Below are 113,296 nucleotides of genomic sequence, written 5' to 3'. Positions count from 1 at the left end.
GGCTCGGTTGGCAGGGGCGACGTTGGTCGAGTGAAGAACGAGGAGTCCGGGTTCCCGACTGTGCAGTTCGGCGCACGTTAACTTTGTTGCTTTTCGTCTGAGGGATTGTTCATTGCGTGCTGCCGGCGTCAAGCCGTCGTCACAGTTTCAGCAAAAACTTCTTCCCCCCGCTGCGCTCCTCCATAACTTTTGGCCTGCAACCGTTCCTTGGGGCTTGACCCCGACAGCACTCCATGAGGGCGGAGAAACCGCCGAAAGGCAAAAAAATTTGGAGGAGAGAAAATGCTTGAACAGATCCAGACCCCCGCGCACACGGTCACTTCCGCTGACGTTGAGTGGAAGATATTCCACTTCACCAGCTCGATCCGCAGGCGCGAACGCACCCTGAACTGGGACGGATACGCCACACCCCACACTCCCGAGCACCCCGCAGTCGTTGCCGCTCGCACCGCCGACCAGCTCGCCCGGATCGCCGAACTCCGGACCCGGCTTGCCCACTGGGAAGCCATCCAGGCCGACCAGGCCACCACCGCACTGAGCAACTAGGGAGATACGAACATGACGGATTACATCAACACCAAGGACACCGCCAAGTTGGTTCGGGTGGCGTTGAAGAACGCGTTTCCCCGCGTGAAGTTCAGCGTCCGGATGAGCACCGGCACCGCGTCCGCATGGATGAACGTGTCATGGAGCGACGGACCCACCGACCGTGAGGTGAGCGCGGTAACCAGCCAGTATGAGGGCCGCAAGTTCAACGGCATGACCGACGGGTATGACGACCAAGGATCCGCACTCGTCGCGTTCGACGGAGAGGACATGCCCCGGGTCGTGCGGTACTCCTGCGACGGGATCAACACCCACCGCGACTATACCGCCGCCGGATACCGGGTCGCGCAGCACCTCATCAGCACCGCCAGCGACCACAAAAACCTCGTCGTATTCACCCCCGAGGGCGAACCCATCAACAATGCCGCCGTGCCCCACGGGATCTACGTCGCCGGGCACTTCCACGATTACATCTACAGCCCCGTACACATCGCCCAGGTCATCCTGCACCGCGTCAACCTCTGCACCGTCACCGAGCCCACCCGATAGACCAGGACAACCAGCAATGAACACAACCAGCATCGACACCGCCGCAGCCGCGCGATTCATCGACGTGTTCGCGGCCGCAGACTTCGCGGGCGACGTGGGCCCGCGGATGAGCTGCACCGAAGTCGACGCCCTCGCCGGCATGCTCCGCGCCGTCGGAGCCGACACCGCCGCCGACACCTGGGTATCCGCACACGCCGAAGAAGACCAAGAAGGAGACAGCCACCACCAAGCCTGATCCTTCAAACGCCCCCTTGACGACGATCAAGGGGGCGTTTGGACACCCCAGCGACCCACCAACCGGCGCAATCGCCGACGTCGGTTACGGCCGACTGTGACCAGGACGACCTCGGTTGGAGCGGCGCCGTCCCGGAACCTTGCAACGATGAGGCAAAGGGCGAACTCTCCGCGCACAACAGTTGGGCGGACCGCTCAGCATTCTCCGGCGAGACTCCGGCGGGACCGACAGAACCTAGCCATTCCAGCGGAGAGAACCAAACCAGATACGGTCAACGGCCTCATCGAAAGCTCAATGGCTTCAGAGGGCAGGAGTCTGTTTAACGTCGCGCAGCGCCAGACCGACGCGGCCGGACACTTCTGCCTTGGTGCTCCGAGCTCGAGCATGGAGGAGACGGTCGCAGTCGGTGCCGTGCTGTTCTTCCCCTGCGGATTGAAGATGGCGCCGATCTCCGTCTGAGCTGGCGCTTCGATTTCGCGCGAGTGAGTGGCAACGCAGTCGTCGCTCCTCCGCACGGTACCGTGCTGCCGGCCCTCGCCTCATATGAGTGTCACGGGCGAGGCCTGCAGCACAAGTATTTTCTTGCCCGCCGTGAGCGAAGGGTGAATTCGGGAACCAGAATTATGAGCAGGCTGCCGGACCCAAGATCCTGTGTGTGAGCATGTTGCCCGGGTGCGATTGTCAGCCCAAATCAACACGATTCGCCTCTTGAGAAGACCCGGCTAGGCGTGTAACAATTGTCAAATGTTTAGTTAGACGTCTATGTATAAACATGATAGATCCTCAAGTTTGCTTGGTGGCGTGATCGTTGCCGAGGTTTCTCAGACCGTCTGGCGGTTCCAGGGTCGCGGGGGAATGGTCAGTTCGGCCCCGGTCTTGTTGGGTTTCATTCAGCGATTCGGGAACGTTTTTGAGGCGATGGATACGACGCGGCCGCTCGAGAGAATCTATGTGTCGTCGATGGGCAGCGCGGTGGCGAGTATCACGGGTGGGACGGTCACTCAGTGAGCTCACTGGACCGAGACTCTATGGCCGACGAATCGGAGATGCCTGACTCCGACCCGGCTCAACCTTCGTGGACCGCAGCCCCACCGGTTTTCGTGCCTCGACCTACAACGGCACGATTTGGTCGGGGGTCGACGGACACGTTCGGGTTCTACCTGAGAAAGATCGGCAGGGTGGCCCTTCTCTCCGCGGAGGAGGAGGTTGACTTGGGTCGGCGGATGGAAGTTGGTCTGTTCGCGGCCGTGCGTCTTGCCGGGGGAATCGCTGATCCGGTTCTTACCCGGGACCTCATCTGGCTCGCCCGGGACGGGGACCGGTCGAAAACTCGGTTCGTTGAGGCAAACTTGCGCCTAGTGGTCAGCGTCGCCAAACAGTACTCCGGTCGCCGGATTCCGATCATGGACCTCATCCAGGACGGCAACCTCGGCCTGCTGCGAGCCGTGGAGAAATTCGACTACACGACCGGGTACAAGTTCTCGACCTATGGAGTCTGGTGGATCCGGCAGGCAATCCACCGGGGCATGGTCGGCGCTGCACGAACCATTCGGATCCCGTTGCACGCCGTGGAGAAGCTCAACAAGGTCAAGCGCATCCGCAGCGACCTCACCGGAATTCTGTACCGCGAACCCACCCTGGCGGAGCTGGCCAAGGCCTGCGGGGCTCCAATGGCTGACGTGCGGACCTTGCTCGACTGGGACGTCGAACCCATCTCCTTGGACATGCCGATCGGTGACGGTGCAGGTGACATCTCCGAGCTGATCATGGACGACGACCTGCCCCAGCCGGAGGAATACGCGGCGCTTGCCCTGCGCCGCTCTGACATCACCTTTCATCTCGACGCGCTGCCCACACGGGAGCGAATGATTCTGGAGGCCCGCTTCGGATTGAACGGCGAACAACCTCGCACCCTCGACCAGATCGCCATCCGTGAGGGTGTGACCCGGGAACGAATCCGCCAGATAGAGAAGCGAGCCCTGGCGATGATGCGCACGCCGGCCCTCGAACTCTACCTCCGAGAATGACCCGACAGGCGCCGGTCGATCTGTTCGACCCGACTACCGTAGTGAAGCGAGTAAAGGGGGCTGGGAGCCTCCGCAGCACCTCACGAAAGGTCCAGGACAGGGCGTAATCGTGAAGACGACAGATTCGACCGTCGCTTTTGGCATCAGAGGTTAGGGGACTTCTTGATGTCTCGAAGTGCGAGACCGAGGCGGCCAGCGACCTCCGCCTTGGGGGTTCCGAGTTCAAGCATGGATTCGATGACGGCCGCCGCTGCCGTGCGGGCGGCCGCGCTCTGCTGCGCTGCGTGCTCCTGGATGGTAACGATTTCCGCATGTGCGGTCGCGTCGATTTCCTCGAGTGAGTCAGTGGCGACGAAGTAGTCGGTGGTGAGCTGCTCGAGCTGTGCACTGCCTGCTCCGTCGATTCGAGCGCCCCTATCTGTTTTCACCCGTCGATCTCAGTCTCAACTTCCGACCATCACAATCTTCGATCGTGACCACCCTGCATCCTCATTCTTCGTACAAGTATTTGTCACACCTCTGGCATTAGTAATAGACGAGGTAAAGTGAGCGGGTGATGACTATGCATATCCTCTCTGCGGGAGACGGGTATGTGTACTACACCAACGAGGTCGCGACCGGTGATGCGAAGCGTGAGAGCGGCCGTGAGCTGGGCGATTACTACACCGAGGACGGCAACCCTCAAGGTGTCTGGGTCGGCGGGGGACTGGCCGCACTCGGCGTCTCCGGCGTCGTCACCGAGGAGCAGATGAAGGCCCTCTACGGTGAGGGGTTGCACCCCGATGCCGAACGAATCATTGCTGACGCGCAGGCCCAGGGCAAGACCGTGGGCGAGGCCACGAAGGCCGCCAAGCTCGGCCGCTCCTACTACGGATACAGCACCGACGGCACCGACCTGTCCGCGAAGATCGCTACCGGCTACACGGACTTCACCAAGGTGAACGGGCGCGAGCCGAACGTCGCCGACCGCCGGGCAATCCGCACACGTGAGGGTGACCTGGCATTCCGCGACACGAAGGGCCGGCCGCCCGCTGACAAGGAAGAGCTGGGCCGGTTCATCACCGCGGCGACGCGTCCGACGCAGCAGGCTGTCGCCGGTTTCGACCTGGTCTTCTCACCTGCGAAGAGCGTTTCCGTGCTCTGGGGTCTCGGCGACGAGGACACCCGAAAGACGATTGAAGATGCCCAGGCCGTCGCGATCCTGGACACCGTGTCGTACCTGGAGCGGGAAGCGATAACGACACGTGCCGGCACGAACGGCGTCGCTCAGATCGATGTCGAGGGTGGCCTGGTGGCGACGCGGTTCCGTCACTATGACTCCCGCAATGGTGACCCGCAGTTGCACGATCACCTGGTGGTGGCGAACAAGGTCAAGGGTGTCGATGGGAAGTGGCGCACGATCGATTCCAAGCTCCTCCACCGTCAAGGTGTGGCCGCGTCGGAGTTCTACAACCAACGCGTCATGGACGAAGTCACCACCCGCTTAGGGCTCACCACGGAGCTGCGTGAAGTGACCCCGGGCAAGCGCCCCGTGGTCGAGATCGCCGGTATCGATGAGCGCCTCACCGGGGCGTTCTCGACCCGGTCCGCGGACATCAAGAAGGTCGTCGGCCAACTCGAGAAGGACTACCGGGCCACCCACGGGCGCACCCCGGACGCGGTCGCCCGGATCAAGCTCGCACAGCAAGCCACCCTCGAGACCCGCCCCGCGAAAGCCCACGCCCGATCCCTCGCCGGCCTCCGCGCCGAGTGGGCGGCGAAGGCCGCTGAGCGCGTCGGCGCCGCCACCGTTGTGAACCTCTTGAAGGACGCCCGCGCCGCAGCGCCGACCATGCGCAGCGGGCCGGGGGAGCCGCGGGTAGTGGATGTGGACCGTGCTGCGCGCGAGGTCGTGGCGACGGTGTCGGAGCATCACGCGGTCTGGGGTCCGCACATGATCGAGGCCGAAGCCCGCCGCTGGGTCCAGAAAGAAAACAGCATCGGCCCCGTACCCGAAGGCACGGTCGAACAGATCACCCGGCGCGCACTGGAGACCGACTCGATCGCTGTGACACCGCCCGCCCCGCACGGTTCCTTCGAACCGTTGACCCGCCGGGACGGGTCGAGCATCTACGAGCACAAGGGCCGCATGCTCTTCACCTCCACCGGCCTCCTCGCCGCCGAAGACACCCTGTTGGCCGCTGGCCGCACCCGCACGATCGCCCCCGTCACGGTGGCCGAGTTCGACCGCACGGCCGCCCGGTACACCGGACCGTTGGATGCCGGGCAGCGGGCGCTGGCGCGTGAGTTCACAACTTCCGGCACGCTCCTCGTCGTCGCGACCGGGCCCGCTGGCGCCGGGAAGACCACCGCCCTTGCTTTGGCCGCTCGCGCTACCGAGCAGGCCGGTGGCCGCCTGATCGGGTTGGCTCCGTCGGCGACGGCAGCGGCCGTGTTCCGCGACGCCGTCGAGGTCCCGGCGGCCACGATCCACTCCTTCGTCCGCGCGTACGACACCTACGGGGACGCCACCCCGGACAGTCGCCACCCGGAGGAGTTGAAGCTGCGTGCTGGGGACATCATCGTCGTCGACGAGGCCGGTATGGCTGGCACCCTCAACCTCGCGAAGGTCACGAGCATTGCCGAGCGGCACGGGGCGCACGTGCGCCTGATCGGCGACGACCGGCAGCTCGCAGCCGTCGAGTCCGGCGGGGCACTGCGCCTACTTGAACGCGAAGTCGGCTCCGTCAAGCTTGAAGAGATCCACCGCTTCACGTCCCCGGCCGAAGCCGAAGCAACCCGGCAGCTGCGGGACCCGGCCACGGTGGGGGACCCGTTCCGCTGGTACGTGGACAACAACCGGGTCACCGGTGGCAGCATCGACCGGATGACCGACCACGTCTTCGCCGCCTGGCAGCACGACGACGAAGCCGGCAAGAACACTGTCATGCTCGCCCAACAAAACGTGACCGTCACCGACCTCAACACCCGGGCCCAGGCCTACCGGATGGGTTCCGGCCTCGTCTCCGGGAAGACGTCCTCGCAGCTGCGCGACGGACTCGCCGCGTACCAGGGCGACCGGATCGTCACCCGCCTGAACGACGCCACCCTCCGCACCGGGCGCGGCACCGACCGGGTCAAAAACGGTGACGTGTGGACGGTAGGGAAGGTGCAAGCCGACGGGGCGTTGACCGTCACCCACGCCGGGCACGGCGGCCGCATCACCCTCCCCGCCGAGTACGTGCAGAGCAACGTCGAGCTCGGCTACGCGTCCACCATTCACCGGGCCCAGGGCATGACCGCGGACACCGCCCACGTCCTCGCCGACTCCTCCACGTCCCGCGAACTCGTCTACGTCGGGTTGACGCGTGGGAAGGAAGCTAACCATCTCTATGTCGAGACCGAAGACGCCCAACCCATGAGTGACGTCCTGGCCACCATCGCCGGCCACAGCGACGGGATGCTCTCCGCCACCGAAACCATCCGCGCCGAACAAGCCCGCGTCGACGACCTGGTCACCCTCATCGACCAATACGGTGACGTCGCCGAACGCGCCAACACCGTCCGCTTCACCCAACTCGTGGGCCACATCCTCGACGAGCAAGATGCCCGGAATCTCACCAGCTCCGAGAGCTGGGGCGCCGTCACCGCAGCCCTCACCCGCGCCGAAACCCAGGGACTTGATCCGGCCAGTGTCCTGCGGGAATCGTGGAACGAACGAGAACGCGGCACCGCCGACGACGTCGGCGCCGTCCTCTCCCACCGGATGGAACGCCGCATCGAAACAGGCCCCGCCGACCAGGCGCTGGCTGCGGCAACCGAGCGTCCGGCGGTGCCGGCGTGGATCGCCGATCGACGGGTGCTCGACGCCGCCGGCACCGACCCCGCATGGCGGGACCACCTGGCGGAGCGGTACGAGTACCTCGCCGTGCGCCTCGAGGAGCGCGGCACGGCGATTGCCGCCGAGAAGCCCGAGTGGGCGCAGCAGTTTGGCGACGTCCCGGAGGAAAGCGCCCGCCGTCAGGAGTGGGTGCGTCTTGCCGCTGAGGTCGACGTGTTCCGCGCTCGGTACAAGGTCGAGCCCACCCAGACGCAGGCGATCCCTGAGGCGTACCGTGAGCGTAGCGTTGGTGCGGAGCTCGCGGCGCGCGTATCCGCACTGCAGAACACCCAGGCTCAGAGCACCCAGACGAATGGCCCCGAGGCCGGCCGGCAGAAGCCAGCCACAGCGCTCGATGCGATGCGCGTCGCTAATCGCGCCGCGGCCGACCGGCAGCGCGAAGCGCAGCGCGCCGCTGGCCTCACGGTGAAGGCCCGCCAGGCCACCCGTGGCGACCAGGCGATACCCGCTGAGCAGCGCACTCGCGACGATGGCCGCGAACGGTAAAGGAACGGGCGTCCGCGGCCGTTGCCGTTGCCGTCACCATGCTGGACGTTGCGGAGCTCAGCACATATCGACCTCTATGCGGTGAGTTTGGGTTGTGCGGGTGAAACGCCGACTCCGTCTACGAAGTAACTGACGGAAGCGCTCAGGAGCTCCGATTCCGCGAGATCGTTGCCCAAAACTGGATGCACGGCAAGCCCGAACAACATCGCAAGCAGCGAGATCGCGGCGAGTGTCGGGTCACACTCGGCGCGAACCCGGCCAAGGTTCTGCTCCGCGGCGAGATACAGGGCGATATCGTTTGGCGGCCCTTCCAGTGGCATCTGTGCCCGTTCTCCGAGGGGCGGGGCGAGGGTCGGGTCGGCGATCATCGCCTGCTCCAGCGGCAGCAGGTCCTGCTGAAGCTGGGCAAGGTTTCGGATGACCTCGAGCAGGTTGCCCAGTACCGTTCCCTGTCCGGCGAGGGAGGGCAGCGTCTCCGTTGCTGCGACGATGGGTGCGTTGCGGTCCAGCACCGCGGCGTAGAAGAGTGACCGTTTGTCGGCGAAATGCCGATAGAGGGTGCCCTCGGCGACACCAGCCGCCACCGCTATCGAGCGAGTCCTGACGTTCGCGTAGCCGACCTCTCGAACGAGGGCCGTGGTCGCGTCGATGAGGCGTTTTCGGGTGGTGTCTCCGCGGATGGTCATAGGTCTATCCAATCGGACTATTCGGTTATCGGTCTGCGAATGAAGATCACAAGCCCGATGATGAGGCCGACCGCCGCGTAGATGCAGCCGATCAGAACGGCGCCCGCAAAAGACAGGTCATCGGTTCCACCCTGCGCCAGTGCGGTGAGAGTCGTTCCGGGCAGCCACTGGCCGGCTTCACTCGACGCGGTCTTGATGATCGTTTCGATGAGGAGAACCCACCCGACCCCCACCGAGATGGCGATCGCCGAGGAGCGGCTCAGCAGGGCGAGCACGAGTCCGATGATTCCCCAGACCACGCTGGCGCTGAACGAAGTCAACCAGGCGCGGGCGATCTCGCCGACCAGGTCATCCATCCAGAGTGCAGTCGAGATTCCCGCGGCTTCCGCCGAGGGGAGCGCGGCCGCCAGGTTGACGACTTCCGCCGCCGTCGTTGCCAGGGCCGTCCAGATCAGCAGGGCGCCGATCTTTCCGAGCAGCAGCCTCCAGCGGTGTGGCTGGGCGGCGGCAAGCAGGCGGATCAGGCCTGTGCTGTAGTCCGAGGCCGTTGCAATGGCCCAGAACGAGAGCGTGATCACTCCGAACATGCTGGCCGCCGAGGAGACTCCCGCGACGATTCCCGATGAACTTTCCAGAGTCGCCATGGTCGGGAAAGCGACTCCCGGACCTCCGCCGGGAGGTGCAGACCCGTTCGCTGCGATTGTGTAGATCACCGTGTTGATCAGCACGGCGAAGACCGCCATGAGGCCCAGCCACCCGAGCCAGATTCCCCGTCGGTTGAGGCGGGTGAGTTCGCTTCGTAGCTCACGCATTGGTGGAAGCTTTCTTTCGGGCGCCCTGAGAGGCAGCTACTGGGTCGCGGGTCGGTGCCGCCGTCATCTCGAGAAACACGTCCTCGAGGGATTCGTTGATCGGGGTCAGTCGGCTGAGCGTGATGCCGGCCTCGTGTGCAGCACGATTGAGCGCCGCCGCGTCGGCGGGCGAGCCGTGCACGACGAGCGAGTCATCCTCGAGCGACCACCCCGCCGCGGCGAGAGCAACGCGCAGCCGGTCGACATCAGCGGGATGCTCCGGGGCAACCTCGATGCGCGCGCCGGCCTTGTCGAGCAGCTCGCCCATCGGTCCCGAGAACATCAGCTCGCCGAAACGGATGATGACGAGATAATCGCATGCCGCCTGGATCTCGGCGAGCAGATGGGATGAGACCACCACCGTGCGCCCTTCAGCCGCCAGAGTCTTGAGCAGCTGCCGAATCTCCACGATCCCGGCCGGGTCAAGGCCGTTGGTGGGCTCATCGAGGATCAGCAGGGCGGGGTCAGGCAGCAGCGCCGCGGCGATGCCGAGCCGCTGCTTCATTCCGAGGGAGAAGCGGCGAACGGATTCGTTTTCCCGACCCTCGAGGCCCACGATGCGAATGACCTCGGCGACACGGGTCGTGGGCAAGCCGCGCAGACGAGCCAGCGACAGGAGATTCTTGCGAGCCGAGAGCCCCGGAACGAACGACGGTGCCTCGATGAGCGCTCCGACGTCGCCCGCGTAGCGGGCCGGTTTCGTGGTCGGGTGGCCGAGTACGGTGGCCTGGCCCGATGTCGGAGGAATGAGCCCGAGCAAGATGCGGATCAGAGTTGACTTGCCGGATCCGTTGGGGCCGAGGAGGCCGACCACGCCGCCCCGGGGAAGAGTCACGGTGACCCGGTCAAGTGCAGTCAGGCTGCCGAACTGGCGCAGCAGGCCGTCAGTGGTGATGGAGGCTGCGGACGTATCCGTTTCGATAATTGATGTGAGCACTCACTCACATTAGACGGCAGAATCGCCCAGGGCAAGAGCGACTTCGCAGGACGGGCGTGAACATACGCAAAGACTGACCCGTGGGGGGCTGCCAAACGCCGGTCGAACTCGCCGCATCCCAGTGTGAATCGTAGGAGTTCACGCTGTCTTCGACTTTCGCCGAAGCCATTATCAGGGGAGCTCTATTCCGCACATTCTGCAATAGATGCGCTTTAAATCTGACATAATATACATTATCGGTCACGAATAAGGACCAATTTCAGGTACCGAGCGAACGCGTCCGATCCTGATATTTGATCGTGGCCCGTGGACGCTATCGGTTCGGCCGCGGCAGAGCCGGAAACTCGCGCCACTCCCACTCCCACGAGAACGGGATCAGGTCCTTGTCGGCTTCCACGAGCCCGAGGTCCAGCAGTTCGATAAGGTCCAAGCTCATGATGAAATGTTTGCCTTTGACTTGAGGTCCATGGTGCCGGAATGGCACGAATGGGCTTGCCGTGTGCGTCGGTGATCGCGATGCCGCCGAATATACGCTGTCTTCAGCCGACGAGCTATTTTACGGATTTGGTCTGGGGTTTCCTAGCTTTCAGCGCGATTGGAATTGGACAGGCCGGCTGTGCTCAAGTCCCGATAGCTGTCAGCCGAGACGCTTTCCGACTGGGTTCTGCGCAAGCGCTCTCTCGCGCTCTCTTTTCGCCCTCAGGTGCCGGGGGTCTGCGGCTGCGCGTTGGAGGCGGCCACTAAACGAAAAGCCCCGGCATGTATCGCCTGGGGAAGACGAGCATGAGAACCGGGGCCAATCGTTGGAGTGGGGGGACTCCGATGCATCACGCTACAGGAGCGTTACCTGCTAGTGATCAGGCGCGCCCGGCGAGCTGAGCCAGGTCCACAAACAATTGAAATGCTGCTCGCCGCGCAGACAGGGTGGACCCTATCCCAGGTCTCAATATGAGCAGCGCTGGAGGATCCGCCGGCATTATGCCGAGTCCCCGCCTGCGTCTGGGAACCTTGGATCAATGGCGGGATCCAAGGAGTTGTCCACGTCCATCGACTACGACACCTTCTCCGCGGACACCGCCGCTCTTCTCGACGTGGCTCGGTACTTCCGCGTGAAAGACGCCGTCACGTTGCCGGCAGAAGTCAAGGCTGCTGTGTCCGGGTAGGTCGTGGAAGCGCGACGACGCAACCTCCCGGAAAGCGAAATCAACTCATGGCTGGCGAGTCCTAGACAGCACCGAGCAGTAACGGGGTGCCTGCGGATGTGGCTGGAGCGGATCGAGGGCACGGAGAGTGCCGTCCAGTTCGGGACTTTCGACCCGTGACCACGCGAAGCATGGGGGTGCAGGCTGGATTAATGGATACCGAGGCGCTCCCCCTGCGTCTGTCGGCCGACGAGTTGCTGCACGCCCTCGGGCACGCGGTGATAGCGACGGACACGCTGGGGACGGTGCTGTTCTGGAACGGCGCCGCCGAGCAGCTGTACGGCTGGCCCGCCGCGGAGGCCGTGGGACGTGAAATCAGGGACGTGACGGTGCCTGAGCTCTCCCGGCAGGCGGCTGCGGAGATCATGACTGCTCTGCGAGAAGGCGGTTCATGGTCTGGCGGATTCCCGGTTCGAAACCGCAGCGGCGAGGTGCTGTACGCGCTGGTTACCGATAGCGGCGTGTATCGCGACGGAAAGCTGATCGGCATCGTCGGCGCCTCCCTCAACCTCGGCGACGCCGTCCGGCACCTGATGGAACGCTCCAGCGACGCCGCAGTCCTGGTCGACGAGCACCATGTGGTCACTTACGCCAGCCCAGCGGTCGCGAACCTCTTCGGATGGGCAGCCGACGAGGTCGTAGGCACGCCCCTTACGGACCGCATCCACCCTGAGGACCACCAATCGTTCGAGGGCCTGCTGGCCGCCGACCCGCTCCGGGCGGAGCGAGTCGGTGAGCTCCGGGTCCGCACCGACGGCGTCTGGTCGTGGGTGGAGGTGGCGGTGACCGACCTCTACGCCCAGCCGGGGCCGCGGGGACAGGTTTGCAATATCCGGCGCAGCGAGCGCCTCGCCCGCCTTGAGGAGAGCGAGCGCATCGTGGAGGCGGTCCACTCCGAGGTGCTCCAGGACCTCTTTGCGGCCGCGCTCGAGCTCGACCGCGTGCTGGAGCACGAGGCACCCTCGAGCGCAGCCCGGATCCATGCCGCTCGCGCCGCCATGGGGCGAGCCATGGAAACACTCCGCGAGTTCGTCAAGCCGTAGTTACAGGCGCTTGAGCTGTCGTGGAATGGGTGACCGGGGCAACCTCCTTCGTGAGCCGAGCCCCCACCGCAGCGCACGACCACCCGGAAGCAACGCACTCATTTGAGTTCCTAAGGGAAGTCAACCCACGTGGCTGCTCGTGAACTCGCCCTCCACCTAGACCGATCCTCGTGAGCCATCGTCACGACCGCCCCACCCGCAGACACTACGGGCACCCGGCTGGAGGGGCCAAGCGGCTCGCTAGGATTGCAATTTCACCGGGACCAAGGTGTGACCAGACTCAGGTGCTGTGCGAGATTTTCCGCGCATCTTGTCGTCGGAAGCGTCAGCATCCCGGAGGTTGCCTTCCAACCAACGCGCGCACGAGGCCGCCGGCATCGGCCGTGCGTACAGGTAGCCTTGCGCCGCGTTCGTGCCGATCCCTTCCAGGAAGCGCTGCTGATCGAGTCTTTCGACTCCCTCGGCAACGGTTTCGATCCCGAGTTCCGCGCTCATTCGGACGATCGCACTGATGACAGTGCGATCGACCGTGTTCGTGAGTGCGCCCGCGACGAAACTCATGTCCAGTTTGATGATGTCCACCGGTAGGGTGCGCAGGGTAGTCAGTGACGAGTATCCCGTTCCGAAGTCGTCGACGGCGATCTTGATGCCGTGAGCGGCGAGGGCCCGGACGCGTTCGATGGCGACCGGGGCATCCAGGATGACGGTTTCGGTCAGTTCGAGAATGAGGTTGGCGGCGGGGAATCCCGTGGCGGCGAGGCAGTCGAGGACGGTGTCGATGAAATGGTCGTGGTCGAGTTCCCTGGCGGACACGTTGACGTGCACGTCGAGAGGGATGCCAGCATGTGCGTGCTGCCAGGCGGCGGCATCCGCGCAGGCCTGGCGGAGGACGAACGCTCCGATGTCGACGATGACACCGGTGCGCTCGGCGATCTCGATGAAGTGGCCCGGGAAGAGGAGGCCGCGTTCGGGATGCTGCCACCGCACCAGGGCCTCCACGCCGGTGCAGTTAATGTTGGGCAAGGACACAATCGGCTGGTAGTGGATGACAAGTTCACCGGCTGCTGCCGCGGCGGCGAGTTGCCATTCGAATGTGAGGCGTGGAGCATCGGCCTTCAGGAGCCCTTGGTGATAGGTCTGCACCTGGCCTTTGCCATTGGCTTTGGCCGCGTACATGGCGACATCGGCCTGGTGCACAAGTTCGTCGATATCGATTCCTGGCGTTGCGGTCGCGATGCCAACGCTGGCCCCTACCCGGGCGATGCGGCCGCCGATGACCATGGGCACGGTCAAGGCGTCCACCACCCGCTGGGCCACGTCCGTTGCGGCGGCGACGGTCGAGCCGTGGAGCACGACGGCGAACTCGTCCCCACCCAGACGTGCGCACACATCCAGGGGGCGAGTGCACGCACTCAGGCGCGCCGCGACTTCGACCAGCACCGCATCGCCCGCCCGATGGCCCAGGACGTCGTTGACATCCTTGAAATCGTCCAAGTCCAGGAAGAGGACATGCAATCCATCGAGGCCGGTGTGCAGGTCGATCCCGGAGGAGAGCTTCGCCGTGAAAGAGGCCCGGTTGTCCAGGCCGGTCAGGGAATCATATTGTGCCTGCACGGTGAGTTGGTGGTGCACGTCGCTGTTGCGCAGGGCCAGTGCCACCTGGTTGATCAAGTCGCGGACACACAGCAGGGCATCCGAGGGGATCTTCCTGGGCGCACCCACGAGCATCCAGGAATCCTCCCGCATGGATCTCAGGCTGATACACATCCAGTCGAGGGTTGCCCCGGTAGCAGCGTCGAGCGCTGCCGGGTCGACAATTTGGGCATCGGCCGGGTCCGCGGTGGTTGAGATGGCCGTTCCCGGAAGTGCTTCCGGGACTCTGAGGAAGCTGCCGGCGGCACCCTCGACCCGAAGTCCCGTGCCATCTCGTACCGCTTTGAGCATGCGCAGTCCGGGCGTGGACGCGCAAATCTCGGTGCAGGCGGTCCAGGCGAGAGCCCGGATCTGCCCCGAATCGGTGAGGCCGAGTAGTTGTGATCCCGTCGTAGCTAGTGCGGTGACCCGTTTGGTGCCCTGTTCGCGGGCGAGCAATCCGGCTCCGAGCTGGCGGGCGATGAAGACGGCGAGGAACAGGAGCGGAAAGGATTCGAACAGTCCCACGGTCGATGGGCTGACTGCGTGGTGCGGGACCAGCGGCCACAATGGAACCGTGACGTACAGTGCGGCCGCCATGAGCACGCATCTCAGCAGCGACTGCCAGGCCGAGCCGTACAAGGCCCGAAACCACACAGCGGTGAACACATAGGCCACTACCGATGTCGGAGTCGGACTGGCCAGCCCGAAACCAATGATCACGACAGCATCCAAGAGGTCTAACCAGAGTGAAACCCGGCGACTCAGATAGACATGGATGCAGGAACCGGCCAGCACCACTGCGCCGATGAGCAGCACGAATTCCCGAACAGGGTTCTCCTGGGCGTCCACTAGTGCGGCGGGCAAAGACAGAAGCAACGAGACAACGGCCAGAGTGGCGAATGACCACCTCGTGCTCTCGGTGATGCCCTCCGGCCGCCGCCAGCACTCCCGTACAGCCACCCGATACTCTGATTGGCGAGATGAGGGCCCCATCTGAGGTCGATCCTGTCTATTCCGTGGGCCGGCGGACCCGAGGGGTCCCGTACCTTTGCGACCCCGGCTCACGCCGGGTGTGCCATATGCGATGGACGCAGCAGATCATCTCTGAGATTCTCGGTGCTAATCCTGACCGTAGCAGGCAGGAGAACCCCGCAAATTCATGCGGCCCGCCGTGCGCGCTCAACTTGCTCACCCGAGAGGGCCGCAACGCTGTTCTGTTGGAACGTCGCGGCCTGGGAAAGTCGAGCATGGCAGCCGATGCCATGCGCCACACGTCCTACGCCCGACGCGCGGCACAATCGTGCGCTGCGATCCGCGCTAAACAACAACCGAGCTAATGCTAAGTATAAATTGCTTTATCACTGTTAGTGTATAAAATAATGAGCTTTAGCGAGGAGATACAATGGTCGAGACGCGAACAACGCCCATCCCGGTCCGGCGTGCTCTGCGTGAACTTGGCACGGACGTTCAGACGTGGCGCAAACTTCTCGGGTTGACTGCTGCGCAGGTCGCGGACCGCGCCGGCATGAGCCGGGCCACCCTCCACAAGCTTGAATCGGGCCAAGGAGGCGTCAGCCTCGAGACCGCGCTGCGTGTCTTCCGGGCACTGGGAATCATGGACATAGTCGTTGAGAGCGCCGACCCTTATCGCAGCGACATCGGCCGGCTTCGCTCCGAGGAAGTTCTCCCGCAGCGTGTGCGCCAGAGCCAGCCGAAGAAACAGGCCGATGTCTGACGCGGAAGTCTGGGTGCAAATAGACGGAGTCGACGTCCGCGCCGGCACGGTCTACGCGCATCGTCGACGCAACTCCGAGAGCGCCACGTTCACCTACGACATCGACTATCTGGCCAGACGAGACGCGTACTCCCTCGATCCCGGGCTGCCGCTCTCATCCGGGTCCTTCAACACTGCGGACGGGCGTCGCCTTTTCGGGGCGTTCACGGACTGCGCACCCGACCGCTGGGGACGCAAACTCATCGAACGATCCGAACGTCACCGTGCTACCCAAGGCGGTGTCGCTGAACGCAGTTTCGGCGAACTGGACTACACGCTCGGTGTTCGCGACGACCTTCGTCAAGGAGCCTTCCGGTTCCGTCGTCCGGGGACCACTGATTGGCTGGGGCCGGCGGCTGCAAGCGTGCCGCACCTGGTCGGCCTATCGAGGCTTCTCAACGCCGTCGAATCTGTTGAGAGCGACCACCCCGATGACGAATCGCTGCAGCTACTCCTGCGCGCGGGAAGCTCTATCGGTGGCGCCCGGCCCAAAGCGGCCGTTATCAACGGCCGGGGTGAACTGCTCATTGCGAAGTTCCCCCGTGTTGCCTCCGACGAATGGGACGTCATGGCCTGGGAGCAACTCGCCCTGACGCTGGCCAGCCGGGCAGGCATTCGAACGCCGCGCACCGAATTGATGAGTGTCGCAGGCCGGAACGTGCTGCTGCTCAACAGGTTCGACCGAGTCGGGGATCGCCGCATCGGATACGTGAGCGCCATGACGATGCTCGAAGCCGTTGACGGCGAGCACCGCAGCTACTTGGAAATCGCCGAGGTCATTGAGCAGTCCTCTTCATCTGCGACGCGTGACCTTCGCGAGCTGTGGCGCCGGATCGCGTTCTCAATCCTGATCTCTAACACCGACGACCATCTCAGGAATCACGGGTTCCTCCGTTCGGACACCACACACAGCTGGGACTTGTCCCCCGCGTTCGACCTCAACCCCAACCCCGCAGCGGGACCCAAGGAATTGTCCACGTCCATCGACTACGACACCTTCTCCGCGGACAGCGCCACCCTCCTCGACGTGGCACGGTACTTCCGCGTGAAAGACGCCGTCGCGTTGCTCTCAGAAGTCAAGACTGCTGTGTCCGGGTGGATCGTGGAAGCCCGCCGACTCAACATCCCGGAAAGCGAAATTGAACTCATGACTGGCGCGTTCGTTGCCGGATGAGCCCGGCCGGATGGACGGGCCGAGTGTTCAAATACCCGACGCAGGCAGCGTGGGTTTCGTGACGGGAGTCAGGTGCTCACGCTGGCGCTGAAGAGCCGGGGCGAGCACGGTATCCGCGATTTCCGAGACCAGGCGACTCTGCTGCGTGAAGGCAAGCATGGCCATGCGCTCGATGTGCTCGCGCACCTCGACGCTCCCGGGCAGTTGGGGCTGAAGGCCGGCAGCGAGGATTCTTAGCTGGTCGACCACTTCCCGGTTGATGATTTCCGCCAGGGCGGCGCCGATCGCCGGCCACTGCACGAGCGCACGCGCTCCGGCGATATCGTCGATGTTCCAGGGCGCCGGCTGGCAGCGCTGCCGGGTCCACTTCATGCGCAACGTCCTCGCGGTGATCCCGAAAGGATCCCAGGACATGGTCGCCTCGATCATCCGCACCATCTTCGCCCAGCCCGACCGCGAACACATCGAAAAGCAGTTCCTCGAGGTCACCACGATGCTCGGCCGCTCGCACCCGAAGGTCGCCGCGATGCTCGTCGACGCACAACCCGACCTGCTCGCCTTCGCCGCGTTCCCCCGGCGGCACTGGCGCCAGATCTGGTCCACGAACCCGCTGGAACGGGTGAACAAGGAGATCAAACGCCGCACCGACGTCGTCGGCGTGTTCCCCAACTCCGCGGCCCTGCTGCGCCTGGCCGGGTCGGTGTTGATCGAGCAGCACGACGAGTGGGAGGCCGGGGAACGACGCTACTTCTCCGAAGCATCCATGCTCGAGCTGGCCACCATGAACAACCCCATCGAGGTCATCGACGAGGCGGTGATCCTCCCAGAACTCGCCGCCGCCTAAGCTAGAACAACTGACCCGCACGGTGTTGAGAAACTCCACCACTCAGCGGGACGTGACCCGCAGGACCATCCAAGCTGGCCCACTGTTCACCGCGAGCCCAACCTATCTCGACGTAGGCATAGACCCCCAGCAGGGCGACAACGCTCAAGGCGAGTGCGCTTGCCGCACCAATAATCCAACGTTTCACTGTCAGCCCTCCCCCGGCTTCCTCTTCCACACGGTCGCATCGATCCACTGGGTTTGCAAGCAACCAAACGTAGGCCGCTCGGACGTGGCACGCGTACACGCTCTCTAAGGTGGTAGCAGGTTTACACGCACTGGATTCGATGGGGGATGCGATCATGCAGAGTGAATTGATGTGGAAGATCTTCGGGGATAAGGAAGATCCACGACGTCGACTGGAGAAGATTTTCGGCGAAGACTCGCCATCGGCAGGTCCGCCTCCCGCGGCACGCGAGTGGGCAGCGACGGTGCTCGCCCAAGCCGGAATCGACGCGGCTACCTCAGAGCTCGCAGCAATCAAATGCCTCCGAGACGCCCAGCCCAGGCTGACGCTCAAAGCGGCGGTCTACCTGGCCAAGGACGCGACCACACTGTAGCGAACGTGGCCGGTGAGGGTCCACTTTGTAGCTGGCCCAGAGAGCCGGGGCGTATCCGGTCGTGAACGGCCGCTACGGCCCGGCGTAGTCACCGTGCCGTATGCTCGCGCTAGAACAGGATGATCTCGTTCCAGCACAACACGGCGAGAGGCCCGCATCGCTCAAGTTGCAACGCTAGAAAAGAGTCAGGCATCTTCTACCCTCCCTTCGCGGGCTATTTAGTTATATTGCTGGTGACGATCGGTTTGACGATCATCCAGAATCGTGGCGGCCTCAGCAGAAACTCGGCAATTGGAATCAGGACAAAGCACACGTTGATATCCGACGAGGCCTGGTCAGCTGCACAAGCATCCGCGAGACCGTACCTAATCGCCATAGCCTTAATCGCCGGTAGCCACGCGACAGCACTCTTGACAGTACAACTCAACAGTTTCTCGGAGGCACTCGGTCATATCCTCGCAGTGAGCGGCTTCCTGATAATCGTTGCGGTGGCTTTCCTTGCGTGGCTGGCCGCCAACCGAGCCGCAACGTCCACCACCTAGAGCACGCAAGCCCACAGTTCCTCACTCACGGGGACGTAACCAGTCGGCACCGGGACAGCGTTCAGCTGTCCCGCCCCGTGCGTCGGCGGCTCACCCGTCGGAAAGAGTGGACTCCTCCGACGATGGCCGCGAGCCCGCCGATCATTCCGCCTATGACGGCGCCCTGGGCCATTCCGCCCAGGAACCCCTCGCCTGGGGTCACCTCGAGCGATGGCGTGGGCAGCATCGGCTCCCCCGTGAGTACCGTGTAGGTCATCGCGGCGAAGGTCAGCACCATCGCGACGCCGTAGATCACGATGCCGACCATTGTCGATCGGGCGCCGGCGTTCTCGGCGAGCTTCTGGAGGTTGACGTTCCGCCGCCTCGCGTACCACAAGGCCGCGATCGACGGCACGACGGTCACGACCAGCAGGACAACCGGCAGGAGAATGAGCCCGAAAAGTGAGGCGACGAGGGCGGCCAAGAGTCCGACGTAGAGCCCGGCCATCAGTCCGAACGCACTCGACTCCATTGACACGGCGCGTTCGCGTTCGTCGCCATATGCCGGGCTATCGAGGTCCATGACCCGCTCGGTCAACCGGTCCAGCAGGTTTCGTCTGCGCGTCATGTGTCAGCTCCTGTCTCGTTCGTGAAAAGTTCTTCGACGGTCCCACCGAGGGCACGGGCGATCCGCAGCGCGAGATACACCGATGGGGCATAGTCGCCCTGTTCGACGGCGATGATGGTCTGCCGACTCACGTTCACCTGCTCGGCGAGCTCGGCTTGGGTGATCCGCCGCTCCTTGCGGCGCTCCCGCACCGGGTTCGCCGTGGCGGAAGCGGAGTCGTGGGGACACATACGCATATGTTAAGGATCATTGACATTTAATGTCAAGCATCATTGTCATCTGAGTGTGCTGCGAGAGAGCGTTTTCGACATTGGTCGTGCTAGACGCTCAAACAGATAGTCGCGCTCCAGGTTCCCTTTCGGCGACGCTGGACCTACTGGTCCTTGATGCGGAGGTTCTCGCTTGCCTTGCTCCAGCCCGCTCGCTTGGGCATGCCATCCTGAACAACCATGACTTCAAAACCTGGCGACTTCATGGTCGTCATATTCGAGCCGCATCCTCCTAGCCAGTCACTGGCCGTCCTGTATACGAGCAGGCAGACCGGGTATTCGCGGCCTCGTGCCAAGTACAGCCGCGTGTCGTCAACGGCACTGACAAACCTCAGGCTGTCGATGTCGAAATCGTCCAACGCGTAGTCAGGAAGGCCACTGGGGATGGCATCCTCAGCACTGGCCGTTCTATTCAGGTCGGAGAAGCCATCGGCAGGTGAACAGCCCATCAGGGTGAATACCGTGGCCGACACGGCGAGCAACCACACAAACGTCCACTTATCAGCCATTTTTCTCCCCCAATGGATGCAAACCTATCGGGTTCCGAAATCGGACCACAAGGGGTTCCCAAACGCCACTCCCCCGAGACTTTGGAACTTCGGCGGGTTGGCGCCGAATCTGCGTCCGTCGAGGTCCGGCTATCGGGCGCTTTCGGAAGTGGCCGAAGAGTCGAGCGATGTCAGGTACTCGGCGTTGCCGCGCATGGCGGGCTTGTACCGTTCAATCTCTTCCGAATGCACATGGTCAGCAAGCAGAGCGAGAAGGCTGCCGAGAGCGGTGTTGACGCGGCCGGCCGCATGCAGGCTCAAAGCTTCGAATGCGCCGAGGGCAACAGAGTCCGGAAACTCCCTGCGCGCTTTCTCGAACACCGTCACCGACTTATCTAGGCGGCCAAGGTTGCGGAGGGTGCTTCCATATTGGAGGTAGCACCGGCGACGCACATCCCCGTCGAGCCCCTCGGTCATCGCTCCCTCATAGAACCCCAGGGCGGTCGTCTCCTCGCCCGCGGTGTCGTACGCACCGCCTACTTCATAGAGGACTCGAGGGTCGCGCGGGTGCAGCTCATAGACATGGAGCAGGTCCCTACGTGTCAGGGTGAGTTGAGGCCAGTAGCTCAGAGCAAGTCCGCCGTTTGACGTAGGGCGAGAATCAGGAAGTCCCGCCATGTCCAGCCCATCGTTGATCGCCGTGCGCGACAATAGTCCCGTGAACAACAGCAGTCCCGGCCCCCGCGCGGGCGGCCCCACGCCCCGGCGTTCGTTCACCCCGAAGCAGAAACTTGACCACCTCGCCGCCTACGAGGACGCCATCTCCCGCAACGGGGGTGGCGCGTATTTGCGGGAGCAGGGCATCTACTCCTCGCAGATCACGGAGTGGCGAAAGCTGCGCGATGCGGGCGTGCTCCAGGGCAAGAAACCCGGGGAGAAGATCGGCCGGCTCACGCCCGAGCAAGCCGAGATCGCCCGCCTCCGCCGCCAGCTCGACCTGACGGAACAGCGGTTGGAGACGACGGGGGTGGCGTTGGAGATCATGTCAAAAATGCACGAGCTACTCGAAAATCTTTCGAAGAGCTCGCGGGACGAAACACCGCACACGAAACCGTGATGACCACCTACCGCGACCTCACCGGCCATGGCATTCCGACCCGGACGGCCGCCGCCCTGGTCGGGTTGCCGCGGGCGCCCGCGACCCGGACGCCCCGCACCCGGATTGCCCGGCCGGTATCGGTGCCGGCGAACCGGCTCGATGTCCTCGAGCGGGCCCGGATCCTGGCGGTGGTGAACTCGGCCCGGTTCGTGGAATTGCCGCCGATTCAGATCTACGCGCAGCTCCTGGACGAGGGCGTGTATTTGGCGTCGATCTCAACGATCTACCGGGTGTTGGCCGAGAACCAACAGGTCAAGGAACGCCGTCGCCTGGACCGCCACCCAGCCCGCGCCATCCCGGAACTGGTCGCCACGGCACCCGGCCAGGTTTATACGTGGGACATCACGAAATTGCCTGGCCCGATCAAGGGCAAGTACTTCGACGCCTACGTGATGATCGATATCTACTCCCGCTACATCGTCGGCGTGAAGGTCCACCCGGCCGAGTCCGCGGTCCTCGCCGCGGAGATGATGATGGAGACTTTCTCCATTCATGGCACTCCGCAGGTCGTCCACGCCGACCGGGGCACGTCGATGACGAGCAAGACCGTCGCCACTCTGCTTTCGGATCTCGAGGTCACGAAGTCGCACTCCCGGCCCCGGGTCAGCAACGACAATCCCTATTCGGAGGCGTGGTTCAAGACGCTCAAGTTCGCCCCGGTGTTCCCGGAACGCTTCGGCAGTCTCGGCGATGCCCGCCGGTTCATGGACACCTTCGTCGAGGGTTACAACCACAGCCACCGGCACACCGGCATCGGGCTCAACACCCCCGCCGACGTCCACTACGGCCTCGCCGCCGGCAAGGCCGCCGAACGGGCAGCGACCCTCGCCGCAGCACGCGCCCGGAACCCCGAGCGCTTCAGCACCAGCTGCGACCCGCAGATCCTCGCCACCCCCGACGCGGCCTGGATCAACAAACCAGCAGCTCAAGAAGAAGAGCCAAAACTAGCCGCCTAAACTCACGCTGGCCTCATTCACCTTGACAAATTCCGGGTCGGCAATCGTTGGGCCCATATTGTCTCGGTCGCGAGCCGCAACGATGCGGTCCAGCTCGATGTGCAGTTCGGTACTCATTGGTGAGTGGCTCCTAGACTCGTGCCTGCCGCGCAGACGCGCGTGCTCAGGCTAGCTGCCGGACTTGATTCATTTGTCATTCCCAGTCCGGCAATTGATTCCTGCTACTCGCTCCCGATTTGGACGAATGCGCGCAGGGGCGTCGGACCGAAGTCGTGCCCCTCGATGAAGCCCATGGACTCATAGAACAAGCGCTGGCCCGGTTCATCGTCAGTGAGGAGCACCTTCTGGCGCACGTGGACGTAGCGCTCCAGGACTCGTTCTACCAATGCCTTGCCGATCCCGGATCGTTGGTCATCGGAGCTCACAAGAGTGTCCTGGAGATAACAAATGGAAACGTCATCGGAGATGGCTCGGGCCAAGCCCACCAAAGCTCCGCTCGAGTCCCTCGCGGACACCACGTAGGACGACTGCTCCACAGCGCGCACGAGGGAATCTGGGTCGCTCGCGTACACTGACCACCCCACGCTTGCATAGAGACCAACGAGCTCAGTTCCCACGAATTGCTTCGACTCGGAAAACGCAAAGGTAGCCATGGGCACATGCTGCCATACGGCAGCACGATCTCTCAGACAGTGCTTCGTTCAGGGTTAGGGAGTGGTGACCGGGGTCAGCCTGCTGAGGTGACGCCGGGTGAGGGCGGTTCCTTCTCGAATGCCGAGGAAGGCTAGGGCGGCTGCGGCGGCGCAGGCCCAGTCGATCAGGCTGAGTGGCCCGGTGCCGAAGAATGCGGCGACGAGGGGCACGTAGAGGATTACCGTCATGATCGAGAGCGCGAGGCCGATGGATAGCCAGAAGAACCGGTTTGTGAATTGGTAGCGGGTAAAGAATCCGTGCAGGCTGCGGCGTTGGATGATGCTGACGAGTTGGCAGATCATGATGGTGGCGTATGTCACTGACATTGCTTGGGCGAGCAGGGCGGCCGGAACGGGTTCGGTGACGGGATTCAGGCCCGCGCGACCGTAGAAGACCAGGTAGTTGGCGATGGCGAATCCGCCGATGAGAGCGCCGCAGACGACGATGTCCACCAGGGAACGCCGATTCAGGATGTGCGCCTGTGCTTTGCGTGGTTGGTCCTTCATCGTTTCGCCCTCCGCGGGGTCATTCCCGAGAGCCGCGATCGGGAAGATCTCCCCGAGCAGGTCGATGGCGAGGATCTGCAGAATGTTCAGGGCGAGTGGCACGCCCAGCAGGGAGGCGAGTGCGAGACTGACGGAGTTGACGACGAATTCCGCTACGTTCGAGGTCAGGCAGCTCAGCACCCCTTTGGTGATGTTCCGGTAGATGGTGCGACCTTCACGGATGGCGCCGACGAGGGTGGCGAAGCTGTCGTCGAGGAGCACGATGTCGGCGGATTGCTTGGCGACATCGGTGCCGGATGCTCCCATCGCGACCCCGATATTGGCGTGCCGCAACGCGGGGGCGTCGTTGATCCCGTCCCCGGTGACGGCGACAACGTGACCGCTTGCCTTCACCAGGTCGACGATCCGGACTTTGTCTTCCGGGGCGACCCGGCTGAATACGGTGCCTCCGCGAAGGGCGTGCGCGAGGACTGTGGCATCGGTCATGGTTGCGAGTTCGGTTCCCGTGACGACGGTGAGCTGGCCGTCGCCTTCGAGCCCGGCCTGGTGGGCGATCGCCTCGGCGGTGATCGAGAAGTCGCCGGTGACGATGTTCACCTTCACGCCGGCGCCAAGAACCACGGCCACGGCGTCCGGGACCGCGTTACGGATCGGGTCTTCCATCGATACCAGACCCAGCACGGTCAGGTTCCGTTCGATCACGGCGATGTCGGTGCTCTCGGCGTCGCTCCCGGTCAGTTCCCGCCGGGCGAAGAGCAGGTTCCGAAGTGCCCGGCTTGCCTTTTCGGAGTGCACGGCGAGCAAGGCGGTGCGGTCGGTGTCGGTGATGGCCCGCACGATAGTGCCGTCGTCGATCATCGTCGCCCGGGCCAGGACGCTCTCGGGTGCGCCCTTCGAATACGCGGTCGTCGTGCCGTCCTCGGCCCGCCGGATAGAGGTCATCAATTTGCGGGTGGAATCGAAGGGCAGCTCACCGATCTCGGTCATGCCCGCGCGGAGCGCCGTGGTGTCCAGCCCTGCTTTGCGTGCCGCGACCAACAAGGCGCCCTCGGTCGGGTCGCCGAGGATTCGCCAGGTGGTCACCTCGTGGTCGGGAGGAACAAGCCGGGCGTTGTTCGCGAACACGCCGACCGTGAGCATGGCGACGAGCCGAGCCTCGGCATCCGCGCTTCGTGGCCCGGGCGTGATGGCGCCCACGGGCTGGTAGCCGATTCCGGACACCTGGTAGTTGGTGTCGCCGACGAGAAGTTCGGATACCGTCATTTCGTTCTTGGTGAGGGTGCCGGTCTTGTCCGTGCAGATGACGTGGGTGGCGCCGAGGGTCTCCACGGAGTTGAGCTTCTTGACGAGGGCGTTCTGCCGGGCGAGGGTTCCGGCGGCGGCGGCCAAAGCAGTGTTGACCTCGGCGGGCAGCCCCTGGGGGATGAGGGCGCAGGCGAATCCGACCGCGAACAGAAGTGCCTCCTTAAAGGGCAGGTCGGCCTGCACAGCAATGATGAGCACCACGACCGACACGACCGCGACACCGTAGCTGACATACTTCGCGATCAGGCTGGTTTCCACCTGCAGCGGGCTGCGCGTGCTCGGGGCTGATTGGCTGAGCCTCGCAATCCGGCCCAGTTCGGTGTGCATGCCCGTCGCCGTGACCAGGCCGAGTGCCTCTCCCGTTGCCACGGTCGTGCCCGCGAAGGCCAGGTTGTGGCGGTCCGCGAGCGGCACCTCGTGGGGAATGGCCGTCGCGTACTTGCGGGTCGGGTCGCTCTCCCCGTTGAGGGCGAAATCGTTCGTGGAGAACGCGGTGGTCGTGATCAGCCGGACATCGGCGGGCACGGACGAGCCCTCGGTGAGGCGAATCACATCTCCCGGGACGAGGCTGCGCGACTCGACTTCAGTCAGGGTGCCATCCCGGAAGACCTGACTGGAGGGGTCGACGAGCTTTTCGAGGGCTTCCATGGTCTTCTCTGCCCTGACCTCCTGCACGACGCCGATGAGCGTATTGAAGGCGACGAGCACCACCAACACCGACGCAGTCCCCAGATCGCCAAGGAACCCGGTGATCACCGCGCTGACCAGCAGGAGCACGATCATCCAGTCACCGAACTGGCGAAGGTAGCGCTTCAGCGCCGAGTCCTTCGCGACCTGAACGATCACGTTCTCGCCCGCCTCGAGCCGCCGCTGATCGACCACCGCCATAGCCAAACCGCCGAGCGAGCTGTCGAATTCTGCGAGGATCTCGTCGACCGAGTCCCGGTATCGGGACGCGGTGGGGTCTGGGGAGGTGGCCGGCACGAGCTGCGGCGAAGTCATAAACCAAGGCTACGCGCAGCCGCCTCACAATCTCCTCTCCCGCCCACGGAGCTCCCTGGGTGGGAACTGCGGCAGCAACCCCCAGCGCAGCACAACTGCCGGTGCGCAGCTCCGCTCACTCCACCGGTCGGTCAATTTGTTGATGAACCCGCCGGATCAGAGTGTTGTGGTGGCCCGTACTTTCGGGTGTCGACGACGTCCCGGGGCGCCGGGGCCGGACGTCGAGGCTGGTCCAGTATTCTTGAGAGAGGGCAGGTGGGCGAAGCACGGGGAGGGCGCCATGAAGATCCGAAATGGGATAGCGCGGACGGCGCTGATGCTCGCGATGCTGCTGAGCGCCTCCGCGATCTTGTCCGGATGCGCACCCTCACCGCCTGGCCCGCTTCAGGGTGACGGCGACTTTTCTGCGGGGATCACGGCTCGGCTCGATGCGGCCCTCGCCGACGCGATCACGCTGTCTGGATCATCCGGCGCGATCGCCGGGGTGTGGGCAAAGGAGGGCCGTTGGGTGGCCTCCCCGGGAACGACGACGATCAACGGAAACGTTCCTCTCAGCACGGACATGCGCTTCCGGATCGGGACGAATACCACAGCAATGACCTGCACCGTTTTGCTGCGCCTTGTCGACGAGGGCCGAGTAGCGCTGGACGACCGCGTCAGCACCTACCTCAGCCGTATTGTCGGCGTGAGTGACATCACTCTCGAACAGCTCTGCCAGAACACGTCCGGATTGCCCAGTACCAGCGCGGCCCTGACCGCACAGTTCGTGAACAACCCCACTCGCCCGTGGACGCCCATGGAACTCGTCTCCAACAGCCTGGCCAGCGCCCGTCAGGGCGTGCCCGGAGGGACCTGGGCCCAATCGGATATGGGTATCGTGTTGCTCGGGATGGCGCTTCAGGCCGCCACCGGTCAGGACTGGGCGTCACTGTATCGGGAGTACATCTTCGACCCGCTCCATTTGAACAACACGTCTTACCCCTCTGCCGCCGAACTGGACATCCCAGGAGCACACCCGCACGGATACGCGACGGAGCTCACCGCGACCGGTCAGGTGGTGTGTGGGAATGTCCGCGACGTCACTACGCTTTCCAACTCCCTGAGCGGGGTTGCCGGTGGCGTCATATCGACCCTGGACGATATGAGAATTTGGGCGCAAGCCCTCGCTGAGGGCAAGCTCCTGTCCACCACCTCCTCCACAGCGCAATGGGCCGCCGGACCCGGCGGAGCAGACTTCACCTCCTGGCAGAGCCACGGCCTGGGCACCGAACAAATCGGTTCCTGGCGTGGACACAGTGGGACGATCCCGGGATTCATCTCCGCCACACTGTCCGATCCGATATCCGGACTTACCGTAGTCGTGATGCTCAACAACTCCAGTGCAGGGAGCGCCTTCGCTCGGACGCTCGCCCAGCGCCTAGTCACTATTGCATATACCAACCCCGCCGCACCCACCGCGAAAGAACCCCCACCACCCCTGCCCTGGTCCGAGCAACAAACCGTGGCCACGCTCCAGGCCGCCGCCGTTTGCCAACCAACTCCCGCACCCCCCGGATAGCCAATCCGGCGAGATCATATCGACTCCCTGCGTGTTTCCAAGGCCGAGTAGACGGGTCATAAAAAGACTCGTTTCGGCCATCCACCAGCGAGTCCGGCTGTGGTCGCGGCGAAACTCACACTCCTCGGTCGCCATCAGGGAGCCACGCAGCACGGGCATCAGCTCACGCACCGCAGGCTTCCCTCCTCCCAGCGCTCAAGCACCGCTTCCGCGTCCGTGATCTCGTCTCTGACACGTCCGCGACTCCCGGTGCGGCTTGCAGTGCCCCCGATACCGCCCGTTTATCGTTCGTAAATGGCGCGGTCACGTCAGGCAGCACGCTGCTAATGGCTCACGGTGCGCTCGGGGCTGAGACCACGGAGCATGACGAGTTCGCGCTGGGAACCCGACAGCAGATCGCCGGGTTCGTCGGTCGCGGTGAAGCCGTTTCTTTCGTAGGTTCGTCGGGCTGCGACATTGTCCGGCATCACGGACAGGGCGAGCGTCGTCGCACCAGTGCTCGCCGCCCAACGCGCGATCGCAGTGATGAGTGCAGTGGCGACACCCCGACTTCGAAGGGCGGGGTCGACCCACATGGAGATGAGCTCGGCGCAGCTAGCGCGATCCGTGGACGGGGTCCCCGTGGCCATGCTGACAGGGATGTTCCCGTCGACGTCAACAGCCGGTAAATCGATCGCTCCCGGGATCGACAGACGGTCACGCCAGCGGTCATCCGGTGCGTCTGCCCACTCTTGCAAGCGTGAACCGAAGGCGCCAGGCGCAGCATCAGCACCTCGAGCTGCACCGACCGCCAGGCCCGCGGATACGCTGCGCAGCTCGATGCTCATGCCCCGACCCTACCGACAAGCGCGACCTCGTGTGGAGCAACAAACACGATGAGAAGAGCTTCGCGACTGTGTCTGTTTCTCCTAGTGAGCCGCGAGTGGCTTTTCGAGTGCGTTCGCGGGCTGCCGGGCTGTTAAAGGTTGGGCGATTCGGTGCGGACCGAACCAGGAGGTGCGTGTTCCTCTGAACCGCCACTCCACAGGTGCCGTCAGCCGCCGCCGACGTGGATACCAGGCCGCCGCGCGGGATCGGCTTCGTTTTGGCGAAGAATTTCGCGCACGACGGGTGCGGTATCGCCTTGGCCGAGGAGGAGGTAGCGCAGCAGGTGCCCGAGGGGGTTGCCTTCTGACCATTCGAAGTAGGCGTGGGGTCGCACTCCGGAAGCGTCGCGCAGTGCCAGGAGGATGGCGGCGATGGCGTTCGGTGCCGCGGGACTCTGGGCGCGCAGCACCCGAAGCCCGTTGACTACCTCACCGCGAACATGGAGCACTTCGCTGAAACTGGACGGATCAACGACCTCGATCTCCAGGAACAGCACGTCAGCGCGACCCGGCACGGGATTCATCCCGCGTTGCGCCGTCTCTTTACCGGCATAGTCGGTTTGTTTGCCCGGCTTGGGTTTGGTCGCAATCAAGTTCAAGGCACCATCGAATACGAGCGAGTCCGTGATGAAGCGCCGCGCCTGTTCGTCCAGTTCGACCGCTTCCACCCGCAGTTCGGTGGTGCGCGAAACCCGGGAGACGAGCGACACGACGATGATCCCCAGAATGAAGAACGCCGAAATTGCTATGCCGTCGGGCTTTTCTAGGATGTTCTCACCAAGGGCGTAGAGGAGGATCAGGGTCAGGATGGTGAAGGCGATACTTGCGCGGCGCTGGTGGCGACGGATAGCGGAGATCGTGACGGCGATGGCGCCGGAGACCATCATCGCCAGGATGCCGGTGGCGTAGGCGCCGGCTTGTGCGTTGACGTCGGCGTTGAACCCGATCGTGATCAGGATGCTGATGCCGGTGTAGACGAGAACCACGGGGCGCACGGCGCGGCTCCACTCGGGGGCCATGCCGTACGACGGCAGGTAGCGGGGGACGATGTTGATCAGGCCGGCCATGGCGGATGCCCCCGCAAACCACAGGATGAGGATGCTGCTCACGTCGTAGACGGTGCCGAAGGTGTTCCCGACGAGTTCGTGAGCCAGGTAGGCCAGTGCGCGGCCGCTGGCTTCGCCGCCGTCCTCGAAAGCCTCCTCGGGAATGAGGAGGGTGGTGACGAAGGTGCTCGAGAGGAGGTAGGCGCTCATGATGAGGGCCGCCGCGGTCAGGAGCTTTCGGGTATTGCGGATGCGTGAGGCCAGGCGCTCCTCGCTGGTTTTCCCGGCCGAGGCAACCAGAGGCATCATGCTCACCCCGGTCTCGAATCCGGACAGACCGAGCACCAGCAGCGGGAAAGCGATGATGGCGGGACCGAGTAGGTCACCGAAACCCCCGCCGCGAGACATGAGGGCGTCGGTCCATCCGGCGAGAGCGGCGGGTTCCGTGACCACGTGGTAGAGGCCCACGCCGATCACGACGGCGTTCAGGGCGAGGTAGACCGCTACCAATGGGATGGCGACCGCGACGGCTTCGCTGAACCCGAGGAGGAAGACCCCGCCGAGGGTCAGGAGCAGGACGATTGTGATCGTCACGGCATGCCCCTCGAGGAAGCTGGGCGCGTACGGGTTTTCAAGGAGGTGGACCGTGGCATCCGCCGATGACAGGGTGATCGTGATAATCCAGGATGTTGCGACGAAGCCCAGAAGTACCAGGACAAAGAACTTGCCCTTCCAGAAGGGGAGGAGCCGTTCGAGCATCGCCACCGAACCCTGGCCATGCGGGCTCTCTTTCGCCACCCGCCGGTACATCGGCAGCATCCCCAGCAGGGTCAGCGCAACGATCAGCAGGGTCGCTAACGGCGCCAGTGTCCCGGCAGCCAGCACGGCGATGCTGGGCAGGTAGGACAGCGTCGAGAAGTAGTCGACACCGGTCAGGCACATGACCATCCACCAGGGACGCTTCGTCGCGGTGTCTGCGGGGCTCTCTGGCCCGAGGGGCTGCACGCGGTTCCGAAGGAGCCACCGCGCGAGGGTACTGGTTGGCGCCCCGGAACGGATCGGACGGGCAACGCTCGCCGGAATGATCGGAACATTTGATGAATCCACTGAAAACTTCCATCCCTCACCCGCTGGTCGCACGACCGTGATAATCGGTCGACGCTAATGCGATCTTCCGCTCTATTGTGAGCCATACGGAAGCAACCGCCGCACGCTCAGGACAACGATCTGAATTCGAAGTTGTGGTGCGGGTGTTGCGCAGTGCATTCCCGTGAACTCACATCGAGGACGCTCCTACATGCCGCGGTCAATGCCCTCGAACTGCGGGTTTACGGGAGCACGGTAGGGCGTTGCGAGGTGTTTGGCCTTGAGCGCGTGTCACAGCCACTTCTTTTTTCTAAAGACCCAGTAGAGGGCGACGCCGATTATGACCATCTCTCCGAGTGCTAAGGGGTATCCGAAAGTCCAGTGCAGCTCGGGCATGTTGTCGAAGTTCATGCCGTAGACGGTGCCGACGAGGGCTGGTGCGAAGAGGATGGCTGCCCAGGAGGAAATCTTCTTAACCTCTTCGTTCTGGGCGAGGCTCGTTTCAGACATATGTCGCATTTCGTCGTTCTGGCGTTGATTCACCAGGGTGGCGTGCACGGTCAGGGCGTTTTGAAGGATGGAGCGGAATGAGTCTGCTCGATCGACGACGCGGAGGGCGTGGTCCAGGACGTCACGGAAGGAACGTTGGAGTTCGAGTTCGACCTGATATTTTTCCGAGCCGCGGAGGAGCGCCTGCAGCATCGCGATGAGGGGGTGCACTGCGCGTTGGAATTCGATGACTTCCCGGGAGAGGTCGTAGATGCGTCGGGAAACTCCAGAATCGCCGTCGAAGAGTTGGTTTTCGATCTCGTCGACATCGTTCTCGAGCCCTGCGATGACGGGAGCGTACTCATCGACGACCTCGTCAAGGATGGCGTGGAGCACAGCTTGCGGCCCCTTGGCCAGGAGCAGGGAATTCGCTTCCAGGCGGTTCCTGACTCGGCCGAGGGCCGTCGATTCGGCGTGACGGACGGTGACGACAAAGTCCTCGCCGATGAAGAGGTGGAGCTCACCGAACTCCACCTCCTCCGTCTCGTCGATGTATCGTGCGGGGCGCAACACGAGGAACAAGGTGGATCCGTACCGCTCCAGCTTGGCCCGTTGATGGCCGGTCAGAGCGTCCTCCACCGCCAGCGGGTGGAGATCGAATTCGTTGGCGACTGACCGTATCTCAGCGGCGTCCGGCCGGTAGAGACCGATCCAGGCCATGCCATCGTTCTCGCGGAGGGCTTGGTACGTTTCCTCAAGGCTGTGGGGGCTTTCGGCGCGGTGTCCGGCTACGTATATGCCGTTGTCAATCAGTGCCATGGTTGTGTTCCATCGTTCAGTCGTCCAAGAATGTGTGTGAGCGGAGTCGACAGATGGCGTGCCATCCGGGCGTCGGTCACGATGGGGCGGGAGAGTGCCGCATTGTAAGCGACGTTGACTCGATGAGCGTGCCGCCAGGACTCGGGACGGCCCAACGACCATGTTCTACTGAACGCGGAAACGGGCCCGAAAACTGAGCGGGGCGGCGCAACTACTATGACCAGCCATGGCCACTCACCCGCCTCAGATCGGAGCGTCTTGGCCCGATTGGACCGCGCAAATTCTACTTCACAATCAGTTCGGGGACGAAACGGCACCCGTGGCGGACCTGGCCCCTAGATCCAGTCATTGCGTTTGAAGAGGAAGTACAACAGCGTGGAGAGGCCCACGATCAGTGCTGCTGAACTGAAGAAACCCCCAACTTCGCTGAATCCGGGGTAGGGCACGTTTTGGCCGTAGAAGCCAGTGATGGCGGTTGGGACGGCGATGATGGCGGCATAGCCGGTCACCTTCTTGGTGATCACGTTGAGCCGGTTTCCCTGAAGGGCCAAATTCGCTTCAAGAATACTCGTGGCGAGGTCGCGCAGGCTCTCGGTCCATTCCATAGCGCGCAGCACATGGTCGTACACGTCTTGGAAGTAGGGGCCCATCTCGTCAGCCACGAGGTGAAGGTCGCGGCGGAGGAGCGTGTTTACGACTTCGCGCATCGGCAGGATCACCCGCTGGAGCGTTACGAGACTCTTGCGGAGCGCGAACGAACTCCGGTGCAGGGCCTCCTGGTTGGCCGATGGCACGAACAGCTGGTTCTGGAGCTCTTCGATCTCCTCGTCCAGGGCCTCCACCGCGTCAAAGTACCCGTCGAAAATTCGAAACGGGGGCCCGCTTAGAGTTCGGCTACCGCGCCTCTATCAGCGCCGTGCTGCGGAAGGGCGCGACCTACTGACAGCCCAGACTATGGCGGCGAACACGATGGTGGCGACGGCGAAAGTCAGTGCATAGAGCGCGACGACGTCGTACCCCTGTGCCGGGTCCAAGAAGGGGTACGGTACCCATCCGTCGGTTGCCCCGCGGAGGAACACGACCATGATCCACACGATGGGGTAGATGAGGGCAATCCATAGTTCGTTCCGTGGGAGGGGGCTGCGGTCGCTGAAGATCAGCTAATCGAGGGCTGCGAACATCAGGATCGGCGTCCAGACGCCCGCATCCCGAAGCTCAGCGCACACCGAGAAGCCGCTCCGCCCCGGCAGCATGATGTCCAGGATGATCGCGTCGTACGACCCCTCGGTCGCCCGCATAGTCCCCCGACGCCGTCGTACTTGGCCTCCACGATAAATCCTTCGCGACGAGTCCGCGGTCATCGTCGACGATCAGCAGCTTCATCTTGAACCTCCTTTGCCGCTGCCCTGTGTCGGTGGCCTCCGGGCGCACCCGCACAGCGGAATTTGTCAAGGTGTATGAGGCCAGTGTGAGTTTAGGCGGCTAGTTGTGGCTGGCCTTCTTGTGCTTGGGCGGGATGGTTGATCGAGGCCGCGTCGGGGACGGTGAGGGTCTTCGGGTTGAGGCCATCGGAGCAGGAGCATTCAACTTGGTCACATTCGTGACGGGAGTCGTAATCCTGCTGTCCGATTACGAAGCGTCGACCACCGTAGCGCTCCTGGTAGCACTATCGCTCTCGGCCAAATTTATCGTCGTCCTGCCATTCTGGGCGGGGATCGCCGCATTTCAGCGATCAGCAACTGCGTCGGGTTCCCACGCGCGGTGTTGGGCCAGGCGGGCAACTCTGGTTCATTTCAGGCATGCGCGTGCGAACTGGGAATCGTCATCGGGATTGTCCGTTCGATCATTTTCCAGGCGATTTGGCTGGCAGCTGCGTCGACGCACAGCGCTGAGCGGTACTGGTCCTTTGCACGGAACGGCAAGCAGGTCGCTGACGACGATGTCGGCTGGTAACCGCAGCCATTGCATGTCGTCCTTTGAGCGCGGTCGAAGCTGCATACGCTTCGTGTGGGTACTACTAGTACGGCCGAGGACACGGGCAGCGGAGAGAATCGGGCGGCAGTGGTCCAGCTCGGCGTCGACCCACACTACGAGGTGACGGTGCGAATCGGTGTAACCGGTTTCTTCCACCCGGGTGAGTAGCACGGTGATGAATCTTTGAGGTGAGGTGAGGTGCCCCGCCCACAGGTTTTCAGCCGGCCCGATCCTCACCGTGGGTGTCTCGTCACGGCTCGTGCGGACCAGGGAGACACCGTTGATGATGAGATCGTCGGCGGTCTGGACCGTGCCCTCGGGCCAGCACTCGGTGGTCGCCGCGCGCTTCGCCTGAATTCGTTTGGCCATGATGCTTGACATTAGGGTCATGATTCCTCCATATTTTTTTCGTTGTTGTTTTATCCGATTCATGCAAGTTGCGCTAACCAGGTGAATTCCGCCGTGTCTTCTTGTCCGTGATTCGGAGCACTAATTCGGACCGGCGGCCGTGCGCGGACGTCCCGTAGGGCTACAGCCCCTGCGCAGGGGATCGCCAGTAGGTCGCCTTCCCGGAGATCGTCGGGCAGCTCGACAACACCGCGTCCACCACTGGGGGTCTCGTGAGACTCGCCGGAGAGGAGAACCGCGACAGTGCTTTATACCGTCGACGCTCGCCCGAGGAGCCGAGTCTCCGGCCAGGCCGCGTTCACGGTATCCAGGCAGGCGTCGATGAGTACGACCCGTGCGGCATCACAATTTCTTAGGACCGTGGTGACCCGCACGACGACCACGGCGGCACCCTGATGAGAGGACGGCCGCCCATACGTCCCAGGAATGACGGCGGCAGGGGTATGCACGCAGGGGGTTTGGCAGATCTCCACCAAACGGTTCATGGATACTCCCGAAATGATGACATCGGTGGTCGTCACCTGTGAGCCTTCCGGCCATGCGTTGACGTTGAAAGGATCGGGGAGCGTGCGCCGAAGGGTCGGCATGATGGCGGTGAGGGTCATGAGCGGGGCCTCGATGTGAGGACGCAGGGTATATGAGGCTCCAATGTGGGGCTGTCGGAAGTTGTCATGATTCAGTCCTAATGGGGGCGGGCGCGGATGTTCCGATTCCTAACGGAATGCATGCGGGATTTTCGTGGAACCGCACGGTATTTCTGCGGGAGGTGCGAGCCAAACCCCCAATGCGCTACACCGGGGTTCCTGGCCGGATCTGGACACCGCGGCGACTGACAAGAGTGCGTGGCCTTCGAAGGGAGCCCCAGCGGATGGCCGCGTGCGTATGAATCTTGTTAGGTTCCGTCGGATTGCCGTTTGGATCCCGTTAGGGCTGTGATTTTGCCGAGAGCGAGGGTATCTAATCGGATGTCGTGCCGCTGCGGCATCAGCGCCCCGCCCCGGGTCGCGTTGTCCTTCTCCAGATGGAGTTACTTGTGCTTGACATTATTTACGTGCTCGGCATTCTCGCCGTTTTCGCGTTTGTAGGCGTCATCGGCTGGGGGGTCGAGAAGCTGTGATCTTCTTCGACCTGCTCGCCGCGGCGTTGGCCATTGCCGCTGTGGTGTACCTCGTGGTCGCCCTCGTGAAACCGGAGCGATTCTAGATGGACGTGTTCTTCGCAGTTCTCCAAGTGGCCACCCTGGCACTTATTCTCACGCTCCTGTACCGCCCGTTGGGCGATTACATGGCCCGTACCTACACCTCAAAGAAAGACCTAAAAGCCGAGCGAGGCTTTTACCGTGTCATCGGGGTGGATTCCAGAGTCGAACAGACCTGGCAGTCCTATTTGCGCGGCGTGCTCGCCTTTTCCGTTGTCGGGCTGCTTTTCGTGTACCTCCTGCAGCGTATTCAGGCCGTGCTTCCTTACTCTTTGGGGCTTCCCGCAGTTCCGGAAGGACTGTCATTCAACACGGCGGCGTCGTTCGTGGCGAACACGAACTGGCAGTCGTACTCGCCCGACGTGACTATGGGCTACACCGTTCAAATCGCTGGCCTAGCCGTACAGAACTTCGTCTCAGCTGCAGTCGGTATCGCCATCGCCATTGCGCTGGTGCGTGGTTTCACCCGGCGCGAGTCAACAACGATTGGAAATTTCTGGGTAGATCTGACCCGGGGAATCCTGCGGCTGCTGCTGCCTCTTTCAATGGTTGGCGCGGTGGTCCTGCTGGTCGGTGGGGTTATCCAAAACTTTAATGGCTTTACTGAGATCACGACTCTCAGCGGCGGCCTTCAGAACCTACCCGGTGGTCCGGTCGCGTCACAGGAAGTGATCAAGAACCTCGGCACCAACGGCGGCGGATTCTTCAACGCCAACGCATCGCACCCCTTCGAGAACCCCAATGCCTGGACGAGTCTGTTCCAGAACGTACTGATGCTGATGATCCCGTTCTCCCTCCCCCGCACCTTCGGCCGCATGGTCGGAAATCACAAGCAGGGGTACGCAATCCTTGCTGTCATGGGCACGATCTTCGTCGCCTCGCTCACCTTCCTCACCCTCTTCGAACTCAACGGTGCCGGCACCGCGCCTGAACTCGCCGGTGGCGCAATGGAAGGCAAGGAACAACGATTCGGCATATTCGCATCCACTCTGTTCGGATCCACGAGCACCTTGACGTCAACCGGTGCGGTCAACTCAATGCACGATTCCTACACATCACTCGGCGGCATGATGCCGATGCTGAACATGATGCTCGGCGAGGTCGCACCGGGCGGAGTCGGATCCGGTCTCTACGGGATGCTGGTCCTCGCGATCATTGCGGTCTTCGTCGGCGGATTGCTCGTCGGCCGCACCCCTGAGTACCTGGGCAAAAAGATCGGCCCGAAGGAGATCAAGCTCGCGAGCCTCTACATCTTGGTCACCCCCACGATCGTCCTGCTGGGTACGGCACTGAGCTTCGCAATTCCAGCGGTGCGCGCAGACGTCGAGTCGACCTCAATTTGGAATCCCGGCATTCATGGGCTGTCCGAAGTTCTGTACGCCTTTACCTCCGCGGCGAACAACAACGGTTCGGCATTCGCGGGACTGACCGCGAATACCCCGTGGTTCAACACCGCCCTCGGCGTTGCGATGCTGCTCGGCCGGTTCATCCCGATTGTGCTGGTACTCGCGTTGGCCGGCTCCCTAGCTGCTCAGGATAAAGTCCCGGCCACTGCAGGAACCCTGCCCACGCACCGGCCGCAGTTCGTCGGCCTCCTCATCGGCGTGACGATCATCATCACTGCTCTCACCTATTTCCCCGTACTCGCGCTGGGTCCCCTAGCGGAAGGGCTGCAGTAATCATGTCCACAACAACATCCACGATGGCGCCGCATAAACCCGACACCACTCGCACCCCACGAACTCAGCAGAGCACGTTCAGTGCCGAGCAGCTGATCTCCGCCATACCCGGAGCCGTCAGGAAGCTCAACCCGCGGCAGATGTGGCGCAACCCCGTCATGTTCATCGTCGAAGTCGGTGCGGCATTCACCACTGTTCTCGCCGTCGCCGAACCGTTCCTGGGCGGCCCGGCATCATCGGGCGGTTCCACAGTGCCAGGATCCTTCACCTGGGGCATCGCCGTCTGGCTGTGGCTGACAGTGCTCTTCGCCAACCTCGCCGAGTCGGTCGCTGAGGGCCGCGGCAAAGCGCAGGCAGAGAGTCTGCGCAAGACCCGTACCAGCACCATGGCGCACAAAGTCACGGGGTACAGCTTCACTGGTGATCCCGCGGCTACCACCACGTCAGTGCAGGAATCCTCCTCAGCGGAGCTGCAACTAGGTGACGTCGTAGTCGTCACCGCCGGAGACCTAATCCCCGGCGATGGCGACATCATCTGGGGAATCGCGTCAGTCGATGAGTCCGCTATCACCGGCGAATCGGCTCCCGTCGTGCGAGAATCCGGGGGCGACCGCAGCGCCGTCACCGGCGGCACCCGGGTACTTTCTGACCGCATCGTCGTGAAGATCACCAGCAAGCCCGGCGAAACCTTCGTCGATCGGATGATCGGCCTCGTCGAGGGCGCCTCGAGGCAGAAAACACCCAACGAGATCGCGCTGAATATCCTCTTGGCTAGCCTCACAATTATCTTTGTCATCGTCACCCTGACTCTGAACCCCATTGCTTCCTACTCCGCCGCGACGGTCAGTCTGCCGGTCCTGGTTGCCCTGTTGGTCTGCCTCATCCCGACCACCATCGGTGCGTTGCTCTCCGCGATCGGTATTGCTGGGATGGACCGGCTCGTACAACACAACGTCTTGGCCATGTCCGGGCGGGCAGTCGAGGCTGCCGGAGACGTCACGACGCTGCTGCTGGACAAGACGGGCACCATCACTTACGGCAATCGCCGCGCCTCCGAGTTCGTGTGCGTCGATGGTGTCAGCGCGGACGAACTCATCCGGACGGCTGCACTGTCTTCACTGGCCGACCCCACGCCCGAAGGAAAATCCGTTGTCGACCTCGCCGTCGTGAAAGGAATCCACGTAGGCGAGTTCGCGGTCGGAGACATAATCCCCTTCACGGCTCAGACTCGCATGAGCGGACTGGACCAGCCCGACGGAATCCAAATTAGAAAGGGCGCCGGCTCTGCTGTCATCGCCTGGATCGAGGAGAACGGGCGGGTGGCAAGCTCCGTGCTCGACGATCTCGACGAACATGTAGAGCGCATCGCGAAAAGCGGTGGTACCCCGCTCGTGGTCGCCGTGAAAAGCGCGACCGGTGAGGGTCGCATCCTCGGCGTCGTGCACCTCAAGGACATTGTCAAGGAGGGCCTCAAGGAGCGTTTCGCCGAAATGCGGGCAATGGGTATCCGCACCGTCATGATCACAGGTGACAACCCGCTAACGGCCAAGGCCATCGCTGCCGAAGCCGGCGTCGATGATTACCTCGCCGAAGCCACCCCGGAGGACAAGCTCGCACTCATTCGCCGGGAACAGCAAGGCGGCAACCTGGTCGCGATGACCGGTGACGGCACCAACGACGCCCCCGCGCTCGCTCAAGCGGATGTCGGTGTGGCGATGAACACTGGAACTTCGGCCGCGAAGGAGGCCGGCAACATGGTTGACCTAGACTCCGACCCGAGCAAGCTGATCGACATCGTCCGCATCGGCAAGCAGCTGCTGATCACCCGAGGGGCGCTCACCACATTCTCGATCGCGAACGATATTGCCAAGTACTTCGCGATTATCCCCGCCATGTTCATGGGAGTGTTCCCCGGTCTGGCCGTGCTGAACATTATGGGGTTGAATTCCCCGTCGTCAGCCGTGCTGTCGGCAATCATCTTCAACGCCGTCGTCATCGTCTTCCTGATCCCATTGGCCCTGCGCGGGGTGAAGTACCGCCCGCTGAGCGCCTCCAGAATCCTGAGCCGCAACCTGCTGGTCTATGGCGTCGGCGGCGTGGTTGCACCCTTCATCGGAATCAAGCTGATTGACCTCGTCGTCGGCCTGATCCCTGGCTTCTAACCCTATGCTCGACTTTAGAAAGAAGACTTCATCATGAGCTCATCCCGCTCGGGCATACCGCACTACTGGGTCGCCCTCCGCGCCATGCTCGTCCTCACCGTCGTCCTCGGTGTGGCATACCCGCTCATCATCACCGGGACCGGTCAGCTCGCCCTGCCCGCCCAAGCGAACGGAACCATCGAAACCGTGGACGGCGGCACCGTCGGGTCCGCCCTCATCGGGCAGTCATTCTCCGACGCTGACGGCAACCCGCTGCCCGAGTGGTTCCAGCCGCGGCCCTCGGCCGCCGGAGAAGGCTACGACGGAGGAGCCTCCAGCGGATCCAACTACGGACCCGAGAACACCGACTTGATTGCGGCGATCGAGGAGCGGAAGGCGCAGATTGCCGAGTTCAACAGCGTGTACCCGGATGATATCCCTGCGGACGCCCTCACGGCGTCGGCGTCAGGCTTGGACCCGCACATCAGCCCGGAATACGCGCTACTGCAGGTAAATCGCATCGCCGCGGAAAGAACCCTGTCCGTGGAAGACGTGCGGGCTCTAGTTGAGAGCCACATCCAAGCCCGGGAACTCGGCTACCTCGGCGAGCCGACCGTGAATGTGCTGCAGCTGAACATCGCTCTCACAGCCCTCAAGGCGTAAGCCATGAGACGAGGGCAGTTACGAGTGCTGCTCGGTGCCGCCCCCGGCGTCGGAAAAACGTACACCATGCTCGAGGAAGGCAAACGGCTCCTCGGTGAAGGTACAGACGTGGTGGTCGCGGTCGTGGAAACCCACGGCCGCGCCGCCACGGCCGCCATGGCTGAGGGCCTTGAGATTGTTCCCCGCAGCACCGTCATATACCGGGGTGTCGAATTGACGGAGATGGACCTTGCTGCGGTGATCGCGCGGAAGCCCGACATCGCCTTAGTGGATGAGTTGGCGCATACCAACGCGCCAGGCTCTCCACACGAGAAACGCTGGCAAGACGTGGAGAGCCTGTTGGCTGCGGGGATCGACGTGATGTCTACCGTCAATATTCAACACATTGAATCCCTCAATGATGTCGTGCAGCAAATTACCGGAGTACCGCAGCGCGAAACTATCCCCGACAAAGTACTCCGCGCAGCAGACCAAATCGAAGTCGTCGATCTCGCACCTCAAGCCCTTCGTGGGCGCCTCGCCGATGGGCGGGTATACCCGGCGGAACGCATTGACGCCGCACTGTCAAATTACTTCCGCCTGGGCAACCTCACCGCCCTGCGTGAGCTCGCCCTACTTTGGTTGGCAGACGAGGTAGACACCGCCCTGAAAAGCTATCGTGCTGAACATGGAATCGACAGTAAATGGGAGGCCAGGGAGCGGGTCGTCATCGCTCTCACCGGCGGTCCAGAAGGAGAAACCCTGATTCGGCGAGGCGCCCGCATCGCTGCCCGCTCTGCAGGGGGAGAACTCCTCGCGTTACATATCATCAGCCAGGATGGCCTGCGCTCCGCTCACCCAGGAGCGCTCGCCCAGCAGCGAACCCTAGTCGAGACCCTCGGAGGCACCTACCACCAGGTCATTGGCGACGATATCCCCCTTGCTCTCGTCGAATTCGCCAAGGGAGCGAATGCCACCCAGCTGGTGATCGGGGTCAGCCGCAGGAGCCGGCTCATGGCGGCTCTTACTGGGCCGGGAATCGGATCGACGGTGATCCGCGAGTCCGGTAACATCGACGTCCACATCGTCACTCACGCTGCGGCCGGAGGACACTTCACGCTCCCCCGACTCGCAGGAGGCGTCACGATGAAACGCCGCACTATCGGGTTCCTCATCGCCCTAGTCGGCGGTCCACTCGTCACCTGGCTGCTCGTGTCGTTCCGAAGCCCGGAGTCAATCACCAGCGATGTTCTCACCTACCAGCTCCTCGTTGTCCTCGTCGCCCTGGTCGGCGGTATCTGGCCCGCACTTTTCGCTGCGTTCCTGTCGGGCCTCACCCTCGACTTCTTCTTCGTCGAACCTGTAAATACGATTACCGTTGATGAACCGTTACATCTCTTGGCGCTTTTCCTATACGTTCTCAATGCTGTCCTGGTCAGCTACGTCGTGGATCAAGCGGCGCGACGTAGCCGCGCAGCCAAACGCTCAGCGGCGGAGTCCGAACTTCTCGCCACCATCTCCGGAAGTGTCCTCCGGGGTCAGAGCGCTCTACAAGCGCTGGCCAGTCAAACTCGCGAAGCCTTCAATCTCACCGGGGTGCGCCTGACAGCGGACGGGCAAATCATTGTGCGGGACGGTGAACCCACCACCGACCAGAAGCTCACGACGGTGCCCGTCGGGACACGCGCGATCCTTGAACTCCACGGCGGAGCTCTACAGGCATCAGAACGACGACTGCTCGCCGTGATCGCCGCGCAGATCGATGCCGCAATGGAACACTCCGACCTCACCGCCACAGCAAACGAAGTCGGGCCACTAGCTAAGGCAGACCGCGTGCGAAGTGCGCTCCTCACCGCAGTGAGCCACGACCTCCGCCGCCCTCTCGCAGCTGCTACTGCTGCCATTAGCGGACTTCGCTCAACCGACATCGTCTGGTCGGACAGCGATCGAGACGAGCTCATCGCCACCGCTGATGAGAGCCTTCAAGCGCTTGCATCACTCGTGACTAATCTTCTTGACGTCAGCAGGGTTCAAGCCGGCGTTCTCGGCGTGTTGCTCGATGCAGTCGACGCGGAGGATGTGATCCTCTCGTCGTTGGATGAACTGCATCTTGGTCCAGGGGAAATTGAACTCGACCTCGATCCAGATCTTCCGTACCTCCTGGCAGATCAGGGCCTACTTCAGAGGGTGGTCGTAAATCTCCTTGCCAATGCCGCCCGTTTTACCCCGCCCGGCACGCGGGTCCGCATCTCCACTAGCAGTTTCGGTGGCACCGTCGAGATCCGAGTCATCGACCACGGTCCAGGCATAGCCGCCGAACGCCGAGAGGAAATCTTCGTTCCATTTCAGCGGCTGGGCGACACCGATAACCTCACCGGCCTCGGGCTCGGTCTTGCCCTATCCAAAGGATTCACCGAGGGCATGGGCGGCACTCTCGAAGCCGAGACTACCCCTGCTGGCGGCCTCACAATGGTCATCGCCCTCCCCGCAGTTAGCCAGAAAGTCCCATCATCAGACGAGAAGCCCATCTACTCCCAACCGGACCACATTGCACCTCAAGGCAAGGAGTCACATGAAGATCCTCATCGCTGACGACGACCCCCAAATACTCCGCGCCCTGCGCATCACCCTCAGCGCACGCGGCTATGAGATCATCACCGCCGCCAACGGCACAGACGCTGTCAACGCGGCCATCGAGCATCGCCCCGACATATACATGATCGACCTAGGCATGCCCGAACTCAATGGCATCCAAGTCATCCAAGGCCTTCGGGGGTGGACCCATGCCCCCATCCTCGTGGTCTCCGGGCGTACCGGCGCAGTCGACAAGGTCGAGGCGCTTGACGCTGGCGCGGACGATTACGTAACCAAACCCTTCTCCATCGACGAGCTCCTCGCCCGAATCCGCGCCCTCACGCGTCGCGTCCCCAACCAGGAAACCGCCCCCATTACACGAATCGCCGACATCTCCATCGACCTCGTAGCCAAAAGCATCACCAAGGAGACAACCGACGGAACCGAATTCGTGCGCCTGACGCCGACGGAATGGCAGGTGCTCGAAGTCCTTGTCAGGAACGTCGGCAGACTCGTGTCCCGTCAAACCCTCCTGACCGAAATCTGGGGATCTGAACACATCACTGACACCGGATACCTGCGCCTCTACATCGCGCAGCTCCGCAAGAAAATTGAGCCCGACCCAAGCAGGCCCCGCTATCTGCTCACTGAATCGGGCATGGGGTATCGATTCATGCCGGACCGCAACATGCGTGACTGACTTGCAGTTCACCGGAACTAGGCGACTGGTGGGACGCCAGAACACGAATCACACCGCCCAGAATCAGGCCCGAACGGCCCGACTCGAGCCGCACCTCGCGGAGAAGCGCGAGCAGATCGCTGAGTGGGAGGCCGTGCGTGCAGCCCAGATATCGAGCGGCACGCACGGCCTCTCACTCGTCGTGTTAATCGATCAACACCGACCCGGCCAGGCGCAGCAGGGCTGCGGCCTTGAGGAATACGCCGACGACGTCGGTGCGGCGTTTGATCTCCTTGTTCACCCGTTTCAGCGGGTTGGTGGACCAGATCTGGCGCCAGTGCCGAGGCGGGAACGCAGCGAACGCGAGCAGGTTGGGTTGCGCGTCGACGAGCATCGCGGCGACCTTCGGGTGCGAGCGGGCGAGCATCGTAGTGACCTCGCGGAATTGCTTCTCGATGTGCTCGCGGTCGGGCTGCGCGAAGATGGTGCGGATGATCGAGGCGACCATGTCCTGGGATCCTTTCGGGATCACGGCGAGGACGTTGCGCCATATATTTCTACAAGTTCCGACAGGCGAACGCTCAAGAGAAGACCCTGCGCGGTGCATCAGGCCCGTTGCTCTACAGCTCCACGTCGTCAGGCGGCATCGACGCTGGCACGATCCTGGCGGTGGTGTCCTTGCGGCGGTAGAGATGACCCTGGTCAGGATCGCAGTCGCGGAACGGTCCATTTCCTTTGTCGAAGATCACCGCGGCGTGGCGGTCCCAGTGGTTGATCCACCAGGACGACACGGCGCCGGCGTCGCCGTCCATGACGCTGGCGTTGGCTTGCATGCTGGCCTGCCAGAGGGCTTTGAACCGGGCGACTACTTCGGGGTGTAGCCACCATTGGGTGCACCACGGTGTTGGTTTGGTGCCGACGACTTCGACGGTGGCGAGGTGGCCGGTCAGCCAGTTGAGGAACATTTGGCGGACGTCGACCGGGTCCTCTTCAGGGCCGGTTGAGTCGTAGTCGTCGTGCTCAGCCATGGGCTGCTACCTCCGCTGCAGTGGTGTCGTCGGGCATTGGGACCGGTGCCGGCGTGGGGTTCGGTGTCCTGGTTGGGGTGCGGTTGATGGTGGTGGTGAGGGTTTTGTCGCGGAACCAGGGGACGGTGTTGACCATGACGGGGCGGCATTTGGAGCTGAAGATGATGGCGCGCCATTCGGGCAGGGAGCCGAGGGCGGCGATGTCGAGGGTGTTGACCTTGCGGGTGTTGGTGGAGGTGGATTGGTGGCCGTCTTTGCCGGTGGAGCTGCCGTAGGTGATTTCGTCGTGTTCGCCAATGAGAGCGGCCAGGGAGCGGAGGAAGTCGTCGTCGCCGGAACCACCGCCAAAGACGCGGGTCGCGGCGGCGTCCCAGAGGGTTTGCCAGCCGTCTTTCCCGAACGCGTCGATTGCTTGGGCGCGGGATTGGAAGTAGGAGTTGAGGATGATGCCCATCGACCCGTAGAACGAATACACGGAGGGTAGTTCGGGCCAGCGGACGATGTTTGCACACTCGTCGAGCTCCATCACCAGCGGGACCGGCAGCCGGCCGCCGTTTCGCTGCGCGGCGGTCTCGGCGGTTTTGCAGATGGCGCGGATGAGGGCGGTGAGGATGGCGCCGCCGGATCCTTCACCGTCTTTGGATAGGAGCACGAGGGTGTCGGTGCTGGTGATGAACGCTGCCGGGTCGAACCGGCGGACCCCGGCCGTGTCGGTCCAGGCGAGGAGGTCGTCTTCGGCGAGGGCGGACGCCATCCGCTGCGCGGTGGCGTAGACGCTGCCTTTGGTTTTGTCCGGCCAGCTCAGGATGCCCTCGATGGTGGAGGAGGGCCCGGTTTTCCCGTGGCGGGCGAGGATCTGCTGTACGTCGTACCCCTCGGCGCGGGCGATCCACGCGAACACCTGGGAGAGGGGTTCGTGCTCGAGGGAGGCGGCGTAGAAGAAGTACGCGAGCATGTCCCGCCCGGCGGTATCGAACTGGGAGTCCCCGCCCCGGTCGGAGGCCTTCCGGGTCGAGGCCTCGAATATCGCGGCCAGCTCCCGGGCGTCCGCGGCGCTCTGGATGTAGTCGAGCGGGTTGAACACGAAGTCGGGTTGCGGGTCCTGGCGGTAGATGCGGTTGGGGTCGAAGATGAACGCCTGCCCGTGGCTGGCACGGCCGGCGAGGGTTTCGCGGACACCGTCGACTTTGTTGGAGGTCATGATGGCGGCGCCGGGGGCTTCGAGCATGTGCCGAATCACCAGGGCGGAGGTTTTCCCGCGGCCGGTGCCGAACACGTATACGCCGAGGTCCCGCCACCCCTGATACACCCACCGGTTCCCCCGTCCGACGAGGCGGCCGACCCGCTCACCCGCCGGCAGGTTCACCGCGGCCGGGTGCAGCTGAGCCGCTTCCTTGGCCCGCAGTTTCTCCCGCAGCACGGCGGACTGCCGGGTCGTGGCCATGTGCCGAAGCGGCACGTTGTTGCGCTTGGTCGACGCCCATTGGGCCTGCTTGGCCAGGATGAACGCAAATAAGGCCACGGCCAGGACCAGGGCGACCACGCTGGTCCAGGTTGCCGCGGGCGGCCACGGTGCGTCACGGAAGAGGAAGTCTCCGGCGAGGGCGGCGGGGTTCCACGGATAGGTCGTGCCGGTGGGGGTGATCATCGCGCCGACGTGCACGGCCACAAGCAATGCCAGGGCGGCGAGGAGGGCGAGGAGGCCGGTCATGATGCGGGCTTTCCAGTCGATCACAGGGTTCTCCTTGCCGCCACGAACACGGTCTGTCGGTTAGTCGGGATGGCGCGGTGCGCCTGTGTGTGAGGCATTAGTTGTTGAGTTTCATGGGGTCGGTGCTGTTGGGGTCGACGGCGATGTGGACGTGGTTGCAGTCGTCGCGGAATTGCTTCATCGACAGGTCCAGGGTCACGCCGGCGTCGGCGCGGCACTGGTTCTGGCCGGCTCCGGACCCGGCCGGCATCACCGGGCTGAGCGCCTTCAAGAGCTTCAGGGCGTTCGCGTCGGCGCCGGTGGTGGGCATCCGATCGAAGGAGTAGAAGTCGACCGCGTGACCGCCACCGTTCGCGGAGTGCGGGGAGGAGAGGCCGGAGCCGAGGATCTGGCCGGTGCAGGCCCGGTTGATGTCGGAGATCCCGACCGCGTCGAACATGTTCGTGGCCATGGTGATGACTTGCAGTATGCGGGTGTCGATGCCGCAGTTCGGGCGGGTTTCGCCGTCGGCGATCCACCGGATCTCGCGCAGGTGATCCGGCGACAACCCCGTGATCGCGCCTGCGTCGATCTTGACCACCAGGGCCGCCGCCAACGCCCGGGCGTCACTGCCAACGCCGGCCGCGCACGCTGCGTCCCCGGTCGTGAGAGCGGTCACGACCTCTTTCGCCTGGGCGTAGTAGGTCGTGTAGTGGTTCGGGTCGGCGTTGATCTGCACGGCGTGCGCCGCCTGGGTGGGTGTCAGCGTGTCCCAATTTGGGACAGTGACGAGGCGTTGGAAGAAGAACCCGGCGGCTTGGGTGGGGTTCATGCGTTCGGCGAGGGTGCCCCAGGTGTCGCGTTGTTGGAATAGGCCGCGGGAGTCGGGGCCGACAGCGTCGCCGTAGTTGAGGTTGCGGAGGGCAGATTCGCCCATGGCGGTCATGACGGCGATGGTTTGCCCGTGCACGTTGACTCCGGCTGTGGCGCCGGCGTTCATGATCAGGGCGGCGTTGACGAGTTGGTCGCCTTGGTATCCGGCGACCGGTGTGCGTTCGGCGGCGCCCTGCGGGTTCGCGGCGATGGCGGCGCAGGCGCCGGTGCCGGGGCCGCCGCCGGTGACGAGGAGCAGCCCGGTGAAGAGGACTACGAGCAGGAGTACCAGTCCGGTGCTGAGTATGCCTTTCTGCACGGGGTTAGGTGGTGGCGTTGCCGGCGGCCATGGCGGAGTCGGTGTTGGTGACTTCCACTTCCCAGTCCGAGCGGATGTGGCGGATGTGGGTTTCCGGGTTGGACCCGTATTTGAACACGCAGTGCCCTGGGTTCAAGCCCATGAGGGTGGCGGCGGTGTCGGGGGCGAAGTTGAAGGTTTCTTGCGCCCACCTAGCGTCTTCGGGGCGGTCTTGGCGGAAGGCGTACACGGTTTGCGCTTCTTGGACGACGGTGTAGCCGGGGCTGTCTGGGGGGATGTCGGTGCCTTTGTGCATGACGAAGACGTTGGAGATGCCGAGGGAGCGGGAGAGTTTCTGGTTGGATTTCACCAGTTGGGCGGAGGGTCCGCCGATCATGTGCCAGCCCTCTTCGTAGATCACGTTCGTCACGAACCCGCGCTCTTCACGCAGCCGACCCATCAGCCACATGTTCCCGATCGCCATCACCGTGGGGATCGCGGGCCCGGAGTCGGGGAGCTGGGAAATGTCGAACGTGGTGAGCTTGTGGGAGAGGTCGACTTGTTGGCTGGTTTCTCCGTCGAAGACGCCGGCGTAGGTTTCGAGGAGGTTCTGCAGGCCGAACCGGATCGACAGGCCCGCCTGGTGGAACCGCTCCGACGCCTCCCCCGACAACCCCTGATCCACGGGCACCAACCCGAGGAACGGCATCAGGTCCGTGGTGGTCGCGGCCCGGCGGGTGTCCTGGAACTTCTCAAACAGCAACTGCAGGGCGTACCGGGTGGCTTTCTCTTCCCACTCCGTCGCGGGGGTGTCGCCCCGGGCGATGCGGGCGACAGCGTTGATCAGCAGCATCTGGCCTTGCAGGCCGGTGCCTCGGGCGATGAGGGGGTCCATCAGGTTGAAGCGGGTGCCGGACCCGTCGGGGTCGAAGCGGAGGGGCTCGGTGCCCATGCGGCGGGTGACGCCAGCGTATTCGCCTTCGCCGCCCTCGTCCTTCTTGTCAAACACCACCGCCCGGTGGTTCTTCAGCAGCAGGGGCCGCATCACCATCACAGTTTTGGTGAACGAGGACTTCCCGGACCCGACGGTGCCGATGATGAGGACGTTGGGTGAGGTCAGTTTCCTGGGGGTCGCGTTGTACGCGGTGGGGGCGTCGTGACTGATCATCGTCGACGAGAGCGTGTCGGTGCCGTTGACGACCCCGTCAATCCCGGTCGGCGCACCAATGATGCCCGTGTTCAGGATCTCGGCCTGCCTGGTCGTGGACGGGGCCCCGGCCAGGCGGGGCGCATACCAACCGCGCGCCGCCGCCCCCGAAGACGCCCGCAAAACGGACCCGGGCCGCTCAAACGGCGGCACATCCACCGGCCGCCGCGACGACACGGGTGCGTCAGAAACCGCAGCGGCAGACCCGGCGGCATCCTCCTCGCCCGTGAGCACGGGCGACGTCGCCACCGGGGTGACGAAGATTTTCAGTCCGGGGACTGTGCCGTACCAGGGCTTCTTCGTGGCGGTGCGTTTGCCGTGCGTGGTGCCGGCCGCGGGGGTGGTGGGGTGGGTCATGAGATGGCTTCCTTGTCGGTGCGGCCGGCGAGGCGGTTGATGGCCCGGGTTGCCAGGGTTGCGCCTGCTGGGCGAAGGCCCCGGCCGAGGGGCCAGGTGGTGCCGGAGGCGGCGGATTGGAAGGAGTCTTGCCAGTCGAGGTGTTCGATGCCGAGGCCGGTCGCGCAGGCTTCCTCGAGCTGCCGGGAGGCGTGGCCGAGGTCTGCCCGGGTGGGGGCGGAGATGGTGACGAAGCCGATCCAGTCGACGCCGTGGTGGTGGGATCCGGCGGCGAGGTCCGCGGAGCGGCGCTGCGCGGCGGACATGCGGGTGGTGCTGTCGTCGGAGATGAGGCGGCCCTTCTGCTGGTCGGCGAGGACCCCGGCGAGGTCGCGGACGACGTCGGCGCGCGCTTTCGCTTTCGCCTGCCCCGCCGGGACCAGGTGCAGGTGGAAGGACACCGACCGGACGAAGGTCAGTTCGCGGCCGATGAGGAGGTCGAGGGACCAGAGGGGGCTGCGGCCGGCGACGGCGAGGTTCTCACCGTGGATGGCCGCGGTGCGGTGCCACCACGTCACCGGCGGCATCACCGGCCCGTCCTCGCCCATGACGAGGGAGGTGGGGTCGACGCCATCGACGATGTGCGCGGAGAACTCGTCCCGGGACGCGATCCCGGATAGGAGCGGGTCAACGTTCCGAGTGAGGTCGATGGGCAGGTGCGGGTTCTGCTGGTGCAACATTAGCGCCGTGGTCTGCTTCGCAGTCAGGACCTGCACGTCACCCATCCGGGCCTCATTCAACCCCAGTTTGGTGGCCTGAATCTGCCCGGCCATCAACGCCCGCCACGCGTCGCGTCCCGGCCCGTATTTTGCGGCGGCGTCGGTGAATTGCTGGGTGAGGGGCCAAGACACGACCACGTAGTGGCGCTGCACCATCGCGTTGGCACTGGACTTCCGGATCACTTCGTCGTAGGAGAGCTTCTGCGCCTCAAACGACTCCCGCTGCTCCGTCGTCCAGTTCTCCTGCACGGGTTCCAGGCGGGTTTTCACCCACAGTTGCTGCCGGGCCGAGTCCGGCGGCAGAACCCGGGTGAGGGTTTGCACGTTTCGGATCAGCGAGGAGGGTGCGGCGCGGCGGGCGAGGAACTTGCCCCACGCGTTCGCTGCCCGGGTGAGGGCGGCGGCGGTTTCCATGCCGCGCAGCTGCCCGGACACGGAGAATGCGACGGACAGGTATGGTTGCTCACCGATCGGGGCGTGCCAGGCGATGCCGGGCATGTTGGAGGCGTATTGGAGCCAGCCCATGCCGTCGGCGCCGTCCGGGTTCGCCCGCATCTTCACCGCTGCCCGCTCCGCAACCTGCTTCTCGGTTTTGGTGCCGCGGAGGATGGCTTCTTGGAGTTGGTCCCACGCGCCGACCTCGTACGGCACGAACTCGTCTGTGCCGAGGCGCTTCCTGGCCCGGGCGCGGGCGCGCTTCCGGCGACGCTCGAGGACGGTGCCGCGGTGGGTGCGGGCGGTGGTCAGCATCGTGATGCCGACACCGGCGACGGCGACGATCAGGGCGGGGAGGCCGAGCCCTGAGACCATGCCGGCCATGCCGCCGGCGATGAACACGGTGAGGAGGATCATCCGGGTTTTGGAGGCGGTGCCGCCGAAGAAGCCGCGGTGGCCGGACTCGCCGCCGAGGTAACGGATGTGGGACTCCGGGGTATCACTCACTAGACGGAGTCCTTTCCATAATGGTCCTCGTGGTCCTCAACCGGGGCAACGGCCGCGTCGGTCACCGAATCGGTGACCTTCTTCGTCGCCTCAAACCCGGCCATCGCACCGGCGGCAATCATCGTGGGAATCCCGATCGCGGCCCCCGCACCGGTCGCGGACTCGGCCACACCGGCGGCGGCCATGCCGCTCTCCGCAGCGGCCGCGCCGCCGCCTGCTGCAGCGGCGCCGGCACCGGCGGTGGCCCCGCCAGTGGTGCCCATGGACGCGGCCTCAGAGATCGACGACGTCGCCGCCTCACCCTCACCGGCCGCCGACGCGCCGCCGGAACTGATGCTGCTTCTGCTTGAGCTGCCCGTGGACGGTGAGCTTCCGCCGCCGGAGCTTTCGGGGCCGTTGTCGCTGTATTTGGCGTCGGCTTGCTGCATGGACTGGGATCCGATGTTCGGTCCCGCGGGTGCGGCGCCGCCGCCACCGGTGGGGATGACGGGGGCGAACTTCGTCAGGGCGACCGGGGCAAGGCCGGCCATGAACAAAGCCAGGATCGACACGACCAGGGTCACCGTTTTGGCGAGGCTGGGGGTGTCGGAGAACGCATCGACCTGGGCGCTCATCATGCTGTACGCGATCGCGAGCAGGAAGAACAGCAGCGGGTGGGACGCCAGGACCCCGAACCAGAGGTACGCGATCTTCGACCCGAACTTCCGTTTCTGCGGGTCCACGATCCACACGAACCCCAGCGGGAACAGGACGCCGGAGAAGTACAGGGTGATGAGTTGAACGATCAGCATCAGGAGCACGACGAGCAGGCCCAGGATCATGAAGAACATCAGAATCACGCCAAGGACAGCGCCGCCGGCAAGTCCGGACCCGTCTTGCTCGGAGAGCATCGTGGAGAACTTGGCCACGATGGTTTCGGAGTTGCTGGTGACGCCCCACGCGATCAAGGAGTCAGACAGGGCGCCGAAGAACTTCACCAGGAACGCGCCGAGTGCGGGACCGAACATGGCCCCAAGGATGAACGCGGGCCCGTAGAGGGTGAGGGACTCCCCCAGCTCCCGGCCGGACTGGTGGCCGCGTGCGGTGCGTACGATCTGCGGGATCAACAGGGCCACGAACACGAAGATCGCTAGGGCAAACGACACCTGGTATGCCTGAATGAACCAATCCGCGGTCAGGTCCGGAAGCGTCGCCTGCGTGAGCGCCGGCAGCACCGTATCGGAGAGGCCCTTGGCTGCACCCTGCAGCAACTTGAAGGAGTTCCCGGCCGGGTCCGACCAGAAGTCCGCCACACCCGCGACCGTGTTCACGGCGTTGTTGACACCGCCGACAGCACCCGAGACTCCACCGGCGACGTCTTTCACGCCGCACACGAAGAAGTTGCTGTCGCAATCTGCGGCCATCAGCAGCCGCCGGTGTAACGCGTACCGCCCGCTGCGAGCTTCGCTTGATCGGGAGTGCCGGCGCTCTGGATGTGCCACGCGTTGTCCTCCCAGACCAACGTCTGGGAGATGACCGCCGTCTTGGTCGGGCTGAGTTCGCCGTTGACCACGTACCCTGCCGCGATGTTCACTTCGACTTCGTCAGCAGTGGATCCCTCCGAGATCAACCACAGGCCGTTCGTGGTGGACAAGTGGAAAGGAGTGTTCGCTGGGACCTGCCCGGAGGTTATGTCGGTGTTGGCCATCGCCGAGTAGCCGGCGGCGAGGTCGCGAAATGCCTCATTGGCCGTGGACGACATGATCGCTGCACTCACTGTGTTTGCGTCAGCTGAATTTGCTGCTGGGTTCGGGGATTGCCACAGCCACCGATAGAACGTGGTGGCGACCTCCACTGCTCCGTAACTGGTGTGTTTGGCGTCTGCCTGGGCGGCCAGGACCATGTTGACGTTGCGGTCTTGTCCGCCGAGGCAGCCGGTGGGTGCGACGTCGTCCCCGATCCCCCCGGCGCCCGCGCTGCCCGTTGGGGTCGGTGTGGGGGTGGCCGTTGCGGTGCTCGGTGCGGCGGTCGGTGTTGGGGTGGGGCGGGTGGCGGTGTAGGCGATGCCTCCACTAATGGCGACGACGAGGGCTGCGGCCCCGATGACGATGGGCCAGCGGCTACGGCCGGATGCTGTGACCATTCGCATGGTGGGACTCCTTGGTTTGCGCGTTGATGGTGTGGGTTAGCCGGCGAAGGAGAGGACGGCGCCGACGATGATGGCGAGGCCGGCGAGGGCGGCGAGGGAGATGCCGGCCCAGACGGCTTTCCGGCGTCCTTGGGCGTGGGCTTGGGGGTTGGGATTGGTGTCTCCGGAAGCTCCGGCCATGGCGACGATTCCGAAGATCAGGAATCCGATAGACACGAGGATGCCGATCGCCCAGAGAGCGGCGATGAGTTTTTGCCAGAGAGCGGTGAATTCGGCGCCGCCGAAAGAGAAGTCGGGCAGGATCCCGTCGAGGGGGTTCTCGATCGCCGCGTGGAGCAGGAGGTCGTGCATGGGGGTTAGGCCTTCCGGTTCTGTGTGGATGCGGCGGAGACCGCGGTTTGCAGGGACCGGACCACGCTGGCGGCGGCTGCCACGAACGCGTCCCGGGTTGCAGGATTGAGGCGGCTGAGGGTCAGTTGTCCGCGTTCGGCAATGTGGGAGTCGTAAGGAATCTCGTGCAGGGCAGACACGCCGGCCTGGCTCAGGAGCCGCTCGACCTCTTCTCGGACGGCGTCGTTCTCGGGGCGGCCGTCGGTGAGGCGGATGGCGATGGCCCGATTCGCAAGCTCCGCGGAAGGCCCGCCCTCTGCCCGCAACTCCTCGAGGAGCTGGATGGCTTCGAGGACGGAGTCGCCAGCGTTCATCACGGGGATCACCAGGACGTCGGAGACGGACACGGCGCCGCGGAACGCGGAGGAGGTGGGAACGTTGCCCGAATCCATGACACGGATGGAGTAGAAGTCGTCGATGACGTTGGACACGGCGACGACCGATTCGCCAGTGAGCCGGTCCCGGCGACCGGTGGATCCGATCACCGAGGCGAACGATGTTTGCGGGGCCGTGTATCCGGCGAGGCATCCCGCGGTGGCGACCTGGTCGACGTCGCAGACGAGTTCGCCGAGGCCGAGGAGGGGGCTGCCCTCGGCGCGGAAGTTCAGGGCGCCGGGGTCGTCGGAGACTTCGAGGATCGCGACCGATCCGCCGCGGATCGCGGCCAGCACTCCCCCGAGGAGCAGGGCGGTGGGAGTCTTGCCCGTGCCGCCCTTGGGGTTGTTCACCAGGACCGAGACCGCACGCGTCCAAGTCGCCTGCCGCACTGTCGTCTCGTGCGTAGTCCGCAGTTCCTGACAGCGCCGATCCCCCAGCTCGGCGGCACCTGGCCCAACGGGCAGTCCCAAGCGGGCCAAAGCACCGCGAAACCCGGCAGTGGCCTTGCCCAGAGTTGTCGAGTGCGACGCGATAGCTAGGCCAGTGGGACTGGTGAACAGCACAGACGTACTGGCCAGATCACTGGCGATGGCCATCGTTGATGCCGATGCGCCCGAGCCCGGCGAGGTCTTTAGCGCGTCGGCCGGTAGGGGCAGTGCAATCTGGGCGGGTCCTTCGGTGGTGTTGCCCGTGGTTTTGGAACGGAGCCGAGGCTGTATCGGGGCGATGAGAGCGGCGTCTTCCTCGATGTAATCTCCGGCGCGGTCTGCCGCTCCGAAGACGTCGTTGGGTGCGCTGCAACCTGTGTCACTCATGGGTGGTGTGTCCTCTGCCATTAGGCCCTGAAATGAATGTTGCGTTCCCGCCAAGGGCGATGTCAGGGACATCGACAGCGATGTGGACGGTCCAGGTCGTGTGCTGCAAGTGACGCCTTTCGAATGGTGCGAACAGGAGGTCTTTCCACGGGCTTGCAGAATGGGCGAGATTAATTCGTTCCACCCGAGTATCGAATTGAAGGTGGCAGCTCCGTCGACCGCACCGGAGGCGTTGCGAGGAGATCACGGTGCCCGGCTGGAGGGGATCGCCGGGTTCGCCGGGCGAGACCGTAGCGGTGCACAGCAAGGTAAGCGTGGAGGCTTGGACGGCGCGAGGGCGGGTGATCACGATCCGGAACCCGTAGATTCCTTCGTCACCGACTGCAGCGATAGTCCTTGGACTGGCCGCTCGGTAAGTGGCAGCGGGTGCCGTGCGGCTAACGGATACTCCCCCGTCACCGCCGACTGATTCTGCCCTGCGATCCAGGCCTGCGAGATTCTGTAACCCGTTCAGGGGTACTTTAGATCCTGGGCACGTTGCCTCCCGCGAGACGCGTAGAGTGCCTCCTGATTCAGGCCAACTGAAAAACGCGCTAATCGAGAAGCCTACGGCGCCGTCCACTAATGCTTCCATAGACAGAAAGTATACTGCCAATTTTTGAGAGCTTCGTATTCGTGATCGGCTAGCCTGTGAGGGGCGAACGAATGCGGCTCCGCCTTGCGCCAGAATGGACGGGTGGATCCCGCCAAGCAACCGTCAGCTCCTGAGTGGAACACTGACATGAAGGCGATTGAGCAAATATTCGGCAACCGTGCACGCAACGACATCATTCGAGTGCTTGCTGTCTCCGACCAGATGACTTATGGAGATCTACGCGAGCAGGTTGGAATTCGGGACAGCACGCTACATCGGCACTTGCGCGCGCTGGAAGAGTACGGCGTGATCGCCGCTGATCTTCCGCCGGGTCAGCGTCAGGGTCGCGGGGTCCGCTATTCGATCCGGAGAGCACGAGTCGAAGCCCTCGGGCAGGCGTGGATGCGCTATCTCCTCGGTGAAAGCTCAAAGTAGGTCATAGCTGTATCGGGGTTAATCGGTACGTCGACTCAGCCACTGGGCGAGGGCACTCTCCCACAATTCTCGGTCCCTGTTCCATTCGAGTGTGTGGGGCGTCGCTGGGAGTTCGACCAACTCGACCGTGTCCTTGTGCGCCTCCGAAAACTTCCGCGACAATTCGATCGGCACGGATTTGTCGCCGGCGCTGTGCAGCACGAGGGTAGGAATTCGTAGGTCGGAGCCATTTCTTATCCAGTCCAGCGCGTGCAGGTCTATGGTTTCCTTGAGCTGGATGGTGCGCCGCAGCGAACTGTCCGCCAAGACGTGCATCGCCAGGCGAATCAAGACCGCAGGCAGGCGGGCACTTCGGCCTCCCGCGATTATTGTCGAACGCCAATCCGTTACCGGGGCAACGAGGCAAAGTCCCAGAATAAGATCCCGATGCTTGGACGAGCGAGCCAGCAGCAACGCAATGCTTGCCCCCATCGACCAGCCGACTAAGACAAAGCCTTGGGCTCCCTGCTCGCGGGCGTAGTCGAGTGCCGCTTCTACATCAAGCCATTCTGTCTGGCCAAGCATCGATCTTCGGTCGTCGGAGTTTGGAGCCTCCTGATCATTTCGATAGGAGACCACGAGAGAAGTCAGGCCGGCGCTGTGGGTGACTGGAATTCCCCGAAGTGGACCGGCTCGGGTGGCGCCCTGTCCGTGAATGTGAATCGCCCACATCGATGGTTTTGACTGGTGTGGTGTTGCGTCAAAGCGCGTAGCTGGGGCTGAACCCAACGCGGTCGGTATGTTCACAGTGGTAAACGGCAACTCGAGGTCCTCGGGTCGGGACGGAACGACACCGCTCCAGCGCGCCGTCTGGCCTGCGCGCAGTGTGCTGCCAACGGAGCTAATTACTTCGCGAGTGACAACGGAGGCACATTCATCAACCGCCACAACCTCGCCAACCCTCGCGTAGCCCCTGCCATAGTCATACCAAATTGCATACTCCCCAGGCGCTCTGGTCGCGGCGCTCAGCGGAAGGGTCACGACAGGGATTGGCTCGTCTGTTCCGACCGCTGCAATCCGCATCGATTCCCGCCTTGGGGTTTCCGTGCCAACTATGTTTTTGGCGATCGCGATGCTTGCAGTGAGCATGCCCAAGATGGTTAGACCGCACACCGCGATTGCACTTCGAAGAATCATTCGGTCGTGTTCCGCGCGCCGGTCGGGGTCTCGGCCCCGAGGAGAATGGCCAAGTCTGCATCGGTGAGCTTGTCTTTGGCGCTCGCCTCAAGCAAGAGCGCATCGCGAATCTCGACCAGTGTTCGGTGAACTGCGACGTCCACGTCGGGTCTTCTTGCTCCTTGTGTGCGGCTGATGGAATCCCGGCCCAGTTCGATCCGCTGAGCTGAGACCTTGTCCCAGATTCGATTCAGGTCGGGAAGGATGAGCTGCAGTCGTCTGCGCTCCAATCGGTCGTTGGCCCATCCGAGAATGGGCGGGAGGGACAACCCGATGCATAGAAGTACGAGTGATGCGACGTTCAGAACGTCATACGCACTGGAAAAAAGTGCCAGCAAATGTGGCGGACCGAATAGGTGCGTCAAATCCATGCCCACGATGCTGAAGACATTCAGAACGGCGGCCCAGCACCCCGCCCCAACGATGTAAAAACCGCTTCGCCTCGCAGCCGTGCTCATGCGTCCAGCAAATTGCAGACAGATCGATCCCGTCACCGCTACAACGATGCCCAAGTATGTGAACTGGATCAGGGAATATGCGCACGCCGCGGGTTGGTCTCCGAAATCTCGCATGAACGAATCTGAAGACCAGGGGGCGTCCACGAATTGAAAGGCAGTGATTGTGAGGCAAGAACTCAGGATCGCACCTATAAGAAATGGCTTCTCTGTCGATCGAGCTCTGCTGCGTGAGGATGCTCGCAAAATGGCCCGCGAAAGGAAATAGACCCCAACTATAAGAAGGAGATTTGCCAGCAAATCCGCATAGTTGTGTCCGGTCAAGAACAGGTCTGTTGCCCTATAAACAGCATCAACGTTTAACGTCAATGAAACGGCGATCATGACGGCCGCGTACAGGATGCTTTGATCTGTGCGTCGACGAGTGCCTGACGCCAGCGCCGCCACGAGCCCCCAAAGAACTGAAGCGATGATCGTTTGCGTCATCCGAAGACGCCCTCGAATCCCTCGGGTTCTCTCGTACTGGATCGGATTGCGTTCGTGAGTAGGTCTGCTAGGGCTTCAGCCGCTAACTCGTATGAATCCCGGAATCCTGAACGGCCGAAGGCCGTTGCGGCTCCTCCCCCCGCGAGCTGGTGCCCAGGGAGCCCTGGGCCGTCGATCTCGTCGTGACGCAAGATCATGTGAGACAACTCGTGACAGACAATCTGTTGCCGGTGAAATTCGGAATCCGTTGCTGCGTGGAAGATCAGATCATCCCCTTGCCGGGCGAGCCAGAGCCCGCAAATCTCGGTTCCGTTTAGATGCCTTGAAATGGCGATCGAGATGGGCTTGCCGCGCCGACTCTCCACGAGGCCGACAATGCTCTCTATTGACACTCGATCGCGAAGGTCTAACGCTGAGAAGGCGGCGCGTGCAAGTTCGCGCGGTGAAGATGCGTTCTCCGGGTCGGCGACGGCTCTGTGGGACGCTCTAGTCCACTTTGGGATCTTCATCGTCCGCTTCACCGATCACCTGGTTCAAGAGTTCAGTAATCGCCCTAAGCGTTGGCGGCGATACTTCGCCCAGAGTGCGCGCTGCAAAATTCTTCACTTTAGAGGCGCGAATGGCAATGATCATCTCGTTCATCGCGATGACCCGTTCTGGCTCTGGAACGCCAGGTCCGCCCAAGAGATATTCAGGGTCAACGTCGAAGTACTTAGCCAAGCCGCGCAGGAGCGACTCGTCCGTCACCAAGTATCCGGACCCGCTCAGCATGTAGGACCAACGTGCGCGCGACAGTCGCACGCCGCGTGCATCAAGTACCGCGGCGATCTCCTTGTAAGTCAAAGCATTGCCACGTTCCGCAGCGAAAGCGTCCAGCAACAAGTTCAGCTTTCGCGCCAACTCATACCTGGCGCGTTCGTCCCCAGAGGCGTTTTCTTCTAGGCGGGTTTCGTTCAATCTGGCCTTCTAATAGTCGGGCACATCGCGCGACCGATCCGGCCTTGGGGAGTCGGCGCGACGTGCAAGCGCAGTTCCACCCTAGTTGGACACGCGCAGCTGGACATGCCTAGAGTGGGCTAGGCATGTCCAGCATCTGAGGCATTCGTGGGAAGAGATTTACGCATGGTTCAACTAATCGCTCGTCGTTCGGGCGCAGGTATCGTGCGATTCCTTGTGCTCCGAGGCGCCATGACAATCGAGGAAATCGCTAAGTCAACGCGAGCATCCCAGCGAACGGTGCGTCGCCACCTCGAAGAATTAGTGGACTGCGACTTGGTCGATGAACTCCCAAATAGAAACAGTTCCGAAACGTCAAGATTCGTAGCGAACAATCGAATTATCGCGGCGGCTGCCTCCGGACATCTTGATTACGTCCTCGGGCGCTGACGGATGCTGATGTCCGTCCGGAGAACTGCCTTGGCCGATCAGGGGAGAATTAGCCACGGTTTGGCAACACGCCGCCACAACCTCCCTGTTTCTGATTCAGCATCCCGATATCTTCAGACCATGCCACCTCAACGTTCCTACGGCGGACGCAAAAGCAAAGGCGATCGCCAACCGCTGATTTCCAGAGTTCCGTCGCCGATCGCGGACGCAGTGCGCGACCGCGCAGAGGAACGAGGAATGTCACTGAGCGATTACATCGCTTCAGTACTCGCACGAGATGTTGGCCTTGCCACCCTCGCGCCCCAGGCATCCATCCGTCATGACGAGGAGCTGCCCATCAACCAGGTCGCTTAAACGAAAGAGCCCGTCGCTTTCGCGACGGGCTACTGCAAGTTTCGTAGCTCAAACCCTCTGTGCTTCCCGGCGAGGAGGTTCGAGCTAATCCAGATCAACAGCCCTCGCGGGAGGTTTCTCTATGTCCCAGAGCATAGCGCACGTACCCCTCAATGCGCCCGGAATTGTTTCCGGCGTGTCTGGCGTGTCTGGCGTGTCCACTGAACCGTGGACAGCCTGGGCTTTGACGCGCCGAATGAGTCCGCGCGATCAGGTCCGTGTGATGAAGCGCGACGCGTACGGGCGGGTGGACGAGAACAGTTACCCCCTGATCCACCGTGTTGGACCGACGGAACCCACGACGCCGTGGGCGATGAACCTGGCCGATGAGACCGGCTTGTTCCGGGTGCTGTGCTTTGACTTCGACGGTAAAGACAAGCACGGTGTCGACGCTGAGTTGATGGAGGAAGCCGTCGACGAGTGCGATGTCCTCTCCCGCACCCTCGATGCCCTCTCAATCGAGCATGTCGTGTGCCAGTCGTCCGGGACGGGTGGCCGCCACATCTGGCTCGCCCTCCAGGGTGGCGCCCCGAAACTCGCCGTCGCCCCCGTGGCCAGTGCTGCGCGGGCGAACTTCCGCCGCTTGGACCATGGCATGCTCCTGAACGCTGTCACCGGTGCCGCACGGCCGCCCCTGTCTCCGCACCGGGACGGCAGCAGTTCCACGGTCCTCCGCGGCAACCTGAATACCCTGATTGTCCCGTCCACCACGACCGCTGACCTCGCCGCCCTGGCCGCGGTGCTTGAGGCGCGGAAGCCGTCCCTCCGCGCGGAAGACAGTGCCCCGTCGGGCCCCGTCACCGCGCGCCACCAGTCGCACCGGCGCCTGAGCACGGCCGGCACCGCCCATATGGCCACCATCGATGGCGGCAGCAACCCGAGCTGGACCGGGTTCATGTGCCTGTTGTCGGCCGCGAACGCCGGCTGGCAGCTCGTCGACGTCGAGCACGCCATCAAGACCGCCCCCGGGATGGAGCACTTCCGGACGAAGAACACCGGCCGCGGCGACCGCCGCCCCCGGGCCGCCGCCGAAGCTCGAGCCCGGTTGGGCCGCCAGTGGGATAAAGCCCAGCAGTACGCAGCCCTCCAGCGTCCGCTGCCGGCGGTGCGGGAGCCGCAGGACCTGTCGGAGTTGGACGCCATCGTGACCGACGTTGAAGCCCTCCTCACCCGGTTCCGGGTCAGCCCGGGCCGGTGGGGCAGGACCGAGGCGTCTTCGAATCAGCAGACCGTTCTCCGCGCCCTGGCCTACCTGACCCTGCAGACCGGCAAACGCACGGTCGCCGCCGCGATCCGGGACCTGGGCCCGATGGGGGGCCTGGGCCGCACCACTGCAGCCGACGCACTTGCCGCCCTCGCTGCTGCCGGATACGTCGAACGGGTCAGTGCGAGCGACGACGGTAACGCCGCCGAATGGCGCCTAGCCTCCACGTTATCCACAGGTCACAGTACAGTCCGGTCACAACCACTTAATAACCCCCGCCCCCCGCACGAAATCCCGTCGTCTCCAGGTCGTTCTGCAGCTGAGCTCTTTAACACCCGTACCCATCTCGTCGCTCTGCTCGAGGAACAACTCACTGACCAGCGCCACGACCTCTTCACCCGCCGCGGTTTGGGACACCTGGCCGGGAAGCTCTACGCCCTGCTGCGCCAGCACCCGTCCCTGACCATTGACTCCGCAGCTCGTCTCCTCGGTGTCACGGCCCGGCACACTGCCACGATCCTCAGTCGCCTCCGTCGTCACAAGCTCCTGGTCGTGCACCGTGATGGGTGGGCCAGGTCGAAGAGGGATCTTAGGAACCAGGCGGCCCTGCAGCTCAACGTGCTGGGTACACTTCTGGCTCGGGCGGAGCGGTATCGGGTCGAGCGGGAGGTGTGGGCGTGGTGGCAAGCCGAGCTGGCCACGATGATGTCAGCGCCGAGGTCGCGGCCGAGGCGCCCGCATGTGTCGAGCCGGCCGTTGTTTGAGGCGAGCACGACGGGTGAGCGGGTGTGGCCGCGGTACCCGCGGGCCAGCACGAACAGGGCTGATCACCGTTCCGCGCTCGAGCTGGTCAGTGCGGGTCTGCTCAACCCGGAGAACCGGTGGCAGTACCTGGGTGAGGTCGCATAGCAGGTACCGTTCGGGGAGAGGAAGTTGCCAATTAAGTCTTGCATCTTGGGGACGTCTTTGCCGGAGATTTGCGATGTGTGCGCCGCCGTGCGCTGACGCCTGTTTCTGGGTAAGTTGCCGTGATGTTGCGTTGCTTGTGGCTTGGGAGAGACCCCGGGTTAAGGGCAGGTATCTAATATCTGCCCCAATCACGGGGCCTCCCCGCGCATGTCACACGCCAGGCAAAACGGGTAACTCTGCGGGCTAGTTTCTTGCTCCCGTGTCGTGTCGTGGCTTGCGCCGCGAGGGCGGCGTTGACCGGGCCGGTCAGGCTTTGGCCTATCAGGGCTTGAGTATGACTTTTGTCCACCCGTTGGTGCGTTCGTCGAAGTTTTTATAGGCGTCGGCGGCTTTGCTGAGGGGGATCTCGTGGGAAACGATCCAAGATGGCTTGGCTTTGCCCGCGGCGATCAGGTCGCGCAATTGCCGGTTGTACTTCTTCACCGGGCATTGGCCGCTGCCAATGTTTTGGCCTTTCAGCCATTGCATGCCGTAGTCGATGGCAAGCTTGCCCTGCTTGGCGTTCTCGTCGAAGCCGCCGGGATCTGCTGGCAGGAAGACGCCAACAACACCGATTCCCCCGGTGATGCGCACGGACCGGATGAGCTGATTCAGAGTCATTGCGGGGTCTTCGGTGCCCTGGGGGTCGTGGGCTTGGTAACCCACGCATTCACATCCTCGGTCTGCGCCGATACCTTTTGTCTGGTCCAGAACGAACTGAACCGGGTCCGTCTTTGAGTCATCAATGGCGATCGCACCGATCTGCTCGGCAAGGGCCAGCCGGTCCGGGCGTCGGTCCACGACCCAGACTTTGCTTGCGCCTTTGATCGTGGCAGACAAGGCGGCCATCAACCCGACTGGACCGGCTCCGTAGACCACGACGGTGTCACCAGGAATCACGCCGGCCATCTCAGTAGCGTGGTAGCCGGTAGGGAAAATGTCCGAGAGCATCACGTAGTCGTTTTGCTTTTCTATGGCATCTTCTCCCAGGCGCAAACAGTTGTTGTCGCCGTAGGGCACGCGCAGCATTTGGGCCTGCCCGCCGGGATACGGGCCCATTCCAGCGAAGCCGTAGGCTGCGCCCGCGCCAACCGGGTCTGGCTGAGTTGTCATGCAGTAGTTGGTGAAGCCGCGCTCACAGTTCTTACAGAACCCGCAGGAAATATTGAATGGCAGCACGACGTGCTCGCCGACCTTGACTTTGTCGACACCGTTACCGACCTCGATGACCTCACCCATGTTTTCGTGACCGAACGTGCGTCCAACTTCGAAATTGGTGCGTCCCTCGTACATGTGTAAATCTGAACCGCAAATGTTTGTGGCCGTGATGCGTACGAGAACGTCAGTGGGGCGTTCGATCTTGGCATCGGGAACTTCTTCAACATTGACTTCGTTGGGGCCTTTGTAGACGACTGCTTTCATTTCTTTCACTCCCTGAATTTGTGACAATGAAAAACGTGAGATCTTTTTTGACTGTCGGAGGTGCTCTAAGGATGAATATCCGAGCAGAGTCTCAGGCTGCGCGGAAAATGGGCGTAGCTCATGTTTATCACGACCGCACTTGACTGGCCACTGCCCGTCTGGCACAAGATGGCGGGCAGTGCGATGCCCTCGATAGATACGCAGGGACGCCTCCCCTGTCCAAGTCCCAACGTTGCGTTCTGGGCGCGGTTCGACCAGCGGGAATTAGCGACGACCCCACACTGGAACCCCTCTCTCGCTCCCCCGGGGCGGGATATCAGCGTGATACCACTGTAGAAACCGTGACGGTGATGCCGTCAGGAACAGTTGGAGCCGCCTCATTCGCCGGGGCCTCGGGCATCTTGTCGGCAAGGTCTACGCCCTACTACGTCGGCACCCTTCCCTCACTGTCGATTCGGCTGCTCGTTTCCTGGGCGTTACTGCCCGGCACACGGCCACGATTCTCAGTCGTCTACGGCGGCACAAGCTCCTGGTCGTGCACCGTGATGGGTGGGCCAGGTCGAAGCAGGATCTTCGGAACCAGGCGGCCCTTCAGCTGGGCGTGTTGGGAACCTTGCTGGCTCGGATGGAGAGGTATCGGATTGAGCGGGAGGTGTGGGCGTGGTGGCAAGCTGAACTGACCACGATGATGTCAGCGCCCCGGTCTCGGCCGCGGCGCCCGCACGTGTTGAGCCGGCCGTTGTTTGAGGCGAGCACACCTGGTGAGCGGGTGTGGCCGCGGTATCCGCGGGCCAGCACGAACCTGGCTGATCACCGTGCCGCGCTCGAGCTGGTAGGGGCCGGTTTGCTCAACCCGGAGAATCGGTGGCAGTACCTGGGTGAGGCAGCATAAGGGGCACCTTGGATGCTCAGAGGTTCGTGGTTTGCGGTGGGAAGGGCCCCCGCAGTGAGTGTGGGTATCTAATGTCTTCACCAGTCACGGAGGCCCTTCCTCGGGCACATTAACGCGAGTGAGCAGTGTTGTGGGGTGGTTGTTTCACATTCGTGGCTTCAGGGGGGTGGGCTGTTTGTGTTCGGCCGGCTGTGTCAGGGATTGCCGGGGTCCGGGGTGGGTGACGTTTCGCGGGATGGTGGAGTTGCTTGATTTCTGAGGGTTAGTCCCAGGCCTGCGTGTTGTCGGTGACGTACTGGCGGAGGGTGGTGGCGGGGTGTCCGGTCAGTGCTCGGATCATCCGGTTCGGGAACGCGGAGATGTTCAGCCGCACCACACGGTGGATCATCTTTTGCACGGCGATGTAGTCCGCGGGAAGGTTGTCGGACCTTAGTTGTGCGAGGTACTGGTCTTCGCTGGGCCTGGTGTACCGGATTGGGCGGCCGAGCACGTCGGACATGATGGCGGCGACATCACGGTAGCTGCGGCTCTGCTCACCGGAGAGGGTGTATTTCTTTCCGATGTGGCCGGGATCAGACAGGGTCGTCGCGGCGACCCGGCCGACGTCGCGCGCGTCGATGAAAGCGGTTCGTGAGCGTCCCGCGGGAACGAAGATCTCGCCGCGTTCCCGGATCGGGCCGGCGTAGGTGGTGGCGAGGTTTTGCATGAAGAAGTTCGGGCGCAGAAACGTGTACGGGCTCCGGCTCTCCCGCAGGTACTGCTCAACCGCGTGATGGGGTGTCTTGTGGTTGACTTGCACGCCCTGCAGCGACAGGAACGCGATCTGCCGAATCCCGGAACGGTTGGCCGCGTCGATCACCGGGAATAATGTCCGCTGCACGTCGGCGATTGCTGGCGGTCGCATCAGGAACAGCCGGTCCGCTCCTTCCAAGACGGCGTCCAGTTGCGCGGGGTCCGCGTCGAAGGAGAATTCCCGGGTCACCGCGGGGTGCGAGATCCGGGCTGCATCGGCCGGGTTGCGGATGCCGGCGATCACGGGTTGTCCGAGTCGGAGTAGGTGCTCCACCACGGCTGAGCCGACGGTCCCGGTCGCCCCCGTCACGAAGACCGCACCCATCAGGATCCGCCTTTCACCTGAGCGAGCAGCCCGGCAAGCTCGGTCAGTGCGTCGTCAGTCAGCGTGTCAAACCAAGGTGCGGAGCGCTCTATTGCGACAGTTTCGAACGCCTCAACCTGGGAGCGTGCAGCGCTGGTGAGTCGGAGGAGCCGTACCCGTCCGTCCTGGTCGGACGCGAACTGCTCGACCAGGTCGTGCTCGCGCAGTTGGTCCACCAGCTGCGTGATGGCACCCGGGGTGACGTGCAACAGTGCGGCGAGCTGGCCCGGTGTGACCGGGTCCGGTGCGTGAGCGAGGACGAAGAGGACATCCAGTTGGGTGCGGGTGAGCACCGTGCCGCCAAAAGGAGTCGACCGTGGGTTCGCCAGCGACCGTGACAGACGAACGACCGCCGCCAGCACCTCCCCCACCTGAGTCGACCGGTCAACGGTGAGTACGGGCGTTGAGTGTGTCATGCGCTGATGAACGGCATTTGCCCGATGAAGGTGCGGTCCTCGACTTGGGTGAGGATGAAATCTGCGAGGTCATCGCGACTGATCTGGGTGCTCGCATCAACACCCACCCAGCCCACCCGGTACGTGCCAGTGCCCGGCTTCTCCGTCAACCGCGGACCACGCACCACCGTCCAGTCCAGCCCGGACGCCTCAAGCACCCGCAGGTGCTGCTCGGCATCGGCGAGGATATGCCCGGACAAGGTCTTCAGCAAGAACTTGATCACACGATCGGCCGGACCAGGCCGATCCAGCGGGGCCGACAGGCCACCGCCAGACAAGGTGACGACCCGTTTCACGTCGTGGCGCCCCATGGCGTCAACAATCAGCTGGGTGCCCTGGGCCTGCAGTGTCGGCGGCGAGCCTTTGACCTGCCCGAACAGGCTGAGCACGGCGTCTGAACCCGACACCGTCTGATCTACAGCCTCCGGGTCCAACACGTCACCGTGGAAAACCGTCAGAGCCGGCGACGTCGTTGTGAGCTTGGCCGGATCACGCACCAAAGCCCGCACCTCAAATCCCGCGGCAAGAGCACGCGTCAGCACGCGATGACCGGTCTTACCGGTCGCACCAAACAAAGCGATCACTGTCATACCCATTAGTTTAGCCACTAAATGTTATTAGGGGTGGGTTGTCGGATTACGACGAAGCGGGTTCCGGTCATCTGTGTTGGATGACGTGGAGTGAGGGTTTCGGCTGCCGCCGTGTGGTGGGGCCGTTCCGGCATGTTGACCGCTGCGCGGCCGTGCTGGTTTGAAGACTTTTTTGTCTGTCTGGCCGGTCATCGTAGTTCGCTTTGCGTGCCTGCGTGCCCGGTATATCGAGCGCGCCCTGGCGGGCTTATTTCCCTCGATAATTCGGGCTCTTCGGCACTCCCGCTCTCAATCGATTCTCTTGCCAGACAGGCAAAAAAATCAGTTGAGCGGAGAGTTCCATGTCCCAGTTCCTTGTCGAGGTTCGGCCCCAGCGCACCAGTGACCAGATCGCAGCCGACCGGAAAGCCGGCACCGCTTTCTTCGCCCGCTACGACACCGAAAACCCGTACAAGCGCAGCAGTTGGAACCGGGATGTGGCTTCTCTGCTGCGCTTTTACAGCTACGAGTGGAGCCTGGTTTGCTGTGTCCTCGAAGCCGCCGCGTGGATGCGCACCCACCCCCACGACACCCGCACCGACCGGATCACCGCCCGCATCCGGCGCGCCGTCCGAGAGTTGGCGGAGGAGATCCCGGCCCGGGATGATTCCGCGCTGCAGGCTTACGTGCACGTCTCCACGATCAAGCTCATGCACCCGCCCCGGGCGGTCCCGATCCCGGTCGCCGACCGGCTCGCAGCCCGGGGTGAGGCGGCCCGGTTTTGGGCCCTGTGCGCGAACCCCACCCCTCGCTTTCGCCGCCGAGTGGCGGCCCCGGCCTTGCTCTTCATCCAGTGGTTGCTGGTGCACCCCCTGTATGGTCCTGCGCAGGATGGCCCCGCCGGGTACACCGGGACCACCCGGGTGAAGAAGACCAAACGGTATAGCAGAAACGTTATTCGTCCTATCGGGATGAGTGAGGCCCGGGCCCTGGAAATTGCCCTCACCGCCACGAACCGCCGCTAGCCGTGCCTCGTGGCCACCCCGGCGGGGGTGGCAACGGGTGTGGGGCCAGCACGCCCCTCACACTCCCCCGGTGCGCCGGGTTCTCCACAGGTACACGGGATTAGGGCGGTCGCGGCGGGGAGCGTTTTAGCGTCGAGGTCTCTCTACTGATCGGACATCACATGCGCTTCATCAAACTCGCCGTCGCTACCCCCGGTCAGGGCTGGTCCCGGCCCGTGGTCGGCGCCGACGACATCTGGGTCAACCTGGACCAGGTTGTGTCCATCCAGGAGCAGCTGGGCAGCAACACGTTCGCGGATGCCGTCCGGTTGGGTATCACGGCGGAGGAGCACTACCCGTGCCTGAACCTGACCCTGTCCAGCGGAGACACCCACCTGGTCTCTCTCGGCGTGTATCCGGATCAGGAGGCCGGGTTCGACGCGTTGGCCCGGTTCCTGCCGGCCCTACTTGGCGGCGGTGGCCAGGACGACGTGGACCCGCTCGAGCGGATGTTTTCCGGAACCACCTCGGATACCCGATCCGCACCGTGACCCCGAGCCGATGTGCCAGCAGCCCCTGGCAAGGAGAAGTGTTCAGGCGTGGGCGGTGGCGGGCGGACGGGGTGGCTCGGGGACGACTTCGAGGCCGGTAACGGTATTGGCGGTGCGGATGAGGGCCTCCAGCCACCGCTGATTGAGTAGGGCCTGTTTGGAGCTGGTGAAGGTGAAGGAGAGCGGAATGCCGGGGTGAATCCAGATCGTGTTTCGCCCGCTGCCGCCCGCGGGGTCGTCGGCCCAGGTGAAGTGGAACCCTTCCGCGCGTTGAAGTTTGGTGTTGATGACGCTTTGCAGGTGCGCGAGGGTGCGGTCCGCGAAATCGATATTCATTCTCGAGTTATAGGTCAGCCTTCCCATGAGACGCCCTCCTTAATCACGCTCATGGGTCCCACCCCGGAGTACAGGAAGCCGCGTGCTCTGTGCCTGGTTGGGGTGGTCATGGGGTGCGGCCGGTGTCGGTGAAGTCGCTGCTGTCGAAATTGGTGGTCGCGATCTCCGAGCACGCGGGCGAGGGCATCCGCGGTCAGGGAAGACGCCCCGCTGAAAGTGACTTGTCTCATCCATCCACTGTTTCCCCGCCCTGCCCAGTATTCAACCCCCTTGCCAGCGCCACAGAATCCTGTTAGGAATCCCCTGTCGGGGCCGGCTGCGCCGGGAAGAGCCTTTTTGTGAGCCGCTGCGCGGCACGTTCTGACCCCGTTTTTTTTCCTTTCCGGCAGCCGATCGTAGTTCGCTCCCGGCCCTGCGTGCCCGGTTGTCGGGACGCGGTCGCAGGCTCCCTTATTTCGCCCCGATAACTGGGCACTTCGGGCCTCCCGCTCTCAATCGATCTCTCGTGCCGGAAAGGCAAAAAACACGTTGTTTTGAGGGAGAGGACCCACACCATGAACACCACCACCGCACGCACAGCGGCCATGACTGCCACCCTGACTGAACTGTCCCAGGAACACGGTTTCAGCGGTGAACGTCTGGCCCGGATCCTGTGGACGATCGTGTGCGAGCCCGGCGACGCAACCGCCGGGGCCCTGATCGCTGACCAAGGCGCTATCGCAGCCCTGGACCTGGTCCTCGGCGGGACCTGCGAGGACGTCGACGTGGTCGTGCTGCGGGAGCGTGTCCTGCCCCGACTGGAGAGTGCGGAGTTCCGGCAGGTACTGGCCACGATCATCGAGCACGGGCACACGGTGTTGATCCCATCCGATGACGGGTGGCCGGCCGGGCTCCGGGACCTGGGCTCCCGGGCCCCGTTCGCGCTCTACGTCGCCGGGGATCCGGGGCTTCTGGTTCGTGCTGTCCCGAGGATCCTGGTCGGGGGGGGGCACCGGGTACGGGGAGCATGTCCCCATGGAGATCACGGCGGGGCTCGTCGCGCGCGGCCACATCATCGTCGGCACCGGCAGTTACGGCTTCGCCGGGATGGCCCACCGGGCCGCCCTCGCGGCCGGCGGGCACACGGTCGTCGTGTCCGCGTCCGGGCTCGGCCGTCCCTTCCCGGCCGGGGACGGCGACCTCCTGACCCGGATCACCGAGCGGGGTGCGATCGTGACCGAGCTGCCCCCGCACCGGGCGCCCACGAAGTGGACCTTCATCCAGCGCGGCCGCCTCGCCGCCGCCCTGACCGACGCGGTCCTCATCGTCGAGGCCGGGTTCCGGTCCGGGAGCCTGAACGTGGCCGGACACGCCACAGCGCTCGGCCGTCCGCTCGGGGCCGTGCCTGGCCCGATCACGAGCCCGACCAGCGCCGGGTGTTCCCGACTGATCCGTGACCATGGCGCCACCCTGATCAGCACCACTGACGAAGCCGCAGCACTCACCACCGCCTAACCCGCCGGGCCGGGCAGCCGGCCAGCTCCCGAGCTGGCCGGCGAGGGGGAGAAATCCCCCTCGCACTCCCCCGCAGCGGAATATCACACTGATATCACTATGAAACTGCGACGGCGAAGCCGTCAGAAGCGATATGGAGCCGCTGTGCGGCGCTGATTGCCGGGCATTTTGTCCTATCTGGCCAATCATCGTAGCTCCCTCCGTGCCTGCGTCACCCACAGTGCCGGACGCGCCCTGCGGGCTTATTTCGCCCGGCACTGCGGGCACTTCGGCACTCCCGGTCGCTATCGATTTCTCTTGCCAGACAGGCAAAAAAAACAGTTGTTCACGAGGAAAGAGAACCCATGGTCGAGTCCGATTGCCCGTACGAGAACACCTACCCGAGGGAGCGCTACGCGGACGGGTGCGCTTGCAGCGGGTGCACCTCGGAAGGTGCCGTAGATACCCAGCCCGGAGAAACCTGCACCGCGACCCGCTACGCCGACAGCTTCGCCTAAACGAGGAAACAGAAATCATGCTCACCATCACCCACAGCCACGCCGCCGGAACCATGATCGACGGCACCAGTAAAGGCGACGGAACCGCCGACGTCCTCAAGACCGTTGGTTGGCGTTGGGGGCGCAGCATCAGCGCCTGGTTCGTCCCCCAATCCCGCGACCGCCTCCCCAAAATCCACACCATCACCCGCACCCAGGAGGCCTTGGAAGCGGCCGGATTCGAGGTCGAAACCGACATCAATCACGAGCGACGCACGACCGCCGAGGTCGAGGCCGGAAAGATCGGACGTCAGGCCGAGCGGGTCGACGCCCTGGCCGCCACAGCCGACCGCAAGGCAACCGCCGAGGATGCCGCGTGGACCCGCGCCCGGAGCGCGCTTGACCGCCTGCCCGAAGGAGGAGAACCGATCAAGATTGGCCACCACTCCGAAGGTCGCCACCGCAACGCGATCGCCAAAGCAGATAACGCCATGCGTAAATCAGTCGAAGCCAGCACGGACGCCACCCACGCGCAGGCGCGTGCCGACGCCTCCACGCACACCACCGACGCCCGCTACCGGCCCTTGACCGTGGCCAACCGTATCGACACTCTGGGGGCTGAGCTGCGCAAGTTAGAACGACGCATCATCGCCCCGCGCTACGACGACGCACAAGGCTACATCGACGCAACCGACGCCCAGAAGCAGGCCCGAGCAGACCACCTCGCACCGAACCTCGCCGAGAAGCGCGACCAGATCGCGTACTGGGAAGCCGTGCGCGCCGCCCAGATCGAGAGCGGAACGGCAACCAGCTACGACCGCAGCACCGTGAAGAAGGGTGACCGGGTGAAGATCCGCGGCCAGTGGCGCGAAGTCGTCCGCGCCAACCCCAAGACCGTCAGCGTCACCACGGGCTACACGTGGACCGATACCGCCCCGTATGCGGAGATCCAGCAGCACCAGCGGCCCGAATAACTGCCGCGTAGGCCGGCCGGCCGAGGGGCCGACCGCCGTGAGGGGGATGGTGCCCCCTCACACTCCCCCACCAGGTGAATCCGGCCTGGAGGCCGGACCCACACGGAGCCGGCTGCGCCGGCCTGACTCTTTCAAAACATTTCTTCCCTTGGTGGCCAATCATCGTAGTTCGCTCCCGTGCCTGCGTCACCCGCACTCTCGCACGCGGTCGCAAGCTCCCTTATTTCGCACGAGACTGCGGGCACTCCGGCACTCCCGCTCTCAATCGATTTCTCTTGCCACCAAGGGCAGAAAAACGGTGGACGACAACACAACCACTGCCCACGAGAGAGCTCGGGACCCCGCGCACCTCACCAACCTTGGAGAGAGAACCCCATGACCACCAGCATCCGCAGCGTCAAGATCAACCCGACCGAAACCATCAGCGTCCTGGACGTGAACGAGGACAGCATCGGGGCGGACATCATCGCCGCCATCGGTTGCCGGATGTTCGACGTCGTCGGCCTGGAGGACGACATCGACCTCTTCGTCGATGATGAAGGACTCATCAACGGGTCAACCCTGAACCTGCCCGCAACCGTGCTCGCCCACCGGCTCGGCTCCCGCACCGTCATTTTCGGCACCGCCATCGCCGTCAGCGTCACCGGAGACGGTGAAACCGTCGGCCTCTCCGACGCCCAGCTCGCCCGGATCCAGGAGTCTTTCGCGCAGAAGCCCGACGCCGGGACCGTCGACGCCCTAGTGGAGAGTCTGTCCCCGTTCCCCACCGTGGTGAGCATGCTCCGCAACATCTAGCCGCAAGCACCGGCTGGCCCTAACAGGCCAGCCGGTGAGGGGCAACCCGGCGCTACTCTTCCACCGGCACGGTCGCCGATAGCATTCGGGCGCGTAACACCGGCCGTCGGCCGGCGGCGAGGGGCGAGTCCCCTCGCGCTCCCCCACCAAGGCAACCCGTGGTTCTCGCGGGCCCGTCGACCTGATGACGGCGGAGAGGTTTACTGCTTCGAGGCCGGCTTCCTGGTCGTCGGCGGGGTGGTTCGTGCTTCGGCGGTGTCGGCGCGGGTGCGCTGATCACGGGCGTCCTGGCGTGCTTCGGCCAGTTCGGTGCGGATCTGCTCGTACTGCTGGTCCTGGCTGGTGCGGAGATCAGCGACCCGCTGATCCCCGTGGACCCGCTCCCGGCCAGCGTCAGTCCGGGCCGCGTCCCGCTCCACACTCACCGTGGCCACCGAGCCACGAAGCTCACTGACCTGTTCGCGTAACGTTTCACGCTCGGTGCGGAGCTGGTCCAGCTGCTCCCGGGCAACGACCAGATCGGCCTCGGCCCGCTTGGCCCGCCCCGCTTCCTCGTCAGCGCGGGCGACCGCGCCCCGGGCACGCTCGTCCGCTTCCGCCCGCGCCATGACCGCGGCCTCTGCACGGGCTGTCGCCTCGGTGCGGGACTGCTCGGTCTCAGTCAAACGCACCTGAGTATCGGCCAATTGCTCGCGGAGCTCGACCAGTTCCGCCTGCGCCGCCAGGTCCCGGGCCTCCCCCGCACTCCGGGTCTCGGCCAGCTCGACCGTGGCCTGCTCCAGCGCCTGGGCCTGTTCGACCAGTTGTTCGTGAGTCTCGGCCAGGGCGGCCTGCTGCTGCTCGGCGAGCTCGGAAGCCTCGACGGCGGCCGCGTCGGCCTCCACCCGCTCCGCTTCTGCCTTCCGCTGCGCCTGCTCCGCCCGCGTCGCCCGCGCCGACGCCGACGCGACCTGCTCGGCCGCCTCGCTCGTGACGGATTCGATCTGCGCCTCAGCCGCGTCGGGATCCGCGACCGTGCGGAGCTCCTCGACCAGGGCATTCAGCTGGGCGCCGAGGTGCTCGACCATCCCCGCGACCTGACCCCGGAGCTCACTCGCACGCTGCCGCGCAGCATCCACCGGACGTTTCTCATCCTCGACACCCCGCGCAGGCTCCGCACTCAGGCGCCGGCGTGCTCGCCACGCCGCGGCCCGGTTGTGGCCCTCATCATCGCAATACTCCGGCGGCCGCCCCGTCCCAGCCTCCGCAGCCACAGCAGACCGCTCACACCCAGGAAACCGACACACACGCTGCTCCACCGGCACCAGATCGTTCATAACGTCACACTAACAGAACTGAACACAAAACACGTAACAAAACAACGAAACACGATACACGAAAATGCTCACCGTTCGTGTCATTTTTCGAAGTCGTCTGCTGAGAATGCTCAACGGGATGTCAGTAATCCGCTCATCGCGATGTCAGTGAACGGTCAAACTGACGATGTGCGCCCATTCTCGAGACCGTTGGCGCGGGCGGCACCCCGTCACCTATGTGTAGATCCCCAGACCGCTCCCCTGGCCCGCCCGAAACCGCGTACGGACCGATCTGGTCACTGGCCCCGGCCGAACTCGACTCTTGGTCGCTTCTCGGTTTCGATAGCCCGCCAGCTAGCCCTTGCTTGAACTTTGTAACTTCGAAAGTACGTAAGTACGTAAGTACGTAAGTACGTAAGTACGTAAGTTCGGAACTTCGCCCACATTCGTTCATTGGCGCGTTTGCAAGAACCGGTCCAAACGCCTAATGAGTCTGTAACTTCGTGAGTCTGTAACTTCGCAAGTCTGGAATTCCGATTGTCCGGTGTCACGGGAGTTCGTTACTTCGGAAGTTTGTAAGTGCAACACGCGCAAGTTGAATGAGTCTGTAGGTTCCGGACTCTGGTACTTTCGAACTAACAGACTTAGTAACAACCGAACTTCGATACTTACGGAGTCTGGAACTTACAGAGTTACAGAGCGGAGATCAAATGCGGATTGTTTCAATAGCCAACCAAAAGGGCGGCGCCGGCAAGACAACAACAGTGATGAATCTCGCGAGCGTCTGCGCTGAGAACTCCCGAGTCCTAGTTGTCGACGTGGACCCGCAAGGATCATCAGCGTGGTGGGCCGACAGGGCGGGGGACAGCCTTCCATTCGATGTCGCCGACGACACTGACCCGAGAAATCTCGCCCGGCTGCGGGAACTGCCCTATGACGTGGTCTTCGTTGACACCCCAGGTTCTCTTGAAGGACGAGACGTGCTTTCTACCGTCCTGGGGGAGTCCGACTTCGTGATCCTTCCCACCGAGCCGTCGCCACTCGCTTTTGCTCCGTTGATGGCCACGATAAATGAGGTAGTCGTCCCGGCCGGCGTGAACTATCGGGTTCTGGTCAATCGGGTCGACCCGCGTGTTCCGTCGGACCTGGTTGATGCCCAGGGGCTACTAGATGGAGCTGGCTTTGCGCGATTCGAAGCGGCGATTCGCGATTACAAGATCCACAAGATGGCACCCATTGAGGGCCGTGTTGTAACCCAATACGCAGACGGGGACTCCAGAATCGCCAGCAAGGCGCGCGAGGACTACCGACGAGTTGCCCTCGAGCTCGTTTCCTACTGGGCCAACACCAAAGGAGGCAAGTGATGGCGAGAACGAAACTCACCCAGCTGCTCGGCGATCCAAAACGAGAAGCTGCACAGGCAATCGTCCGCGAGCCGGTCATGACTGAATCAGTACCAGTACCAGTACCAGCACCAGCACCAGCACCTGAGATTGCTCCTGCGCCGTCGAGCCGTGCGGCAGTCAAACAGAAGGAGCCAAATGAGGCTCCTGATGTCGGGGGAGGTGCCCACTATCTTTCCTTCGTACGGAAAGAGACTCGCCTACGCGGAGATCAGATGGATGCCCTCGCGGCAAAGGCTCGCCAAATCAACCGAAACAAGACAGACGGCGGGGAGCGCATTACAGACAACACGCTCATCCGCATAGCCGTAGATCTGCTGTTGGCCAGGGCCGACAATCTTGCTGGAAGCACGGAGGATCAACTTCGTAACTCTGTAAGTTCGTAATTTTCTAAGCCGGCAGTGCTAATTACCCCAGGCCGTCAATCAGATGTTTATCTGATGTAGTGTGTAGGTATGAGTACCGCAACCTTCACTGACCTTCTGCGCAAGCCCAAGGAGGTTCTGGCCCACATCGACGAGGGCCAGGTTCGAATCACGCGCCGTGACGGTGACGATCTGGTGATTCTTCGCGGTCACGATCTTGACGTCCTCGAGAATGGTGTCGCGCTGTCGAGTCGATTGATCCGCGCGATCGGCAGGAACAAGGGCGACGTCGCGGCAGCACTGACCGACCTGTTTGCGTGGACGGGGGAGTTCACCCCCGAAGAACTCAGCGCGTACGCGGCCGAGATCGAGCAGCTGCTCTATGCCGCCAGCGAGCTGGGGACGTTTGAGCGGCTGCTGCGCGCGCAGCAGGAGTGGAAGGAAACAGCCTTGGCTTACGCGATGGGTATGCCACCTGTCGAGCCCATCGAGCTTCCAGCTGTTCCTGTCCGCGTTATCCGACCGTAGATGGCAGGGAAGCGCGGTACCCCGGTTCCGCGACCGATCAAGGGCACCGAGTACGAAATCTTCTTCGGCAGTGCTGCAGCCCAACGCGGTTGGACTGATCTGAAGGCGTCCGCGAAGAATGCCCTGGCAGACGCCTTCGACTATCTCACCGCGCATCCCGCGAAGTACGACCCTGATCGCTGTTACCGACTTCGCGGAGATCTCGAAACGGTCCTGGTCAACGGTGAAGCCCTTCCACAGTGGCAGTACAAAGTGACCGACGGTGCACGACTCTGGTACGCCGTTGACGAGCCCAATGCGAAGGCGAAGGAGCCAGGACGCGTGTACATCACGAGAGCCGCCACCGGCCACCCCAATGAAACGGACTCGAAGAAGAACTTCCGCTAGCGGTCCACGACGCGCCACACCCAGCAGCCCGGATGCTGTTCACCCTCACACAACCCTGGGGGAGGGATACGAAGGCGACATCTCACCATGATCCGTCGGGCCGGCCGGTCATCGCAGCGATTTCTGAGAAGGCAACCAGATCCGCTAGTCATCCAACGCGGGTGCGTGCGTAATATGGCCGACATGGACGACCTTGGTGCGCCGAACTGCGAACGATGCTTGGTCCGCATGGCGATCGAGGGCACAGATGAAGGCCCCTTCTGGTGCTGCCCCGAGTGCGGTGTCGTTCGACTCGTCTGACGTACCTCTTCCCGGCTGTACCCAGAGGGCGACGGGTCGATTCCATTGCAGGTGAGGTCGGGGGAGCGGTAACTTCAACAGCATGTGCGGCAGATTCGTGGTCCCCAGCACCACCGACGAGCTGCTGAGCGTCTTCGACGCTACCGGCGACAGCGCCGCCGAGTGGAAGCCCTCGTACAGTGTTGCCCCCACGGATCCGGCACCGATCGTGCGCGAGTGGATCCACGACGAAACAGTGCAGCGTGACCTGGATTTGGCATCGTGGGGATTGAAGCCGGGTTGGGCGAAGCCGGGCGGTCCGGCACCGATCAACGCACGCCTGGAATCGGTGGCCAGTAACGGCATGTTCCGCAGCGCGTTTGCCAGCCAACGGTGCCTGGTGCCCATGGCCGGCTACTACGAGTGGCAGCAGATGGACGACGGCAAACAGCCCTACTTCATCCACAGCGACGGCGATGTGCTGGTGGCGGCCGGCCTGTACGCGGCCCGCCAGGAGGGAGACGTGTGGAAGATCTCATTCACGATCATCACCCGCGCGGCGCGCGACGCGTCAGGTGAGATCCACGACCGGATGCCCGTGTTCTTGACCCCGGACGTGTGGGACCAGTGGCTGCGCCCGGAGAAGATCACCGACAAGGAGGAAGCCCTCTCGATGCTTGACCGCAGCTCCATCGCTATCGCCGAGACAGTGACGGCGTACCCGGTAGCCCGCACTGTGAACAATGTCCGCACGCTCGATCCTGGGGATCCTGCCCTTATTGAGCCTGCGGCCAAAAAAGGGTAGAGCCCGGCGTCCAGCGCAGCCGATTGGAAGAGCTTCAATCGAGGCCGTTAGGCCGCGGACCGAGAGATCACGGGCGGTTGTTTGCGTACAGCCTCGCGTTGGCGCTCCGCACGTACTCGGGCATGTAGATGAGGTCAATTATCCACATGATTGCTGCGCCCAGGAGCAACAGATATCCGAATCCGAATGGAGTGAGTACCCACCCTCCCCACCAGAGAAGCAGGAAGATGATCGCAGTGCGGATGTGACCCAGGTAGAAGTTGTGTGCGGAGACTCCGCCTAGAAGAATGCACAACAGATATGCGGTGGTGGAGTCCTTGGCGCCGGGAGTCTGCTGGATGGGGCCACGTGCCAGCGGGATCGCGTGCTGGACGGGTGCAGTTGCCACCGGGGATGACTGCGCGGTCCACACGGTGCCGTTCCACCAGCGATATAGCGTCGCGTCATTCGGGTCGATGTACCAACCCGGCGGCGCCTCAACGTCGTTACTCACGATCCCCCATCAACATGCTGCATTCGTCCTGTACGGCCTTGCGAAGTCGCGGACCCTACCTGACCGCTTTGGACGGCGACGAAGCGATGCCATCGAGTTGTCGTGGCTTTTCCTTCCACGAACCGTAGCTGGGCAGCCACTCGCCCGTGGCCTCGTACCACCTGACTACCTTGTAGTGACCGAAGAGCGCTGAGCGCACTGCCGCCTGAATTACGGCGTAGGTAATGGCAAGACCGACAACGGACCCGATGATCCAGATAAGGACGTACTCCATATTCGCTCCCCAAGCTTTTTCTCAGCGTAACGAGGTTCGTCGAGCAGGGCGATCACCCCGAAGGGGGAGAACAGCCTGCGGAACGTACCTCGGGATGATCCCTGCCGTCTCTGCCCCAAGACCGGGGAAGGAGCCGGACATCCGAAGGCAGGGCCGCGGAGGAGCACTTGGGACCGGTCGTAGGGTCGAGGCGCACCGGTGACTGCCGGCGCGTCAGTTTCCCCACCCACAGCTCTCAGGAATGGCGGACTTGCTTTGGAGGTGGGTATCAATGCCGCTGGACGAACTAGCCCTGGTGAATCCGAACGGTGTCCCGGATTGCACTTGCATGCAAATAGATCTCGTCGAGTGAATCGATTGGATGGCGCGTCTCGACCTTATCGCCGTCGAAAATCCCGATGTATTTCTGCTTCTTGCTATTGAAGTGCAAGCGAGCGATCGGCTTCCGATTGTTGTCATCAAGCAGAATTGCGAAGTAGGACTTCGCGTCGCGATGCATTACTCGCTGAGGCTTGACCTCGCTGCACGCAATTGCCTTCACGATCTGATACCCCTCGAGCTCATCCAGTGTGGTGAGGATTTCGGTATCGCGGTCCAGGTCGTCTTGAGCCACCGGGATGCTACTGATCGCCTCAGCAGCCGCGTCCGGAGGAGAGAAGTTCGACCCGCCGAGGGCAGTCTTCAGCCTTGCGTTCACCTGATCATTCAGGTACTGCTTCGTAGCCTTCGTGACCAGCGAAGTGAACTGCTCGCGTACTTTTTGTGTAAACGCGCCCTCATAAACCCGGGTCGTGAAAAAGCGAATCCACTCATCTTGTGGCTCCGTGAACTGGGCTGCGATCGTACGTTTGATCTGGCCTATGTATTTCAGTTCTTCGGCGGAACTGATGATGGAATCGAGATCGAAAACATCCTTGGTGAGTTTCCGAAGCTCGGGGATGAGGGTCTCATCAATGTCCAGCAGGTCCAGAACGAGGAACGGTTTCTCATCCATGCGATTGGGGGCGTCGAGGTCGGTGTAGAACTGGTACAACTCGCCATTTGTCAGAACGGCGATACGGGCATTGGTGACCGCGAAGTAGCGGAAAAGCTGGGAAGCATGCTCGATCTTGAGCGGCTCGGATGACTTCTTGCACTCGATGAGGATCTGTACTTCGCCGTCACGCATGATGGCGTAGTCAACCTTTTCGCCGCGCTTCACGCCGACATCTGCGGTGAACTCAGGAACGACTTCAAGCGGGTTGAAAACGTCGTAGCCCAGGATCGTTGAGATGAACGGCATGATGAATGCGTTCTTCGTCGCTTCCTCGGTTTGAATCGCACCGCGCTGATTGCGCACTTTCAGTGCCAATGCCGCCAATAGCTCCGCAAAATCCATGGTTCCCCCAAAATCAAGTCTCTGTTACAGACGTTAGTGCCGGCCGAGGACATCGCTCCGCCAGACTCGCATGCGGCGCCCCAGTTACTGCCTTCTCCACTGGGAGCACCCCGTGGAATTGAATGAGTAGTCCGAGCTCTGGACCGTCACCTCGGCGCGAGTGGCGCCCATGATGAAGTTGTTGTCGATGATCTCGCCGGTCGAATCAAGGCGTTCCCAGTAGCACCCAGCTGACCCTTCCGAGACATAGACCCCGGGCTGGATATTTTCGCCGATTCGGCGAACGCCTGATCCGAACACGGCACCTGATGCCATATCCGCAGCTGCCTTCGCCTGGGCCGTGATCTTCAATTGGATAAAGGGCGCGCTTGGCTGGTCAGGGCAAATGGTCAAAGCGCCAGTCAGTTCCTTCACTTGAGATTCGGAATAGCTCGCGAGTGAGCCGTATGTGCCGAAACTCAAGTCGGCGCAGACGGCATACAAAGTTCCGATCTTGTCGATGCTCGGTGACGCGCCTGACGCCACAGCCGCGTTCTGAACGTCCGTATAGAAGTCCCCCGTCATAATGCCGGGGGTGCAGCTGACGAGTTCCAGCGTTGACGCCCAAACGTCCCGGAAGGTGGGAAAATCGTGGGCCGTGTACTTGGCGTCGTTGCAGCTGATCCGCCAGTCGTGGGGGATCGGTCTATCTCCGATTGTTTCAACCCAGATCGACACCTTGGAGGAGGCAGTTGAAACCTCTGCTGCGGTTCCGCTGTAAAGGATCGTCCTGAGTTTTGTGAGGGCAGCTTCCAAGGCGGCTGTATCTTCAGGTGCTGCATAGTCTGCTGATTCGACGCGGAAGCCTTCACCGGTGATCAGGCGCTCGGCCGCGGCCGACCTGGCATCCCCGAGCTTCCGGCTCGCGGCAGCCGTGGCAAGCGTCGCATCCTTCTCCGCCTTGACAGCGACTGCGGCGATGCGGGCCTGTTCCTCGGAATAGTTGCCGCCAACGGTCATACCCGCAACCCCGACCAGGATTGCCAGAGTCAGTGAAGCAGCGAGAATCTTTCTCTTTCGGGTCCCGAGAGTCGCAGCGAATGCTCTCGCCAGGTAGGGCTTAACTGCTTCGTAGATGACGCCCGAAGCACGCCGGCCTTTTACAAACCATTTGGCCAAGAATCTTGCAAAGGCGTCCAGCGAGGATTCAGGCATGTTTCGAACCTATCGGCGGCGCAGGACGGCATTGGGCCAGAGGTCACCCCCAGAGTGGGTATCCGGTCATGCCAGCTGGGGTACGCCCCAGCTCGACGTCAGGTCAGAGAGTAGGACTGCGGCCAGATAGGGTCGGTTTCTTCATTCCTTGACACTCCCTGGCATGGCTCTTGGAGGTTCCCTGACGCTGACGGGGGTGGACGATGGCGGAACGGGCCCGGGTGGCTGGCTATTGGCCTGAACTTGATGCGGCCGCTGCGGTGGCTATCTACAGGAAAGTCGTGATCACGGAGATGCCGAGCGTGACGTACCCCAGGATGAGTCCTGTGAGTGAGGCGCCGCGTCCGATGCCGCCGAGGCGGGTGCCCATGGCGATCGAGGGCACCGACGACGGCCCCTATTGGTGCTGCCCGGAGTGATTGGTGCTGTCCGGAGTGCGGCTTCGTTCGACTCGTCTGATGTTTCTTCTTGGTGAGGATCATAAGGCGACGATGCCGTTGCTGACGAGGCCAGGGGAGAGCTTGTTTCAACTGCATGGGCGGCAGATACGTGGTCCCCAGCACCACAGCCGAGCTGCTGAGCCTCTTCGACGCCACCGGTAACAACGCCGCCGACTGGCAGCCCTCGTAAGGTGCCCCCCCCACAGACCCTGCACCCATCGTGCGCGAATGGATCCACGACGAAACAGTGCAGCGTGACGTGAACCTGGCGTCGTGGGGATTGAAGCCGGGCTGGGCGAAGCCGGGTGGCCCGGCCCCCGGCAACGCAAGACTGGAATCGGTGGCCAGTAACCGCCCAGTTCGGAGTGGCCATTGACAGGCATGGCCACTCACAACAACTCACTCAGCTCAGGGAAGAGATCGCCGAGCTGCGCCAGGAAGCGCGCAAACAGCGTAGCCGCGCCGACCCCGCAGAAGCACGCCGCGCGGAGCAAACAGATGCTGCCGACACTCGGCCGGCCACGTAAACGGCGGACTTGCTCTGAGGTACTGGCCTCACGCAACCCTGACACGTAGGGGTCCAGCGCGGCCGGTGACACTCACGCTTTCGTACCAGTCGTCCACTTCCGTGGGTGATGGAGAAGTTCTTACCCGTTTCGTTCAATCACCACGGGCGGATTGATTTGTCCCACCAGCGACTTAATCTGCTCGAGCAACCCAGCTGCAGCGTGGGAATATTGGCCCGGATTCTCGAGACTTTCCAGCGTTTTAACGTCACCAACGGTGACGTTTGCGCTTGCCAGCGGAGAACGCGATCAAGCCCGTCGCAGGCTGATGACCTCTGCGCCGTTCTCGAGGCCACGGTTCGAGGCGGAAGGGGCCATAGAGCGCAGATAGCTCATAGGCAGCCCGAACCGCTGTTCAATCAAACTGACCGACTTCACTCCGCTTGTCGCTATATCGAACATCTTTCGAAAAAGGAGCGGATACTCAGCCGCTACTTCAACCGGCTCGTTGGTTCTCCACCCTCGCGCGCTCAACTGGACGAACAACGACCGCTTGCGTTCAGGCGACAGTATTCCCAAGGCAGCGGCTCGCATAATCAGGGCTTGGATAGAAATGCCGTACTCTGCTTTCACCCGAGCGAGCTGGCTGAGAGTTGCATCCGGCCGGATAAGGCTTCGTGCCGCTGCTTCAGGGAATAGCAGCGCTCCAGCGAAGTAATTCGCCTCGTCCTCTGCAGAAGGGAGTTGCCGACCTGGATGGAGGACGAGATGCCCGAGCTCGTGAGCGAGCGTGAAGCGATCGCGGTCGGGGGCAGAACCCGGGAAGTATCCGATGAGCGGTGTGCCCTGGTCCGTCTTACCGTGTGAAATACCGAAATGTCCTGGGGCAACAACACCGGACTCTTCGCTTATCGGATCCAGAATGATCGGTGCCACGACGATACCCAAGCGTTCGATCGATCGCGTGAGGTTGAGTATCGGCTGGCTTCCATCCAGGCCCAGAAGCGACCGCGCCGCGGCCGCAGCGTCTTCCAGCCGAGTGTCATCGATTGATTCGATGGTGGTGCTTGCTTGGGTCAAGGGGCGGGTTTTGAGCGCTGTTGCGGCGGCAAGGTCAGCTGCGACTCGGTACGTCTCGCGAAAAAGCGCCGAGGCCTGCCTTGTCAGCCTCGAGCTGGCAGTCTTATTCTTCCGAAATCGTAGGGAGTCCGACGGGAGGTCGGGGGACTCCATGGTGAAGAAGGTGATCGGCAGGCCGGTTACCTGGGCCAGAGATTCGGCGTGGGGTTCGGATAGATTCTTATTTCCACCGGCGACTTGAGACAGGAACGCTTGGCTGACCTCGATGGCCTCTGCCAGCTCTGTCAGAGTGAATCCGAGCAAATCGCGGGCGGCTAATATCCGTTGAGGATTAAACTGCGTCTTCATCGAATGCGCCTTGCTGGAACATGCCTTTTCCGTCGATGAGTCCAAGACCGTCAAGGTCATCGTCGACGGGCGGAGCGAATCGAAGCGTTGCGAGACCTTCGCTGTCGGCTGCCAGCGGCATTCGAAGGTCGACGTGCGCGGGGCTGCCGTATTTCCAGGGAGATGTGGTGTGGATCAGCTCGAGTTCGACCTCGCCGGTGGCGAGACGAGTGTTCCATGTGATCAGAAACCCGTGGTGAGTTAGGAGCGCTTCAGGCGAACCCTGGTCGGCGAGCAGCGAATTCGTGTAGAACGCGCGACGCTCGCCATTGGTTCCGGCGCCCGGAACGTCCAGGCCTCCACGGGAAAGCATTCGTGCGGTCCAGAGGTCTCTGGAGAAATGCAGCTGCTTCTTGGTTGCCTCAGGGTTGAGAGTCCATTCGGCGGTGTCCGTCGAGCAGAGCAGGCTGTGGGCCGCACCGCCCACGTTGTGGGCGAACTGCGTTGGGTATTTGTTGACCGGCATGTTCCCGATCTTCATCATCTTCTGGGCACGCTCAAGGGCTTGGGGCATAATCTCGTTGAGCGCGAAGCCCAGAGGAGCAAAGGTCTGTGCGACTTGCTCGGCGGAGGTGATATCCATACTGGTAATACTATTGCCATAAATGTTACAGAGCAACTTCGACGATTCGGCCCTTGTTGAGGAACCCGTACCAGTCTCTGATCCAATGGGGCCTTCGATTTCCAAGCGAGCGGATGGGGCGGTTCCAGGGGTGGTCGTTCGGGCCCTCCGCTTACCCGTGACGGCCGTAAACGATCGTTTCTGAGCCGCTCTTTGAGCTTTAGTTCGAGTCGGGGTATCCGGGTGGGACCTCCATCAGTCAGGGGATCAAAGCCCGTGGCCGAAATTAGAAGCCGCCGAAATGTAGCCGTTTTTGATCGCGCCTTGATTGCTCGAGATGGCCGGCGGAGTGCTGAAGCAGCGGACTCATAATCCGTCGGTCACGGGTGCAGGTCTTGTCTGCACACTCTGCGGTGCGGGCGCCAATACAGTGCTCAGTATGGGACTTGCTTCGGTGATCGTAAATCTCCTCAAGCAACTGCAAGCGCTTCAGCCGAAGCCAAGATGGCGGCGAGAGCGCCAGTTGGGGCACTCGAACACTGCTGGGCCGCCAGCCGGTATGTCGCTTCATGCTTTGCGCTATCGACCCCATCGCCGCTGGCGATCACCGCGAGCTTGGAAGTAAGGAAGGCGGGCCAGTCCTTTGCCAACATGGTCTCCAGAGTGTCATCGACGGCAAACAAATTCTCGGAGATGAGTCCGATGGGGTAATCCTCGTCTAGATCAATGTTCATGAAGGCAACTAGCTTGCGATTGAAGTGAGCGGCGTCTCTGCCCTTGGCATTGGCGATCTCGGCCAATTCGGGAGGGGTGAGTGCGCGTGGTTGGCCAGCGTCGATCAGTTTCTGGAGCTTTCTCTCTTTAGCTCTTTCATCCACACGGGAATCGTTGTCCCACACGACGAGCGTCGGGATATCAAAAGCAGCCAGCACAGCCTGCGCTAGAAATAGGTCCGTTTTGCCCCTCACTGCCGTCGCGGTGATTCCAAAGACATCGAAGTCGCCGAAATGGGCGCTTGCACCTTGCAGGACGGCCGCGTCGTCAGCGCCCTCGCAAAGCACGACCGCCGACGCGAATAAAGCTTCCCGCAAGTCGAGGAGAATGAGTTTGGACCACCCGCTAGAAATATCCCAAGTGTCCGACATCTGGGTGCTGACGATAGTAGCAATTACCTCTCGGCCTGCTGCCGCAACGGAGAATTTTCCTTGGGAGGTCCTAGTGACACGTCGAACTTCATGGAACTCAAACGGGTCGACAAAATAGGGGCTGTGAGTCGCGTAAGCAATCTGCAGGTTGTGTTCCGTGTCTCGGGCCAGGCGGCGGAGGACTGATGCAAAGGCGCGTGCCTGCGTCGGGTGTTGAAAAAGTTCGGGTTCCTCAATGGCAAGAAACAAGACGCTTTCCTGGGTGGAGTCTGTCGAGTAGTCAGCGAGAACTTGGAGACTCGCCACCAGCGCCGCCCGCTGGAATCCGTGACCTTGGTTCGCGAGGGCAGTCTCAACAATGTGATCGAGAACTCTCACGTCCACTCTCGCTTTTGGAGGCGTGTACAAGGATCCTTGGGGCCGCAAGACAAGCTGGCGCCCGGCTGTGAAACGGCCAATTCCTGCGGTTAGTTCGCGGGAAATCTTCGCAAGGCTCGGCCCGAGGTGCTTCTTATTGATCGCGTCATGCTTCTGAGTGACCTCGTCTGCAAGATCGGCCAGCGCAGTTTCTGCTTCGGAACGATCAAGCGCACGGAACAACAGTTTGCCGAGGATAGTTTTGCTCGAGTCTTCGGTTTCAACAGTGGCTCGAAGATCAGCGTCAACGAAAACGTACGAGAACACCTTTGCCAGTTCGCCCTGGCCGGCGAACCCGAACATTTGGCTGTCTGAGCTGAACGTCGGTATCAAAGTGTCCGGATGAGTTGCCTCCCACTCATCGAGCACCCTCCCGATGGCTGGCTTGGAGGCGGCCGAAGCCAAAGTAACTCCGGCTTCAGCGAGTTGACCGCGAACCTCAGCGAACAATGCTTTCACTGGATCCGCTGGTCCGTCGAGGATCTTTCGAATAGGGGCGAAAGCTGGATAACCGGCCGAAGCACCCGACAGTCGATCCCCACCGGCAACGCTCCACTCACGCTTCAAGGCAAAAGTGTCAGCGTGCGGAGGAGCGTACCGGTCGGTCAGAATGATCCGGTCTCGGTCCGTGAGATTGCTGAAATGTACGGTGACGCAGATCGTGCCGGTGGTCGCTTTGGGCGAACCAAAGAAATCGGTCACTGTCAGCGCGTCTTTTGCGCTGTTGAAAACCCAATCGAGGGCTCGAAGAACTGTCGATTTCCCGGCCCCATTGGGGCCGATGAAGCTCGTTATCTTGTCGAAATCTATGGTGTGGTTCTCTATGCAGCGAAAGTTCTCGATTTCCACCCTTGTGATCAGCATTTCTACCCCCCGTGTCGGCATCAAAGTGATGCACTTAGCGATCATCGCGCACCCTTTAGCTCAGGGTGATGAAGGAAAACTCACAAGAGGAACCAGGCGCACATTGCGCGCAGCATGGATTCACCCAGCGGGGCCGAAAACCCCCGGATGTCGGACTGTGCGTGACCTCTGGATGCGGTGAGTTTATGAGCATTCAATCCGACCTACTCGCTGCCATGAAGGTGTTTTCCGCCCGCCTAGATGTACGCCACAGAGACCTTCACACTGACGAAAACGCGCAATAGCTTGTCCGGAGCCGCCGCATACACATCCAAGCAACTCATCCTGCTAACTGAATTGAACGCTGCGCTCTGCAATGCAGTCGTCGACCTGGCTAACGAAGTGGAGAGGCTCAAGAAATAGCGGCCGCACCTATTTTCATCTCTCATCGAAGAGCGACGAGACCTAGAAGTCGCCCGGCGCTCATGGTCCTGTTTTCGGTCGGCGCCCGCGGGGCTGAGTCGAAGTCCTCTGGCCCAAGGATCGTGGCACCACCATGGGGAGTTTCGAGTCTCGACGGCGTGCGAGATCATCGAAGCATGGGGCATCAGAGAGTATTCGAGATCGCAAACGAAGCTGGTGTCGACGTGAAGACGGCTCTCGGCGAATTGAAGAGGCTCGGATTCGACGTGGCCGTACCGACGAAGCGACTAGACCTCGACCTGACGCGGAAGCTTCGCTGCGCCCTTGGCCTGCCATCGAGCGCACCTGAGGCTGTGCCAGAGTTGGTAGGGCAGCCGAAGGCTCGCCGTGCTCCTGCTCGGCCGGCAGTCGACCGGACCAAGCGGCCCTCCTCTCGTCCGCAGCGGACGATACGGCCGATGCCGAAGGAGATCCTCGGCCCGGAGCACGCTGCCGCGGTTCGGGGGATGATCCCGGGTTTGTTCGACCTGTTGCTCCGTTGTGGCAACGGGACAGCCGCCGACGGTGTCGTCGTCATCTTCCACGATGCCAGTCTGCGACCCGAGTACGGCCTATCCAACCTGAGTCGCGAGCGCTGGATGCCGGCGGCCGGGAGCGGGGTAACTAGGGATGCGCTCCTCGGACCGCTTCGTGCGCTCGATCGCCGGTACCGAGACCGGGCCCTCATGCCCCCGAACATGTTCATCGTCATCGACGTGCCGAACGGGCGCGCTTGGTTCGGCCGGTCCTTCAACAAGCGGCCGAAGGGTCCGTACTTGAACGCGAGCACCTCGGAGCCGATCCCGGAGGTGCTGGAAGGTTCGCCTGCTCGGCTGGCACCCAGGGCGCAGATTTTCAATCCGGGGCACGTTCCGGTGCTCGTGCGCGACCTCAGCACGACCCAGGACCGCCCGGAGGAGGCGTTTCTACTGCACGAGGAACTGCTCCAGCTCGCCATCGACAGCCTCGACAGTGATGAGCAGCTCGACCCGCTGCCAGTGCACCTCAATGGGCTGTGGGTCTTCGCCCGCCCGGTCATCATGCGTCGGCCCGACGACAGCGAGCGACACGTCCGCGCGGTGTGGTATCGGCAGGGTGAGGTGCTTTGGCGGATGCGTACCTTTGCAGCCGGAATCGGCAATGAGCCCAAGGAAGTAGGCGAGCGACTGGTCGGGCGTCTGCCGTTCGTGCCCGTATGGGACGAGACCCGTCCCGAGCAGAAGCTCCTGGCGGCCGTCTGGGCGCTGATGGCGCAGGGCGGGATCACGGAGTCCGATCGTCGAGCTCCTGACAGCGGACCCTTGTCCGAGAGTGCGGAGCGTGGCGATCTCACCATCGTGCGCGTGAAGGCAGGCACGGATCACGCGCAGGTCTATCGGCGTGACGATCCGAGCAACTCCATCGACCACCCCGCATGGAGCGTTCGCGGGCACTGGCGGCACCAGCCGTACCCCTCGCTGGGGCGTGACCAGGCGGGCAACGCCATTACGAAGATGAAGTGGATCGCGTCCTACACGAAGGGTGACGCGCATAAATTGGCGCTTCAGGACAAGGTGATCGTCGTCCGTCCGTGACGGCTGCGCCCCGACCAGAGCCCTAAAGAGCTGCTCGCGTCTGGCGAGTTTGGTCGCGTCGGGGGAGTCCAATGCGTGGACGGTCTCCTCGTTAGCGAACCCCGTGTGGGGCGAACTGCACGACGGCCGCACAGTCTGGTCGCACACCAATCTCGGGTACAACTCATGGTCGCTAGAGGTACTTCCTTGGCCCGCGCGTGAGCCGGCCGCCATAAGTACACCCGTCGTTTCGGCTTCCGCCGAGTGTAGGCACAGCGTTTTCCCCGACATTGACCCCAGAGACGAGCACTACAAGCACAAACCGGCGGCCTCGTTGGGGCGGCTGTCGCGGTTCTTAGTTGAGGCCATCGCATGAGTTCCATCACCCAACCCGCAGCCTGGCCTTTGCGGGACTTAGAATAAATGACTGGATAAGTGACATATTTTGTTCTGTCGAAGCCGAAGACTCCTCTGTCACGTAATCGGACGTTTAAGTGACAGGGGTCGAGCATGCTCGTCGGATACATGCGCGTGTCAAAAGCTGATGGTTCGCAGAGCACTGATCTACAACGAGACGCACTCCTGGCCGCCGGCGTCGCTGCCGGGAATCTCTACGAGGACCAGGCATCCGGCAAGAAGGACGACCGGCCATACTTGGCCGCCTGCTTGAAGGCGCTGCGTCATGGTGACACGCTCCTGGTTTGGAAGCTGGACCGGCTCGGCCGAGACCTGCGTCATTTGGTCAATACGGTGCATGACCTCACCGACCGTGGCATCGGCCTCAAGGTGCTCACCGGAGAGGGCGCAGCGATCGACACCACGACGGCACCTGGGAAGCTCGTCTTCGGAATCTTTGCTGCTCTCTCCGAGTTCGAGCGGGCGCTCATCTCTGAGCGCACTGTCGCCGGGCTTGCCGCAGCTCGAGCACGGGGGAGGACGGGCGGGCGGCCGTTCAAGATGACGCCGGCCAAGGTTCGCCTGGCCATGGCCGCGATGGGTCAGAAGGAAACGAAGGTTGGCGACCTCTGCAAGGAGCTCGGGATCACCCGGCAGACGCTGTACCGCCATGTCTCACCGGCGGGGGAGCTTCGGTCGGACGGTGCGAAGCTCCTCTCGAGGAAGTAGTGGCCTCACCTGGTCACTGTCAGAAGGGAACCCTTATCGGGCGTTCCGACGTCAGATAGACGCAGATGACTGAATGTTCTCGCCAGAAGGAATGAATGTTCGTACTCTGGTTCCATGACGAGCCCCAGAAGCGAGCGATCTTCGGCGACGAGTCCGCAGAGCTCACGCGTCGCTCCCCGCGACGGGAGCACCCACGAGCATTTCGTCTTCTCCTACGAACCACTCCTGAGAAGCGACGAAGAGCCGGTTGATGCAGAGGACATCGTGCCAAGCAGGGGGCCACACGAAACCGATGTGTGGTTGACAGAGTGGCAGGTCGCCGAGGACGGCTTTGACGTCGCAGTCGATCAACACGTCGATTGGGCTCTCGTGCCGATGGATCAGAATTGGGTGGCCCGACTGTTCGTCGGCCGCCGAACAGTTTCTTTACAGCTTGACGTCTATGCAGAGGCAACCCAGGACCTTTCCGAACCCTTGGTTTGGGCTCATCTATCCGGTCATGTGGCTCGAATTGATCAGATCTCGGTTCGGTACTACCCGTCGGAAGTCCCAGAGGAGCGCGGGGTGGGGGTGGCTGAAACCGGGGGTGCCATGCAGCACAGTGTGCTCTGCCTGCGAAAGCCGCGCACATTCCACGGTGAGCTTGTCGGCTGGATAGTCCGAGTTCAGGGGTAGGAGTTATTTGGGCGCGCTGCCGTGCCGAAGGGCTCATTTACTGCGTGTCGGGGGCAGGCGAAACATCCCGGTGCTCATGCGGCATGGTCGTGCTAAACCGGAACCCTTAGCGGAACGGCTTGGATCGTTGGACCTTGTCTTGCCAATGTGCCCGTAACTGCGTGCGATGCCTGCACGGCGGTGAAGTAGTCTCTGGGGATGACAAGGCCCGGCCACAGCCCATTTTTCTGGATTCCGGCGTCCGTCGCTGCCGCGTGGTGGGTCGTGTGCGCCGGCGGATTCGGCTTCCTGACCTGGTTCGCTCTGGTGCCCAACGCCTTCGTGAAGCACCTCCTGCCGGAAACGATTCCGCGCAGCGTCTGGTTCTGGTCCTGGCCGTGGATCGCTCTCGCCCCGCTTGCCTCGGCCGCCGTCGTCTTCGTGGTTTACCTGTTCCTGGCGCGCCTCATCGTCGACCGGACCGACGGATCGCGCACAGCCCGGTTCTTCGCCCTGTGGTTCGTGGCCGTTCTGACCGGCTTCCTCGCCACTCTCCCGTGGGTGATCAGTGCGATCGTTGCGGCATTCCCGCCGTCCCGCGCCGCATTCGTGCTCGATCCGGCTGGTGAGTCCGTTCTCCTCAGCGGGTACTGGGGGATCGCCTGGGGGTGGTTGCCGGCCCTGTTCGCCCTGCGCCGTGCACGGGTGCGCGCCCAACCGGCCCACCCTGCTCAGCCGGGCGGGGATGCCGTCCCGGCGTCGGCCGCACCCGGCCCGTTGCGCACGCGTCCGCTCGCCGTTCTTGGCAGCATCGTAGTCGTCGCCGTGATTCTTTCCGGTTTGGCGGCCGGTACGGGGAGTCGGGCCGCGCGGCTCGATGCGGCGGCGGAGAACGCCCGCGCCAATGGGCACACCCTCGGCTCCGTACCCGACCCGGATGTCCCGGTCACGCCGCCGCCCACCATCGCGCCCGCAGCGGCCGAGCCCGCCGCCGACTGGTGCACGCCCGACCAGGCGGCGTTACTCCTCGGAGACCCGGACGCGGCCATGGGGCACCGCACTCTGTCGATCCAGGCGATGAACTTCACCGACTCTCCGTGCACCCTCAGCGGCTACCCCGACCTCGCCTTCGCGGACGAGAGCGGGTCGGCCCTCGACGTCACCCTCGTGCACGGCGGAACGTTCATGACCACCGACGAGGGCCCCGTGCCCATCGTGGTTCCGGCCGGCGGCTACGCCATCGCCCGACTCGGCTGGGGCGCCATGGCCACAGCGGATGTCCCCACTACCTACACGCTCTACGCAGCGCTCTACCCAGGCCTGGTTCGCGGTTCCTGGCCCAGCACCCTCGACATCGTCGCTGGCGGCGAAGTCTCCGTCACGGCCTGGTCACTGACAGACGCCGTCCCTGACCCGCAGCCCTGACCCGGAACCCGTCGAGACCTGAGTATCGAAACCTCGGGGGAGTAGCGCTTGGAACCCCTTGCGGTGCACGCGAGTGACCACTGTCGGGAACTTCGGATTCCTCGCGATGCCCCTCGGAATCGACGCGCCTGCGTCCAGTGCGAACGCCCGACGAATCGTCGGCTGGGAACCAAGCGAGATCGACCTTCTCCAAGACTTGACCGACGACCGCTATTACGAACGGGTGTATGACGCGGGATCGACGTGTTGCCTGGATGCCACCAATCCACTCACCCGCGGAGGTCTGCCGGTCTGTTGCACGATCATCATCTGCCCCACCGCCAGTCCTGCGAACGTGTTGTCTCCGGGATGCACGCCATGGAGAGTAGGCGGGCGAAGCGATCGCCGATGAGCGCGTGAGTTTCGGTATCTGGATGAATCGCATCCGGAAGAGGGTGCGCTCCGGCGTCATCCGGCCCGTAAAGGTTCAGTCCGTTGACGTAGTGGAGTTGTGTGTCCTGCCTGCCAGTCACGAGGGTCCTCATCGCGTCGCGGATGACCCGGAGAGTCAGGCGCCCGAGGCGAGTGTCGCCCTCGTCTCCTGTCGTTGTGAACCGGATACGGTCCGTCCCGAGGGTGGAGACATCGACGGATCCGGGTCCTGGAGTGTTCTCGTGGATGCCGCAGAAGATCGGTGACACGAGAAGGATCGGCGTTGTTGGATGGCCGTCGCGTATCGTGTCGAGGAATCCGTGGAGGGCGGGGACGAAGGCGCGGAGGCGCATCGAGTCGAAGTTGACGATGTTGATCCCGATTTTCGCACTGATGACATCGGCAGGCGCATCGCGAATGAGGCGTGCCATGAAGGGGTCGAGGAGCGCGCTGCCTCCAAGTCCCAGGTTGTGGAGGTCCGCGCCTGCGGACCGCGCTGCGACCGCAGGCCAGATGGCGCTGGGGCTGGTCGCGTTTGAGCCGTGGCTGATTGAGCTGCCGTGATGCACCCAGAGTGGCTTACGTCTTGGAGCCGGGCTGATCGGAGCGTCTGAGGCCCAGGAGATCAGCTCGATAGCTTCGTTGTGCGGTAGCCAGATCTCGATCTCCTTGTCCGCGGTACCCAGGTCGCGGAAGACGCTCACGTGCGGGGCGCCCGACTCCAGTTCGCTCGCCCCGCTCTGCAGATCGGTGTGAATGATGTCACCACCCGTGAGCGTGTCCGAGCGGAGGAGCGTTCCGTCGACGAGGAGGTCGATGCGTCCGCGGGGTCGGTCCGCTCCCGCGTAGCTCACACGGCGAGCGTGCGAGACAAGCTCGATCCGGGTGGAGCGCGTGCGGATCGACAGTCTCACTCCGGATGGTTGAACTTCCATTGCCAGCATCTGCGGGTCAGGGAATTGCTGCCTGGCCCAGAGTGGGATCCGGTGGGGAAGGATGCCTCGCTCGGTGGTTTCGAGTTCCGCGATCGCTGAGAACGCGGCCCTGCTAATCGGTCTTGTGGTCATCGAAATGGAAGGAGTCATCTGTCGAGCCAAACGTATGTCCCAGGGGCAGGGTCAAATAGCAATTGCGGATTCATGGTTTTTACTCCAAGGTCGGGGTGGAAAGTCGCGGTCCTGGAGCGATTCATGCTGGTTGCCGGTTCTCGCGGGCGGCTGCGATCGTCGCGAGAGCCAATCTCGCCGTCTCCGCGACGAGCGCGTCATCGTATTTCGCGTCGGGGTTGTTTCGAGTTGTGAAGACCGTGATGATCACCGGGATGCCGTCCGGGGGGATCACGACGGCGACATCGTTGCGGATCGCTCCGGCGCCACCGGATTTATCGGCGACTTCCCAACCTTCCGGCACTCCGGCACGAATCAGGGTGTCCCCGGTCGCATTTCCCGTCATCCAGTCGATGAGGGTGGAACGGTCGGCGTCATCCAGAATCTCACCCGACATGATTCGCTCCAGGGTCTTCGTGAAAGCTCGCGGAGTCGACGTGTTGGCAGCGTTGTCGGTGGTGACCGTGTTCAGACCAGGCTCGTTGTCGACGACGTCGGTCAGGTTGTCGCCGTAGTCTTCGAGGATCTTGTCGAGGCCGGCTGTGCCTCCGAATTGCTTGAGCATGAGGTTCATGGCGGTGTTGTCACTCGCGCGCATTGCCGCCATGGCGACATCACCGAGTGGCAGACCGGTGTCGATGTGTTCGCTGGTGACGGGCGAATAGCCGGACTCGAGGACATCCGCCTCAGACCAGGTAATGACGCGGTCCAGCTGTTCAGGCGTCGTCCGGTCGAGCAACGCTGCAGCGGCCAGCGTTTTGAGAGTCGATGCGTAGCCAAAGCGACTGTCGCCTTGGTAGTTGAGGGTCGAGCCGTCAGCGGTATCGGTCACGCTGAGCCCGATCCGAGCGTCGTACTGGTCCTCGAGTTCGCCTAGTGCGGTCTGCAGCGCTGAGTCTGCCGGTGCCGTGGAGGCCGTCGAGGACGTGCTTGGTGGTGCGCTGGCCTCCATCGCGGTGCATCCGGAGGATGCGACCATCAGCAGCGATCCGAGGACGATCGTCGTCCACCGTTTGTTCTGGGTATCCATGACTTCCTTCTTATTCGTGTGTCGTATCGGAGCCGGGCCGCCCGGGCTGCCTGGATCATCACGAATGTGAGCCCGAGTATGCCGAGAGGGAGCCCTGTGAGCTTGAGGAAGCCTGCTCCGGTGTTTGCGTCGGACGCGGCGGGGTCGAAGATCAGCAGGGCGACCGCGAGCATGGCGAATCCCACGGCGAGAAGTGAGGTACCGGCGATTCTGATGATGATCTGTCCCGATTCTGTGCAACTTGACGAGATGTCGACGTGTCACGGAGTAGTCGACGCCATGCCCTTGGGCACAGTCAAGTCGCCGTCTGCAAACCAACACGTTCTCCTGGGTGGCCTGGCCCAGATTGAGGACGGGTGGCGGTGATGACCCAGGTGGTGTCTTGGCCCGAGGCGTGATCTAGGCCTAGGGACCGGGGTCTTCCCGCGCGGCACCGAATCGAAGGTCAGGCGGTGTGGCGGAGGTCCGCGACGAATCCTCCCGAACGCAGTTCAAGCCTTTCGATCCGCTTGGCTCGCGCCGCTTCCCGATCGAACCCGGTATAGGCCATCGGAGGGAGCTTGCGCACGTTAGCGGAGCACTCGAAGTTGGCGCAGACGAGAGTCGAGACTGTGTCGCCGGCCCGTCCCGCGGGCCCCGCCCGTCGCGCGGTGAAGTAGTGCACGTCATTGGGGAGAGTGACATCTTCGCACCACGAGCATTGCGGCCGCGAGCGGGTACGCCCGACGGACTGTCGCAGCATGATCCCGGTCGGACCATCCTCGAGGTGGGCGACGACGTACCCGATCGTGGGGAGCTTGGGATCTTTCCATCCCAGGTAGTCAAGGTCTGTCCAGGCAAGGGTGTCGAATTTGGCCGGAAGTGTGACGGCCTTTCGTTCCCGAAGGGAGGTGTTGATGAAGGATGCGCGCACGTCAGCTGCGGTGAGCTGTTTCACGGTAGGTGGTCCTTTCGCTATATCGAGTAGATTTCAGCTGGATGGCCAGTGACCGAGCGTGAAGTGCAAGGCATTCAGCGCACTGTCCCACGAAGCTGTGCTGGAACGGGTGCCGCGGCTGAACCCTCCGCCTCGTTCCAGCAGGACGTAGCCGTGAAAAGTGGCGTGCAGCAGCCGCACGGCATCCGTCTCGTCGGGTTCGCTCAATGCGTAGCCGCGCAAGATAGCTCGCGTCATATCCGCATGGCGGCGAGCAGCACTCTGCTCGGCAACATCTGGCTCCAAGGTCATTTGTGTCGACGCATAGCGCCCGGGATGCTTTAGCGCGTACAAGCGGTACGCATGGGCGAAGGCGACAAGAGCGTCACGTCCGGCTCGGCCCGCAAGTGCCGCACTCACTTGATCCGCAAGTTCCGCCAACGAGAGCACCGCTATCCCGGAACGTAAGTCGTGGAGGCTGCGCACGTGGGCGTACAAGCTGGCGTCCCTGACTTCGAAGTGCCGAGCGACGGCGGACATCGACACCGTGTCGAATCCGTCCACGTCAGCCAAATCTGCAGCAGCGGCGACAATGCGAGCCGGAGTAAGTCCTGCACGTGCCATTGTTCTACCTCCCCATTCCTAGGACTACCCTAAATCAACCTAGGAGCTCTAGTCAAGTCTAAATTGGTCGTTTTTGGGCACCGGGATGCAGACGACCGCCATGCCTGACGGGGGATGAGACCCGCAGTCGACGCGTTCTGGGGCACGGTGCTCTCGGACTGGATCGCACCAGGGCGCGGTTGGGGCTCCCCGCTGGCCCCGTAGCCGATTCGCCCGTGGTATTTCCGACTTCGCTCTGGACTGGCGCGCGGCCATGTCGACCATGAGGACACAGCAGCCCGCCAGCTGAACGATCGCATGGATAGCAGCGCACGCAGCTCTGAATTCGTCCGGTGCACTCCTTGGTCTAAGTCCGGTATTCCCGAGCTGAGTTCCGAGCGCGGTCAGGACACGTGCCGGTGGGAGGATGGGGACAAGCACATTGGGGGAAATTTGCGTTTCACAGGTATGTCCAGGGTCGCCATCGCTGCTCTTTCTGATCGGCGGGGTGCATCTCACCGTCGGCCAGGACTAAGCCGGAGAGCACAGCCCCGAGACCAGGATCAAGCACCCGTTCTGGCGCTGGCCTCGTGATGACGTCCGTGCCTGCAACGCGGCTGGTCTCGCGCGGCGAGCCTTTGGTCCAGATTGAGCATTTTCGGATGGATTTCGCCGGCACCACGGTCGTCGAGGATCTCTCCTTCGACGTGAAGCGGGGCGAGACGTTCGGATTCCTCGGATCCAACGGTTCGGGCAAGACCACCACGCTTCGGGCGCTGCTCGGGATCTATCTGCCAACCGCGGGGGTGCTGCACATTGATGGTCGCCCGTTCACGCCGGAGGCCGGCAGCCGCCTCGGCTACCTCCCGGAAGAGCGCGGACTGTATAAGAAGGAATCCGTCCTGACCGTGATGACGTACTTCGGCGAGCTCAAAGGTTTGAGCAAGAAGGCCGCTGCGTCCTGGTCGATGAACTACCTCGAGCGCGTCGGCATGGCGGACAAGGCCAAGGCCCGTGTGGACAAGCTCTCCGGTGGGCAGCAGCAGAAAGTCCAGCTCGGCGTCACGATCATGAACGACCCGGAGCTACTCATCCTGGATGAGCCCACAAAAGGGTTCGATCCGGTGAACCGGCGCCTACTGATGGACATCATCGAGGAACAGAAGCGGGCTGGCGCCACGGTGCTGATGGTTACGCATCAGATGGAGGAAGTGGAGCGGTTGTGCGACCGGGTGATTCTGCTCAAGGGCGGCCGTGCGGAAGCGTACGGGACGATTCCTGAGGTGCAGAACCAGTACGGCGGCACGATGATCCGGGTCGGCTACTCGGGGGAGATCCCGGAGTCACCGCACTACGAGATCAGTCTCCGCGACCGGAACTATGCCGAACTCACGCTCATCGGCACCGTTGATGAGGCCCTGATCCTGCGTGACCTGGTTGGCGCGGGTGTCTTGGTGCGCAGCTTCACGACGAGCAAGCTCTCGCTCGAGGAGATCTTCGTGAGTGTGTATGGCGAGCAGAACGAAATGGTGGGTGCCTGAGATGGGACGAAACAACCTCCGCACCGTCATCGGGTTCGAAGTCGGCCGCACCCTGGGCAAGAAGAAGTTTTGGTTCATCACCTTGTTGGTCCCGATCGCGATCGGCATTGTGATTGCTTTGGTGAGCCTGGGAAACTCGACGGCCGCGAGCACCATCGACGCCCAGTCCGATGCGAAACTCACCTTCACCTACAGTGACGCGTCCGGGTATGTCGACCCCGCCGTGGCTACCGCGTTGGGTGGCACCGCCGTCACCGATGATGCGGTGGCGATCGCTGGGGTGAAGTCAGGGGATGAGGACGCCCATTTCGTGTACCCGGCGGACCCGGCCAAGACGCCCACCCAGGTTTACGGGGTCGATAAGGGCCTCTTTGGTAACGGCGAGTATGAGGGTGTGGCGACCCAGGTCCTGATCATCAGCGCCCAGGACCAGATCGGCGATCCCTCGTTGACAGCGTTGGCCCAGGGCAGTGTTTCCGTGACCTCGACCACCTTCACCGACGGCGAAGAAGCGGCCGGGTTCATGGGCATGATCCCGCCGCTGGTCTTTCTACTCATCTTCTTCCTCGTCTTCGTCCTGCTCTCCAACCAGATGCTCACCAGCACGTTGGAAGAAAAGGAAAACCGGGTCACGGAGATGATCCTCACCACCCTGAACCCCACCGTGCTGATCAGCGGGAAGATCATTTCCCTGTTCATCGTCGGCTTTGTTCAGGTGCTCGTGTTCCTGGTGCCCGCGCTGGTGGCTTACGTGGTTTTCCGCACGTCGCTGAACCTGCCAGAGGTAGACCTGTCCAGCCTCACCTTCGATCCCATTCAAATGATCATCGGCGCCCTGCTGGCTTTGGGTGGGTTCGCCTTGTTCACTGGCACGTTGGTCGCGATCGGGGCGGTCATGCCCACAGCGAAAGACGCCGGCAGCTGGTTCTCAACACTGATCATCCTGATGATCGTCCCGCTCTACTCCCTTTCGCTGATCCTCTCGGACCCGAACAGCCCCGTCGTGCAGATATTCACCTACTTCCCGTATTCGGCGCCGATCACTGCGATGCTCCGCAACGCGTTCGGCTCTCTCGCCGGCTGGGAAGCGGCCATCGTCATCACCGAGCTGTTCCTTCTTAGCGCTATCGTGCTGCAGCTCGCCGCGCGGCTGTTCCGGTACGGGTCTATCGAATACACCACCAGAGTGTCCTTCAAGACTGCTTTCGCGCGGCCGAAAGCTACAAGCACGGCCCAACGGTGACTACTCGCCCACTTGTGCGGTGCGGTCAGGACGATCACGCACAGTGACCCGACGCAGCAGGAAGGCGCGGAGGATTGAGCGTCGACAGGAGCGAGAAGCACGAGGGTTTGGGAACCTGCCGTGGGTGCCGGAGGACCTTCCCGCTGACGCGATTGGTTGTTGGCCGCGAAAGGATGGATGGCCGACCTCGGAAGATGTCAATCTGTTCCTTGAACGCACTGACGGGAAGCTGGATGCGCGGCTGGCGGTTCTCACGGGCCTGCGCCGATGGGCTGAACCAGCGAGTTCGCAAATGTTGGTGACCCTGGCCGCGATCATCGTTTCCATCGGTGCGGTTGTGCTGGCTGTCAGTGACGTCGCTATGAGCATTCACATTGCGGTGCTGCTGGCCGTCGCGGCTTATCTCGTGGTCGCCGTGGTCGCTATCTCACTGGCTCTGCGGATGGACACGCGCCGCAAGATGGCGCACGTGTGGCTCAGGGCTTTTGAGGATGCACTCTTGGCGGAAGGTGCTCCGGCCCCAGCGAGGCAGCCTTGGTTTCCACTGCGTCGGAGATAGGTCACGCTCTCCGCTTCCACATCTGGATGACGTTGTCCGCAGCCTCCGCCTCGACCACAACCCGCTCTCGCTCCAGTTCCGCGGCCTGGCGTGCCCGTACCTTCCCTGCCACGTCCAGCAGATCCCACATCTGCTCGCCAGTCACTGACACCCCGCGGGCACCGGTGCGCCGGGTCCGGCCGCGGATCAGGGCGTAATGGGTGCGGAACACGGGTGGCCCGATTCGGGCTTGGGCGTCGTGGAAGAACACCACGTTGGAGACCGGCCCGGTGCCGTCGTCGAGGGAGAGGAAGACGACGCGTTTGCCGCTGCGCATCGGGGGTGTGTGGGTGGCGCGGCGGACCCCGGCGACGAGGACTTCGGTGCCGCCGGGCAGGTTCACGAGCTCCGAGGTGGGGGTGACCCCGAGTTCTTTGAAGAGTGGGTAGAACCGGGTCATTTGGTGGTGGCTGACGGCGAGGCCGAGGTCTCGGAGTTCCACGTCTGTTTGGGTGCGGCCGCGGAGGTCGAGGGCGGTGACCGACCGGTCGAAGTCAGGCAGTGGCAGTTCGATGTCGAAGGCGAGCTGGTCGGGGCCGACGGGGAGGGCCTTGCCGCCGAGGCCTTGGATGTGGGCGAGGAGGTCGCCGCGGCGGGCCCGGTCGTAGCCGATGAACGAGTCCAGGGCACCAACCCGGGCCAACGCTTCGAACGTGCGACGGCGGGGCCGCACCCGGTCCCGGAAGTCCTGCAACGAGGAGAACGGTTGATGCTCGGCGATCCGCTGCCGCTCCAGGGCGCTGGAGCCGGCTAGTTCGGGCAGGGCGAGACGGATAGCGAGCTGCCCGTCGCCCAGCTGCTCGACCCGGTAGTCCAACGCCGACTTCTGCACGTCGAGACCGAGGACGGGGACGCCGAGGTTGCGGGCTTCGGCGACGATCAGGTCCTTGGGCCACATGCCGGGGTCGTGGGTGAGGAGCCCGGCGAAGAACGTCGCCGGGTGATGCGTTTTCAGCCACGCGCTCTCGTACGTGGTCCTGGCGAACGCGGCCCCGTGCGCTTTGGCGAACCCGAAGCTTCCGAAGCCGGAGAGCACCTTCCACGCCCGGTCGACAACCGGCGCCGAAAACCCGCGGGTGGCAGCCTGCTGCCGCACGTACGCTTCGATCTCGGCGAGGTCACCGGATTTCCCGAGGTGCCGGCGGAACACATCCGCTTTGCCCATCCCGCAGCCGGTCAGCTCGTCGAAGAGCCGCATGACCTGTTCGTGGAAGACGACGACGCCGTTGGTTTCGGCGAGGAACGGCTTGAACCGCGGGTGCATGTGATCAGGTGCGATTTCCCCGTGCCGTGCCTTCAGGTACTGGAGGGGCATGTTGGCTTGCATTGGGCCGGGGCGGAACAAGCTGATCTCCACGGTCAGGTCGTTGAAGACTTCAGGTTGGAGCTTCCCGATCAGTTCCATCTGTCCTGGCGATTCGAGCTGGAAGACGCCGAGGGTGCGGGTGGTGCGGAGCATCTCGTAGGTGGCCTCGTCGTCGAGGGGGACCCGGTCCAGGTCGATGGTCTCGCCGGTGAGGCGCCGGTGCTCCTCGATCGCGTACGCCATCGCGGACTGCATTCGGACGCCGAGGATGTCGAGCTTGATCAGGCCCATCGGGTCCATGTCGTGTTTGTCGTACTGGGACATGGGTAGTCCCATCCCAGACTTCTGCACCGGGGTGCGGTCGAGGAGTGAGGTGTCGGAGAGGATGACGCCGCACGGGTGCACGCTGATGTGGCGGGGGAGCCGGTCGAGCTTCGCCGTAAGGTCCACCAGCTGGTCCAGCTGCTGCGACTCGCGCACCTGCGCGGCGAGTTCCGCGAGCTCGGGTTTTTCCTCGAGGGCGCGGCGGAAGTCGCGGGCGTTGAACCGCCACATCTGCTTCGCGATGGCCGCGACCCGGTCTTCGGGCATGCCGAGGGCGAGCCCGGCGTCGCGGACGGCGCCCCGCCCCCGGTAGGCGTTGGTCATCGACATCAGTGATACCCGGTTGGCGCCGAAGACCTGGAACACTTCCCGGTAGATGTCGTGGCGCCGTGCGGATTCGACGTCGATATCGATGTCGGGCAGGGTCTGGCGTTCGGGGGAGAGGAACCGTTCCCAGATGAGGCCGTTCTCGATCGGCTCGACCGAGGATGTGCGAAGCGCGTAGTTGAGGACGGAGCCGACACCGGAACCCCGCGCTTGCACCCGGACCCCCATGCCCCGGATCAGGTCGGCGACCCGGGCGACGGTCAAGAAATACGCGGCGAACCCGAGGTGCTCGACCGTCTCCATCTCATGCGCGAGCTCCTCGTGTGCGGCACGGGCGAGGGTGGTGCTGGCGTATCGGTCGTCGATGCCGTGCCGGGCCCGCCGCCACAGCTCAGCCACCGGGTCGCCGACCACGCCGATGATCGAGGCTTCCGGCATCCGTGGTGTGCCGAGTCCGATGTCCGCGGCTGGGTCCAGGGCGCACCGGTCCGCCAGCTCGCGGGTCGCCTGCAGCAGTTGGTCGAGGGCGCCGGGGTTCCGGGCGCCGGCGTCAACAACCATGCGCGCGACCTGGCGCATGTGTGGTGCGTCTTTCAGCCAGGCTTGCCCGTTCGCCTGGGGTTCCTCGAGTTGGGCGAGTGGGGTGAGCATCCGGGTTGCGTCGGCGAGGTCCGCGGTCGTCGCGTCGCCCGGCTCGCCGTAGCGGACGGCGTTGGAGAGGATGGCGGGGGTGCCGGTGTCCTCGGCGAGCCCGAGCATCCGGGTGGCCGCGGCCACGGAACCGCGTTGCCCGGTCGACGCGAGGTGGCAGACGACTTCGAGGGTGACCGTGCCGATGGGCATGACCCGGAGCCACGCCCGCAACCCAGCGACCGACTCCAGGCTGTCCCGGCGTTCCACCGCGAGCCCCACATCAGAGAGTGGCCCGAGGAGCACGGTGAGGGTGCGTCCCTCCGCCCAGGTGGCGAGCCGGCGCCGGTCAATGCTCGGCACCCGGCCTGCCTCATGGGCGGAGCTCACGGCCCGGCAGAGTGCGGCGTAGCCGCGGCCGTCGCCGCCGTGGGCGAGCAGGGTAACCCGGCCGAGCGGCCGGTGCTCATCATCGTGGACGGCCAGGTCCGCGCCAAGGCCCGGCCGGATCCCGGCGGCAGCGCACGCCCGCACATGCTTGACCGCCCCATACAGCCCATCCCGATCGGTCAGGGCGAGGAAGTCAGCGCCGGCCGCTGCCGCCTGCTCGACGAGGGCCTCGGGCATGGTCACGCCGTAGTGCGGGGAGTACGCGGAGGCGACGTGGAGGTGTGGGAAGCTCTGTCGCATCTGTACCTCCAACCCCCTGCTATCGAACGTTTATTCGATATGGGGAGTGTAGGTCGGGGCTCCGACACTGACAAGGCCTTCCCCCGACAGGCGGAGGTTATGGACGCGTCATCTACGTCGCCTGAGTCGATACCGAAGAGGTCAAGGTCGTCGGTGGACACCGACGCGATGACGACACGGACTTTCCCCGCCATCGTCACTGGTTCGTAACGTCTGGTGCGAATCCGCAGATGAACGAGGAGTCCTGGTGCCCGACTGTGTAGGTCGGCGTATGTCAACTTTGTTGCTTTTCGTCTGGGGGATTGTTCACTGCGTGCTGCCGGCGTCACGCCGTCGTCGCAGTTTCAGCAAAAACTTCTTCCCCCGTTGCGCTCCTTCATAACTTTTGGCCTGCAACCGTTCCTTGAGGCTTGACCCCGACAGCACTCCGCGTGCGCACACGGGTGACCTCAAGATCATCCGCGCATCCGTTTGATTCGGGTCAACCATCGACCCGGGACGCAGCGCTGAGCGGTGCCCGCGCGCCCCATGTCTGCTATTCCCCGGGCCTCGTGTTTCCTGGCGTGTCGGAGCGCATTGCGCAGTGGGCAGACCGGGCGCGCTGACGAGGTCACCGGACCGCGACTCCTATCAATAGCGGCGCCACGAAACTCCCGCTGGTCTTTCTCATCTTGACAAATTCCGTGAACATGATTGGCTCGTTTTACGTCACAATTTCCGGCACAGCAGTTCGACCGTGAAAGGAGGTGGCTCGTGAGCCACCACGCCGTTATCAACCCCGCCACTGGCGAGACCGTCAAAACTTATCCCCAACTTTCGGATGATCAACTCCAGCAGGTCATCGCATCGGCTGACGAGGCTCACCACGGCTGGTCACGGAACTCTTCGACCGACGAGCGGGCCGCACTCCTGCGAAGGGTCGGCGATCTGCATGAGGAACGCCGCGACCAGCTAGCAGACATGATCGTGCGTGAGATGGGTAAGCCGGTCGATCAAGCGCTCAGCGAGGTCGACTACGCCGGCGACATTTACCGTTACTACGCGGAGAACGCGCAGGAATTTTTGAAGGACGAACCAATCACCCTTCTCAGCGGCGAGGGTTCGGCGTTCATGCGTTCCACCTCTTTGGGTGTGCTCATTGGCGTCATGCCATGGAATTTCCCGTATTACCAGGTTGCGCGCTTCGCCGGACCGAACCTCATGATCGGCAACACGATCGTGCTCAAGCATGCGTCGCAGTGCCCGGAATCGGCTGCGGCGATTGAGCAAATCTTCCAGGATGCAGGCTTCCCGGCTGGCGCTTACACGAACGTGTATGCCGATAGCGAGCAGGTTGCCACGGTCATCGCCGACCCGAGGGTACAAGGCATCTCCCTCACCGGTTCGGAGGGCGCCGGCGCAGCCGTTGCGGAGGTGGCCGGTCGTCACCTCAAGAAGGTCGTGCTGGAACTTGGCGGGTCAGACCCGTTTATCCTGCTGAGTACCGACGACATGGCCGCGACCGTGAACGCCGCTGTCGCCGGTCGCCTCCGCAACGGCGGGCAGGCATGCGATGCGGCTAAGCGGTTCATCATAATCGATGAACTTTATGACGAGTTCACGGAGAGGTTCACCGCCGCCATCCTGGCGAACTCCCCCAGCGACCCGACCGTCCACGGTGCAGACTACGGACCCCTCTCGTCCCTCGGCGCGGCCGAGCATCTCGAGGAGCAAGTAGAACGCGCAGTCGCGCAGGGAGCGACCCTGGCGACTACGGGAAAACGCGCTGGCGCCTTCTACCCGTCTACCGTGCTCACCGATGTCACGCGAGACAACGACACGTACCACGAAGAGTTCTTCGGACCCGTGGCATTCGTCTACCGGGCAGGCTCAGAAAAAGAAGCTATCGCACTCGCGAATGACACTCCGTTCGGACTCGGCTCCTACCTGTTTACGACTGATCCCGAGCAGGCACTGCGAGTCGCCGACCGTATCGAGGCCGGCATGGTCTACGTCAACCTCGTCGACGCGGGCAGTGCCGAGCTACCGTTCGGCGGGGTGAAAAGAAGTGGCTTCGGGCGCGAACTCGGACGCTACGGCGCGAGCGAATTCGTAAACAAGAAACTCATCCGTATCGGCTGACCAATCGCAGACCTCGGCCGACGCGGCAAACACTGTTCAGTGGACGGTCCCTGGTTTCCTGCCGCTTTCTCTCTGGGAAGGAGGATTCTGTTAGCCCCCATGCGGGTGACACCCAGTCAGGTTGACTGTGCGGCAGCTCTCGTTACTGTGGGACGAATTCGGAAATCCAGCTCATCAGTTCTATTTGCACCAGGAGATCATTATGCCTAATGCCATCGAAACCGTTGACGTTAATGTTCCCGTTACCGTTGCCTACAATCAGTGGACGAGATTTGAGGAGTTTCCGCAATTCCTGAGTTTTGTCGAATCCATCACGCAGGTGACGGACACGCTCACCATATGGAAGGTCAAAGTCGGCGGGGTGGAGCGCGAGTTCGAAGCTCAGATAACTGAGCAGCACCCCGACGAGCGTGTTGCGTGGAACAGCACCGGCGGGCAAGTCGACCACGCTGGAGTCGTCACGTTCCACAAATTGGCGGAGAACAAAACTCGCGTGACGGTGCAACTCGATTGGGAGGCCACCGGACTGTTTGAGAAGATCGGGGCCGTCCTCAGTGTGGACGATCACGCCATCAATAAGGACCTCGCGAACTTCAAGAAGTTCATCGAGACGAAAGCAACCAACGACAGCGGATGGCGTGGGGACGTGCAAGCCTAACGCTGCCGCGTCGAGACCCGTTTGATACTGAGAACGTCCATTGGGAAGTCCGCCAAGAAAGAGTGGCACCAGCGACTGGGCTCCGGCGTTCACGCCGACGCGATCATGGACCGCATCGTGCACCGCACGATCTGGATCGAGACCGACGGCACCAACATGCGCGAACACACCGCGGACAACGCGGCGTGACCCACGCCGGTGAGCGCGAGCTGAACCGCTGGCGCTCACCGGCAATACCCAGTGGCGCTCAACCGCAATAACTGGTGGCGCTCAAGGGGTCAAATACTCAGGCTTGACCCCGACAGCACTCCATTAAGGCGAAGAAACCGCTGAAAGGCAAAAAAATGTGGAGGAGAGAAAATGCTTGAACGGATCCAGACCCCCGCACACACGATCACTCCCGCTGACGTCGAGCGGAAGATCCGCCACCTCACCAGCTCGATCCGCAGGCGCGAACGCCTCGTGACCTGGGACGGATACGCCACACTCCCGAGCACCCCGCAGTCGTAGCCGCGCGCACCGCCGACCAGCTCGCCCGGATTGACGAACTCCAGACCCGGCTAGCCCGCTGGGAAGCCATCCAGTCCGACCAAGCCACCACCGCACTGAGCAACTAGGGAGATACGAACATGACGGATTACATCAGCATCAAAGACACCGCCAAGTTGGTTCGAGCGGCATTGAAGAACGCGTTTCCCGGCGTGAAGTCCAGCGCCCGGATGAGCACCGGCACCGCATCCGCATGGACGAACGTGTCGTGGAGCGACGGACCCACCGACCGGCAGGTGAGCGCGGTAACCAGCCAGTGTGAGGGCCGCAAGTTCAACGGCATGACGGACGGGTACGGCGACCAAGGATCCGCGCTCGTCGCGTTCGACGGGGAGGACATGCCCCGCGTCGTGCGGTACTCCTGTGACGGGATCAACACCCACCGCGACCACACGGCCGCCGGATACCGGGTCGCGCAGCACCTCATCAGCACCGACAGCGACCACAAAGACCTCGTCGTGAGGGCGTCTCGCGTCGTGAATAGTCTCTAGGTAAGCGTCTTCGGCCCTACCTTTTCTGATTGGTAACGCCAGTTGTCGCAGGTTAGGTTGTGAGACCGAGTTGTTCGAGCATGCCCTGCTGGTCGCTGCTACCCCACCGCTCGACCAGTTTCCCCTTCTCGAACCGGCTGATTTGCATGCCACGAACGGACATCATTTTCCCGCTAGCGGAGTGGCCCATCAGAGGGCCCTGATGGGTGCCGGTGAGGGTATACGCGAATGCGACGTCGGTGTCGTTTGCGACGAGGCGCTCAACTTCGAGGTGCAGGTCTGGAAAAGCGGCAATCATCTCACCGAAGAACGCTTTATAGCCGGCGGGGCCTGGGCCTTGACCGGGGGCAGGATCATTGTCGACTGCATCTTCGGCCACAAGGTCGTCGAGAAGATCGAGTTGTCCGCTGTTCACGGCCTCACCGAACTTCTGCTGGGCGGCGATATTCACTTCTTGACTCATGTGTTCGCTCTTTTCTTGGGATTGATCGCGAATCGATTTGTGGGGGTCAGGGGATGCCCATATCGCCGATAACGCGGCTGGACACTTCCGGGTGAGCTCGTGGAAACAGTCTTGGATCGCGTCTATGGCCCCGGGAGACACGTTGGTTCGGCGTACGACGCCCGACTGGACCCACTAGGCGAGGGGAGCCTGCGCCACCGTCGGCCGGCAGGCTCCCCTCGCTTGCGCGGTTATTTGTGGAAGAGGTTTTTGCAGACAGTCATTGAGCGGTCTCAGCGCCGAAGGCGCAAAGACGTGCCGTTACCCTAAGGCACAGATGATCGATCACCTAGAGAAATTCTCCACGTTGCCGCCAGCGGACAAACATTCCATTGTTGAGTTGCAGTCGTTGCGGATGCTGTGAGCCCGCCAGAAAAGAGGAGGGCTCTTCACCCGTCGTCGAGGGGCCCTCCTCGGTTCTGCTACTTCGCGAGGAACGCGAGTACGTGCCGGTTCCATTCGTCTTTGTGTGAAATGGTGAGACCATGAGGGGCGCCTTCAATCAGTACAAGCTCGCTGTCCGAAACGGCCTCCTGGGTGCGCTTGCCACTGACCTCAAACGGCACGATGGTGTCGGAGTCACCGTGTATCACTAGGGTCGGCACAGTGATTTTCGTCAAGTCGTCGCGGAAGTCCGTCGTCGCGAATGCGGTGGTGCTGTCGAGCGTGCCCTTCGGCGACGCCATTTCGGCAATATCGAGGTTGTAAGCAATCTGCTCCGAGCTGACCTTCGGCTTATTGGTCAACGACGGCTTGCCGGCGGTGAAGAACATCTGAAGAAATTCGTGCAGGAATGCCGGCCGGTCTCCGGTGAGCCCGCCGTGGAACCACTGAGCCAGTGCGGCATCGACGCCTCCGTCAGGGTTGTCATCTGATTTCCAGAGGTACGGCGGCACTGCACTGGCGAAAACGAGCTTTGCGATGCGATCGGTACCGTAAGTGCCTACGTAACGGGCAAGCTCACCGCCACCCATCGAGAATCCGATCAGGGTAACGTCCCGGAGGTCAAGGGTGTCGAGAACGGCCTTCAGGTCGGCAGCCAACGTGTCATAGTCGTACCCATTCCACGGCTGCGACGACTGGCCGAACCCGCGGCGATCGTACGTGATCACCCGGTAGCCGGCGTCGACCAGCGCGGGCACCTGACCCTCCCACGACCGGCTACTGAGGGGCCAGCCGTGAACTAGTACAACGGGCTTACCGGCACCGACGTCTTCGTAATGCAGTACGACGTCGGGCCCGCTGTGAACTGGGACGGTAATAAAAGGCATGTTCTCTCCTCGTAATCGTGAATGGTTCGTTGGAGGTAACCGAGATTATGAGCTTGAGACAATCGAGGTTCGCTGGGAAAAGGCTGAAATGACTACTCCGGACCCAACCCCGGTGCGTTCACGGACGGAGCCCGCATCATCGGCCAGACACTGACCTCAAACCACTGACCGGTGCACAAATCGGCGAACATTGCCAGCCCCGTCGCAGTGCGCAGCCCCAACTCTCCCGCAGGGGTTCCCGCTGCGGGCACCGCACGTCGACCGTTCCGCCTGCGGGCACCATTCGTAGTCATCGCTCCGCTGGCTGTTCTAGTCGTTGAGCGCCCGCACGGCCCCCGGCTTGTGGGCACATCGCAGCATTGTCCTCCTAGATGAGAGCCCATCAGCATGGCCCACTATCCCTGCCGTCGTTTGAACCCTGTTCATTGCTTGCGCTCACCTTGCTCCAAGCGAAAGTGTCACGTATCGGTGATTTCGAGACGCTCTTGCTGAGACGGGGGTCACGTCCTAACCGGGTATGAGCTCGGTAGTGAGTCCACTTTGTCAGCGATTTTGTTTGCGCGGTTTCGTGGGTGGCGCTTGCAGACTGGCTCGATGACGCTGTGACGGTGCTCGCCTGGGTCGATTCACGTAGCCTCCGATTGGTCCTTGACAAACAGGCCATTTCCGCGAAATATGCCAGTGGTTACGTCGTATTTGTTTGCTAGCCCTAAGTTACGTGGGTTGCGTTGAGCAAACGTCAACGATTTCTTGTACTTCTGCATGTTTTTTCTCCCGGCATGTTTTCGAAAACTACCTCCTAGTAAGGGACTTTGATGAATAAGAAAACAGCACTGTGGTGTGTGCCCGCGTTGGCTTTGGGTGTTGCCGTCTTGACGGGTGGCCCTGCCCTTGCAGCCACTGGTGACGCGACCTACCAAGGAACGCTTGATTCGATCAACGGCAGCAACGGCAGTGGCACCTTCTCCATTGAGGTTTCCGGTGATCAGGCCACTGTCACCCAGACCGTCACGGGTTTGGCCGAGACCTTCGACGGTAAGCCGTACCCGCACGTACAGCACATCCACATCGGTGCGAAGGGGGAATGTCCCACCACGGCAGCTGACACCAATGGAGATGGTGTGATCAGCACGACCGAAGGTCAGCCGTCTTACGGAGACATTGGCACAACGTTGTCCACGAGTGGCGACACGAGTCCGGCGGCCGGAACTGATCTGACCCTTGCCGGGATGGGTGCAAACTACGACTACAGCCGAACCTTCACTCTGGATGCCGCCACCGCGGCCTCGCTAGAGGCAGGCACGGCGGTGGTGGTGGTCCACGGGCTGGACCCGGCCACGTTGACGAAGGCAGCACAGGACGCGAAGAGTGACTTGGTTCCGAGTCTGCCCCTGGCAGCAACGTCGCCGGCTCTGTGCGGCGCCCTGAGCGCGTCGCAGGCGAACATGCCTGACGGTGGCGTGGAAACCGGCGGTGGCAGCACGTCAAGCGGTGCTGACATGGGCCTTCTCGCCCTCGGTGCCGGGGCCCTGACCGCGGCAGGCGGCGCGGTGATGATTCGTCGACGTCTCGCTGCACGAGGCTGAGATCGGATTGATCCCCGGTGATTATCCCGGCTGAAAAGCGTCGCCGCGGTAGCCGTCTGGCTACCGCGGCGGCGGTTCTGCTTTTCACCGTCGGCTGTACGGCGACCGGTTTCGCCCTATGGGGCAACCCTCCTCCTCCACGACCTCCAGCCTCGGCCGCCGTGTCAGCCCCATCGCAGGAGTCCATCTCCGCTACCCCCTCACCGGAGCCCATCTCAGTTCCGCCGACTACGCGGGTGGACCGGATTGTCGGCCCGACCTTGACCGCCTCCGAGCCCACCCAGATCAACGTCCCCGCGATTGAAGTGGACTCTGTCCTAATGCAATTGGGACAGAATCCTGACGGCACGGTGCAGACGCCGTCGTTGGACGAGGCCTCCCCGGCCGGCTGGTACACCGGTTCGCCCACCCCTGGCGCTATCGGACCTTCCGTCATCTTGGGTCACGTCGACTCCAGGGTGCAGGGGCGCGCGGTGTTTTACCGACTTGGCGAGATGCGTCCCGGCGACGAGATTTTGGTTACCCGAGCCGATGCGACAGTGGCGGTATTCGTGGTCGACGGAGTGGAAGAATACCCGAAAGATGACTTTCCGCAGTTCGCCGTCTACGGCAACACCGATCATGCGGGACTACGGCTGATCACCTGCGGTGGAGAGTTCAACGAAACCACTCGAACGTACCCGAACAACGTCGTTGTCTACGCCAGCTTGGTGTCCAGCCATGCGGCGTAGTAGGACTGAGAAGCGTGTCAACAGGCGCGTCTGGCTGCTTGCGATCACGGTGGCTTCCACAGCTTTACTTGCTGGGTGCGCGACCACCTCCTCCGGCGCCGTAAACACCATGGACCCCGAAATGTCCATGCCAGGCACGTCGGCCTCCCCGATTCCGCAGTCGAGCTCGGCAGGCAGCGCGGAGGCAGGACCGTCCGCAGCATCACAGATGATTTGTGGCACCGAAACACGCGACAACATCACACGTGTGCTGGCTCTCGCCGCCCCGCCACACTCCGTCGACAGCTGGATCGATCGCCGCTACACCTGCACATACCATCTGACTGATGGAGATTTCGTGATCTCGGTGCAGGAATCCTCGGACGCAGGATCTGCCCGCGGCTACTTCGACAGGATGCAAGGAGACCTTGCCCCCGTCCAAACCATTGAAGGGCTCGCGAATCTTGGATTGCCTGCTTACGAAACCACAGACGGCGTGGTCGTCTTCCTCAAAGACAGCATGACGTTACACGTTGACGCCAGAAAGTTGACGGATAAGGTCGGGCCGCATGGCGTCACCCGCACCGCGTTCTCTTATCAAGTAGCTACTGCCATTCTGGGATGCTGGACCGCACACTAGTCCGGCCGCGCGTCATTAGCGAAGCAGCAGTTTTGGTGGACATCCTGCACCAACGAGCACCCCGACGACTGGAATTAGCCGCATTCTGGGTGCAGCGATCGAACCTAGGGTCATCTTGCGTTAGACCAGCGATCTCTTCTTTCTGAACCCTTGTGGCCGAAGACGCCGTCGACAACGACCCTGCCCCTGGCCAAGGCCCGGGGCCCGCAGGCTACAAGGCGTTCTTCGGCGAGATGATTGCCGCTTTTCCCGACCTGCACATCGCAGTCGAGCGCCTCGTCGCCAACGACACCGACGTCGCATTCGCCTATACCCTCACCGGCACCCACCAAGGCCCCCTCATGGGCCATGCCGCCAGCGGCAAAACGATGTCTGTTCGTGGCATGCAAATTAGCCGCTTCCAAAACGGAAAACTTGTAGAGCGGTGGGGCAGCAGCGACCAACAGGGCATGCTCGAACAACTCGGCCTCGCACCCTAACCTGCGATATCTGGCGTTTCCAATCAGAAAGGGTAGGGCCGAGGACGCATATTTGAATATGACTCACGACGTGAGACGGCCTGGATTTCGCACTTCGACGCAAACTCGGCCAAGCACGCAGCGGCATCATCTTCCGCAAACTGCCACCGATTTCAGCCGCATCTCGACCTCAGCCCGGAAACAGATACTGCAATTCCCGACCAGCTGGCCGTGGAGAACCGGGTGGACAGTCTTGCTCGCGGCGGCTTGCGGCCCACCACGCACCAAACCCATCTGACCACCCCTCCATTCAACCGCGTAGGCAAGCACGTTGAGTCAACGCGGGTAACCATGTCGATGTGCCAAATAGCGATCACAGAACGCCGCCACGTAGCGCTGAAAGTCACACGGTCAGTCGTTGGTCATCCAGCGTCAGCGAATCCACCAGAAGCGACGCGAGGACTACTCGTTTTCTCGTCTGAAGGTGAGCCACGCGGTGATGTTGAGTGGTTGAGTCGGCGGTAGGTCGATCGCTAATGGGAGGATTTTTCGCGGGGCGGGATTGGCCTGCGGTGACTCGTTTAGTTGCCTTCTTTGGAGTTTGGTGTGGGTGTGGCGCTCGGTTCGGGAGCGACGGGCGGCGCCGCTGAGGGAGCGGGAGTCGGCGGGGCCGTTGGCGACGGCGTCTGCTGTGTGAGGGGCCGCACTTGGGTGAAGGGTGGCACGGCCGGAGTAGCGGTGGAGAGGTCAGGCTCGCCACTGGGCTGCAAGTTATAGTCCACCGAGTCGACCTTGTTGAGGGGGAAAACGTTCCAACCGGTTCTCCCCGGTACGTCGGAGCTGGGGACCAAGATGACCTCCGTCCCGTCGGCGCCGTATGTGGCAACCCACGGTGTGGCGTTTGGATCGCCGACGGTCGTGAGTGGTTGTCCATCCTGGTCGAAGAGCTGCACGCCGGTGAGAGGTTGACCGTCTGAGTCATAGACGAACACATTGAAGACCTCGTTACCGTCGAGCAGCAGACCTGGTGGAACATAGTCCTCCACGTATTGGACGGCCGAACTATTCCACGGTGTGGCGAGCACAAGAAGAAGTGGCAGCGCGATGATCGAGCAGACACTGACCAGGGTCCTCAGCGGTGGCAGCCAGGACCAGGGCAGCCATCGTCCCCGTCCCCATTGCACGCTGACGGTGACGAATAGCAGGAGCAGAACCCACTCAACACCATTCGACGGCAGAGTACTGGCAATGCTGTTGCCGATAACTAGAGCCGAGATGACCTTGTAGACGGCCCAGCCCCGTAGCACCCACCAGAACGGTCGGAGTGAAATGAAGAAGTCCAGGGTGCGCGAGCCGATCACTGTCGATCGTGCCTTGCGGGCGAGGTTTGATCGCTGTGCGCTGGCCCAGGTGCGAAGTTCGTTGGCGGTCCAGGCGGATGCCAGCCGCGGCTTTCCCCGAACCGGTAGCCCGGCCGCGGCCCGCAACTCGTCGGCGTAGCCGACAGCATCGCCCGGATCAAAACCTGGCGCATCGAGATCCTCGGCCTGCTCGGTCAAATCCGCTTCAAGTCCGTCCGTGAGTTCTTCGACATCTTCACTGGGAAGGTCGCTGAGCGCGGCGCGCACGGCAGCGGCAAAATCACGGATGGCCAGGGTGGCTGAGGTGGTCGTGCTCATGACTTGTCCCCGATCGTGCGGATGGTAGCGGTGGGCTGGTGCTGTTCTGTGAGGAGGAGTGACAGTGTGTTGGCGAACCGAGTCCAGCTGGCTCGCTGTTCGGCAAGCATGGTCCGTCCCTCAGTGTTGATTCCGTAGTACTTGCGGTGCGGACCACCATCGGAGGGCACAACATAGGTTGACAATGCACCCGCGGTATAGAGGCGCCGAAGGGTTCCATAAACCGAGGCGTCTCCCACCTCTTTGAGGCCGGCAGCGCGCAGGCGCCGCACAATGTCGTAGCCATAGCCGTCTTCTTCCTGAATCACGGCGAGCACCGCGACGTCGAGCACTCCTTTGAGTAGCTGCGTGGTGTCCATGTATCTCCTCTGACGCATCACACACTACTACGCGATCCGCAGTAGTGATTCAGGCGCCACGCCGGATGGTGGCACTGAACAGTCATTTTCCGTACTCGTCTGCACAAACTTCCGTACTCGTCTGCACAACCGTCGCGTCGGTGCCCTTTTCAATTCTTCCCACCCCTGATCCGGGTCAGAACAGGCCTCTCAGTCCTTTATCATCGGCACGACGGCACGAGTGATGTGCACGCCTTCTACTTCGCCGCCGCACTCGACCGGAGAGACGAGGCTTTGAGCGTCTACGGTGAGCTAGATCGGTGCAAAGAGGGGTACGGCCATCCAGATCGCGACTCCTATCAGCGTCGCGGCGAACAGGTAGTCGATCCAGCGTTTGGACCATTCGCTACGGAACAACATCGCAAGCGCGCTGCCACCCAACGCCCACGCGATGAACGCGACGAGGTTGTTCACGGTGAAGACCGTCGTGATCGCGACGACCGTCGCGACATCATCGTTCACCGGAGGACGGAGGAACTGGGTGAACATGACCGCGATGATGTAGTACGCCTTCGGGTTCAGCAGCAACACGACAGCCCCCGACCAGAACCCGATCCGTATCTCGTTGGGAACGGGGGCATCGGCCTGTGTACTGGACTTGGACAGTGCTGCGCGGACGAATTGGAAAGCCAGCCAGAGTAAGTAGAGTCCTCCGATGGCAGCGAGCGTTCTGGCAACCACCGGGTGGTGAGGAGCGTTACCCCCATCCCCAGCCCTACCGCTGCCGTGACCACGAACGTGGCGACGTGATAGCCGGTTAGTGCGGGAATGGCCGCGCGTAGCCCCTTGGATGCCCCGATCCCCGCGAAGAAGGCGTTGCCAGGTCCGGGGCTGTAGGCCAGAGGAAACAGGAACGCCAACAGCGCCACGAACGTCTCGGTACTCACTCAAGCAATGATTCCGGGTCCTTTCGCACACCGCTGGCGAATATCGGTCAGCGCTGTTGAGGGCGAGTGATTCCTCACACGCCCCCAAGATGTTCAGCCGTTCACCCCGACGACCGGTGCCTCGCCTCCGCGGCGGAGCAGGCCAATGCGCGAAAGTGTATCGGCGCGATGAAAAACCGGATGGCCTCTTCGATGGGCAATACCCCCGATCTGCTCGCCGGGGATGGGGTGGCCGAAGGGGCCGCGCCCGGGCCGCAGCGTCCAGATTCCATCTACGGCGCATTGAGGGCTCGCACATGTCGGGGGGGGGGGGGGGGGGGGGG

At 62.9% G+C, this 113,296-nt stretch carries 103 protein-coding genes, 3 pseudogenes and 1 riboswitch; of the genes and pseudogenes, 48 read left to right on the top strand and 58 right to left on the bottom strand.

Annotated elements, in window-relative coordinates; translation table 11 throughout:
• The first annotated feature begins 282 nt into the window (after window positions 1-282).
• From E3T49_RS14340 to E3T49_RS14325, 4 genes are all read left to right on the top strand, one after another.
• Entirely contained in the window at window positions 283-546 is a 264-nt protein-coding gene (locus E3T49_RS14340; RefSeq protein ID WP_134425584.1) for a hypothetical protein, read from the top strand.
• Window positions 547-558: 12 nt separating this feature from the next.
• On the top strand, window positions 559-1,095 hold the full coding sequence (locus E3T49_RS14335) for an LPD29 domain-containing protein (protein WP_134425583.1): 537 nt from the start codon (window positions 559-561) through the stop codon (window positions 1,093-1,095).
• Between the two features lie 16 nt (window positions 1,096-1,111).
• Window positions 1,112-1,330 (top strand): hypothetical protein, encoded by a 219-nt coding sequence (locus E3T49_RS14330; protein ID WP_134425582.1) that lies wholly within the window; start codon window positions 1,112-1,114, stop codon window positions 1,328-1,330.
• A 1,100-nt stretch (window positions 1,331-2,430) separates the two neighbouring features.
• Complete coding sequence (locus E3T49_RS14325) at window positions 2,431-3,357, top strand: sigma-70 family RNA polymerase sigma factor (protein WP_277613105.1); 927 nt, start codon at window positions 2,431-2,433, stop codon at window positions 3,355-3,357.
• 143 nt (window positions 3,358-3,500) lie between these two features.
• Here the strand turns inward: E3T49_RS14325 and E3T49_RS14320 are convergent, their stop codons facing one another.
• Window positions 3,501-3,785, bottom strand: a complete 285-nt coding sequence (locus E3T49_RS14320) for a hypothetical protein (RefSeq protein ID WP_134425580.1) — start codon at window positions 3,783-3,785, stop codon at window positions 3,501-3,503.
• Between the two features lie 128 nt (window positions 3,786-3,913).
• On the opposite strand from E3T49_RS14320, the gene mobF reads away from it, so the two are divergent.
• Window positions 3,914-7,723 carry a MobF family relaxase gene (gene mobF / locus E3T49_RS14315; RefSeq protein WP_134425579.1) on the top strand — a complete coding sequence of 1,270 codons (3,810 nt, stop codon included), beginning with the start codon at window positions 3,914-3,916 and terminating at the stop codon, window positions 7,721-7,723.
• Between the two features lie 74 nt (window positions 7,724-7,797).
• On the opposite strand, the gene E3T49_RS14310 is transcribed toward mobF, so the two are convergent.
• The 4 genes from E3T49_RS14310 to E3T49_RS16765 all read right to left on the bottom strand — a co-directional run bounded on the left by E3T49_RS14310 (window position 7,798) and on the right by E3T49_RS16765 (window position 10,633).
• Window positions 7,798-8,409, bottom strand: coding sequence for a TetR/AcrR family transcriptional regulator (locus tag E3T49_RS14310; protein ID WP_134425578.1), 612 nt, complete (start codon window positions 8,407-8,409; stop codon window positions 7,798-7,800).
• 17 nt (window positions 8,410-8,426) lie between these two features.
• Window positions 8,427-9,221, bottom strand: coding sequence for a hypothetical protein (locus E3T49_RS14305; protein WP_134425577.1), 795 nt, complete (start codon window positions 9,219-9,221; stop codon window positions 8,427-8,429).
• On the bottom strand, window positions 9,214-10,197 hold the full coding sequence (locus tag E3T49_RS14300) for an ABC transporter ATP-binding protein (protein WP_134425576.1): 984 nt from the start codon (window positions 10,195-10,197) through the stop codon (window positions 9,214-9,216). Before E3T49_RS14300 ends, E3T49_RS14305 begins: the two co-directional genes overlap by 8 nt.
• Window positions 10,198-10,510: 313 nt before the next feature.
• Window positions 10,511-10,633 carry a hypothetical protein gene (locus E3T49_RS16765; protein ID WP_277613104.1) on the bottom strand — a complete coding sequence of 41 codons (123 nt, stop codon included), beginning with the start codon at window positions 10,631-10,633 and terminating at the stop codon, window positions 10,511-10,513.
• 580 nt (window positions 10,634-11,213) lie between these two features.
• On the opposite strand from E3T49_RS16765, the gene E3T49_RS16275 reads away from it, so the two are divergent.
• Window positions 11,214-11,360, top strand: a complete 147-nt coding sequence (locus tag E3T49_RS16275; RefSeq protein ID WP_166785572.1) for a hypothetical protein — start codon at window positions 11,214-11,216, stop codon at window positions 11,358-11,360.
• 191 nt (window positions 11,361-11,551) lie between these two features.
• The gene (locus tag E3T49_RS14295) at window positions 11,552-12,442 is read left to right on the top strand and encodes a PAS domain-containing protein (RefSeq protein WP_166785571.1); all 891 of its coding nucleotides are present in this window, start codon (window positions 11,552-11,554) and stop codon (window positions 12,440-12,442) included.
• Window positions 12,443-12,682: 240 nt separating this feature from the next.
• Here E3T49_RS14295 and E3T49_RS14290 read toward each other — a convergent pair whose 3' ends face one another.
• The gene (locus tag E3T49_RS14290; protein ID WP_166785570.1) at window positions 12,683-14,926 is read right to left on the bottom strand and encodes a putative bifunctional diguanylate cyclase/phosphodiesterase; all 2,244 of its coding nucleotides are present in this window, start codon (window positions 14,924-14,926) and stop codon (window positions 12,683-12,685) included.
• Between the two features lie 163 nt (window positions 14,927-15,089).
• Window positions 15,090-15,164, bottom strand: a riboswitch (cyclic di-GMP riboswitch).
• A 315-nt stretch (window positions 15,165-15,479) separates the two neighbouring features.
• On the opposite strand from E3T49_RS14290, the gene E3T49_RS14285 reads away from it, so the two are divergent.
• Together E3T49_RS14285 and E3T49_RS14280 are read left to right on the top strand one after the other, a co-directional pair.
• Window positions 15,480-15,812 carry a helix-turn-helix transcriptional regulator gene (locus E3T49_RS14285; RefSeq protein ID WP_134425573.1) on the top strand — a complete coding sequence of 111 codons (333 nt, stop codon included), beginning with the start codon at window positions 15,480-15,482 and terminating at the stop codon, window positions 15,810-15,812.
• Window positions 15,772-17,025 (top strand): type II toxin-antitoxin system HipA family toxin, encoded by a 1,254-nt coding sequence (locus tag E3T49_RS14280; protein ID WP_241972841.1) that lies wholly within the window; start codon window positions 15,772-15,774, stop codon window positions 17,023-17,025. Before E3T49_RS14285 ends, E3T49_RS14280 begins: the two co-directional genes overlap by 41 nt.
• A 27-nt stretch (window positions 17,026-17,052) precedes the next feature.
• Here E3T49_RS14280 and E3T49_RS16270 read toward each other — a convergent pair whose 3' ends face one another.
• A complete protein-coding gene (locus tag E3T49_RS16270; protein ID WP_166785560.1) occupies window positions 17,053-17,454 on the bottom strand; it encodes a hypothetical protein in 402 nt (133 codons plus the stop codon).
• On the opposite strand from E3T49_RS16270, the pseudogene E3T49_RS14270 reads away from it, so the two are divergent.
• The 3 genes and pseudogenes from E3T49_RS14270 to E3T49_RS16870 form a co-directional block, all read left to right on the top strand.
• A pseudogene (locus E3T49_RS14270) lies at window positions 17,342-17,869 on the top strand (transposase); the annotation flags it as partial. The gene E3T49_RS16270 and the pseudogene E3T49_RS14270 overlap by 113 nt on opposite strands.
• Window positions 17,870-18,225: 356 nt before the next feature.
• A complete protein-coding gene (locus E3T49_RS14265) occupies window positions 18,226-18,468 on the top strand; it encodes a hypothetical protein (protein ID WP_134425570.1) in 243 nt (80 codons plus the stop codon).
• A 119-nt stretch (window positions 18,469-18,587) separates the two neighbouring features.
• Window positions 18,588-19,010, top strand: coding sequence for an SdpI family protein (locus E3T49_RS16870; RefSeq protein WP_134425569.1), 423 nt, complete (start codon window positions 18,588-18,590; stop codon window positions 19,008-19,010).
• A gap of 61 nt (window positions 19,011-19,071) precedes the next feature.
• On the opposite strand, the gene E3T49_RS14255 is transcribed toward E3T49_RS16870, so the two are convergent.
• The 4 genes from E3T49_RS14255 to E3T49_RS14240 all read right to left on the bottom strand — a co-directional run bounded on the left by E3T49_RS14255 (window position 19,072) and on the right by E3T49_RS14240 (window position 21,052).
• Window positions 19,072-19,617, bottom strand: coding sequence for a hypothetical protein (locus E3T49_RS14255; RefSeq protein WP_134425568.1), 546 nt, complete (start codon window positions 19,615-19,617; stop codon window positions 19,072-19,074).
• Entirely contained in the window at window positions 19,614-19,853 is a 240-nt protein-coding gene (locus E3T49_RS14250) for a helix-turn-helix transcriptional regulator (RefSeq protein ID WP_241972840.1), read from the bottom strand. Before E3T49_RS14250 ends, E3T49_RS14255 begins: the two co-directional genes overlap by 4 nt.
• A gap of 137 nt (window positions 19,854-19,990) precedes the next feature.
• Window positions 19,991-20,395: a hypothetical protein gene (locus E3T49_RS14245; protein ID WP_134425567.1), complete on the bottom strand. Its 405-nt coding sequence runs from the start codon at window positions 20,393-20,395 to the stop codon at window positions 19,991-19,993.
• Between the two features lie 129 nt (window positions 20,396-20,524).
• The gene (locus tag E3T49_RS14240; RefSeq protein WP_134425566.1) at window positions 20,525-21,052 is read right to left on the bottom strand and encodes a tetratricopeptide repeat protein; all 528 of its coding nucleotides are present in this window, start codon (window positions 21,050-21,052) and stop codon (window positions 20,525-20,527) included.
• Between E3T49_RS14240 and E3T49_RS14235 the strand changes: the two genes are divergently transcribed.
• Window positions 21,051-22,489, top strand: a protein-coding gene (locus E3T49_RS14235) for an IS3 family transposase (protein WP_134425565.1) whose coding sequence is annotated in 2 segments (ribosomal slippage) — window positions 21,051-21,420 and window positions 21,420-22,489 — 1,440 coding nt in all. Because the reading frame shifts where the segments join, the coding sequence is not laid out codon by codon here. The two genes, E3T49_RS14240 and E3T49_RS14235, sit on opposite strands and share 2 nt — an antisense overlap.
• On the opposite strand, the gene E3T49_RS16760 is transcribed toward E3T49_RS14235, so the two are convergent.
• The 3 genes from E3T49_RS16760 to E3T49_RS14225 form a co-directional block, all read right to left on the bottom strand.
• Window positions 22,478-22,606 carry a hypothetical protein gene (locus tag E3T49_RS16760; protein WP_277613103.1) on the bottom strand — a complete coding sequence of 43 codons (129 nt, stop codon included), beginning with the start codon at window positions 22,604-22,606 and terminating at the stop codon, window positions 22,478-22,480. The two genes, E3T49_RS14235 and E3T49_RS16760, sit on opposite strands and share 12 nt — an antisense overlap.
• A 104-nt stretch (window positions 22,607-22,710) precedes the next feature.
• Window positions 22,711-23,142: a GNAT family N-acetyltransferase gene (locus E3T49_RS14230; RefSeq protein ID WP_134425564.1), complete on the bottom strand. Its 432-nt coding sequence runs from the start codon at window positions 23,140-23,142 to the stop codon at window positions 22,711-22,713.
• A gap of 54 nt (window positions 23,143-23,196) precedes the next feature.
• Window positions 23,197-25,995: a cation-translocating P-type ATPase gene (locus tag E3T49_RS14225; RefSeq protein ID WP_134425563.1), complete on the bottom strand. Its 2,799-nt coding sequence runs from the start codon at window positions 25,993-25,995 to the stop codon at window positions 23,197-23,199.
• A 280-nt stretch (window positions 25,996-26,275) separates the two neighbouring features.
• Between E3T49_RS14225 and E3T49_RS14220 the strand changes: the two genes are divergently transcribed.
• The gene (locus tag E3T49_RS14220) at window positions 26,276-27,553 is read left to right on the top strand and encodes a serine hydrolase domain-containing protein (RefSeq protein ID WP_166785568.1); all 1,278 of its coding nucleotides are present in this window, start codon (window positions 26,276-26,278) and stop codon (window positions 27,551-27,553) included.
• Window positions 27,554-27,876: 323 nt separating this feature from the next.
• Here the strand turns inward: E3T49_RS14220 and E3T49_RS14215 are convergent, their stop codons facing one another.
• The 8 genes from E3T49_RS14215 to E3T49_RS14185 form a co-directional block, all read right to left on the bottom strand.
• Window positions 27,877-28,380 (bottom strand): GNAT family N-acetyltransferase, encoded by a 504-nt coding sequence (locus tag E3T49_RS14215; RefSeq protein WP_134425561.1) that lies wholly within the window; start codon window positions 28,378-28,380, stop codon window positions 27,877-27,879.
• A 206-nt stretch (window positions 28,381-28,586) separates the two neighbouring features.
• Window positions 28,587-30,407: an APC family permease gene (locus E3T49_RS14210; protein ID WP_241972839.1), complete on the bottom strand. Its 1,821-nt coding sequence runs from the start codon at window positions 30,405-30,407 to the stop codon at window positions 28,587-28,589.
• Between the two features lie 435 nt (window positions 30,408-30,842).
• Window positions 30,843-31,859, bottom strand: a complete 1,017-nt coding sequence (locus tag E3T49_RS14205) for a magnesium and cobalt transport protein CorA (RefSeq protein ID WP_134425559.1) — start codon at window positions 31,857-31,859, stop codon at window positions 30,843-30,845.
• A gap of 335 nt (window positions 31,860-32,194) precedes the next feature.
• Window positions 32,195-32,725 (bottom strand): magnesium transporter CorA family protein, encoded by a 531-nt coding sequence (locus tag E3T49_RS14200; protein WP_134425558.1) that lies wholly within the window; start codon window positions 32,723-32,725, stop codon window positions 32,195-32,197.
• Between the two features lie 42 nt (window positions 32,726-32,767).
• The gene (locus E3T49_RS16405; protein ID WP_277613107.1) at window positions 32,768-33,016 is read right to left on the bottom strand and encodes a Pr6Pr family membrane protein; all 249 of its coding nucleotides are present in this window, start codon (window positions 33,014-33,016) and stop codon (window positions 32,768-32,770) included.
• A gap of 3 nt (window positions 33,017-33,019) precedes the next feature.
• Window positions 33,020-33,157 carry a response regulator gene (locus tag E3T49_RS16400; RefSeq protein ID WP_198414263.1) on the bottom strand — a complete coding sequence of 46 codons (138 nt, stop codon included), beginning with the start codon at window positions 33,155-33,157 and terminating at the stop codon, window positions 33,020-33,022.
• Window positions 33,158-33,647: 490 nt separating this feature from the next.
• Complete coding sequence (locus E3T49_RS14190; protein WP_134425556.1) at window positions 33,648-34,214, bottom strand: hypothetical protein; 567 nt, start codon at window positions 34,212-34,214, stop codon at window positions 33,648-33,650.
• Between the two features lie 275 nt (window positions 34,215-34,489).
• A complete protein-coding gene (locus E3T49_RS14185) occupies window positions 34,490-34,846 on the bottom strand; it encodes a hypothetical protein (RefSeq protein ID WP_134425555.1) in 357 nt (118 codons plus the stop codon).
• 508 nt (window positions 34,847-35,354) lie between these two features.
• On the opposite strand from E3T49_RS14185, the gene E3T49_RS14180 reads away from it, so the two are divergent.
• From E3T49_RS14180 to E3T49_RS14155, 6 genes are read left to right on the top strand one after another with little or no spacing between them, the layout of a single operon-like run.
• Window positions 35,355-35,444, top strand: coding sequence for a potassium-transporting ATPase subunit F (locus E3T49_RS14180; RefSeq protein ID WP_110127642.1), 90 nt, complete (start codon window positions 35,355-35,357; stop codon window positions 35,442-35,444).
• Entirely contained in the window at window positions 35,445-37,118 is a 1,674-nt protein-coding gene (kdpA, locus tag E3T49_RS14175) for a potassium-transporting ATPase subunit KdpA (RefSeq protein WP_134425554.1), read from the top strand. It abuts the gene before it with no gap.
• Between the two features lie 2 nt (window positions 37,119-37,120).
• Window positions 37,121-39,280 carry a potassium-transporting ATPase subunit KdpB gene (gene kdpB, locus E3T49_RS14170; RefSeq protein WP_134425553.1) on the top strand — a complete coding sequence of 720 codons (2,160 nt, stop codon included), beginning with the start codon at window positions 37,121-37,123 and terminating at the stop codon, window positions 39,278-39,280.
• 33 nt (window positions 39,281-39,313) lie between these two features.
• Window positions 39,314-39,922, top strand: coding sequence for a potassium-transporting ATPase subunit KdpC (gene kdpC / locus E3T49_RS14165; protein WP_134425552.1), 609 nt, complete (start codon window positions 39,314-39,316; stop codon window positions 39,920-39,922).
• A gap of 3 nt (window positions 39,923-39,925) precedes the next feature.
• Window positions 39,926-42,493 carry a sensor histidine kinase gene (locus E3T49_RS14160; protein ID WP_134425551.1) on the top strand — a complete coding sequence of 856 codons (2,568 nt, stop codon included), beginning with the start codon at window positions 39,926-39,928 and terminating at the stop codon, window positions 42,491-42,493.
• Window positions 42,474-43,175: a response regulator gene (locus tag E3T49_RS14155; RefSeq protein WP_134425550.1), complete on the top strand. Its 702-nt coding sequence runs from the start codon at window positions 42,474-42,476 to the stop codon at window positions 43,173-43,175. The genes E3T49_RS14160 and E3T49_RS14155 overlap by 20 nt, the downstream gene beginning before the upstream one ends.
• Window positions 43,176-43,362: 187 nt before the next feature.
• Here E3T49_RS14155 and E3T49_RS14150 read toward each other — a convergent pair.
• The 10 genes and pseudogenes from E3T49_RS14150 to E3T49_RS16645 form a co-directional block, all read right to left on the bottom strand.
• A pseudogene (locus tag E3T49_RS14150) lies at window positions 43,363-43,770 on the bottom strand (transposase); the annotation flags it as partial.
• A gap of 4 nt (window positions 43,771-43,774) precedes the next feature.
• Window positions 43,775-44,182, bottom strand: a complete 408-nt coding sequence (locus E3T49_RS14145) for a DUF4913 domain-containing protein (RefSeq protein WP_134425548.1) — start codon at window positions 44,180-44,182, stop codon at window positions 43,775-43,777.
• On the bottom strand, window positions 44,175-45,917 hold the full coding sequence (locus E3T49_RS14140; RefSeq protein WP_134425547.1) for a type IV secretory system conjugative DNA transfer family protein: 1,743 nt from the start codon (window positions 45,915-45,917) through the stop codon (window positions 44,175-44,177). Before E3T49_RS14140 ends, E3T49_RS14145 begins: the two co-directional genes overlap by 8 nt.
• Before the next feature lie 73 nt (window positions 45,918-45,990).
• Window positions 45,991-47,064, bottom strand: coding sequence for a hypothetical protein (locus E3T49_RS14135; protein ID WP_134425546.1), 1,074 nt, complete (start codon window positions 47,062-47,064; stop codon window positions 45,991-45,993).
• 4 nt (window positions 47,065-47,068) lie between these two features.
• Window positions 47,069-48,607, bottom strand: coding sequence for an ATP/GTP-binding protein (locus E3T49_RS14130; protein ID WP_134425545.1), 1,539 nt, complete (start codon window positions 48,605-48,607; stop codon window positions 47,069-47,071).
• A complete protein-coding gene (locus E3T49_RS14125) occupies window positions 48,604-50,307 on the bottom strand; it encodes a hypothetical protein (RefSeq protein ID WP_134425544.1) in 1,704 nt (567 codons plus the stop codon). The genes E3T49_RS14130 and E3T49_RS14125 overlap by 4 nt, the downstream gene beginning before the upstream one ends.
• A complete protein-coding gene (locus E3T49_RS14120; RefSeq protein ID WP_134425543.1) occupies window positions 50,307-51,710 on the bottom strand; it encodes a hypothetical protein in 1,404 nt (467 codons plus the stop codon). The genes E3T49_RS14125 and E3T49_RS14120 overlap by 1 nt, the downstream gene beginning before the upstream one ends.
• Entirely contained in the window at window positions 51,710-52,435 is a 726-nt protein-coding gene (locus E3T49_RS14115) for a hypothetical protein (RefSeq protein ID WP_134425542.1), read from the bottom strand. The genes E3T49_RS14120 and E3T49_RS14115 overlap by 1 nt, the downstream gene beginning before the upstream one ends.
• Window positions 52,436-52,471: 36 nt before the next feature.
• Window positions 52,472-52,786: a hypothetical protein gene (locus tag E3T49_RS14110; protein ID WP_241972837.1), complete on the bottom strand. Its 315-nt coding sequence runs from the start codon at window positions 52,784-52,786 to the stop codon at window positions 52,472-52,474.
• Window positions 52,787-52,791: 5 nt separating this feature from the next.
• Window positions 52,792-53,592 carry a nucleotide-binding protein gene (locus tag E3T49_RS16645; RefSeq protein WP_241972836.1) on the bottom strand — a complete coding sequence of 267 codons (801 nt, stop codon included), beginning with the start codon at window positions 53,590-53,592 and terminating at the stop codon, window positions 52,792-52,794.
• Between the two features lie 1,162 nt (window positions 53,593-54,754).
• Here E3T49_RS16645 and E3T49_RS14100 point away from each other — a divergent pair.
• Window positions 54,755-55,087, top strand: a complete 333-nt coding sequence (locus E3T49_RS14100; RefSeq protein WP_134425540.1) for an ArsR/SmtB family transcription factor — start codon at window positions 54,755-54,757, stop codon at window positions 55,085-55,087.
• An 18-nt stretch (window positions 55,088-55,105) separates the two neighbouring features.
• Here the strand turns inward: E3T49_RS14100 and E3T49_RS16260 are convergent, their stop codons facing one another.
• From E3T49_RS16260 to E3T49_RS14085, 3 genes are all read right to left on the bottom strand, one after another.
• Complete coding sequence (locus tag E3T49_RS16260) at window positions 55,106-55,705, bottom strand: alpha/beta hydrolase family protein (protein ID WP_166785566.1); 600 nt, start codon at window positions 55,703-55,705, stop codon at window positions 55,106-55,108.
• A gap of 554 nt (window positions 55,706-56,259) precedes the next feature.
• Window positions 56,260-57,243, bottom strand: coding sequence for a hypothetical protein (locus E3T49_RS14090; protein WP_134425538.1), 984 nt, complete (start codon window positions 57,241-57,243; stop codon window positions 56,260-56,262).
• A 486-nt stretch (window positions 57,244-57,729) separates the two neighbouring features.
• Window positions 57,730-58,200, bottom strand: a complete 471-nt coding sequence (locus E3T49_RS14085; protein ID WP_134425537.1) for a hypothetical protein — start codon at window positions 58,198-58,200, stop codon at window positions 57,730-57,732.
• Between the two features lie 165 nt (window positions 58,201-58,365).
• On the opposite strand from E3T49_RS14085, the gene E3T49_RS16865 reads away from it, so the two are divergent.
• Both E3T49_RS16865 and E3T49_RS14075 read left to right on the top strand, forming a co-directional pair.
• The gene (locus E3T49_RS16865; RefSeq protein WP_134425536.1) at window positions 58,366-58,629 is read left to right on the top strand and encodes an ArsR family transcriptional regulator; all 264 of its coding nucleotides are present in this window, start codon (window positions 58,366-58,368) and stop codon (window positions 58,627-58,629) included.
• Window positions 58,630-59,218: 589 nt separating this feature from the next.
• Window positions 59,219-61,135, top strand: coding sequence for a bifunctional DNA primase/polymerase (locus E3T49_RS14075; protein WP_241972835.1), 1,917 nt, complete (start codon window positions 59,219-59,221; stop codon window positions 61,133-61,135).
• A gap of 321 nt (window positions 61,136-61,456) precedes the next feature.
• On the opposite strand, the gene E3T49_RS14070 is transcribed toward E3T49_RS14075, so the two are convergent.
• The 4 genes from E3T49_RS14070 to E3T49_RS14055 all read right to left on the bottom strand — a co-directional run bounded on the left by E3T49_RS14070 (window position 61,457) and on the right by E3T49_RS14055 (window position 65,689).
• Complete coding sequence (locus E3T49_RS14070; RefSeq protein WP_134425534.1) at window positions 61,457-62,596, bottom strand: glutathione-independent formaldehyde dehydrogenase; 1,140 nt, start codon at window positions 62,594-62,596, stop codon at window positions 61,457-61,459.
• Window positions 62,597-63,750: 1,154 nt separating this feature from the next.
• Window positions 63,751-64,605, bottom strand: coding sequence for an SDR family oxidoreductase (locus E3T49_RS14065; RefSeq protein WP_134425533.1), 855 nt, complete (start codon window positions 64,603-64,605; stop codon window positions 63,751-63,753).
• On the bottom strand, window positions 64,605-65,060 hold the full coding sequence (locus E3T49_RS14060) for a MarR family winged helix-turn-helix transcriptional regulator (protein ID WP_134425532.1): 456 nt from the start codon (window positions 65,058-65,060) through the stop codon (window positions 64,605-64,607). The genes E3T49_RS14065 and E3T49_RS14060 overlap by 1 nt, the downstream gene beginning before the upstream one ends.
• Window positions 65,057-65,689: an NAD(P)-dependent oxidoreductase gene (locus tag E3T49_RS14055; protein WP_134425531.1), complete on the bottom strand. Its 633-nt coding sequence runs from the start codon at window positions 65,687-65,689 to the stop codon at window positions 65,057-65,059. Before E3T49_RS14055 ends, E3T49_RS14060 begins: the two co-directional genes overlap by 4 nt.
• A 341-nt stretch (window positions 65,690-66,030) precedes the next feature.
• Between E3T49_RS14055 and E3T49_RS14050 the strand changes: the two genes are divergently transcribed.
• Together E3T49_RS14050 and E3T49_RS14045 are read left to right on the top strand one after the other, a co-directional pair.
• Window positions 66,031-66,693, top strand: a complete 663-nt coding sequence (locus E3T49_RS14050; protein ID WP_134425530.1) for a hypothetical protein — start codon at window positions 66,031-66,033, stop codon at window positions 66,691-66,693.
• Window positions 66,694-66,854: 161 nt separating this feature from the next.
• Complete coding sequence (locus E3T49_RS14045; protein WP_134425529.1) at window positions 66,855-67,223, top strand: hypothetical protein; 369 nt, start codon at window positions 66,855-66,857, stop codon at window positions 67,221-67,223.
• Between the two features lie 42 nt (window positions 67,224-67,265).
• On the opposite strand, the gene E3T49_RS14040 is transcribed toward E3T49_RS14045, so the two are convergent.
• Complete coding sequence (locus tag E3T49_RS14040; RefSeq protein ID WP_134425528.1) at window positions 67,266-67,586, bottom strand: DUF7882 family protein; 321 nt, start codon at window positions 67,584-67,586, stop codon at window positions 67,266-67,268.
• 464 nt (window positions 67,587-68,050) lie between these two features.
• Window positions 68,051-68,404, bottom strand: a complete 354-nt coding sequence (locus tag E3T49_RS14035) for a hypothetical protein (RefSeq protein WP_134425527.1) — start codon at window positions 68,402-68,404, stop codon at window positions 68,051-68,053.
• Window positions 68,405-68,429: 25 nt separating this feature from the next.
• Between E3T49_RS14035 and E3T49_RS14030 the strand changes: the two genes are divergently transcribed.
• The 3 genes from E3T49_RS14030 to E3T49_RS14020 all read left to right on the top strand — a co-directional run bounded on the left by E3T49_RS14030 (window position 68,430) and on the right by E3T49_RS14020 (window position 71,298).
• The gene (locus E3T49_RS14030; RefSeq protein WP_134425526.1) at window positions 68,430-69,053 is read left to right on the top strand and encodes a DNA-processing protein DprA; all 624 of its coding nucleotides are present in this window, start codon (window positions 68,430-68,432) and stop codon (window positions 69,051-69,053) included.
• A 514-nt stretch (window positions 69,054-69,567) separates the two neighbouring features.
• Window positions 69,568-70,503: a DUF3560 domain-containing protein gene (locus tag E3T49_RS14025; RefSeq protein WP_134425525.1), complete on the top strand. Its 936-nt coding sequence runs from the start codon at window positions 69,568-69,570 to the stop codon at window positions 70,501-70,503.
• Between the two features lie 375 nt (window positions 70,504-70,878).
• The gene (locus tag E3T49_RS14020) at window positions 70,879-71,298 is read left to right on the top strand and encodes a DUF3846 domain-containing protein (RefSeq protein WP_134425524.1); all 420 of its coding nucleotides are present in this window, start codon (window positions 70,879-70,881) and stop codon (window positions 71,296-71,298) included.
• 200 nt (window positions 71,299-71,498) lie between these two features.
• Here E3T49_RS14020 and E3T49_RS14015 read toward each other — a convergent pair whose 3' ends face one another.
• On the bottom strand, window positions 71,499-72,416 hold the full coding sequence (locus E3T49_RS14015) for a coiled-coil domain-containing protein (protein WP_174722431.1): 918 nt from the start codon (window positions 72,414-72,416) through the stop codon (window positions 71,499-71,501).
• Window positions 72,417-73,303: 887 nt separating this feature from the next.
• On the opposite strand from E3T49_RS14015, the gene E3T49_RS14010 reads away from it, so the two are divergent.
• The 4 genes from E3T49_RS14010 (at window position 73,304) to E3T49_RS13990 (ending at window position 76,360) form a co-directional block, all read left to right on the top strand.
• Window positions 73,304-73,957: a ParA family protein gene (locus tag E3T49_RS14010; protein ID WP_134425523.1), complete on the top strand. Its 654-nt coding sequence runs from the start codon at window positions 73,304-73,306 to the stop codon at window positions 73,955-73,957.
• 494 nt (window positions 73,958-74,451) lie between these two features.
• Window positions 74,452-74,889, top strand: a complete 438-nt coding sequence (locus E3T49_RS14000) for a hypothetical protein (RefSeq protein WP_134425521.1) — start codon at window positions 74,452-74,454, stop codon at window positions 74,887-74,889.
• A complete protein-coding gene (locus E3T49_RS13995; RefSeq protein ID WP_134425520.1) occupies window positions 74,890-75,276 on the top strand; it encodes a hypothetical protein in 387 nt (128 codons plus the stop codon).
• Between the two features lie 382 nt (window positions 75,277-75,658).
• On the top strand, window positions 75,659-76,360 hold the full coding sequence (locus E3T49_RS13990; protein WP_134425519.1) for an SOS response-associated peptidase: 702 nt from the start codon (window positions 75,659-75,661) through the stop codon (window positions 76,358-76,360).
• Window positions 76,361-76,427: 67 nt separating this feature from the next.
• On the opposite strand, the gene E3T49_RS16255 is transcribed toward E3T49_RS13990, so the two are convergent.
• From E3T49_RS16255 to E3T49_RS13960, 6 genes are all read right to left on the bottom strand, one after another.
• The gene (locus tag E3T49_RS16255) at window positions 76,428-76,853 is read right to left on the bottom strand and encodes an NINE protein (RefSeq protein WP_166785563.1); all 426 of its coding nucleotides are present in this window, start codon (window positions 76,851-76,853) and stop codon (window positions 76,428-76,430) included.
• A 560-nt stretch (window positions 76,854-77,413) separates the two neighbouring features.
• Entirely contained in the window at window positions 77,414-78,505 is a 1,092-nt protein-coding gene (locus E3T49_RS13980) for a type I restriction endonuclease (RefSeq protein WP_134425518.1), read from the bottom strand.
• A gap of 84 nt (window positions 78,506-78,589) precedes the next feature.
• On the bottom strand, window positions 78,590-79,699 hold the full coding sequence (locus tag E3T49_RS13975) for a hypothetical protein (protein ID WP_134425517.1): 1,110 nt from the start codon (window positions 79,697-79,699) through the stop codon (window positions 78,590-78,592).
• Window positions 79,700-80,954: 1,255 nt separating this feature from the next.
• Window positions 80,955-82,073 carry a helix-turn-helix domain-containing protein gene (locus E3T49_RS13970; RefSeq protein ID WP_166785562.1) on the bottom strand — a complete coding sequence of 373 codons (1,119 nt, stop codon included), beginning with the start codon at window positions 82,071-82,073 and terminating at the stop codon, window positions 80,955-80,957.
• Window positions 82,057-82,695, bottom strand: a complete 639-nt coding sequence (locus E3T49_RS13965) for a hypothetical protein (protein ID WP_134425515.1) — start codon at window positions 82,693-82,695, stop codon at window positions 82,057-82,059. Before E3T49_RS13965 ends, E3T49_RS13970 begins: the two co-directional genes overlap by 17 nt.
• A gap of 449 nt (window positions 82,696-83,144) precedes the next feature.
• Window positions 83,145-85,145: an ATP-dependent nuclease gene (locus tag E3T49_RS13960; RefSeq protein ID WP_134425514.1), complete on the bottom strand. Its 2,001-nt coding sequence runs from the start codon at window positions 85,143-85,145 to the stop codon at window positions 83,145-83,147.
• Window positions 85,146-85,960: 815 nt separating this feature from the next.
• Between E3T49_RS13960 and E3T49_RS13955 the strand changes: the two genes are divergently transcribed.
• The 4 genes from E3T49_RS13955 (at window position 85,961) to E3T49_RS13940 (ending at window position 90,298) form a co-directional block, all read left to right on the top strand.
• On the top strand, window positions 85,961-87,115 hold the full coding sequence (locus tag E3T49_RS13955) for a hypothetical protein (RefSeq protein ID WP_134425513.1): 1,155 nt from the start codon (window positions 85,961-85,963) through the stop codon (window positions 87,113-87,115).
• Window positions 87,116-87,604: 489 nt separating this feature from the next.
• Window positions 87,605-88,219: a recombinase family protein gene (locus E3T49_RS13950; RefSeq protein WP_134425512.1), complete on the top strand. Its 615-nt coding sequence runs from the start codon at window positions 87,605-87,607 to the stop codon at window positions 88,217-88,219.
• A 114-nt stretch (window positions 88,220-88,333) separates the two neighbouring features.
• Window positions 88,334-88,894 (top strand): hypothetical protein, encoded by a 561-nt coding sequence (locus E3T49_RS13945; protein ID WP_134425511.1) that lies wholly within the window; start codon window positions 88,334-88,336, stop codon window positions 88,892-88,894.
• Window positions 88,895-89,092: 198 nt separating this feature from the next.
• Window positions 89,093-90,298: a DUF4232 domain-containing protein gene (locus tag E3T49_RS13940; RefSeq protein ID WP_134425510.1), complete on the top strand. Its 1,206-nt coding sequence runs from the start codon at window positions 89,093-89,095 to the stop codon at window positions 90,296-90,298.
• A 305-nt stretch (window positions 90,299-90,603) separates the two neighbouring features.
• Here the strand turns inward: E3T49_RS13940 and E3T49_RS13935 are convergent, their stop codons facing one another.
• The 4 genes from E3T49_RS13935 to E3T49_RS13920 all read right to left on the bottom strand — a co-directional run bounded on the left by E3T49_RS13935 (window position 90,604) and on the right by E3T49_RS13920 (window position 94,385).
• On the bottom strand, window positions 90,604-91,644 hold the full coding sequence (locus E3T49_RS13935; RefSeq protein ID WP_241972832.1) for an SGNH/GDSL hydrolase family protein: 1,041 nt from the start codon (window positions 91,642-91,644) through the stop codon (window positions 90,604-90,606).
• Between the two features lie 253 nt (window positions 91,645-91,897).
• A complete protein-coding gene (bla, locus tag E3T49_RS13930) occupies window positions 91,898-92,767 on the bottom strand; it encodes a class A beta-lactamase (protein ID WP_277613106.1) in 870 nt (289 codons plus the stop codon).
• A 523-nt stretch (window positions 92,768-93,290) separates the two neighbouring features.
• Window positions 93,291-93,782: an FBP domain-containing protein gene (locus E3T49_RS13925; RefSeq protein ID WP_134425508.1), complete on the bottom strand. Its 492-nt coding sequence runs from the start codon at window positions 93,780-93,782 to the stop codon at window positions 93,291-93,293.
• 33 nt (window positions 93,783-93,815) lie between these two features.
• Window positions 93,816-94,385 carry a TetR/AcrR family transcriptional regulator gene (locus E3T49_RS13920; protein WP_134425507.1) on the bottom strand — a complete coding sequence of 190 codons (570 nt, stop codon included), beginning with the start codon at window positions 94,383-94,385 and terminating at the stop codon, window positions 93,816-93,818.
• Window positions 94,386-95,026: 641 nt separating this feature from the next.
• Between E3T49_RS13920 and E3T49_RS13915 the strand changes: the two genes are divergently transcribed.
• From E3T49_RS13915 to E3T49_RS13905, 3 genes are all read left to right on the top strand, one after another.
• Window positions 95,027-95,905, top strand: coding sequence for an ABC transporter ATP-binding protein (locus tag E3T49_RS13915; RefSeq protein ID WP_134425506.1), 879 nt, complete (start codon window positions 95,027-95,029; stop codon window positions 95,903-95,905).
• 1 nt (window position 95,906) lies between these two features.
• Window positions 95,907-97,148 carry an ABC transporter permease gene (locus E3T49_RS13910; protein ID WP_134425505.1) on the top strand — a complete coding sequence of 414 codons (1,242 nt, stop codon included), beginning with the start codon at window positions 95,907-95,909 and terminating at the stop codon, window positions 97,146-97,148.
• Window positions 97,149-97,272: 124 nt separating this feature from the next.
• On the top strand, window positions 97,273-97,707 hold the full coding sequence (locus tag E3T49_RS13905; protein ID WP_134425504.1) for a hypothetical protein: 435 nt from the start codon (window positions 97,273-97,275) through the stop codon (window positions 97,705-97,707).
• 1 nt (window position 97,708) lies between these two features.
• On the opposite strand, the gene dnaE is transcribed toward E3T49_RS13905, so the two are convergent.
• Window positions 97,709-101,023: a DNA polymerase III subunit alpha gene (gene dnaE, locus E3T49_RS13900; protein ID WP_134425503.1), complete on the bottom strand. Its 3,315-nt coding sequence runs from the start codon at window positions 101,021-101,023 to the stop codon at window positions 97,709-97,711.
• 753 nt (window positions 101,024-101,776) lie between these two features.
• Here dnaE and E3T49_RS13895 point away from each other — a divergent pair.
• The 5 genes and pseudogenes from E3T49_RS13895 (at window position 101,777) to E3T49_RS13885 (ending at window position 104,842) form a co-directional block, all read left to right on the top strand.
• On the top strand, window positions 101,777-103,144 hold the full coding sequence (locus tag E3T49_RS13895; RefSeq protein ID WP_134425502.1) for an NAD-dependent succinate-semialdehyde dehydrogenase: 1,368 nt from the start codon (window positions 101,777-101,779) through the stop codon (window positions 103,142-103,144).
• A 202-nt stretch (window positions 103,145-103,346) separates the two neighbouring features.
• Window positions 103,347-103,802, top strand: a complete 456-nt coding sequence (locus E3T49_RS13890; protein WP_134425501.1) for an SRPBCC family protein — start codon at window positions 103,347-103,349, stop codon at window positions 103,800-103,802.
• Between the two features lie 18 nt (window positions 103,803-103,820).
• Window positions 103,821-103,991, top strand: a pseudogene (locus E3T49_RS16250) (ATP-binding protein); the annotation flags it as partial.
• 171 nt (window positions 103,992-104,162) lie between these two features.
• Entirely contained in the window at window positions 104,163-104,312 is a 150-nt protein-coding gene (locus tag E3T49_RS16245; RefSeq protein WP_166785561.1) for a hypothetical protein, read from the top strand.
• 119 nt (window positions 104,313-104,431) lie between these two features.
• Complete coding sequence (locus tag E3T49_RS13885; protein ID WP_134425500.1) at window positions 104,432-104,842, top strand: LPD29 domain-containing protein; 411 nt, start codon at window positions 104,432-104,434, stop codon at window positions 104,840-104,842.
• A gap of 52 nt (window positions 104,843-104,894) precedes the next feature.
• Here the strand turns inward: E3T49_RS13885 and E3T49_RS13880 are convergent, their stop codons facing one another.
• Both E3T49_RS13880 and E3T49_RS13875 read right to left on the bottom strand, forming a co-directional pair.
• The gene (locus tag E3T49_RS13880) at window positions 104,895-105,305 is read right to left on the bottom strand and encodes an ester cyclase (RefSeq protein ID WP_134425499.1); all 411 of its coding nucleotides are present in this window, start codon (window positions 105,303-105,305) and stop codon (window positions 104,895-104,897) included.
• A 461-nt stretch (window positions 105,306-105,766) separates the two neighbouring features.
• The gene (locus tag E3T49_RS13875; RefSeq protein WP_134425498.1) at window positions 105,767-106,615 is read right to left on the bottom strand and encodes an alpha/beta fold hydrolase; all 849 of its coding nucleotides are present in this window, start codon (window positions 106,613-106,615) and stop codon (window positions 105,767-105,769) included.
• 815 nt (window positions 106,616-107,430) lie between these two features.
• On the opposite strand from E3T49_RS13875, the gene E3T49_RS13870 reads away from it, so the two are divergent.
• The 4 genes from E3T49_RS13870 (at window position 107,431) to E3T49_RS13855 (ending at window position 110,030) form a co-directional block, all read left to right on the top strand.
• On the top strand, window positions 107,431-108,201 hold the full coding sequence (locus E3T49_RS13870; protein WP_134425585.1) for a hypothetical protein: 771 nt from the start codon (window positions 107,431-107,433) through the stop codon (window positions 108,199-108,201).
• 236 nt (window positions 108,202-108,437) lie between these two features.
• Entirely contained in the window at window positions 108,438-108,932 is a 495-nt protein-coding gene (locus E3T49_RS13865; RefSeq protein WP_198414261.1) for a class F sortase, read from the top strand.
• A gap of 121 nt (window positions 108,933-109,053) precedes the next feature.
• Window positions 109,054-109,551 carry a hypothetical protein gene (locus tag E3T49_RS13860; RefSeq protein ID WP_134425496.1) on the top strand — a complete coding sequence of 166 codons (498 nt, stop codon included), beginning with the start codon at window positions 109,054-109,056 and terminating at the stop codon, window positions 109,549-109,551.
• Window positions 109,552-109,703: 152 nt separating this feature from the next.
• A complete protein-coding gene (locus E3T49_RS13855) occupies window positions 109,704-110,030 on the top strand; it encodes an ester cyclase (protein ID WP_174722430.1) in 327 nt (108 codons plus the stop codon).
• A 560-nt stretch (window positions 110,031-110,590) separates the two neighbouring features.
• On the opposite strand, the gene E3T49_RS13850 is transcribed toward E3T49_RS13855, so the two are convergent.
• The 3 genes from E3T49_RS13850 to E3T49_RS13840 form a co-directional block, all read right to left on the bottom strand.
• Window positions 110,591-111,688 (bottom strand): hypothetical protein, encoded by a 1,098-nt coding sequence (locus E3T49_RS13850; protein WP_134425495.1) that lies wholly within the window; start codon window positions 111,686-111,688, stop codon window positions 110,591-110,593.
• Window positions 111,685-112,047, bottom strand: a complete 363-nt coding sequence (locus tag E3T49_RS13845; protein ID WP_134425494.1) for a PadR family transcriptional regulator — start codon at window positions 112,045-112,047, stop codon at window positions 111,685-111,687. Before E3T49_RS13845 ends, E3T49_RS13850 begins: the two co-directional genes overlap by 4 nt.
• A 291-nt stretch (window positions 112,048-112,338) precedes the next feature.
• A complete protein-coding gene (locus E3T49_RS13840) occupies window positions 112,339-112,767 on the bottom strand; it encodes a LysE family translocator (protein ID WP_198414260.1) in 429 nt (142 codons plus the stop codon).
• Between the last annotated feature and the right edge of the window lie 529 nt (window positions 112,768-113,296).

This window comes from Cryobacterium cryoconiti, from assembly GCF_004403065.1.
Taxonomy (GTDB): domain Bacteria; phylum Actinomycetota; class Actinomycetes; order Actinomycetales; family Microbacteriaceae; genus Cryobacterium; species Cryobacterium cryoconiti.
The sequence above is the reverse complement of the archived record's forward strand: the minus strand, read 5'-3'. Positions and strand labels throughout refer to the sequence as shown.

Excerpts from the sequence above, each read along its gene's own strand:
- E3T49_RS14340 (WP_134425584.1), top strand. The coding sequence starts at position 283 with ATGCTTGAACAGATCCAGACCCCCGCGCACACGGTCACTTCCGCTGAC.
- E3T49_RS14335 (WP_134425583.1), top strand. The coding sequence starts at position 559 with ATGACGGATTACATCAACACCAAGGACACCGCCAAGTTGGTTCGGGTG.
- E3T49_RS14330 (WP_134425582.1), top strand. The coding sequence starts at position 1,112 with ATGAACACAACCAGCATCGACACCGCCGCAGCCGCGCGATTCATCGAC.
- mobF (WP_134425579.1), top strand. The coding sequence starts at position 3,914 with ATGACTATGCATATCCTCTCTGCGGGAGACGGGTATGTGTACTACACC.
- E3T49_RS14310 (WP_134425578.1), bottom strand. The coding sequence starts at position 8,409 with ATGACCATCCGCGGAGACACCACCCGAAAACGCCTCATCGACGCGACC.
- E3T49_RS14305 (WP_134425577.1), bottom strand. The coding sequence starts at position 9,221 with ATGCGTGAGCTACGAAGCGAACTCACCCGCCTCAACCGACGGGGAATC.
- E3T49_RS16765 (WP_277613104.1), bottom strand. The coding sequence starts at position 10,633 with ATGAGCTTGGACCTTATCGAACTGCTGGACCTCGGGCTCGTGGAAGCC.
- E3T49_RS16275 (WP_166785572.1), top strand. The coding sequence starts at position 11,214 with ATGGCGGGATCCAAGGAGTTGTCCACGTCCATCGACTACGACACCTTC.
- E3T49_RS14295 (WP_166785571.1), top strand. The coding sequence starts at position 11,552 with ATGGATACCGAGGCGCTCCCCCTGCGTCTGTCGGCCGACGAGTTGCTG.
- E3T49_RS14285 (WP_134425573.1), top strand. The coding sequence starts at position 15,480 with ATGGTCGAGACGCGAACAACGCCCATCCCGGTCCGGCGTGCTCTGCGT.
- E3T49_RS16270 (WP_166785560.1), bottom strand. The coding sequence starts at position 17,454 with ATGATCGAGGCGACCATGTCCTGGGATCCTTTCGGGATCACCGCGAGG.
- E3T49_RS14265 (WP_134425570.1), top strand. The coding sequence starts at position 18,226 with ATGTGGAAGATCTTCGGGGATAAGGAAGATCCACGACGTCGACTGGAG.
- E3T49_RS16870 (WP_134425569.1), top strand. The coding sequence starts at position 18,588 with ATGATCTCGTTCCAGCACAACACGGCGAGAGGCCCGCATCGCTCAAGT.
- E3T49_RS14255 (WP_134425568.1), bottom strand. The coding sequence starts at position 19,617 with ATGACGCGCAGACGAAACCTGCTGGACCGGTTGACCGAGCGGGTCATG.
- E3T49_RS14250 (WP_241972840.1), bottom strand. The coding sequence starts at position 19,853 with ATGCGTATGTGTCCCCACGACTCCGCTTCCGCCACGGCGAACCCGGTG.
- E3T49_RS14245 (WP_134425567.1), bottom strand. The coding sequence starts at position 20,395 with ATGGCTGATAAGTGGACGTTTGTGTGGTTGCTCGCCGTGTCGGCCACG.
- E3T49_RS14240 (WP_134425566.1), bottom strand. The coding sequence starts at position 21,052 with ATGGCGGGACTTCCTGATTCTCGCCCTACGTCAAACGGCGGACTTGCT.
- E3T49_RS16760 (WP_277613103.1), bottom strand. The coding sequence starts at position 22,606 with ATGAGTACCGAACTGCACATCGAGCTGGACCGCATCGTTGCGGCTCGC.
- E3T49_RS14230 (WP_134425564.1), bottom strand. The coding sequence starts at position 23,142 with ATGGCTACCTTTGCGTTTTCCGAGTCGAAGCAATTCGTGGGAACTGAG.
- E3T49_RS14225 (WP_134425563.1), bottom strand. The coding sequence starts at position 25,995 with ATGACTTCGCCGCAGCTCGTGCCGGCCACCTCCCCAGACCCCACCGCG.
- E3T49_RS14220 (WP_166785568.1), top strand. The coding sequence starts at position 26,276 with ATGAAGATCCGAAATGGGATAGCGCGGACGGCGCTGATGCTCGCGATG.
- E3T49_RS14215 (WP_134425561.1), bottom strand. The coding sequence starts at position 28,380 with ATGAGCATCGAGCTGCGCAGCGTATCCGCGGGCCTGGCGGTCGGTGCA.
- E3T49_RS14210 (WP_241972839.1), bottom strand. The coding sequence starts at position 30,407 with ATGTGCCTGACCGGTGTCGACTACTTCTCGACGCTGTCCTACCTGCCC.
- E3T49_RS14205 (WP_134425559.1), bottom strand. The coding sequence starts at position 31,859 with ATGGCACTGATTGACAACGGCATATACGTAGCCGGACACCGCGCCGAA.
- E3T49_RS16400 (WP_198414263.1), bottom strand. The coding sequence starts at position 33,157 with ATGCGGGCGACCGAGGGGTCGTACGACGCGATCATCCTGGACATCATG.
- E3T49_RS14190 (WP_134425556.1), bottom strand. The coding sequence starts at position 34,214 with ATGTCAAGCATCATGGCCAAACGAATTCAGGCGAAGCGCGCGGCGACC.
- E3T49_RS14185 (WP_134425555.1), bottom strand. The coding sequence starts at position 34,846 with ATGACCCTCACCGCCATCATGCCGACCCTTCGGCGCACGCTCCCCGAT.
- kdpA (WP_134425554.1), top strand. The coding sequence starts at position 35,445 with ATGGACGTGTTCTTCGCAGTTCTCCAAGTGGCCACCCTGGCACTTATT.
- kdpB (WP_134425553.1), top strand. The coding sequence starts at position 37,121 with ATGTCCACAACAACATCCACGATGGCGCCGCATAAACCCGACACCACT.
- kdpC (WP_134425552.1), top strand. The coding sequence starts at position 39,314 with ATGAGCTCATCCCGCTCGGGCATACCGCACTACTGGGTCGCCCTCCGC.
- E3T49_RS14160 (WP_134425551.1), top strand. The coding sequence starts at position 39,926 with ATGAGACGAGGGCAGTTACGAGTGCTGCTCGGTGCCGCCCCCGGCGTC.
- E3T49_RS14155 (WP_134425550.1), top strand. The coding sequence starts at position 42,474 with ATGAAGATCCTCATCGCTGACGACGACCCCCAAATACTCCGCGCCCTG.
- E3T49_RS14145 (WP_134425548.1), bottom strand. The coding sequence starts at position 44,182 with ATGGCTGAGCACGACGACTACGACTCAACCGGCCCTGAAGAGGACCCG.
- E3T49_RS14130 (WP_134425545.1), bottom strand. The coding sequence starts at position 48,607 with ATGACCCACCCCACCACCCCCGCGGCCGGCACCACGCACGGCAAACGC.
- E3T49_RS14120 (WP_134425543.1), bottom strand. The coding sequence starts at position 51,710 with ATGGCCGCAGATTGCGACAGCAACTTCTTCGTGTGCGGCGTGAAAGAC.
- E3T49_RS14115 (WP_134425542.1), bottom strand. The coding sequence starts at position 52,435 with ATGCGAATGGTCACAGCATCCGGCCGTAGCCGCTGGCCCATCGTCATC.
- E3T49_RS14110 (WP_241972837.1), bottom strand. The coding sequence starts at position 52,786 with ATGCACGACCTCCTGCTCCACGCGGCGATCGAGAACCCCCTCGACGGG.
- E3T49_RS14090 (WP_134425538.1), bottom strand. The coding sequence starts at position 57,243 with ATGACGCAAACGATCATCGCTTCAGTTCTTTGGGGGCTCGTGGCGGCG.
- E3T49_RS16865 (WP_134425536.1), top strand. The coding sequence starts at position 58,366 with ATGGTTCAACTAATCGCTCGTCGTTCGGGCGCAGGTATCGTGCGATTC.
- E3T49_RS14075 (WP_241972835.1), top strand. The coding sequence starts at position 59,219 with ATGAGTCCGCGCGATCAGGTCCGTGTGATGAAGCGCGACGCGTACGGG.
- E3T49_RS14070 (WP_134425534.1), bottom strand. The coding sequence starts at position 62,596 with ATGAAAGCAGTCGTCTACAAAGGCCCCAACGAAGTCAATGTTGAAGAA.
- E3T49_RS14065 (WP_134425533.1), bottom strand. The coding sequence starts at position 64,605 with ATGGGTGCGGTCTTCGTGACGGGGGCGACCGGGACCGTCGGCTCAGCC.
- E3T49_RS14060 (WP_134425532.1), bottom strand. The coding sequence starts at position 65,060 with ATGACACACTCAACGCCCGTACTCACCGTTGACCGGTCGACTCAGGTG.
- E3T49_RS14055 (WP_134425531.1), bottom strand. The coding sequence starts at position 65,689 with ATGACAGTGATCGCTTTGTTTGGTGCGACCGGTAAGACCGGTCATCGC.
- E3T49_RS14050 (WP_134425530.1), top strand. The coding sequence starts at position 66,031 with ATGTCCCAGTTCCTTGTCGAGGTTCGGCCCCAGCGCACCAGTGACCAG.
- E3T49_RS14045 (WP_134425529.1), top strand. The coding sequence starts at position 66,855 with ATGCGCTTCATCAAACTCGCCGTCGCTACCCCCGGTCAGGGCTGGTCC.
- E3T49_RS14040 (WP_134425528.1), bottom strand. The coding sequence starts at position 67,586 with ATGGGAAGGCTGACCTATAACTCGAGAATGAATATCGATTTCGCGGAC.
- E3T49_RS14030 (WP_134425526.1), top strand. The coding sequence starts at position 68,430 with ATGACGGGTGGCCGGCCGGGCTCCGGGACCTGGGCTCCCGGGCCCCGT.
- E3T49_RS14025 (WP_134425525.1), top strand. The coding sequence starts at position 69,568 with ATGCTCACCATCACCCACAGCCACGCCGCCGGAACCATGATCGACGGC.
- E3T49_RS14020 (WP_134425524.1), top strand. The coding sequence starts at position 70,879 with ATGACCACCAGCATCCGCAGCGTCAAGATCAACCCGACCGAAACCATC.
- E3T49_RS14010 (WP_134425523.1), top strand. The coding sequence starts at position 73,304 with ATGCGGATTGTTTCAATAGCCAACCAAAAGGGCGGCGCCGGCAAGACA.
- E3T49_RS14000 (WP_134425521.1), top strand. The coding sequence starts at position 74,452 with ATGAGTACCGCAACCTTCACTGACCTTCTGCGCAAGCCCAAGGAGGTT.
- E3T49_RS13995 (WP_134425520.1), top strand. The coding sequence starts at position 74,890 with ATGGCAGGGAAGCGCGGTACCCCGGTTCCGCGACCGATCAAGGGCACC.
- E3T49_RS13990 (WP_134425519.1), top strand. The coding sequence starts at position 75,659 with ATGTGCGGCAGATTCGTGGTCCCCAGCACCACCGACGAGCTGCTGAGC.
- E3T49_RS13980 (WP_134425518.1), bottom strand. The coding sequence starts at position 78,505 with ATGGATTTTGCGGAGCTATTGGCGGCATTGGCACTGAAAGTGCGCAAT.
- E3T49_RS13975 (WP_134425517.1), bottom strand. The coding sequence starts at position 79,699 with ATGCCTGAATCCTCGCTGGACGCCTTTGCAAGATTCTTGGCCAAATGG.
- E3T49_RS13970 (WP_166785562.1), bottom strand. The coding sequence starts at position 82,073 with ATGAAGACGCAGTTTAATCCTCAACGGATATTAGCCGCCCGCGATTTG.
- E3T49_RS13965 (WP_134425515.1), bottom strand. The coding sequence starts at position 82,695 with ATGGATATCACCTCCGCCGAGCAAGTCGCACAGACCTTTGCTCCTCTG.
- E3T49_RS13960 (WP_134425514.1), bottom strand. The coding sequence starts at position 85,145 with ATGATCGCTAAGTGCATCACTTTGATGCCGACACGGGGGGTAGAAATG.
- E3T49_RS13955 (WP_134425513.1), top strand. The coding sequence starts at position 85,961 with ATGCCGAAGGAGATCCTCGGCCCGGAGCACGCTGCCGCGGTTCGGGGG.
- E3T49_RS13950 (WP_134425512.1), top strand. The coding sequence starts at position 87,605 with ATGCTCGTCGGATACATGCGCGTGTCAAAAGCTGATGGTTCGCAGAGC.
- E3T49_RS13945 (WP_134425511.1), top strand. The coding sequence starts at position 88,334 with ATGACGAGCCCCAGAAGCGAGCGATCTTCGGCGACGAGTCCGCAGAGC.
- E3T49_RS13940 (WP_134425510.1), top strand. The coding sequence starts at position 89,093 with ATGACAAGGCCCGGCCACAGCCCATTTTTCTGGATTCCGGCGTCCGTC.
- E3T49_RS13935 (WP_241972832.1), bottom strand. The coding sequence starts at position 91,644 with ATGGAAGTTCAACCATCCGGAGTGAGACTGTCGATCCGCACGCGCTCC.
- bla (WP_277613106.1), bottom strand. The coding sequence starts at position 92,767 with ATGGAGGCCAGCGCACCACCAAGCACGTCCTCGACGGCCTCCACGGCA.
- E3T49_RS13920 (WP_134425507.1), bottom strand. The coding sequence starts at position 94,385 with ATGGCACGTGCAGGACTTACTCCGGCTCGCATTGTCGCCGCTGCTGCA.
- E3T49_RS13915 (WP_134425506.1), top strand. The coding sequence starts at position 95,027 with ATGGATTTCGCCGGCACCACGGTCGTCGAGGATCTCTCCTTCGACGTG.
- E3T49_RS13910 (WP_134425505.1), top strand. The coding sequence starts at position 95,907 with ATGGGACGAAACAACCTCCGCACCGTCATCGGGTTCGAAGTCGGCCGC.
- dnaE (WP_134425503.1), bottom strand. The coding sequence starts at position 101,023 with ATGCGACAGAGCTTCCCACACCTCCACGTCGCCTCCGCGTACTCCCCG.
- E3T49_RS13890 (WP_134425501.1), top strand. The coding sequence starts at position 103,347 with ATGCCTAATGCCATCGAAACCGTTGACGTTAATGTTCCCGTTACCGTT.
- E3T49_RS16245 (WP_166785561.1), top strand. The coding sequence starts at position 104,163 with ATGCTTGAACGGATCCAGACCCCCGCACACACGATCACTCCCGCTGAC.
- E3T49_RS13885 (WP_134425500.1), top strand. The coding sequence starts at position 104,432 with ATGACGGATTACATCAGCATCAAAGACACCGCCAAGTTGGTTCGAGCG.
- E3T49_RS13880 (WP_134425499.1), bottom strand. The coding sequence starts at position 105,305 with ATGAGTCAAGAAGTGAATATCGCCGCCCAGCAGAAGTTCGGTGAGGCC.
- E3T49_RS13875 (WP_134425498.1), bottom strand. The coding sequence starts at position 106,615 with ATGCCTTTTATTACCGTCCCAGTTCACAGCGGGCCCGACGTCGTACTG.
- E3T49_RS13870 (WP_134425585.1), top strand. The coding sequence starts at position 107,431 with ATGAATAAGAAAACAGCACTGTGGTGTGTGCCCGCGTTGGCTTTGGGT.
- E3T49_RS13860 (WP_134425496.1), top strand. The coding sequence starts at position 109,054 with ATGTCCATGCCAGGCACGTCGGCCTCCCCGATTCCGCAGTCGAGCTCG.
- E3T49_RS13850 (WP_134425495.1), bottom strand. The coding sequence starts at position 111,688 with ATGAGCACGACCACCTCAGCCACCCTGGCCATCCGTGATTTTGCCGCT.
- E3T49_RS13845 (WP_134425494.1), bottom strand. The coding sequence starts at position 112,047 with ATGGACACCACGCAGCTACTCAAAGGAGTGCTCGACGTCGCGGTGCTC.